Origin of the sequence: Aliivibrio finisterrensis (genome assembly GCF_008933155.1) — a bacterium.
Lineage (GTDB): Bacteria > Pseudomonadota > Gammaproteobacteria > Enterobacterales > Vibrionaceae > Aliivibrio > Aliivibrio finisterrensis.
Genome location: NZ_WBVP01000004.1, coordinates 57,672 through 173,014, shown reverse-complemented (window position 1 = coordinate 173,014; position 115,343 = coordinate 57,672). Strand labels below are relative to the sequence as shown.

At 39.6% G+C, this 115,343-nt stretch carries 111 protein-coding genes and 1 pseudogene (1 of these 112 only partly in view); 76 read left to right on the top strand and 36 right to left on the bottom strand.

Annotation, left to right across the window (positions count from 1 at the left end; translation table 11 throughout):
• Nucleotides 1-54 precede the first annotated feature (54 nt).
• The 5 genes from F8B77_RS05360 to F8B77_RS05340 all read left to right on the top strand — a co-directional run bounded on the left by F8B77_RS05360 (nt 55) and on the right by F8B77_RS05340 (nt 6,100).
• Nucleotides 55-2,268 carry an ABC transporter permease subunit gene (locus F8B77_RS05360; RefSeq protein ID WP_151654381.1) on the top strand — a complete coding sequence of 738 codons (2,214 nt, stop codon included), beginning with the start codon at nt 55-57 and terminating at the stop codon, nt 2,266-2,268.
• Between the two features lie 25 nt (nt 2,269-2,293).
• Nucleotides 2,294-3,817 carry a phosphate ABC transporter permease PstA gene (pstA, locus tag F8B77_RS05355; protein ID WP_151654379.1) on the top strand — a complete coding sequence of 508 codons (1,524 nt, stop codon included), beginning with the start codon at nt 2,294-2,296 and terminating at the stop codon, nt 3,815-3,817.
• 4 nt (nt 3,818-3,821) lie between these two features.
• Nucleotides 3,822-4,640 (top strand): phosphate ABC transporter ATP-binding protein PstB, encoded by an 819-nt coding sequence (gene pstB, locus F8B77_RS05350; protein WP_151654377.1) that lies wholly within the window; start codon nt 3,822-3,824, stop codon nt 4,638-4,640.
• Nucleotides 4,641-4,678: 38 nt separating this feature from the next.
• Nucleotides 4,679-5,377: a phosphate signaling complex protein PhoU gene (gene phoU / locus F8B77_RS05345; protein ID WP_130044013.1), complete on the top strand. Its 699-nt coding sequence runs from the start codon at nt 4,679-4,681 to the stop codon at nt 5,375-5,377.
• Between the two features lie 162 nt (nt 5,378-5,539).
• Complete coding sequence (locus F8B77_RS05340; protein ID WP_151654375.1) at nt 5,540-6,100, top strand: VC2662 family protein; 561 nt, start codon at nt 5,540-5,542, stop codon at nt 6,098-6,100.
• A 303-nt stretch (nt 6,101-6,403) separates the two neighbouring features.
• On the opposite strand, the gene F8B77_RS05335 is transcribed toward F8B77_RS05340, so the two are convergent.
• Entirely contained in the window at nt 6,404-7,186 is a 783-nt protein-coding gene (locus F8B77_RS05335; RefSeq protein WP_244298209.1) for a YadA C-terminal domain-containing protein, read from the bottom strand.
• Between the two features lie 183 nt (nt 7,187-7,369).
• Entirely contained in the window at nt 7,370-8,296 is a 927-nt protein-coding gene (locus tag F8B77_RS05330; RefSeq protein ID WP_151654371.1) for a LysR family transcriptional regulator, read from the bottom strand.
• Between the two features lie 132 nt (nt 8,297-8,428).
• Here F8B77_RS05330 and F8B77_RS05325 point away from each other — a divergent pair, with 132 nt between their 5' ends.
• The gene (locus F8B77_RS05325) at nt 8,429-9,076 is read left to right on the top strand and encodes an AcfA family outer membrane beta-barrel protein (protein ID WP_151654369.1); all 648 of its coding nucleotides are present in this window, start codon (nt 8,429-8,431) and stop codon (nt 9,074-9,076) included.
• 44 nt (nt 9,077-9,120) lie between these two features.
• Nucleotides 9,121-9,486 carry a YgiW/YdeI family stress tolerance OB fold protein gene (locus F8B77_RS05320; protein WP_151654367.1) on the top strand — a complete coding sequence of 122 codons (366 nt, stop codon included), beginning with the start codon at nt 9,121-9,123 and terminating at the stop codon, nt 9,484-9,486.
• 71 nt (nt 9,487-9,557) lie between these two features.
• Here the strand turns inward: F8B77_RS05320 and F8B77_RS05315 are convergent, their stop codons facing one another.
• Both F8B77_RS05315 and F8B77_RS05310 read right to left on the bottom strand, forming a co-directional pair.
• Nucleotides 9,558-10,301 (bottom strand): copper homeostasis protein CutC, encoded by a 744-nt coding sequence (locus F8B77_RS05315; RefSeq protein WP_151654365.1) that lies wholly within the window; start codon nt 10,299-10,301, stop codon nt 9,558-9,560.
• A 248-nt stretch (nt 10,302-10,549) separates the two neighbouring features.
• A complete protein-coding gene (locus F8B77_RS05310) occupies nt 10,550-11,158 on the bottom strand; it encodes a peroxiredoxin C (protein WP_122034387.1) in 609 nt (202 codons plus the stop codon).
• 148 nt (nt 11,159-11,306) lie between these two features.
• On the opposite strand from F8B77_RS05310, the gene F8B77_RS05305 reads away from it, so the two are divergent.
• The 3 genes from F8B77_RS05305 (at nt 11,307) to aceA (ending at nt 15,728) form a co-directional block, all read left to right on the top strand.
• Nucleotides 11,307-12,206 carry a hydrogen peroxide-inducible genes activator gene (locus F8B77_RS05305; RefSeq protein ID WP_151654363.1) on the top strand — a complete coding sequence of 300 codons (900 nt, stop codon included), beginning with the start codon at nt 11,307-11,309 and terminating at the stop codon, nt 12,204-12,206.
• Between the two features lie 574 nt (nt 12,207-12,780).
• Nucleotides 12,781-14,385 carry a malate synthase A gene (gene aceB, locus F8B77_RS05300; protein WP_151654361.1) on the top strand — a complete coding sequence of 535 codons (1,605 nt, stop codon included), beginning with the start codon at nt 12,781-12,783 and terminating at the stop codon, nt 14,383-14,385.
• Between the two features lie 14 nt (nt 14,386-14,399).
• Nucleotides 14,400-15,728, top strand: coding sequence for an isocitrate lyase (aceA, locus tag F8B77_RS05295; protein WP_105055318.1), 1,329 nt, complete (start codon nt 14,400-14,402; stop codon nt 15,726-15,728).
• Between the two features lie 96 nt (nt 15,729-15,824).
• Here aceA and F8B77_RS05290 read toward each other — a convergent pair whose 3' ends face one another.
• Complete coding sequence (locus tag F8B77_RS05290) at nt 15,825-16,268, bottom strand: CBS domain-containing protein (protein WP_130044027.1); 444 nt, start codon at nt 16,266-16,268, stop codon at nt 15,825-15,827.
• 243 nt (nt 16,269-16,511) lie between these two features.
• Here F8B77_RS05290 and queA point away from each other — a divergent pair, with 243 nt between their 5' ends.
• The 5 genes from queA to secF all read left to right on the top strand — a co-directional run bounded on the left by queA (nt 16,512) and on the right by secF (nt 22,190).
• Entirely contained in the window at nt 16,512-17,564 is a 1,053-nt protein-coding gene (gene queA / locus F8B77_RS05285; protein ID WP_130085976.1) for a tRNA preQ1(34) S-adenosylmethionine ribosyltransferase-isomerase QueA, read from the top strand.
• Nucleotides 17,565-17,765: 201 nt separating this feature from the next.
• Nucleotides 17,766-18,893 (top strand): tRNA guanosine(34) transglycosylase Tgt, encoded by a 1,128-nt coding sequence (gene tgt, locus F8B77_RS05280; RefSeq protein ID WP_122034374.1) that lies wholly within the window; start codon nt 17,766-17,768, stop codon nt 18,891-18,893.
• A 91-nt stretch (nt 18,894-18,984) separates the two neighbouring features.
• Nucleotides 18,985-19,317 carry a preprotein translocase subunit YajC gene (gene yajC, locus F8B77_RS05275; RefSeq protein ID WP_130044029.1) on the top strand — a complete coding sequence of 111 codons (333 nt, stop codon included), beginning with the start codon at nt 18,985-18,987 and terminating at the stop codon, nt 19,315-19,317.
• Nucleotides 19,318-19,370: 53 nt separating this feature from the next.
• Nucleotides 19,371-21,227, top strand: a complete 1,857-nt coding sequence (gene secD / locus F8B77_RS05270) for a protein translocase subunit SecD (RefSeq protein ID WP_151654359.1) — start codon at nt 19,371-19,373, stop codon at nt 21,225-21,227.
• A 12-nt stretch (nt 21,228-21,239) separates the two neighbouring features.
• A complete protein-coding gene (gene secF / locus F8B77_RS05265; RefSeq protein WP_151654357.1) occupies nt 21,240-22,190 on the top strand; it encodes a protein translocase subunit SecF in 951 nt (316 codons plus the stop codon).
• A gap of 68 nt (nt 22,191-22,258) precedes the next feature.
• Here the strand turns inward: secF and F8B77_RS05260 are convergent, their stop codons facing one another.
• The 3 genes from F8B77_RS05260 to map are packed head-to-tail and all read right to left on the bottom strand — an operon-like array spanning nt 22,259 to nt 26,169.
• Nucleotides 22,259-22,639 carry a DUF3461 family protein gene (locus tag F8B77_RS05260; RefSeq protein WP_151654355.1) on the bottom strand — a complete coding sequence of 127 codons (381 nt, stop codon included), beginning with the start codon at nt 22,637-22,639 and terminating at the stop codon, nt 22,259-22,261.
• A gap of 27 nt (nt 22,640-22,666) precedes the next feature.
• Nucleotides 22,667-25,288 (bottom strand): bifunctional uridylyltransferase/uridylyl-removing protein GlnD, encoded by a 2,622-nt coding sequence (gene glnD / locus F8B77_RS05255; RefSeq protein WP_151654353.1) that lies wholly within the window; start codon nt 25,286-25,288, stop codon nt 22,667-22,669.
• Nucleotides 25,289-25,341: 53 nt separating this feature from the next.
• A complete protein-coding gene (map, locus tag F8B77_RS05250) occupies nt 25,342-26,169 on the bottom strand; it encodes a type I methionyl aminopeptidase (protein WP_151654351.1) in 828 nt (275 codons plus the stop codon).
• A 354-nt stretch (nt 26,170-26,523) separates the two neighbouring features.
• Between map and rpsB the strand changes: the two genes are divergently transcribed.
• The 21 genes from rpsB to F8B77_RS05145 all read left to right on the top strand — a co-directional run bounded on the left by rpsB (nt 26,524) and on the right by F8B77_RS05145 (nt 49,072).
• The gene (rpsB, locus tag F8B77_RS05245; RefSeq protein ID WP_130044035.1) at nt 26,524-27,252 is read left to right on the top strand and encodes a 30S ribosomal protein S2; all 729 of its coding nucleotides are present in this window, start codon (nt 26,524-26,526) and stop codon (nt 27,250-27,252) included.
• 134 nt (nt 27,253-27,386) lie between these two features.
• Nucleotides 27,387-28,232, top strand: coding sequence for a translation elongation factor Ts (tsf, locus tag F8B77_RS05240; RefSeq protein WP_151654349.1), 846 nt, complete (start codon nt 27,387-27,389; stop codon nt 28,230-28,232).
• A gap of 165 nt (nt 28,233-28,397) precedes the next feature.
• Complete coding sequence (pyrH, locus tag F8B77_RS05235) at nt 28,398-29,129, top strand: UMP kinase (RefSeq protein ID WP_151654347.1); 732 nt, start codon at nt 28,398-28,400, stop codon at nt 29,127-29,129.
• 35 nt (nt 29,130-29,164) lie between these two features.
• The gene (frr, locus tag F8B77_RS05230) at nt 29,165-29,722 is read left to right on the top strand and encodes a ribosome recycling factor (RefSeq protein ID WP_130044038.1); all 558 of its coding nucleotides are present in this window, start codon (nt 29,165-29,167) and stop codon (nt 29,720-29,722) included.
• 135 nt (nt 29,723-29,857) lie between these two features.
• On the top strand, nt 29,858-30,619 hold the full coding sequence (locus F8B77_RS05225; RefSeq protein WP_208846092.1) for an isoprenyl transferase: 762 nt from the start codon (nt 29,858-29,860) through the stop codon (nt 30,617-30,619).
• A gap of 3 nt (nt 30,620-30,622) precedes the next feature.
• Entirely contained in the window at nt 30,623-31,462 is an 840-nt protein-coding gene (locus tag F8B77_RS05220; RefSeq protein ID WP_151654343.1) for a phosphatidate cytidylyltransferase, read from the top strand.
• A gap of 103 nt (nt 31,463-31,565) precedes the next feature.
• Entirely contained in the window at nt 31,566-32,768 is a 1,203-nt protein-coding gene (gene ispC, locus F8B77_RS05215; RefSeq protein ID WP_151654341.1) for a 1-deoxy-D-xylulose-5-phosphate reductoisomerase, read from the top strand.
• 2 nt (nt 32,769-32,770) lie between these two features.
• Nucleotides 32,771-34,129, top strand: a complete 1,359-nt coding sequence (gene rseP / locus F8B77_RS05210; protein WP_151654339.1) for a sigma E protease regulator RseP — start codon at nt 32,771-32,773, stop codon at nt 34,127-34,129.
• A 28-nt stretch (nt 34,130-34,157) separates the two neighbouring features.
• Entirely contained in the window at nt 34,158-36,584 is a 2,427-nt protein-coding gene (gene bamA, locus F8B77_RS05205; RefSeq protein WP_151654338.1) for an outer membrane protein assembly factor BamA, read from the top strand.
• Between the two features lie 74 nt (nt 36,585-36,658).
• Nucleotides 36,659-37,174, top strand: coding sequence for an OmpH family outer membrane protein (locus F8B77_RS05200; protein ID WP_130044044.1), 516 nt, complete (start codon nt 36,659-36,661; stop codon nt 37,172-37,174).
• Between the two features lie 8 nt (nt 37,175-37,182).
• The gene (gene lpxD / locus F8B77_RS05195) at nt 37,183-38,202 is read left to right on the top strand and encodes a UDP-3-O-(3-hydroxymyristoyl)glucosamine N-acyltransferase (protein WP_151654336.1); all 1,020 of its coding nucleotides are present in this window, start codon (nt 37,183-37,185) and stop codon (nt 38,200-38,202) included.
• Nucleotides 38,203-38,329: 127 nt separating this feature from the next.
• Nucleotides 38,330-38,782: a 3-hydroxyacyl-ACP dehydratase FabZ gene (gene fabZ / locus F8B77_RS05190; RefSeq protein WP_130047701.1), complete on the top strand. Its 453-nt coding sequence runs from the start codon at nt 38,330-38,332 to the stop codon at nt 38,780-38,782.
• Nucleotides 38,783-38,784: 2 nt separating this feature from the next.
• Complete coding sequence (gene lpxA, locus F8B77_RS05185) at nt 38,785-39,573, top strand: acyl-ACP--UDP-N-acetylglucosamine O-acyltransferase (protein ID WP_151654334.1); 789 nt, start codon at nt 38,785-38,787, stop codon at nt 39,571-39,573.
• Nucleotides 39,574-39,646: 73 nt separating this feature from the next.
• Complete coding sequence (gene lpxB / locus F8B77_RS05180; protein ID WP_151654332.1) at nt 39,647-40,798, top strand: lipid-A-disaccharide synthase; 1,152 nt, start codon at nt 39,647-39,649, stop codon at nt 40,796-40,798.
• Between the two features lie 4 nt (nt 40,799-40,802).
• Nucleotides 40,803-41,426, top strand: a complete 624-nt coding sequence (rnhB, locus tag F8B77_RS05175) for a ribonuclease HII (RefSeq protein WP_151654330.1) — start codon at nt 40,803-40,805, stop codon at nt 41,424-41,426.
• Complete coding sequence (gene dnaE / locus F8B77_RS05170; protein ID WP_151654328.1) at nt 41,426-44,905, top strand: DNA polymerase III subunit alpha; 3,480 nt, start codon at nt 41,426-41,428, stop codon at nt 44,903-44,905. The genes rnhB and dnaE overlap by 1 nt, the downstream gene beginning before the upstream one ends.
• Nucleotides 44,906-44,956: 51 nt before the next feature.
• Nucleotides 44,957-45,916, top strand: a complete 960-nt coding sequence (gene accA, locus F8B77_RS05165; protein ID WP_151654326.1) for an acetyl-CoA carboxylase carboxyl transferase subunit alpha — start codon at nt 44,957-44,959, stop codon at nt 45,914-45,916.
• A gap of 73 nt (nt 45,917-45,989) precedes the next feature.
• Entirely contained in the window at nt 45,990-47,339 is a 1,350-nt protein-coding gene (gene tilS / locus F8B77_RS05160; RefSeq protein ID WP_151654324.1) for a tRNA lysidine(34) synthetase TilS, read from the top strand.
• Nucleotides 47,340-47,390: 51 nt separating this feature from the next.
• Complete coding sequence (locus tag F8B77_RS05155; protein WP_151654322.1) at nt 47,391-47,702, top strand: c-type cytochrome; 312 nt, start codon at nt 47,391-47,393, stop codon at nt 47,700-47,702.
• Between the two features lie 77 nt (nt 47,703-47,779).
• Entirely contained in the window at nt 47,780-48,118 is a 339-nt protein-coding gene (glnB, locus tag F8B77_RS05150) for a nitrogen regulatory protein P-II (protein WP_060991646.1), read from the top strand.
• Between the two features lie 87 nt (nt 48,119-48,205).
• Nucleotides 48,206-49,072, top strand: coding sequence for an endonuclease/exonuclease/phosphatase family protein (locus tag F8B77_RS05145; RefSeq protein ID WP_151654320.1), 867 nt, complete (start codon nt 48,206-48,208; stop codon nt 49,070-49,072).
• Here F8B77_RS05145 and F8B77_RS05140 read toward each other — a convergent pair.
• The 3 genes from F8B77_RS05140 to gloB all read right to left on the bottom strand — a co-directional run bounded on the left by F8B77_RS05140 (nt 49,053) and on the right by gloB (nt 52,177).
• The gene (locus F8B77_RS05140; protein WP_130047693.1) at nt 49,053-49,745 is read right to left on the bottom strand and encodes a YIP1 family protein; all 693 of its coding nucleotides are present in this window, start codon (nt 49,743-49,745) and stop codon (nt 49,053-49,055) included. The two genes, F8B77_RS05145 and F8B77_RS05140, sit on opposite strands and share 20 nt — an antisense overlap.
• Nucleotides 49,742-51,307, bottom strand: a complete 1,566-nt coding sequence (locus tag F8B77_RS05135; protein WP_151654318.1) for a LysM peptidoglycan-binding domain-containing protein — start codon at nt 51,305-51,307, stop codon at nt 49,742-49,744. The genes F8B77_RS05140 and F8B77_RS05135 overlap by 4 nt, the downstream gene beginning before the upstream one ends.
• Before the next feature lie 111 nt (nt 51,308-51,418).
• A complete protein-coding gene (gene gloB / locus F8B77_RS05130; protein WP_151654316.1) occupies nt 51,419-52,177 on the bottom strand; it encodes a hydroxyacylglutathione hydrolase in 759 nt (252 codons plus the stop codon).
• A gap of 51 nt (nt 52,178-52,228) precedes the next feature.
• On the opposite strand from gloB, the gene F8B77_RS05125 reads away from it, so the two are divergent.
• The gene (locus tag F8B77_RS05125; protein ID WP_208846090.1) at nt 52,229-52,969 is read left to right on the top strand and encodes a methyltransferase domain-containing protein; all 741 of its coding nucleotides are present in this window, start codon (nt 52,229-52,231) and stop codon (nt 52,967-52,969) included.
• On the opposite strand, the gene rnhA is transcribed toward F8B77_RS05125, so the two are convergent.
• Nucleotides 52,966-53,439: a ribonuclease HI gene (gene rnhA / locus F8B77_RS05120; protein WP_151654312.1), complete on the bottom strand. Its 474-nt coding sequence runs from the start codon at nt 53,437-53,439 to the stop codon at nt 52,966-52,968. The genes F8B77_RS05125 and rnhA overlap by 4 nt on opposite strands.
• Before the next feature lie 37 nt (nt 53,440-53,476).
• Here rnhA and dnaQ point away from each other — a divergent pair, with 37 nt between their 5' ends.
• The 4 genes and pseudogenes from dnaQ to F8B77_RS05100 all read left to right on the top strand — a co-directional run bounded on the left by dnaQ (nt 53,477) and on the right by F8B77_RS05100 (nt 56,388).
• On the top strand, nt 53,477-54,205 hold the full coding sequence (dnaQ, locus tag F8B77_RS05115) for a DNA polymerase III subunit epsilon (RefSeq protein WP_130044060.1): 729 nt from the start codon (nt 53,477-53,479) through the stop codon (nt 54,203-54,205).
• 9 nt (nt 54,206-54,214) lie between these two features.
• Complete coding sequence (locus F8B77_RS05110) at nt 54,215-55,477, top strand: TIGR03503 family protein (RefSeq protein WP_151654310.1); 1,263 nt, start codon at nt 54,215-54,217, stop codon at nt 55,475-55,477.
• 257 nt (nt 55,478-55,734) lie between these two features.
• Nucleotides 55,735-56,127 (top strand): annotated as a pseudogene (locus F8B77_RS05105) (transposase); the annotation flags it as partial.
• Nucleotides 56,128-56,196: 69 nt separating this feature from the next.
• A complete protein-coding gene (locus F8B77_RS05100; protein ID WP_151654308.1) occupies nt 56,197-56,388 on the top strand; it encodes a hypothetical protein in 192 nt (63 codons plus the stop codon).
• A 72-nt stretch (nt 56,389-56,460) separates the two neighbouring features.
• Here the strand turns inward: F8B77_RS05100 and fadE are convergent, their stop codons facing one another.
• Nucleotides 56,461-58,908 carry an acyl-CoA dehydrogenase FadE gene (gene fadE / locus F8B77_RS05095; RefSeq protein ID WP_151654307.1) on the bottom strand — a complete coding sequence of 816 codons (2,448 nt, stop codon included), beginning with the start codon at nt 58,906-58,908 and terminating at the stop codon, nt 56,461-56,463.
• 353 nt (nt 58,909-59,261) lie between these two features.
• Between fadE and lpcA the strand changes: the two genes are divergently transcribed.
• Nucleotides 59,262-59,843 (top strand): D-sedoheptulose 7-phosphate isomerase, encoded by a 582-nt coding sequence (lpcA, locus tag F8B77_RS05090; RefSeq protein ID WP_151654305.1) that lies wholly within the window; start codon nt 59,262-59,264, stop codon nt 59,841-59,843.
• Between the two features lie 73 nt (nt 59,844-59,916).
• Nucleotides 59,917-60,744: a class II glutamine amidotransferase gene (locus tag F8B77_RS05085; RefSeq protein ID WP_151654303.1), complete on the top strand. Its 828-nt coding sequence runs from the start codon at nt 59,917-59,919 to the stop codon at nt 60,742-60,744.
• A gap of 51 nt (nt 60,745-60,795) precedes the next feature.
• Here F8B77_RS05085 and purN read toward each other — a convergent pair whose 3' ends face one another.
• Nucleotides 60,796-61,434, bottom strand: a complete 639-nt coding sequence (purN, locus tag F8B77_RS05080) for a phosphoribosylglycinamide formyltransferase (protein ID WP_208846080.1) — start codon at nt 61,432-61,434, stop codon at nt 60,796-60,798.
• Between the two features lie 133 nt (nt 61,435-61,567).
• Nucleotides 61,568-62,608: a phosphoribosylformylglycinamidine cyclo-ligase gene (gene purM / locus F8B77_RS05075; RefSeq protein WP_151654301.1), complete on the bottom strand. Its 1,041-nt coding sequence runs from the start codon at nt 62,606-62,608 to the stop codon at nt 61,568-61,570.
• Nucleotides 62,609-62,839: 231 nt separating this feature from the next.
• Between purM and upp the strand changes: the two genes are divergently transcribed.
• Complete coding sequence (upp, locus tag F8B77_RS05070) at nt 62,840-63,466, top strand: uracil phosphoribosyltransferase (protein WP_005420493.1); 627 nt, start codon at nt 62,840-62,842, stop codon at nt 63,464-63,466.
• Between the two features lie 84 nt (nt 63,467-63,550).
• On the opposite strand, the gene F8B77_RS05065 is transcribed toward upp, so the two are convergent.
• Nucleotides 63,551-64,801: a uracil-xanthine permease family protein gene (locus F8B77_RS05065; RefSeq protein WP_151654298.1), complete on the bottom strand. Its 1,251-nt coding sequence runs from the start codon at nt 64,799-64,801 to the stop codon at nt 63,551-63,553.
• A 206-nt stretch (nt 64,802-65,007) separates the two neighbouring features.
• Here F8B77_RS05065 and F8B77_RS05060 point away from each other — a divergent pair, with 206 nt between their 5' ends.
• Nucleotides 65,008-66,177 carry a DUF2066 domain-containing protein gene (locus tag F8B77_RS05060; RefSeq protein WP_151654296.1) on the top strand — a complete coding sequence of 390 codons (1,170 nt, stop codon included), beginning with the start codon at nt 65,008-65,010 and terminating at the stop codon, nt 66,175-66,177.
• A gap of 78 nt (nt 66,178-66,255) precedes the next feature.
• Here F8B77_RS05060 and F8B77_RS05055 read toward each other — a convergent pair whose 3' ends face one another.
• Genes F8B77_RS05055 through bepA form a run of 3 tightly spaced genes read right to left on the bottom strand, consistent with a single transcriptional unit; the run spans nt 66,256 to nt 68,528 of the window.
• Nucleotides 66,256-66,687 (bottom strand): DUF2069 domain-containing protein, encoded by a 432-nt coding sequence (locus F8B77_RS05055; RefSeq protein WP_151654294.1) that lies wholly within the window; start codon nt 66,685-66,687, stop codon nt 66,256-66,258.
• A 19-nt stretch (nt 66,688-66,706) separates the two neighbouring features.
• Nucleotides 66,707-67,057 (bottom strand): arsenate reductase (glutaredoxin), encoded by a 351-nt coding sequence (arsC, locus tag F8B77_RS05050; RefSeq protein ID WP_151654292.1) that lies wholly within the window; start codon nt 67,055-67,057, stop codon nt 66,707-66,709.
• Between the two features lie 16 nt (nt 67,058-67,073).
• A complete protein-coding gene (gene bepA, locus F8B77_RS05045; protein ID WP_151654290.1) occupies nt 67,074-68,528 on the bottom strand; it encodes a beta-barrel assembly-enhancing protease in 1,455 nt (484 codons plus the stop codon).
• A 163-nt stretch (nt 68,529-68,691) separates the two neighbouring features.
• On the opposite strand from bepA, the gene F8B77_RS05040 reads away from it, so the two are divergent.
• Both F8B77_RS05040 and F8B77_RS05035 read left to right on the top strand, forming a co-directional pair.
• Nucleotides 68,692-68,913: a sulfurtransferase TusA family protein gene (locus F8B77_RS05040; protein WP_151654288.1), complete on the top strand. Its 222-nt coding sequence runs from the start codon at nt 68,692-68,694 to the stop codon at nt 68,911-68,913.
• An 8-nt stretch (nt 68,914-68,921) separates the two neighbouring features.
• A complete protein-coding gene (locus F8B77_RS05035; RefSeq protein ID WP_151654285.1) occupies nt 68,922-69,992 on the top strand; it encodes an AI-2E family transporter in 1,071 nt (356 codons plus the stop codon).
• Nucleotides 69,993-70,075: 83 nt separating this feature from the next.
• On the opposite strand, the gene bcp is transcribed toward F8B77_RS05035, so the two are convergent.
• Nucleotides 70,076-70,543 (bottom strand): thioredoxin-dependent thiol peroxidase, encoded by a 468-nt coding sequence (gene bcp / locus F8B77_RS05030; RefSeq protein WP_167512771.1) that lies wholly within the window; start codon nt 70,541-70,543, stop codon nt 70,076-70,078.
• A 26-nt stretch (nt 70,544-70,569) separates the two neighbouring features.
• On the bottom strand, nt 70,570-71,100 hold the full coding sequence (locus tag F8B77_RS05025; RefSeq protein WP_151654281.1) for a glycine cleavage system transcriptional repressor: 531 nt from the start codon (nt 71,098-71,100) through the stop codon (nt 70,570-70,572).
• 274 nt (nt 71,101-71,374) lie between these two features.
• Between F8B77_RS05025 and dapA the strand changes: the two genes are divergently transcribed.
• Both dapA and bamC read left to right on the top strand, forming a co-directional pair.
• The gene (gene dapA / locus F8B77_RS05020; RefSeq protein ID WP_151654279.1) at nt 71,375-72,256 is read left to right on the top strand and encodes a 4-hydroxy-tetrahydrodipicolinate synthase; all 882 of its coding nucleotides are present in this window, start codon (nt 71,375-71,377) and stop codon (nt 72,254-72,256) included.
• An 11-nt stretch (nt 72,257-72,267) separates the two neighbouring features.
• Nucleotides 72,268-73,320, top strand: a complete 1,053-nt coding sequence (bamC, locus tag F8B77_RS05015) for an outer membrane protein assembly factor BamC (protein ID WP_151654277.1) — start codon at nt 72,268-72,270, stop codon at nt 73,318-73,320.
• Nucleotides 73,321-73,356: 36 nt separating this feature from the next.
• Here the strand turns inward: bamC and F8B77_RS05010 are convergent, their stop codons facing one another.
• Genes F8B77_RS05010 through F8B77_RS04995 form a run of 4 tightly spaced genes read right to left on the bottom strand, consistent with a single transcriptional unit; the run spans nt 73,357 to nt 75,819 of the window.
• Nucleotides 73,357-73,560: a DUF2897 family protein gene (locus F8B77_RS05010; RefSeq protein WP_151654275.1), complete on the bottom strand. Its 204-nt coding sequence runs from the start codon at nt 73,558-73,560 to the stop codon at nt 73,357-73,359.
• Nucleotides 73,561-73,562: 2 nt separating this feature from the next.
• Nucleotides 73,563-74,231, bottom strand: coding sequence for a M15 family metallopeptidase (locus F8B77_RS05005; RefSeq protein WP_151654273.1), 669 nt, complete (start codon nt 74,229-74,231; stop codon nt 73,563-73,565).
• Between the two features lie 56 nt (nt 74,232-74,287).
• Nucleotides 74,288-75,421, bottom strand: a complete 1,134-nt coding sequence (gene dapE / locus F8B77_RS05000) for a succinyl-diaminopimelate desuccinylase (protein WP_151654271.1) — start codon at nt 75,419-75,421, stop codon at nt 74,288-74,290.
• 50 nt (nt 75,422-75,471) lie between these two features.
• Nucleotides 75,472-75,819 carry an ArsC family reductase gene (locus F8B77_RS04995; protein WP_167512765.1) on the bottom strand — a complete coding sequence of 116 codons (348 nt, stop codon included), beginning with the start codon at nt 75,817-75,819 and terminating at the stop codon, nt 75,472-75,474.
• A gap of 436 nt (nt 75,820-76,255) precedes the next feature.
• Between F8B77_RS04995 and F8B77_RS04990 the strand changes: the two genes are divergently transcribed.
• On the top strand, nt 76,256-76,537 hold the full coding sequence (locus F8B77_RS04990; protein WP_130044082.1) for a winged helix-turn-helix domain-containing protein: 282 nt from the start codon (nt 76,256-76,258) through the stop codon (nt 76,535-76,537).
• A 113-nt stretch (nt 76,538-76,650) separates the two neighbouring features.
• Here F8B77_RS04990 and F8B77_RS04985 read toward each other — a convergent pair whose 3' ends face one another.
• From F8B77_RS04985 to narQ, 3 genes are read right to left on the bottom strand one after another with little or no spacing between them, the layout of a single operon-like run.
• On the bottom strand, nt 76,651-76,986 hold the full coding sequence (locus tag F8B77_RS04985) for a DUF4156 domain-containing protein (protein WP_151654266.1): 336 nt from the start codon (nt 76,984-76,986) through the stop codon (nt 76,651-76,653).
• 1 nt (nt 76,987) lies between these two features.
• On the bottom strand, nt 76,988-77,599 hold the full coding sequence (locus F8B77_RS04980; RefSeq protein ID WP_130047672.1) for a response regulator: 612 nt from the start codon (nt 77,597-77,599) through the stop codon (nt 76,988-76,990).
• An 18-nt stretch (nt 77,600-77,617) separates the two neighbouring features.
• Complete coding sequence (gene narQ / locus F8B77_RS04975) at nt 77,618-79,309, bottom strand: nitrate/nitrite two-component system sensor histidine kinase NarQ (RefSeq protein WP_151654264.1); 1,692 nt, start codon at nt 79,307-79,309, stop codon at nt 77,618-77,620.
• A 187-nt stretch (nt 79,310-79,496) separates the two neighbouring features.
• On the opposite strand from narQ, the gene napF reads away from it, so the two are divergent.
• The 6 genes from napF (at nt 79,497) to F8B77_RS04945 (ending at nt 84,084) form a co-directional block, all read left to right on the top strand.
• Nucleotides 79,497-80,021, top strand: coding sequence for a ferredoxin-type protein NapF (gene napF / locus F8B77_RS04970; protein WP_151654262.1), 525 nt, complete (start codon nt 79,497-79,499; stop codon nt 80,019-80,021).
• A complete protein-coding gene (locus F8B77_RS04965; RefSeq protein ID WP_151654260.1) occupies nt 80,015-80,299 on the top strand; it encodes a chaperone NapD in 285 nt (94 codons plus the stop codon). Before napF ends, F8B77_RS04965 begins: the two co-directional genes overlap by 7 nt.
• Entirely contained in the window at nt 80,296-82,785 is a 2,490-nt protein-coding gene (napA, locus tag F8B77_RS04960; RefSeq protein WP_151654258.1) for a periplasmic nitrate reductase subunit alpha, read from the top strand. Before F8B77_RS04965 ends, napA begins: the two co-directional genes overlap by 4 nt.
• Nucleotides 82,786-82,861: 76 nt before the next feature.
• Nucleotides 82,862-83,335: a nitrate reductase cytochrome c-type subunit gene (locus F8B77_RS04955; protein ID WP_130047668.1), complete on the top strand. Its 474-nt coding sequence runs from the start codon at nt 82,862-82,864 to the stop codon at nt 83,333-83,335.
• A gap of 32 nt (nt 83,336-83,367) precedes the next feature.
• A complete protein-coding gene (locus F8B77_RS04950) occupies nt 83,368-83,943 on the top strand; it encodes a NapC/NirT family cytochrome c (RefSeq protein WP_069593673.1) in 576 nt (191 codons plus the stop codon).
• Between the two features lie 9 nt (nt 83,944-83,952).
• Nucleotides 83,953-84,084, top strand: a complete 132-nt coding sequence (locus F8B77_RS04945) for a TIGR02808 family protein (RefSeq protein ID WP_069593672.1) — start codon at nt 83,953-83,955, stop codon at nt 84,082-84,084.
• Between the two features lie 118 nt (nt 84,085-84,202).
• Here the strand turns inward: F8B77_RS04945 and F8B77_RS04940 are convergent, their stop codons facing one another.
• Nucleotides 84,203-84,556 carry a DUF2956 domain-containing protein gene (locus F8B77_RS04940; RefSeq protein ID WP_151654256.1) on the bottom strand — a complete coding sequence of 118 codons (354 nt, stop codon included), beginning with the start codon at nt 84,554-84,556 and terminating at the stop codon, nt 84,203-84,205.
• A gap of 225 nt (nt 84,557-84,781) precedes the next feature.
• Here F8B77_RS04940 and F8B77_RS04935 point away from each other — a divergent pair, with 225 nt between their 5' ends.
• The 3 genes from F8B77_RS04935 (at nt 84,782) to F8B77_RS04925 (ending at nt 86,629) form a co-directional block, all read left to right on the top strand.
• The gene (locus tag F8B77_RS04935; protein ID WP_151654254.1) at nt 84,782-85,231 is read left to right on the top strand and encodes a DUF2919 domain-containing protein; all 450 of its coding nucleotides are present in this window, start codon (nt 84,782-84,784) and stop codon (nt 85,229-85,231) included.
• Nucleotides 85,232-85,248: 17 nt separating this feature from the next.
• Nucleotides 85,249-85,641 carry a hypothetical protein gene (locus F8B77_RS04930; protein ID WP_151654252.1) on the top strand — a complete coding sequence of 131 codons (393 nt, stop codon included), beginning with the start codon at nt 85,249-85,251 and terminating at the stop codon, nt 85,639-85,641.
• An 82-nt stretch (nt 85,642-85,723) separates the two neighbouring features.
• Entirely contained in the window at nt 85,724-86,629 is a 906-nt protein-coding gene (locus F8B77_RS04925; RefSeq protein ID WP_151654250.1) for a Dyp-type peroxidase, read from the top strand.
• Nucleotides 86,630-86,707: 78 nt separating this feature from the next.
• Here the strand turns inward: F8B77_RS04925 and crr are convergent, their stop codons facing one another.
• The 5 genes from crr to cysZ form a co-directional block, all read right to left on the bottom strand.
• Entirely contained in the window at nt 86,708-87,217 is a 510-nt protein-coding gene (gene crr / locus F8B77_RS04920; RefSeq protein ID WP_130044093.1) for a PTS glucose transporter subunit IIA, read from the bottom strand.
• Between the two features lie 74 nt (nt 87,218-87,291).
• The gene (gene ptsI / locus F8B77_RS04915; protein WP_130044094.1) at nt 87,292-89,016 is read right to left on the bottom strand and encodes a phosphoenolpyruvate-protein phosphotransferase PtsI; all 1,725 of its coding nucleotides are present in this window, start codon (nt 89,014-89,016) and stop codon (nt 87,292-87,294) included.
• A gap of 56 nt (nt 89,017-89,072) precedes the next feature.
• The gene (gene ptsH, locus F8B77_RS04910) at nt 89,073-89,330 is read right to left on the bottom strand and encodes a phosphocarrier protein Hpr (RefSeq protein ID WP_005420435.1); all 258 of its coding nucleotides are present in this window, start codon (nt 89,328-89,330) and stop codon (nt 89,073-89,075) included.
• A gap of 318 nt (nt 89,331-89,648) precedes the next feature.
• Nucleotides 89,649-90,617, bottom strand: coding sequence for a cysteine synthase A (gene cysK, locus F8B77_RS04905; RefSeq protein WP_151654248.1), 969 nt, complete (start codon nt 90,615-90,617; stop codon nt 89,649-89,651).
• Between the two features lie 129 nt (nt 90,618-90,746).
• A complete protein-coding gene (gene cysZ, locus F8B77_RS04900) occupies nt 90,747-91,505 on the bottom strand; it encodes a sulfate transporter CysZ (RefSeq protein ID WP_151654246.1) in 759 nt (252 codons plus the stop codon).
• Nucleotides 91,506-91,807: 302 nt separating this feature from the next.
• On the opposite strand from cysZ, the gene zipA reads away from it, so the two are divergent.
• The 7 genes from zipA to F8B77_RS04865 all read left to right on the top strand — a co-directional run bounded on the left by zipA (nt 91,808) and on the right by F8B77_RS04865 (nt 105,394).
• Complete coding sequence (gene zipA / locus F8B77_RS04895) at nt 91,808-92,749, top strand: cell division protein ZipA (protein ID WP_151654244.1); 942 nt, start codon at nt 91,808-91,810, stop codon at nt 92,747-92,749.
• A 91-nt stretch (nt 92,750-92,840) separates the two neighbouring features.
• Complete coding sequence (gene ligA / locus F8B77_RS04890) at nt 92,841-94,847, top strand: NAD-dependent DNA ligase LigA (RefSeq protein ID WP_151654242.1); 2,007 nt, start codon at nt 92,841-92,843, stop codon at nt 94,845-94,847.
• 526 nt (nt 94,848-95,373) lie between these two features.
• Entirely contained in the window at nt 95,374-96,669 is a 1,296-nt protein-coding gene (locus F8B77_RS04885; protein ID WP_151654240.1) for an OprD family porin, read from the top strand.
• A gap of 474 nt (nt 96,670-97,143) precedes the next feature.
• Nucleotides 97,144-98,223, top strand: a complete 1,080-nt coding sequence (locus F8B77_RS04880) for a porin (RefSeq protein ID WP_425277986.1) — start codon at nt 97,144-97,146, stop codon at nt 98,221-98,223.
• A gap of 79 nt (nt 98,224-98,302) precedes the next feature.
• Nucleotides 98,303-99,067 carry a YccT family protein gene (locus F8B77_RS04875; protein WP_151654236.1) on the top strand — a complete coding sequence of 255 codons (765 nt, stop codon included), beginning with the start codon at nt 98,303-98,305 and terminating at the stop codon, nt 99,065-99,067.
• A gap of 147 nt (nt 99,068-99,214) precedes the next feature.
• Complete coding sequence (gltX, locus tag F8B77_RS04870; protein WP_151654234.1) at nt 99,215-100,642, top strand: glutamate--tRNA ligase; 1,428 nt, start codon at nt 99,215-99,217, stop codon at nt 100,640-100,642.
• Between the two features lie 255 nt (nt 100,643-100,897).
• On the top strand, nt 100,898-105,394 hold the full coding sequence (locus tag F8B77_RS04865) for an SslE/AcfD family lipoprotein zinc metalloprotease (protein WP_151654232.1): 4,497 nt from the start codon (nt 100,898-100,900) through the stop codon (nt 105,392-105,394).
• 76 nt (nt 105,395-105,470) lie between these two features.
• Here F8B77_RS04865 and F8B77_RS04860 read toward each other — a convergent pair whose 3' ends face one another.
• Both F8B77_RS04860 and F8B77_RS04855 read right to left on the bottom strand, forming a co-directional pair.
• Complete coding sequence (locus F8B77_RS04860) at nt 105,471-105,797, bottom strand: outer membrane protein assembly factor BamD (protein ID WP_151654230.1); 327 nt, start codon at nt 105,795-105,797, stop codon at nt 105,471-105,473.
• Between the two features lie 84 nt (nt 105,798-105,881).
• Entirely contained in the window at nt 105,882-107,870 is a 1,989-nt protein-coding gene (locus F8B77_RS04855) for a methyl-accepting chemotaxis protein (RefSeq protein WP_151654228.1), read from the bottom strand.
• Between the two features lie 179 nt (nt 107,871-108,049).
• Here F8B77_RS04855 and nrdR point away from each other — a divergent pair, with 179 nt between their 5' ends.
• The 10 genes from nrdR to F8B77_RS04805 form a co-directional block, all read left to right on the top strand.
• Nucleotides 108,050-108,499: a transcriptional regulator NrdR gene (gene nrdR / locus F8B77_RS04850; protein WP_130044730.1), complete on the top strand. Its 450-nt coding sequence runs from the start codon at nt 108,050-108,052 to the stop codon at nt 108,497-108,499.
• A gap of 1 nt (nt 108,500) precedes the next feature.
• Nucleotides 108,501-109,622, top strand: a complete 1,122-nt coding sequence (ribD, locus tag F8B77_RS04845; RefSeq protein WP_151654226.1) for a bifunctional diaminohydroxyphosphoribosylaminopyrimidine deaminase/5-amino-6-(5-phosphoribosylamino)uracil reductase RibD — start codon at nt 108,501-108,503, stop codon at nt 109,620-109,622.
• Between the two features lie 3 nt (nt 109,623-109,625).
• Nucleotides 109,626-110,282, top strand: coding sequence for a riboflavin synthase (locus F8B77_RS04840; protein WP_130047208.1), 657 nt, complete (start codon nt 109,626-109,628; stop codon nt 110,280-110,282).
• A gap of 37 nt (nt 110,283-110,319) precedes the next feature.
• Nucleotides 110,320-111,429, top strand: a complete 1,110-nt coding sequence (ribBA, locus tag F8B77_RS04835) for a bifunctional 3,4-dihydroxy-2-butanone-4-phosphate synthase/GTP cyclohydrolase II (RefSeq protein ID WP_130047207.1) — start codon at nt 110,320-110,322, stop codon at nt 111,427-111,429.
• A gap of 149 nt (nt 111,430-111,578) precedes the next feature.
• A complete protein-coding gene (ribH, locus tag F8B77_RS04830) occupies nt 111,579-112,049 on the top strand; it encodes a 6,7-dimethyl-8-ribityllumazine synthase (protein WP_122035847.1) in 471 nt (156 codons plus the stop codon).
• On the top strand, nt 112,049-112,516 hold the full coding sequence (nusB, locus tag F8B77_RS04825) for a transcription antitermination factor NusB (protein WP_105054205.1): 468 nt from the start codon (nt 112,049-112,051) through the stop codon (nt 112,514-112,516). The genes ribH and nusB overlap by 1 nt, the downstream gene beginning before the upstream one ends.
• An 82-nt stretch (nt 112,517-112,598) precedes the next feature.
• Complete coding sequence (gene thiL, locus F8B77_RS04820; RefSeq protein WP_151654224.1) at nt 112,599-113,591, top strand: thiamine-phosphate kinase; 993 nt, start codon at nt 112,599-112,601, stop codon at nt 113,589-113,591.
• A gap of 2 nt (nt 113,592-113,593) precedes the next feature.
• Nucleotides 113,594-114,097, top strand: coding sequence for a phosphatidylglycerophosphatase A (gene pgpA, locus F8B77_RS04815; RefSeq protein ID WP_130088118.1), 504 nt, complete (start codon nt 113,594-113,596; stop codon nt 114,095-114,097).
• A gap of 36 nt (nt 114,098-114,133) precedes the next feature.
• Nucleotides 114,134-115,225 carry a substrate-binding domain-containing protein gene (locus tag F8B77_RS04810; RefSeq protein WP_244298219.1) on the top strand — a complete coding sequence of 364 codons (1,092 nt, stop codon included), beginning with the start codon at nt 114,134-114,136 and terminating at the stop codon, nt 115,223-115,225.
• Nucleotides 115,218-115,343, top strand: the beginning of a protein-coding gene (locus tag F8B77_RS04805; protein WP_151654220.1) for a LuxQ periplasmic sensor domain-containing protein. It continues 2,103 nt past the right edge of the window; only the first 126 of its 2,229 coding nucleotides appear in the window; the start codon lies at nt 115,218-115,220; the stop codon falls past the right edge of the window. Before F8B77_RS04810 ends, F8B77_RS04805 begins: the two co-directional genes overlap by 8 nt.

Genomic DNA, 115,343 nt, shown 5'->3' with positions numbered 1-115,343 from the left:
CTATACTGAAAAATACGTAAACAATCATTTAATAAATACAGAGGTTATCTCATCATGGCATACGCCAAACCTAATCAGATTATCCGAGACAGGCAACGCTATGTTGTCGATCTGATTATGCGTATTTGGGTGAAATCCAGTGGCATAGGGATCATCGCAGCTCTTATGCTTATCTGTTTTTATTTATTGGCGGTTATTGCGCCTATTTTTACTTCTGTAACGGTTGAACCTTTATCTCAATATTCAGCATCATATGATAATGCCACCCTTGCTATTGGCTCTGATGAACAAGGAAAAATGGCTTACCGAATTGATGATAAAGGCCGAGTTCAGTTTATAGATCTTCTTAACAAGAAGCAGGTCAGTGAAACACAAATTATCACGAATCCCACGGCTTTTGCTGCCACCATTGAAAGCCAAGATTGGTTCGCTTTTGGGGATGCAAAGGGCCAAGTGCAGTTTGCTCAAATTGGCTTTCAAACTAATTACAAACAAGGGCTTCGACAGCTTATTCCTTACGTTGAAAGCTTTACTCCATTTCCTCTGATTCAAATTGATGAACAAAAGAAGGAGCTTACACAAGTTGCGCTTAGCTTAACGGCAACCGAAGGGGTTGTTTTAGCACAAACCAAAGATAAGCGATTGTTAGGGGTAGAACTTGATAGTGTGATTAACCAAATGACGGGTGAGTCCATTTGGAAAGCGATCCCGATTGAGTTTGAAGGGGGGGCGCTAGATAAGACGAAAAAATTATTATCCATGGTGATCACTCCAAATAATGATTTTTTGTATTTCTTATATCAACATGAGCTACAAGTTTGGACATTAAAAGACCATAAAGCCAATTTACGAGAGCGTATTGCATTAAAAGAATCGGCACAGAAACTGACGTTATTGTCTGGTGCCCATTCAGTGTTGGTGCAATTTGACAATGGTAGCTTATCTCAGTGGTTTGATACGATTAAGGATGAAAAACGTCAACTAACCTTAATTCGAACCTTTAATGTAGATGCTCCAATTAAGCAATTAGCACCAGAGGTTTACCGTAAAGGTGTGACTATTATTGATGCTAAAGGCAATGTATCTTTAGTTCACACGACAACAGAAAAAGCGCTGTATAGCCAGCATCTGTTTAATGAAGAAGTATTGGCGGCAACTCAACCTCCCAATGCAGAGAAGCTTATTGTATTAACCCAAAAAGGGTGGCAATGCTTTGAGGTAACCAACCCTCACCCAGAAGTGAGTGTACAGTCTGTTTTTGGCAAAATATGGTATGAAGGCTACCCAGAGCCTGCGTATATTTGGCAATCGACAGCAGCGAACGATGACTTTGAATCTAAATTCAGTTTAATGCCGCTGGCTTTTGGAACCTTAAAAGCGGCTTTTTATGCGCTTATTTTCGCAGGCCCAATAGCTATTGGTAGTGCTATTTATACCGCTTACTTTATGTCTTCTAATGTTCGTCGATACGTAAAACCGACGATTGAGATAATGGAAGCACTGCCGACGGTGATTATTGGTTTATTAGCGGGTATTTGGTTAGCGCCCATTGTTGAGAATAATCTCGTTGCCGTATTTAGCCTATTTGTACTCTTTCCATTAAGTATGATTATTATTGCGTTTATTTGGCACATATTACCAGCGCATATCATGCGAAAGCTTCCACGAGGGCAGCATGCAATATTATTGATCCCGGCCTTGATAGGCGTTGGGTATCTGACTTTTCAATATGGGTACGTTATCGAAAATTGGTTGTTTAATGGTGATTTACGTAGTTACCTTGGTGATAACGGCGTGGGTTACGACCAGCGCAATGCTTTGGTGGTAGGGATTGCCATGGGCGCCGCGATTATTCCGACGATTTATACCATCGCGGAAGACGCGATTTTCTCAGTACCAAAACACTTATCTGAAGGCTCGTTAGCTTTAGGGGCAACGCAATGGCAAACATTAACCAAAGTGGTGTTGCTAACGGCGAGTCCAGGTATTTTCTCAGCGGTAATGATGGGATTAGGGCGAGCAGTTGGTGAAACCATGATTGTATTAATGGCGACCGGAAACACCCCTATTATGGATGGTAATATTTTAGAAGGAATGAGAACCCTTGCCGCAAATATTGCGATTGAAATGCCAGAATCAGAGATAGGAAGCACTCACTTTAGAATGCTTTTCTTAGCTGCATTTTTACTGTTTGTGTTTACTTTTTTTGTGAACTCTTTGGCTGAGTGGATACGCCAAGGGTTGCGTGAAAAGTACCGTAGTTTATAGGTTTGATCTGAATGAAGGTAAATAAATGAAGCATTGGATTAAATCAGGCTCACCTTGGATATGGCTTACTGCGGGTTCAGTGAGCATTAGCATGATTGCCGTGCTTGGTATTCTATTATTGATTGGCTGGAAGGGCTTATCCTATTTTTGGCCAACGGCATTGCAAGAGTGGCACACAACTGATGGACAAGTGATTGTCGGGCAGTTGTATGACGTTGAAAAGTTTCATGGGAAAAGCTCAGAGAACCAAGAGCGTTTAATTATAAAAGTTGGAAACCGCGATATTAATGGATTCGATTTTATTAATATTAATCAGGATAAGATCCAATCGGTTACCAAACCTAAAGATCTTGTTGTGGTTGATCGACTCCAACATGGTAAATATTTTGGCACTATTATTGAGACATCAAATGGCCTTGAGCTTAATCGACAACAGGTAGAGGCATGGGTTAGAAGTGAAAAAGCGAAAATTGATTTATTAGAACAAGAGCAACATAAGCTTTATCATCAACTTGATGCATTACCAAGTTTAGCTTTATCTAGTAGTGAGCGTAAGCAACAAGAAAACGCGCTCAATGAACAAGCAAAAAAAATTTCAAACCAATTGAGTTACAGCTATTTAACGTTAAAAGATAGTCAGGGAAATAGCTATAAATTAAGCAGTGATAATGTGGTTGATATCTGGTTTCCTAATGCGATGTCACTGCAAGAAAAAATAGGCCATTGGTTTGATGAGTTGTATGACTTTGTTTCTGATAGTCCACGAGAAGCGAACTCGGAAGGCGGTGTTTTCCCTGCTATTTTCGGTACTATTTTATTAGTTCTTCTTATGTCTGTTATTGTGATGCCATTAGGGGTAATTGCCGCGATTTATCTTCATGAATATGCGAAACCAAATATGCTAACTAGGTTAGTTCGAATAGCTGTGATAAACCTTGCAGGTGTGCCGTCCATCGTTTATGGCGTGTTTGGTTTGGGGTTCTTTGTTTATGTGGTGGGTGGAACGCTCGATCAGCTGTTCTATTCTAATGAGTTGCCGACCCCTACATTTGGAACGCCTGGTTTATTATGGTCGGCATTAACCTTGGCTATTTTAACATTACCCGTCGTTATTGTTGCAACTGAGGAAGGGCTCAGTCGTATTCCAAACTCAGTACGTCATGGATCCTTAGCATTAGGTGCCACTCAGTTTGAAACCTTATGGAAGATCGTTTTGCCTATGGCAAGCCCTGCTATTATGACGGGATTAATTTTAGCGGTAGCAAGAGCCGCGGGAGAGGTCGCGCCTCTTATGTTAGTTGGTGTAGTAAAACTGGCTCCTTCTTTACCCGTTGATAACATTGCGCCCTATTTACACTTAGATAGAAAGTTTATGCACCTTGGTTATCATATTTATGATGTTGGTTTTCAGAGCCCCAATGTTGAAGCGGCAAGACCTATTGTGTATGCAACGGCTTTTTTATTAGTCACGGTTATCATTGGATTAAATTTAACGGCTATCGCTATTCGTAATAATTTACGAGAGAAATATAGAACATTGGAGTTATAACTGTATGTATTCATTATCACCGGATCTCTCTTTTCTATCGCCAATAGACGTAAATAATTTATCAGATGAAAATACAGCCATAGAGATTAATAATCTTAGTTTAAATTATGATAAAACGTCAGCACTATCGAATATTGAAATGCGTATTCCTAAGGGGCAGGTAACGGCGTTTATTGGGCCGTCCGGCTGCGGTAAATCTACCTTATTACGTTGTATTAATCGCATGAACGATTTGGTTGATAATTGCAAAATTAAAGGGGAAATTAAGTTGTTTGGTGATGATATTTATCAACCAAATACTGATATCCCTTCACTGCGTCGCCGTGTAGGAATGGTGTTCCAAAGGCCAAATCCGTTTCCTAAATCAATTTATGAGAATGTGGTTTACGGTTTACGTTTACAAGGGATCAAAGAAGCGCGAGTATTAGATGAAGCGGTTGAAGATGCGTTGAAAGCAGCTGCATTATGGGATGAAGTCAAACATCGATTACATGAGAATGCCTTTGGGTTATCAGGCGGTCAGCAGCAACGCTTAGTTATCGCTAGAGCTATCGCTATTGAGCCAGAAGTATTATTACTCGATGAGCCAACGTCAGCATTGGATCCTATTTCTACTTTGACGATTGAAGAGCTTATCTATGAGCTAAAAAGTAAATATACCGTTGTTATTGTGACGCATAATATGCAACAAGCAGCGCGAGTGAGTGATCACACCGCTTTTATCAATCAAGGTAAATTGGTTGAATACGGTAATGCAAATACGATTTTCACATCACCAGTACATAAGCAAACAGAAGACTACATTACAGGCCGTTATGGATAACCTCCGACGATAGGCCAATAATAAAATAAGGACATACCATGCAACTTGGTCGACATATTTCAGGCCAATTTAACACCGAACTTGAAGCTATTAGAACTCATGTATTAACCATGGGGGGGATGGTGGAGCAGCAGCTTACCTATGCATTAGAGGCACTGCATAATCACGATGCTGATTTAGCAAAACGAGTAATGCATGAAGATCATAAAGTGAACGCCATGGAAGTGGCAATCGATGAAGCGTGCACTCGTATCATTGCAAAGCGTCAGCCCACAGCCAGTGACCTGCGTTTGGTTATGGCGATAATCAAAACCATTACCGATTTAGAGCGTATTGGTGATGTCGCTTCTCAAATAGCAAAAGTATCACTAGAAAACTTCTCGAATAAACACCAGTCGTTACTGGTTTCTCTTGAGTCTCTAGGTCGCCAATCCGTTAAAATGATGCATTCAGTGTTGGATGCATATGCTCGAATGGATGTAAAAGCAGCGACAGAAGCGTATAAGTTTGATGATAAAATAGATGCAGAATACGATGCTGTTATTCGTCAGTTAATGAACTATATGATGGAAGACCCAAGTTCAATTCCAAGCGTGATGAAAGTGATGTGGGCGGCTCGTGCAATTGAGCGAGTGGGAGATCGTTGCCAGAATATTTGTGAGTACATTATTTATTTTGTAAAAGGAAAAGATGTGCGCCATATTGGCGATCAAAATATAGATGATGTGATCAAGTAAGGATTTGGCTTAAAAATAATAATCATAGTGTTACTTTTTAAACTATGCTGTATTTATTAGAATTAATGCGTATATTATAAATTGTCGTACTTATTATGCGACGAATGATACAAAAATAGATTCAGTTAATAATCATAAATTAAAGCAATAAAGGAATATCTTATGAAGAAGATTTTAGTTGGTACTTGCGCGGCATTATCTATGGTTTCATCATTCGCTATGGCGAATAGTACACCTGTGATGTTTTCAACACTGAATGGTTTTAACGCACCAGCAGCAAGTGAAGTAAAAGGCGTACGTTTAGCGGCTCTTTATGGTAAAACTGGCGATGTAACCGGTGTCGATTTTGCGATTGGTATGTCTGAGAGTGATAATCTAACCGGTGTTAATTTCCCACTGTTTATCGGTGCGAACAAAGTTAATGGCAACATGACAGGGGCATCTTTTGGTCTGTTTAACTGGCATATGGGTGATGACTTAGGTGCTAACCTAGGTTTTGTAAATATCACGAATAATGTTAAAGGTGCAAACCTATCTGCAGTGAACTACTCTGAAGGTTACACCATGGTTGATGTTGGTGTTGCTAACCTTTCAAATGATTCACACGTTCAAGTTGGTTTCTTCAACATGACATCTGAGATAAAAGGTGTTCAGGTTGGTTTGATTAACTGTGCAGAAAATGGTTTCCTACCTTGTTTCCCAATCGTAAACTTTGCGATGTAATTTGATTCAATTCGATATTAAATAAAAATGGCGCTGTTTAAATAAACAGCGCCATTTTTGTATCTGGCCATTTACATATTTGAATTGGTGTCACGTAAAAAGTGAATGTCATACCAATATTGAAGTCAGTTGATAAATTATATGGAATACATAAAAAAGCCTCTGTATGAGAGGACAGAGGCGATACTACCGATATGGTGAGTCGTCAAAGACAGAAATAGAGTTGCAGTAGAAATCTATTACTAATTTGGTATCAGTATTAGATAAAAGTGCCCTACCAATCCTTAGCGGGGCGAGAGTTATTTATTTGAAGCTGTATTGAATACCAACACCGCCAGCAACATCTGATGATGAGTAGCTACCAGATGATTCATAGTGGAAAGTGCCAGAAACACTTAATTGTTCATTGATACCGTAAGCCCCACCTAGTGCTAATGCTTCTTTTGAGCCAGAAAAACCAACACCGGCACCAATAGCAAACTCACCACTTGTTACAAATGGGCGCGCATTGGCTACAGCATGTAAACCAGCTCTAACCCCATCAATCTTTTCGTCTTGCTCATTGAAGCGACGATTATTCTCTTCAGCCATTACTTTGAAATCATTTTCTAAAGCAGTGATACGCTCACCTTCTGTTGCGTGTGGGATCCCCCATTCAGGAGAGTCATCCATTGGCGGCTGCACTGGGACTTGAGGTTGTGGACGCTCAGGTGAATTATCATCAACTGGCGGTTGCGTTGGTTTCTGAGGTTGTGGCCTTTCTGGAGTATTATCCATTGGTGGCTGCTCAGGAACCGCTTGTCCAAAATCAGGGTCTACAGGTTGTGGTCGATCTACAGGAGCATCTGGCAGCGGACGTTCAACCGGTGTTGAAGGAACTTGCCATTCAGGCTCTGTTGCCATTGGTGGTTGAGTTGGGCCTAATCCCCAGTTGGGAGTGCTTCCAAAATCAGGACTTGGTCGGTCTGATACAGATGGAATAGAGTTGTCAATTCCCGGAAGCTCTGCTGGGTTCTGAATGGTTTCAGCCATAACAGAAGAAGAAAAGATGGCAGTTAAGGATAGTGCTAAGATAGATTTTTTCATTTTATAACTCTCAATATTAATCATAAGTTAGATCAGTAATGAGCATCCTTGCTTACCGATAAATCTGTTTCCGTTTGATGGAATGAATAATATTGAGTTCGGTGATTGCTTTCTAATCACCTGTAATTATTTTAATTATAAGTAGCACTTATCGCATCTGTTTTATAGTGCTCTATTGATAAGTTAGGTGTCACTTTTTAGTAGGAGTTCTTTAATCAATTTATTGAGCCAAACGTAGAGAGGATTCTTTTTATGTCTTTGATGATAAAAGCTATAGATAGGATAATTTAAAGCAACATCATCAAGAGCGAGATCTATACGTCTAAGCGATGAATATTGATGAGTAGGAAAAAGAGAAGTAGACGGAAAGTACATATCCGTATGTTGAACTACATCAATTAATGCCATTGGTAATTCAGAACGAAAACCAATCTTATAATCTATATTGAGTTTATCTAACACATCAGCGGCAAGGCTTTTATTACTGTTCCATCCTGGAATAATTAAAGAGGCAATTTCATAACCTTCAAAGTCATAAGGGGTTGCGAGTGTTGTTGTTATTGGATGATCTTGACGCACAATAACACAACCTTTGATATCTATTAATTTATGCGAGATAAGCTCTTTTTGAACTGAGTCATATTCGTAATTAACGGCGATATCGATTTTACCTTTGATAAGGTCATCAAAAGCTGATTCTGACCAATTAACTAGCTGCAAGTTAACATTAGGTGCATCTTCTCGTATTTGATGAAATAGAGCTCCGGACAGGCAACTTAGTACTTGCGGTGCTAAGGCTATTGTCAGTGTTTTTTCTAATTTGTATGGTTCAAAATTTTGAGATGAATTTAAGATAGAAGATAAACCATCAAGGTAGGGGTGAATGTTTTCGGCTAGCTCTTCAGAAAAAGGAGTTGGTTTCAGGCCATGACGGACTTTAATGAATAACTCATCATCAAAATGGTTACGCAGCTTTTGTAACGCTTGGCTGATTGCTGGTTGAGAAACAAATAATCGCTCAGAGGCTTTGCGCATATTTAACTCTTGAGAAAGAATTAAAAAGGTTCTCAATAAATTTAAATCTAATTTAGCGAACAGATCTTTTGCCATAGTGAATGATTTCCTTATAAATTTTAAATTATCTAATAACTCTTCACGCTTCCTTCACGATTGATAGTCTATAATACTTGTATCATTAGTTAAGACCAAGCTTAGTTCCACGACTATAGGATTGAATTTATAATGAAAAAGTATGTCTTTTTGTTAATGGCTACAACTTCAACAGCAACGATTGCTGCTCCATATGTTGGTTTAGAGTATGGTGTAACAAACATGAGTCATGATTATTCAACGACATTTTCACAAGATAACGTTACCTTAACACCTGATGATTCAAGCTCTGCGTTTGGTGGTTTTGTTGGCTATCGTTTTAACGATTTTGGTCTAGAATTAGGTTATACGAAATTTGAGAGTGATGACTCCCGCTCTGAATACAAAGGGATAGTTGGCACTGCACCTAATCTAGAACATCAAGAAAGAGAATGGGATGCCGATTTAGATGCGAGCCAATTTACGTTTAAACCTGTGTACTTTTATAACATTAATGACAAGTTGCAGCTTAAAACAGGATTAGGTCTTACTTATACGCAGTATAAATATAACGCTTCTTCCCAAGATGAATTTGAAAATGTATTGAATGATGATATTGAAAGAACGGTTGGACGTCCTGGTGGTGAGTCGCAAAAAGATGACGTTTGGGGCGGTATTGCAAGTGTAGGCATTGAATACATGGTGATCCCAAACCTAGCGTTAGGTGCTTCAGCAAGTTATCAAACAGATAGCGTAGCTAATTCTACCTCGTTCATGTTGAGTTCAGTTTACTACTTCTAATATAATATTATCAGTATTTAATTATAAATTCAGGACTAAATAAAATGAAAAAAATCATTCTAGCAAGCGCATTAGTATTAGCATCTTCAACAGCTTTCGCAGATAAAAATACTCAAGTGATAAAAGGTGGCTTTACTGGCCCTAGCTCAGTAGCGGTCAGTACAGTTAGAGCTGCTTTAGATTCAGATGATGATGCAGCAGTAACATTGACTGGTTACATTACGTCATCACTGGGTAATGAAGAGTATCAATTTAAAGATACAACGGGTGAAGTAAGAATTGAGATCGACCATAAAGATTGGAACGGTATTGAAGCAACGCCAGAAACAAAGTTAGTTATTCATGGTGAAGTAGATAAAGAGTGGACAGAGACGACGATCGACGTTAACTCAGTTCAACTAGCAAAATAGAAAAACGCAGTTATCTAATAATAAAAATGCCAGGGATAAAGTCTCTGGCATTTTTTCATTAGCATAAGCGGTTATTTAATTATTTGTCTTACTGCATCAATTTTTTTAGCATCAGTAACTGGAACAATAAAATCATCCAAATCTCCAGCGCCCATTTTTACACCATCCAATACTAATTTCATTTTACTTGGACGAGTTGATTTTCCAGATAAATGAATTTCAGTTATGCCTGTCTTTTCAATGATCTCTTTTGCATTTTCAGCGGTGACGCCTGCTCCCGCTAATATTTCAAATCGTCCATTTGCTAATTTAACCATTTCAGTTAAAACGTTAATACCATCATAGGCATTCGCAGCAAGTCCTGAGGTTAGAATACGCTCACAACCTAGCTCTGCAATGTTTTCAATGGCTTTTTTATAATTAGAACATTGATCAACGGCGCGGTGGAAGGTAACACCTAAGTCATTGTCATTAGAGATTTTCATTAGCCGTGCAGACAATGGCATATCAATATCGCCATTGGCTTTTAATACCCCAAAGACAACCCCCTGTAAGCCCGCTAATTTTGCAGCATGAATATCTTCTATCATTGCAGAGATATCATCGTTGTCATACAAAAAATCGCCTTGTCGAGGACGGATCATGGCATAAACTGGAATAGGAGAGATCGCAGCTGCTTTTTTCATGAAACCAAAACTGGGAGTAAGCCCACCTAATGCAAGAGATGAACATAATTCAATGCGATCAGCACCGCCATTAATAGCATTATGCAGTGATTCTAAGTTATCAATACAGACTTCAATTTTAATAGACATGATGTGTAGAAAGAATAATTGAGAATAGAGTAGTGTAAGGGATATTCAGCTGTAGATGTGTGAATAGATCGTCAAAATTACGCGCTAGAATAAAGAAAAAAGCCCCGAAGATAACTTCAGGGCTTTTAGTATTAGACAAACTTTCTGATTTTAGGCTACTGCGTTTATACGCTTTTAATATTCTAGCCACATGCACCGTTGAGCTTAGGTGCAGTCGAGTATTTGATGTAAATACTCTAGGTTAGCAATTACTTGCTTAGGTCGTCAGCGTGTTCAGATAGGAATGCTGCAACGCCTTTTGGAGATGCGTCCATACCTGCTTTACCTTCTTCCCATTGTGCTGGACAAACTTCACCGTTCTTCTCGTGGAAGTTTAGTGCGTCAACCATACGTAGCATTTCGTCAATGTTACGACCTAGTGGTAGATCGTTAACTACTTGGTGACGAACAAGGCCGTCAGCATCGATTAGGAAAGAACCACGGAAAGCAACACCAGCTTCTGGATGCTCAACGTCGTATGCTTTACAGATCTCGTGCTTAACGTCAGCAACTAGTGGGTACTTAACTTGACCAATACCGCCATCTTCGATAGCAGTGTTACGCCATGCGTTGTGAGAGAATTGAGAATCGATTGAGATACCGATTACTTCTGCGCCTTTAGCTTGGAAGTCAGCTAGACGGTTGTCAAAAGCGATTAGCTCTGAAGGACAAACGAAAGTGAAGTCTAGAGGGTAGAAAAATACTACCGCTTTCTTACCTTTAGTGAATTCTTTGAAGTTGAAGTTATCAACGATTTCGCCATTACCTAGAACAGCTGCAGCAGTAAAGTCTGGTGCTTGACGACCTACTAGTACCATTTTTGAATCTCCTAAAAATTAGATTTCCCAAACTTCGTGTTTGGCTTTGTTTTTGAAAACAATAAATTGTTTCAACAGGACAAACTATAGTACAAAAGGTATGATTGAAAAAAGCGAATTAAATAGATTAATGTAATCGAGAAAAACGATGAACAAATGGCCATCATTAAAACAGTTACACTACTTTATTACCCTGCATGAGACTCGCCATTTTGGTGACGCAGCAGAAAAGTGTTTTGTCAGCCAATCAACATTAAGTAAAGGAATACAAAACCTTGAAGAGTTAATTGGTTGCCCTTTATATGAACGAGATAAAAAGACACTCGTGTTTACACCTATTGGTGACAAAGTAGTAGAGCAAGGACGAGAGCTATTAGCTAAAGGCCAAGATTTAATTGAGCTAGGGTCACTTTGCCAAGGTGATGCGATGCAAGGGCAGCTTCGAGTCGGTTGTATCCCGACCATTGCGCCTTTTTTGTTGTGCGATTTAGTTCAAGAAGTGAATCAAACCTACCCACAACTAACTCTCTTACTAAGAGAAGACACGACAACTAATTTATTAGCGGCGTTGAGACAAGGTCAGTTGGATGTTCTTATTCTTGCTTTGCCTGTTGATATCGGTGGAATGGAGAGCCTAATTGTAGGGCATGATCCGTTTAAGATGGTCATAAGTAAAGATCAAGCACGCTCAATCTCCACTCCAATTCATTATGATGATCTCCCGGATGAATACGTCTTCTTATTAGAAAAAGAACACTGTTTAACGGAACATGCTGTCTCTGCATGTAAATTGACGAAAAAAGAAAAAATTAATCCATTCACGGCAACCAGTCTGCATACTTTGGTTCAGATGGTTGCAAATGGATTGGGTACTACCTTTATTCCTCAAATGGCGATTAAACATGGTTTATTAGATAACCAAAACCTTGTGGTGGTTGAGCCACCGGGTCAAGAAGCGTCGCGAGCTATTGGCTTAGTTTGGCGCCCAAGCTCTTCTCGTTTACAGGCTTTTCATCAGCTAGCTGATATTGTTAAGCATATTTTATAGCTTTATTTTTGTACTTAAGGCACTTATTTATTGATTTAAATAGGTGCCTTTCTACTTTTGAATGATAGGGCAATTAGTGACCGGATTCTCACTTTTCTATATTTCTTATCAAACAGATCTGACCAGTTTATTTCTTCTCTTCTTGTTGTATATCGCCACTTTCTTTTTACTCTTCTCTAAATAAGCTCAAGTGTTATCAATTTTTTATGCTATCCCGCTGTTTTCTTTGTGAAATTAAAACTGTGAATTTTACATGTTCAATTTTACAAGTTTAATTTGTGTAATTTTACAACGTAAATAGCAGATCATTTTCTGATGATTATGTTATCGATTTGTAAAAATTAAACTTTGACAATTCTCTTTATAGAGCATTTACTCATAACTCAACTTTCTGATTTATGTCGACATCTTATTGAAATATCAAGGCAGTATTAGCCTTTAGTAGGGGTTGTAATTCATTGGCTCTTTCGAGAATGTAATAGACGTAAACAGCAAGAACGATAAATAGGATGAAACATGAATACTGATTCGTAGTGTTTTAGTTACAAATGTAATTTTGCCGGAGGCGCAGACCATGACAGATACCATGACGACGAAAGAACAAGAATTATCCATTATTGGGCCGAGTCTTCCTCAAGTTGATGAAGTATTAAGTGCAGGAGCGATTCGATTTCTTACCCATCTTGTCGAAAAGTTTGCGCATCGAGTTCCTGAACTTTTAGAAACCCGCAAAGTAAGACAGCGAAAAATAGACGCAGGACAACTGCCCGATTTTTTAACGGAAACACGTTCAATCCGAGAATCTAAATGGAGTATTCAAGGTATTCCAAGTGATCTTCAAGACCGACGTGTTGAGATCACAGGCCCAACAGACAGAAAGATGGTAATTAATGCATTGAATGCAAATGTAAAAGTATTCATGGCTGATTTTGAAGATTCATTAGCACCGTCATGGGAGGCGGTACTTAACGGTCAAATTAATCTTCGAGATGCAATGAACGGCACAATCCAATACACCAACCCTCAAACTCAAAAGGTATATCAGCTTAAGCAAGATCCTGCGGTATTGATTTGTCGAGTTCGAGGTTTGCATCTTCCAGAAAAACACGTGCTTTTTAACGGTGTTGCTATTCCCGGAGCTTTGTTTGATTTCGCGCTTTATTTCTATCACAACTACCAGACTTCATTAAAAAAAGGCAGTGGCCCGTACTTCTATCTTCCTAAACTACAAGCCTACCAAGAAGCGGCGTGGTGGAGTGATGTATTTACCTTTGCTGAGCGTGAGTTTGGTTTAAAGCAAGGTACGATTAAGGCGACAGTACTGATTGAAACCTTACCTGCTGTCTTTGAAATGGATGAAATTTTATACAGTTTGAAAGAACATATTGTTGGATTAAATTGTGGCCGATGGGATTACATTTTTAGCTACATTAAAACCTTAAAAAATCATCCAGAACGCGTGCTACCTGATCGCCAAGTGGTGACGATGGAAAAACCGTTTTTAAATGCCTATTCACGATTACTGATCAGAACGTGTCACCGAAGAGGAGCGTTTGCGATGGGAGGAATGGCCGCCTTTATCCCATCGAAAGATCCGGTAAAAAATGATTGGGTGTTAAATAAAATTCAAACCGATAAATCACTGGAAGCCAATAATGGACACGACGGTACTTGGGTTGCTCATCCTGGGCTAGCTGATACTGCAAGAGCGGAATTTGACAAGGTTTTAGACTCGCGGATCAACCAGTTGGATATTAGCCGAGAAAATGACCATCCCATTACCGCAGAAGAATTATTAGCACCTTGTGAAGGAGAGAGAACAGAAGAGGGCATGCGACATAACATTCGAGTCGCGGTTCAATATATTGAAGCGTGGATCACAGGTAATGGGTGCGTGCCTATTTATGGATTAATGGAAGATGCTGCAACGGCAGAAATATCACGAACGTCTATTTGGCAATGGATACAGCATGGGAAAACCTTAGATACAGGCGCTGTTGTAACGGCTGATTTGTTTAGAACCATGTTATTAGAAGAGATGAAAGTTATTGAACAAGAATTGGGAACAGAACGCTTTGATTCTGGCCAATTTACTCAAGCAGCAAAACTGATGGAGCAATTGACCACCAGTGATCAACTAACAGACTTTTTAACACTACCTGGCTATGAATACTTATAAGAGAGGGAACTATTATGACGACATTTAAACCGCAAACTCGCCAACAACAAATTGATGCATTGGAAAAAGACTGGGCAGAAAATCCGCGTTGGGATGGAGTAACTCGTCCTTATACCGCTGAAGAAGTTATTAATCTTCGAGGATCTTTTGCACCAGAAAATACCATTGCACAAAAAGGGGCTGACAGGCTATGGGAGCTGGTGAATGGCTCATCAAAAAAAGGCTATGTGAACTGCCTTGGTGCGCTAACGGGTGGACAAGCAGTCCAACAAGCGAAGGCGGGAATTGAAGCTATTTATTTGTCAGGTTGGCAAGTAGCAGCGGATAACAACACCGCATCGACCATGTATCCAGACCAATCGCTATACCCGGTAGATTCGGTACCTTCGGTAGTGAAACGTATTAATAATGCCTTCCGTCGTGCGGATCAAATTCAATGGTCAACAGGAACAACACCTGAAGAGGGAATTGATTATTTTCTTCCGATTGTTGCCGATGCAGAAGCCGGTTTTGGTGGTGTACTTAATGGCTATGAGTTGATGCGTAATATGATTGAATCAGGTGCGGCTGGGGTTCACTTTGAAGATCAGTTAGCGTCAGTAAAAAAATGTGGTCACATGGGAGGTAAAGTATTAGTACCAACTCAAGAAGCGGTACAAAAACTGGTAGCAGCACGACTAGCAGCCGATGTGGCAGGCACGACGACATTGGTTATTGCAAGAACCGATGCCAATGCCGCAGATTTGCTAACCTCAGATTGTGATCCTTATGATCAAGAGTTCATTGAAGGGGAGCGTTCGGCTGAAGGTTTCTATAAAGTGACCGCAGGTATTGATCAAGCCATTTCTCGTGGCTTGGCGTATTCACCTTATGCTGATTTAGTGTGGTGTGAAACCGCAACGCCATGTTTAGAAGAAGCGCGTAAATTTGCAGAGGCGATTCATGCAGAGTATCCAGATCAACTGTTAGCCTATAACTGTTCGCCATCGTTTAACTGGGAGAAAAACCTGGATTCAGAAACGATTGCTAAGTTCCAACAAGAGCTGGCAGACATGGGGTATAAATACCAGTTCATTACGTTAGCGGGTATTCATAACATGTGGTTTAACATGTTTGAACTAGCGCACTCTTATGCACAAGGTGAGGGAATGCGTCATTATGTTGAGATGGTTCAGCGTAAAGAGTTTGAAGCAGCAGATAAGGGCTATACTTTTGTTGCACACCAACAAGAAGTAGGTACAGGCTACTTTGATAAGATGACAAATACCATTCAAGGTGGCAATTCATCAGTGACCGCACTAACAGGCTCAACAGAAGAAGAGCAATTTAAAACCAACGCTTAATTAATACTAACCCCATATCCACATAATAAAAAAGAGTCGTATTATCACGTTTTAGGGAGAATGGAGTCTCCCTTTCTTTTTTCCTGTTAATTATTGCTATTCATCGATCTCCATAGGGTCGACTTCCTCTTGCAGCTCTAATAGATTAATGGCGATGGTAACAAAATCTGAGTCTGTAATTATTCCTACCAACTTCCCATGGTCAACAACAGGTAAACAACCCACCTTGTGCTTTTGCATAAACAAAGCCGCTGATTTTAATCCACCGTGCGGAGAAATACTCATTACATTTTCATGCATAATGCTATTTAGAGGGATATCCAGCACAGAAAATTCTTCTAATGTTGGTTTTTCCAAGCAAGAGGATTGCGCAGACAATAGATCTCGTTGAGTGACGAGGCCAATTAATGCTTGGTCTGTATCTACAATGGGTATGTGCCTAATACAGTGTTCGTCCATGAGTGCTTTAGCATCTTCTAAAGAATTGGAGCGAAGCAATGTATGAGGGTGAGTCGTCATCATGTCTTTAACGGTAAACATAGTGTGCTCCTGCTATCGATAAGTCCTACAGTAAATATAGTGCGAGATGAAAGAGAAAAGTGAGAGCTAAGTTGATTTTTTAAGAGATAAAAAGATTGATGCGACTTTCTCTGTTTAATGTCAATTTCATTAGTTAAAGTACATATTTATTGAAAAATTGAGAGGTATATTGCTTCATCTCTTGCTATTGCTCTGGGCGTGAATATACTACTCTGTCTGCCATTTTTGATGAAGAAGTAAACCATGCAAGTATCCGATTTCCACTTTGAATTACCCGATGAACTTATTGCTCGCTACCCTCAACCAGAGCGCACGGCAAGTCGCCTATTACACCTAAATGGTAATAGCGGTGAATTAATTGATGGTCAGTTTACTGATGTGCTTGATTTAGTACAGAGTGGTGATCTTGTTGTATTTAACAACACTCGTGTTATCCCTGCTCGTATGTTTGGTGTTAAAGCATCAGGTGGTAAGCTAGAAGTATTAGTTGAACGAGTGCTTGATGAGCATTCAGTATTGGCTCATGTTCGTTGCTCTAAATCACCAAAACCGGGTAATCAACTATGGTTGGGTGAAAACCAAGAATACGAAGCAGAGATGGTCGCTCGTCACGATACCCTGTTTGAAATTCGTTTTACTTCAGAGAAAAAAGTATTAGATATTTTGGATGAAATTGGTCACATGCCATTACCTCCTTATATCGACCGTCCAGACGAAGACGCGGATAAAGAGCGCTATCAAACGGTATACAATGAAAAACCGGGGGCGGTTGCTGCTCCAACGGCGGGTTTACACTTTGATACAGAGATTTTAGAAAAAATGAAAGCAAAAGGCGTAGAATTTGCCTACGTTACGCTTCATGTTGGTGCAGGAACATTCCAGCCTGTACGTGTCGATAATATCTTAGAACATCACATGCATTCTGAATATGCAGAAGTATCTCAAGAAGTGGTTGATGCCATTAAAGCAACCAAAGCTCGTGGTGGCCGTGTTGTTTCTGTTGGAACGACTTCGGTTCGCTCATTAGAAAGTGCGGCGCAACATGCATTAAAGCAAGGCACAGAGCTAGCACCATTTTTTGATGATACTGAAATTTTTATCTACCCAGGCTATGAATTTCAAGTTGTTGACGCTTTAGTAACAAACTTTCACTTACCAGAGTCTACACTTATCATGCTTGTGAGTGCATTTGCAGGGTATGAAAATACAATGAAAGCTTACGATCAAGCTGTGAATAATCAATATCGTTTCTTTAGTTACGGTGATGCGATGTTTATTACGAAGAAAACCGCGTAATAAAGAGTCGATGGCTGTATTAAAGCCAGTAATATACTAGATTGAAATTTCACTCACGGAGCCAGTGAAAGTAGGAAAACAGGACGTTTTCGACCATATAAACTGCATTATTTGGTTTTATGGAGGTGTGGCATTAATGTTTTATTAATGTCGCAAATTAAACAAGTTGTCAGATTGTTTCTCTGGCTTATTGGAGGTTTCGTGAAGTACGAACTACTCAAAAAACAAGGCCGCGCACGTCGTGGTCAATTACAATTTGACCGTGGTACGGTTGAAACACCAGCATTCATGCCTGTAGGTACTTACGGTACTGTTAAAGGGATGACTCCGGAAGAAGTGAAAGGTACTGGTGCTGAGATCTTACTAGGCAATACGTTCCATTTATGGTTACGCCCTGGTCAAGAGATCATGAAACTGCACGGTGATTTACATGATTTCATGAACTGGAAAGGCCCGATCTTAACGGATTCAGGCGGTTTCCAAGTATTCAGTCTTGGTAAAACACGTAAAATCACTGAAGAAGGTGTACATTTCCGTAGCCCTGTAAATGGTGACAAGATCTTTATGGATGCAGAGAAATCAATGCAAATCCAGTACGATCTTGGTTCTGACGTCGTTATGATTTTTGATGAATGTACGCCATATCCTGCAACGCATGATGAAGCGCGTATTTCAATGGAACGTTCAATCCGTTGGGCTGATCGTAGCCGCAATGAATTTGATCGTCAAGAAAACCCGAATGCACTGTTTGGTATTGTTCAAGGTGGTGTATACGAAGATCTGCGTGATGTGTCTGTTGAAGCGTTAACTAAGATTGGTTTTGATGGTTATGCTGTTGGTGGCCTAGCAGTAGGTGAACCAAAAGAAGACATGCACCGCATTTTAGAGCATACATGTCCACAATTACCTGAAGATAAGCCACGATACCTAATGGGTGTTGGTAAACCAGAAGACTTGGTTGAAGGCGTTCGTCGTGGTATTGATATGTTTGACTGTGTTATGCCAACTCGAAATGCACGTAATGGTCACCTATTTGTGACTGGCGGTGTGATCAAGATCCGTAATGCGAAACATAAAACAGATACAACACCATTAGATCCTGAGTGTGATTGTTATACTTGTCAGAATTACAGCAAGTCTTACTTACATCACCTAGATCGTTGTAATGAAATTTTAGGTGCTCGTTTAAATACGATCCATAACCTACGTTATTACCAACGTATTATGGCGAGCATTCGTAAGGCTTTGGAAGAAGAGCGCTTTGAGCAGTTCGTAGAAGAATTCTACGCGCGTCGCGATCGTGAAGTTCCGCCATTAAAAGACCTTTAAAAACAGAGTTATCACCCATATATCTACTAGATATGTGTATGGTCACATTTTAGAAACTGGAAATTAAAATTAGATACGAGGACGTTATTAAATGAGTTTTTTCATCTCTCAAGCTCACGCAGCTGGTGAAGCACCACAAGGCGGTGGTATGCAAATGTTTATCATGCTTGGCATGTTTGCAGTTATCTTCTACTTTATGATTTATCGCCCACAAGCGAAACGTCAAAAAGAGCATAAGAACCTAATGTCTTCTATGGGCAAAGGCGATGAAGTTCTTACTGCGGGTGGTTTAGTGGGTAAAATCACTAAAGTATCTGAAGAAAATGATTACATCGTAATTGAGCTTAACGCAAATAACGAAGTAACAATTAAGAAAGACTTTGTTTCAGCTGTTCTGCCAAAGGGCACTCTGAAATCACTATAAAAATTGTACCCTCTAACTTCGGTTAGGGGGTATTTTTCGTTAAGGACATCGCTGTGTTAAACCGTTTCCCTTTATGGAAGTATTTGTTGGTAGTTTCAGTGCTACTTATCTCAGCTCTCTATGCACTTCCAAACCTTTATGGCGAAGATCCAGCAGTTCAAATCACGGGTAGCCGTGGTACAGAGGTTCAAACCTCAACGCTGGATGTTGTCGCTGAAAATTTAAAAAATAATGACATTGCGTATAAGTCTATTGCATTCGAAAATGGCAGTGTTCTTGTTCGTTTTAATGATACTGATTCTCAAATCAGTGCTCGAGATATTATCAATGAATCGTTAGGTAAAGATTACATTGTTGCATTAAACCTTGCTCCATTAACGCCTGACTGGTTGTCATCAATTGGTGCAGCACCAATGAAGCTAGGTCTTGATTTACGTGGTGGTGTTCACTTTTTAATGGAAGTCGACATGGATGCGGCAATGGCTAAGCTAATTGGTCAGCAAGAAGAATCTTTCCGTACTGATCTTCGTGAAGCTAAAATCCGTTACCGTGCTATTCGTAATTCTGGCAAAGATGCGATTGAAGTTGTTCTTCGTGATCAAGAGCAATTAGCTGAAGCTAAAAAAGTATTGTCTGATGTTCATCGTGATATGACTTTTGTAGAATCTGAATTAAATGGTCAATTCAAATTAACGGCACGATTTACAGAGCAGCGCCTACAAGAAATTCGCAACTATGCAGTAGAGCAAAATATCACGATCATTCGTAACCGTGTTAATGAATTAGGTGTTGCAGAACCTCTTGTTCAACGTCAAGGTGCAAGCCGCATTGTTGTTGAACTACCGGGTGTTCAAGATACGGCACGAGCAAAAGAAATTTTAGGTGCAACAGCAACTCTTGAGTTCCGCGAAGTGGATGATAGAGCCGATCTTGCTGCAGCAGCCAATGGTCGAGCACCTGCAGGTAGCGAGATTAAAGAAGATCGCAATGGTCGTCCTGTTGTTCTTAAAAAGCGTATTATTCTTGGTGGTGAAAGCATTACAGATGCAAGTTCAAGTGCTGATGAGTATGGTCGTCCTCAAGTTAACATCTCACTAGATAGTGAAGGTGGTAGCAAGATGACTGCGTTCTCTCGTAAAAATATCGGTAAGCTAATGGCGACGGTATTTACAGAGTACAAAGACAGTGGCCGTCGTACACCTGAAGGTCGCGTTATTCTTTCTAAGACGGAAGAAGTGATTAACCAAGCAACAATTCAATCAGCACTTGGCCGTAGCTTCCGTATTACAGGTATCGACTCTCAAGCTGAAGCTCATAACCTAGCACTTCTACTTCGTGCTGGTGCTCTGATTGCACCTATCTCGATTGTTGAAGAACGTACGATTGGTCCATCAATGGGTCAACAGAATATCGATATGGGTATTCAAGCGTGTATTTGGGGTATGGTTGCAGTAATGATCTTTACTTTGGTTTATTACCGCGGTTTTGGTCTTGTTGCGAACTTAGCCTTAATGGCAAACTTGGTATTAATCATTGGTGTTATGTCGATGATCCCTGGTGCGACGATGACGCTTCCTGGTATTGCCGGTATCGTATTAACGGTAGGTATGGCTGTTGATGCTAACGTACTTATTTTCGAGCGTATTCGAGAAGAATTGCGTGATGGGCGTAATCCACAACAAGCGATTGATCAAGGTTATGCTAATGCGTTTAGTACGATTGCCGATGCGAACATCACAACCTTAATTACTGCTATTATCCTATTTGCTGTAGGTACTGGCGCAATTAAAGGTTTTGCTGTTACGTTATCTATCGGTATTTTAACGTCAATGTTTACTGCGATTGTTGGTACTCGTTGTGTGATTAACTTAGTTTACGGCGGTAAGCGCGTAGACAAACTGTCGATCTAAGGACTCATTATTATGTTTCAATTAATGAAAGCAGAGAAAACGATCGACTTCATGCGTTGGTCTAAAGCTGCCTTCTTTTTCTCAATGTTGATGATTATTGCTTCTATTGCAACCTTATCGACAAAGTGGTTAAACTGGGGCTTAGACTTCACGGGTGGAACTCTGATTGAAGTGGGCTTTGAGCAGCCAGCACAACTACCAGACATCCGTAGTGCATTAGAAGCGAAAGGTTTTGGTGATGCAACGGTTCAAAACTTTGGTACTGCACGTGATGTTATCGTTCGTCTCCAACCTCGTGAAAACGTAAAAGGCGAAGAACTAGGTAATCAAATCATCAGTGCAATTAAAGAAGGCACTGGTGAGCAAGTAGAGATGCGTCGTATTGAGTTCGTTGGTCCAAATGTGGGTGATGAACTGACAGAGGCGGGTGGTTTAGCTATTCTCGTTTCTTTGTTATGTATTTTGGCTTATGTTTCGATGCGTTTCCAATGGCGTTTAGCTGCTGGTGCGGTATTGGCATTAGCACATGATATTATTATTACCTTAGGTATTTTCTCTTTCTTACAAATTGAAGTTGATTTAACGATTATCGCGGCACTGTTAACGGTGGTGGGTTATTCCTTGAATGATACCATTGTTGTATTTGACCGTATTCGTGAAAACTTCTTGAAAATGCGTAAGGGTGATTCTAACGACATCATTAATGATGCGATTACACAAACATTAAGCCGTACATTAATTACATCAGCAACGACGCTATTTGTAGTTATTGCATTGTTCACTCAGGGCGGTGCGATGATCCATGGCTTTGCGCTTGCATTGCTATTAGGTATCACGATTGGTACCTACTCTTCTATCTACGTAGCATCAGCATTGGCTCTGAAATTAGGTATTACTCGTGAGCACCTAATGCCAACACCTGTTGATCAAGAAGGTGAGGAAGAATTTGAGCAAATACCATAAAGGGTTTGCTTGATACCTAGTGCATAAAAATGGACCATAATTGGTCCATTTTTTTGTGTTAACACAAATTATAGTTTATCTAAATCACGCTCGATTTCTTCAATTTTGCTCGCAACGACTTTCTCTAAATGACGAAGATCTTTCAATATTTTCTTTTTCACATCTGCAGTCGTTTCTTTTTCTGGACGGGTGATTTTATTTAATTCATCGATGATAAGCGTTAGGTTGCGATTGATTTCTGTGGTTTCTTTATAGCGATTGCTGCCACCATCAACAAGAACATTTTTTACTTGGCGTGGGTATTTAAATTTTACGCTTTTTGCAAAGAGTTCGCCTTTTTGTTTACCAAAGTAAATTTTTAACACGTCTTTTTGCGCCTCTTGTCGTAAAGAGTAACGCTCAATTTTTTCAGGCTCTGATATTCCTAGGTTAATTAAGTATGGGTACATAGCTAACTCCATTATTATGACTAAATATTAATTGATAAGGTTATCAATATTTTTGATTAATGCTGCTTTTAGTTCCGTTTGCTTTTCATCATCTAGTCGTCCACCAAGATCTGAGGTTAATATAAATAAATCTTCAGCTCTCTCACCAATGGTTGTTATTTTTGCAGCATGAAGATTAATGCTAAGCTGAGCGAAGGTGGCGCCGACGGTAGCGAGTAACCCTGGTGTATCTAATGCAACAAATTCCATTAATGTTCGCTTCCCTGTTCTTGTTGGGAGAAACTCCATACGCGTTTTTACCGTAAAGTGTTGTAGCTGACGGGGTGGACGACGTGTTTTGATATGAGTTTCTTGTGTTTCAAGTTCAACAGCATACAGTTGAGCAATTAATCGTTGCTGCCTTTCTTCATCTATAGGGTCATCGTTTTGATCTAAAACCATAAAGGTATCAAGTGCGTAACCATCTTTACTTGACATGACTTGAGCATCATAGATAGTAATACTGCGTCTATCCAATTCCGCGGCAACCGTGGCAAATAGGTGAGCTTTATCTTTACTGTAGATAAATATTTCTGTACCACCTCGGGTTGGATTTTTGCTGATGAGAATGAGTGACTTCTCTATGTCTGAATGATTGAGAAGGTTGCTTGCGTGCCATGCAATTTGTTGATGGGTATGGCGCAAGAAATAGTCAGCTTTAAAGCGACGCCATAGATCTTCAATTTGCCACTGCGTAAATCCTTCAGATCTAAGTTGAGCTGAAGCCATGTGCTGATTATGGCGAATACGATCACGCAGGTCGGGTGGATTTTCTAACCCTCTGCGCAGGGCTCTTTGAGTCGCATTATATAAATCAGCAATTAGAGAGCGTTTCCAGCTGTTCCAAAGATCAGGGTTAGTTGCACAAATATCGGCAACGGTCAGGCAAACTAAATAGTCGAGACGTTCTTCATCTCGAACTTGTTTGGCGAACTCGGTAATCACATCAGGATCATAAATATCACGGCGCTGTGCAGTAACAGACATCAATAAATGGCTTTTAACCAACCAAGAGACTAAGTTTGCTTCGGGTTTTGAAAGACCATGAATAATACAAAATTCGTAAGCATCGACGGCGCCTAATTCTGAGTGATCTCCCCCACGTCCTTTGGCGATATCATGAAAGATCGCCGCGATGATTAATAGTTCTTTTTTAATCATTTTTGGATAGACTTCGCAGCAAATAGGGTGTTTTTCTCGGTTCTTTGGGTCTGAAAATTTATTAATGTGTTTTAGTAAGCGAATACTATGCTCATCTACGGTATAGGCATGAAATAAATCAAACTGCATTTGTCCAACAATGTGGCTCCACTGAGGTAAATAAGCAGAGATAACACCTAACTTATGCATTGAACTAAAGGCGTTATGGAGCGCATTTGGGTGTTGAGTTAGTTGTAAAAATTTTACACGCGCTTCTGGGATATCACATAAAAAACGATTCAAACGGCGTCGAGCTGTGCGTAATTGTCGCATTGTTGGAGGGGAAACGCCTTCAATACTCGAATCACTGGCCATTAATAAGAACATATCCAGAATGGTATCAGGACGAGCTTGGAATAAAGCAGGCTTTCTTGCTTCAATAAGACGACCGCGACGTTGAAAATCATTATTGATAATAATGGCTTTAGTTTGTTCACCTTGGTTAAGGATGGCTTGGTCGAATATTTTTAATAGCATGCTATTAAGTTCAGCAACACGTCGTAAAGTGCGGTAGAACTCTTTCATCATGCGCTCGACACCACGGTTGCCTTCACCGATAAAACCTAAATGTTCAGCGACAGAAGCTTGGTGGCCAAAGGTGAGTCGATTATCGTAACGTTTTAGCTCAATATGTAAAGCAAAGCGAACGCGCCATAAGAACTCTTGGCATTCTAATAATTCTCGATACTCAGCGTCTGTTAAGAAACCAGCTTGGCTCATCTCAAGTAGAGACGTTGCTCCAAAATGACGTCGAGCAATCCAGCTAAGGGTATGAATATCTCTCAGCCCGCCTGGGCTTGATTTAATATCGGGCTCTAAGTTATAAGTGGTGTCGTGATAGCGACTATGGCGTTTTTTTTGCTCATCAATTTTAGCTTGATAAAAGGATTCACTTGGCCAGAAACTATCTGAGTGAATATTCAGCTTTAATTGATGAGCAAGCTCTTTATCGCCGCAGATATAACGTGATTCTTGTAAGTTTGTCGCTACGGTTAAGTCGCTTTTTCCAATGTCAATACATTCAGATAAAGTTCGTACACTGTGGCCGACTTCTAGCTTTAAATCCCAGAGTAAGGTAACGAAATGGCTGACTTTTTGACAAAATTTCTCGTCAGTATTTCCTTTGGTAAGCAATAGAATATCAATATCAGACAAAGGGTGAAGTTCGCGGCGTCCATAACCACCAACGGCAATGAGCGAGGTGTCTGAGGTTTCATTAAATGCAAAGAAAGTCCAAAGGCGAGACAGTAATTGGTCAAAATAATCAGCACGTTGTAGCACTAAGTCCGACACAGGTAAGCTTTGATGGAAACAATCAATTTGATATTGAGAGAAAAGGGCAAGCTGATTTTTTATCTCGGTAATCGTGAGTTGCTGATCAGATAAAGCAAGAGGCGATGTGTATTTCATAGCAATCCCTGCTGATAAAAAAACAGAAGACCAAAGCCTTCTGTTTATGTTTATTATTTATTGTTCATGTGGCGAGGAATCGTTTCCTCTGCGCGAAGGGTTAATACTTCGCAACCAGTTTCAGTAACCAAAATAGTATGTTCCCACTGAGCGGTATTTTTACCGTCACCAGTATAGACAGTCCAACCATCGTTATCATCTTGAAGACAACCAAATTTACCTAGGTTAATCATTGGTTCGATAGTGAAGGTCATGCCTTCTTTTAAAATGGTTCGATCGTTATTTTTATAATGAACAATTTGTGGCTCTTCATGGAACTCAGAGCCAATGCCGTGACCGCAATAATCACGAACAATTGAACATTTAGGTGTTGTACCTTTAATGTATTTTTGGATAGCAGTACCAATTTCACCAAGTTTTACACCAGGTTTCACTTTACGCATGCCAACATATAAGCTTTCTTGAGCGATTAAACATAGACGCTTATCGGTAGCGCTAACGTCACCAATTAAAAACATCTTAGAAGTATCGCCATGATAGCCATCTTTAATTACAGTAATGTCGATATTAAGAATATCACCATCTTTTAAAACCGCAGGTTTTACGAAACCATTGTACTGCTCATCTTGTGCTGCTGGAATGCCGTGACACACAATATGATTGATTGATGTGCAAATAGATTTAGGGAAGCCATGGTAGTTCAGTGGTGCAGGGATAGCCCCTTGCACTTCAGTAATGTGCTTATGGCAAATTTGGTTAAGTTCCTCAGTGGTAACCCCTGCTTTAACATAAGGTTCAATCATCTCGAGTACTTCTGCGGCCAGTTGACCGGCTATACGCATTTTTTCAATTTCAGCGGCGTTTTTAATTTTTACTGACATGGGCTTTTCTCTATCTAAAAATAAATCGTATTAAACGATAATGGTTCTTAGTTTACCTAGCCAATCTTTATCTTTCAATTATAAGGTGAACTGAGAGCGTGGATCAGTCAAATGATCGTTTAATCGTAGTGAATTATGTGAAAAGGGTAGATTTTAACCGCGTTTTTATGGTATAAAGCGCGCCGGATTGATGAACAATTTGTTCTCAATACCGACTATACTTTAATTTTAAATCACACACATACCGTCACGCTGTCCGGGGTGCTCAACTTTTTTGATTTTTTCAAATGGTTAGGGTCGGATTACAAGCGGGGTATGTGGAGGCTTAACCCCATTTAATAGAGGAATTCTCAAATGGCAACTGTATCAATGCGCGATATGCTTAAAGCTGGTGTTCACTTCGGTCACCAAACTCGTTACTGGAACCCAAAAATGAAGCCATTCATCTTTGGTGCTCGTAACAAAGTTCATATCATCAACTTAGAAAAAACGGTACCAATGTTCAACGAAGCTTTAGCAGAACTTGCTAAAATCGGTAACAAAAAAGGTAAAGTTCTTTTCGTTGGTACTAAGCGCGCTGCATCTGAAGCTGTTAAAGAAGCTGCAATCAACAGTGATCAGTACTACGTGAACAACCGTTGGTTAGGCGGCATGCTTACTAACTTTAAAACTGTTCGTCAGTCTATCAAGCGTTTAAAAGAATTCGAAGTTCAATCTCAAGACGGTACTTTTGAGCAAATTACTAAGAAAGAAGCGCTAATGCGTACGCGTAGCATGGAAAAACTAGAGAAATCTCTAGGCGGTATCAAAAACATGAACGGTCTTCCAGACGCGTTATTTGTTATCGATGCTGATCACGAGCACATTGCAGTTAAAGAAGCAAACAACCTAGGTATCCCAGTATTTGCTGTTGTTGATACTAACTCAAACCCAGATGGCGTTGACTACATTATCCCAGGTAACGATGACGCAATCCGCGCTATCCAACTTTACCTAAACGCTGCTGCTGATTCTGTAAAGTCTGGTCGTAACCAAGACGTTGCAGCTGTAGCTGAAAAAGACGGTTTCGTAGAAGCTGAGTAATATTTCGATTCGTCGAAAATATTATTTGCTCCTAGTGAGTCTTTTGGTTTCGTAGTAAACTAAAAATAGTTAGCAGGGGCCCAATTTGGCCCCTGATTTTTAACTTTATACCTATTTATATTGAGGAATTGAGAATGGCAACTGTAACTGCTGCTCTAGTTAAAGAACTTCGTGAACGTACTGCTGCTGGTATGATGGAATGTAAGAAAGCACTTGTTGAAGCTGAAGGCGACATCGAGCTAGCGATCGAAAATATGCGTAAATCTGGCGCAGCAAAAGCGGCTAAAAAAGCAGGCAACATCGCTGCTGAAGGCACAATCATCATTAAAGAAGAAGCTGGCGTTGCTGTTCTTCTTGAAGTTAACTGTCAAACAGACTTCGTTGCTAAAGACTCAGGCTTCCTAGCATTTGCTAACGAAGTTGCTGAAACTGCTCTAGCAGAACGTCTAGACATCGAAGCGCTTCAAGCTAAATTTGAAGATGCTCGTATCGCTCTAGTAACTAAAATCGGCGAAAACATCAGCATCCGTCGCGTTCAACTAGTTGAAGGTGTTGCTTTAGCTGCTTACCGTCACGGTGAGAAAATCGGTGTTGTTGTTGCTGGTGAAGGTGAAGCTGAAACACTTAAGCACATCGCTATGCACGTTGCTGCTTCTAAGCCTGAGTATGTTAACCCATCTGACGTACCAGCTGAAGTAGTAGCAAAAGAGCAAGCTGTTCAAGTTGAAATCGCTATGAACGAAGGCAAGCCTCAAGAAATCGCCGAGAAAATGGTTATCGGCCGTATGAAGAAATTCACGGGCGAAGTTTCTCTAACAGGCCAAGCTTTCATCATGGAACCTAAGAAAACTGTTGCTGAAATTCTTAAAGAAAAAGGCGCATCAGTATCTAACTTCGTACGTTTAGAAGTTGGTGAAGGTATCGAGAAAGCGGCTGAAATGAGCTTTGCTGACGAAGTAGCTGCAGTACAAAAAGGTTAATCCTTTCGTATTGTTGATAAAAAAGACCGTGGCCTTGCTGCGGTCTTTTTGTGAATACTCAATAAATAACAAGTTATGATGATAATTGTGCCCTTTTGTGTATTTAAATTCTAATATCAAAAGGCTACAGTTATTTCGACAACTCTTAGTGAAAAGGTAAGAACCATGACGACGAACCCGAAACCAGTATATCAGCGTATTCTATTAAAACTTAGTGGTGAAGCACTTCAAGGCGAAGAGGGCTTTGGTATCGACCCTGCAACACTTGAGCGTATGGCTCAAGAAGTAAAAGAACTGATTGAACTTGGCGTACAAGTTGGTGTTGTAATCGGTGGTGGTAACCTTTTCCGTGGTGCAGGCCTTGCAGAAGCAGGTATGAACCGTGTTGTAGGTGACCACATGGGTATGCTAGCAACGGTAATGAATGGCCTTGCAATGCGAGATGCGCTTCATCGTGCTTATGTTAATGCTCGTGTAATGTCAGCGATTCCTCTTAAAGGCGTATGTGACGATTACAACTGGGCGGATGCAATCGCTCAACTTCGTCAAGGTCGTGTAGTGATCTTCTCTGCAGGTACTGGCAACCCATTCTTTACGACAGATTCAGCAGCGTGTTTACGTGGTATTGAAATTGAAGCTGACGTAGTATTAAAAGCAACCAAAGTAGACGGTGTATTCACTGCTGATCCAGTATCTAACCCAGACGCTGAATTGTATGATAAACTGGATTACAGCACAGTTCTTGAAAAAGAATTAAAAGTTATGGACTTAGCTGCATTTACTCTAGCTCGCGATCACGAAATGCCAATTCGTGTGTTTAATATGAACAAACCTGGTGCATTACGTCGCGTTGTTATGGGTGAAATTGAAGGTACTCTAATCAGTAACGCTAAATAATAGTCCGAAATAAAAATAACAATTAAGGTGAAGTTGTGATTAACGAAATCAAAAAAGACGCTCAAGAGCGCATGGAAAAAAGTGTAGAAGCACTGAAAAACAATCTATTAAAGATTCGTACAGGCCGTGCTCACCCAAGTCTTCTTGCTGGTCTTTCAGTAGAATACTATGGTGCTAAAACACCTATTAATCAAGTTGCTAACATTATTGCTGAAGATTCTCGAACTCTTGCAATTACTGTTTTCGATAAAGAACTTGCTGGTCTTGTTGAAAAAGCAATCATGATGTCAGATCTTGGCCTAAACCCAATGTCTGCTGGTACAGTAATTCGTGTACCACTTCCACCGCTAACTGAAGAGCGTCGTAAAGACCTAGTTAAAATCGTTCGTGGTGAAGCTGAAAATGGTCGTGTTGCTGTTCGTAACATCCGTCGTGATGCTAACGGTGACGTTAAAGCGCTTCTAAAAGAGAAAGAAATCTCAGAAGATGACGATCGTAAAGCACAAGATGAGATCCAAAAATTAACTGATGCTGCCGTGAAGAGTATTGATGAAGTACTTGCTGTTAAAGAAAAAGAGTTAATGGAAGTATAATTTACTTTTATTACTCATTGTTCAGGCTGATGTTTTTATCTAAATAATGATATGATATCCGTGATGAACACGATAAGAAGCGCTATGTGTAGACATTAGCGCTTTTATTTTTAAGGGAGTTATATGGCCAGTCAAATGAATAACGAGTCTTTATCATTAGAAGTATTACCCAAGCATATTGCGGTAATTATGGATGGTAATGGACGTTGGGCAAAAGCTCAGGGAAAGCCTCGTGTATTTGGTCATAAAGCGGGTGTTGATGCGGTAAGAAAAACCATATCAGCAGCCAGTAAATTAGGAATCAGTGCCATAACGCTTTTTGCTTTTAGTAGTGAAAATTGGCGTCGTCCTGAAGAGGAAGTTAGTGTTCTTATGGAGTTGTTTATCACGGTTCTTTCACGTGAAGTAAAACGTCTCCATAAAAATAATATTCAATTACGTGTTATGGGTGATACTTCTCAATTTAGTGCACGCCTTCAGAAGAAGATCCTAGAGGCTGAAGCAGTCACTGCTGAAAATACAGGCTTAGTACTCAATGTCGCGGCGAATTATGGCGGGAAATGGGATATCACCCAAGCAGTAAAACGTCTTGCTTATCAAGTAGAGCAAGGCAATTTACAGGCAGACAGCATTGATGAAGCTGCGATAGCATCTAAGTTAATGATGTCAGATTTGCCTGATGTGGATTTGATGGTAAGAACCAGTGGTGAGTGCCGTATAAGTAATTTTATGTTGTGGCAAATGGCATACGCTGAGTTCTATTTCACTGACCAATATTGGCCAGACTTCAACGAGCAAAGCTTAGCAGATGCTGTAGCTTGGTTTGTAAGTCGAGAAAGACGATTTGGGTGCACCGGTGAACAAATCCAAGCTCTAATGAACGAAAAGGATCAATAAAGTTTGAAACAGCGCATTATTACCGCTCTTATCTTAGCCCCTTTGGTTATTGCTGGCATTTTTATGCTACCAATGCCGGGCTTTCTTATTGCTATTGTTGCAATTACCTTAGTAGGATTTTGGGAGTGGACTCAGTTTACTGAATCAAAATCACGTTATATCGCTTTAATTCCTTCTGTTGCGGCCTTAGCGGCATCTCTTTTCTTATTGCCTACCTCTACACTAGAACTTGCAATACCAAGTGATGGCCACCAAGCAGTACTGCTTATCGGATCAATTTGGTGGTTAATTGCATCAGGGTTAGTGCTTACTTTTCCCAAAAGTAAAGCATTGTGGCAAAACAACCTTCCTTTAAAACACATTTTTGGTTGGCTAACCATGATCCCGTTTTTATGGAGTATTTTACTACTTCGCGCGGATCACTACGCTTTTGACAGTTTTTACGGTGCTAAATTAGTGCTGCTAGTTTGTCTTTTGGTATGGGCTGCCGATAGTGGCGCTTATTTTGCTGGCAAATCTTTTGGTAAACGTAAAATGTCGCCAGCAGTGAGCCCAAACAAAACTATTGAAGGATTAATTGGTGGTATTATTACCGCGATTATTATTGGCTGGACAGCAGCATCTGCGTTTGATATTCGTTTTGAAAGCACCGAGGCAATGCTAGGTATATTTATCGCAACCATCATTATTTCAGTGTTAGGCGATCTCGTTGAAAGTATGTTTAAACGAGCGTCTGGGATCAAGGACAGCGGAACCATTATCCCTGGTCATGGCGGCATTTTAGATCGTATAGATAGCTTAACAGCAGCATTCCCAGTGTTTGCCTTCTTGTACTTTCTATAGACCAATAGCTCTTCTTTATTGAAGAGTGAAATTAAGGTCACGGTAATTTATGCGGTAGATATTATAATCTACCGTTTTTCTATTTTTTCAATGGCAAATTATTATGCGCAAGTTAACCATTTTAGGAGCAACAGGCTCCATTGGCAGTAGTACGCTTTCAGTCGCAAAACATAACGCCGAACAATTTGAAGTTGTGGCTTTAGGTGCTGGCTCTAATGTTGAGAAGATGCTGGAACTTTGTTGTGAATGGCAACCAAAATATGTCGCAATGGCGTGTCAATCTGCAGCTGATGAACTAAAAGAACAATTTAAAGCACATCAGATCACAGCAGAAGTATTCTCTGGTGAAGAGGGCTTGTGCCATATTGCCCAGCTTGATGAGGTTGATACCGTAATGGCGGCGATTGTCGGTGCGGCAGGTCTACTTCCAACGATGTCAGCGGTTAAAGCCGGTAAACGTATTTTACTTGCAAATAAAGAAGCCTTGGTGATGTCGGGGCAATTATTTATTGATGCGGTTGAACAATATGGTGCTGAGTTATTGCCTGTAGATAGTGAGCATAATGCTATTTTTCAATGCCTTCCGGAGTCTATTCAAACCAATTTAGGCCGTTGTGATCTTGATGCTCATGGTGTGAGCTCTATTTTATTAACAGGCTCAGGCGGCCCTTTCCGTTATACTGATGTCGCTGAGCTTGATGCGGTTACGCCTGAGATGGCAATTGCGCATCCAAATTGGTCAATGGGGCCTAAAATTTCGGTTGATTCAGCAACAATGATGAATAAAGGCCTTGAGTATATTGAAGCTCGTTGGCTGTTTAATGCGAATAAAGAACAATTGAAAGTTGTCATCCACCCGCAATCAGTGATTCATTCAATGGTGCAATATAAAGATGGTTCCGTTCTCGCGCAAATGGGGCTACCAGATATGAGAACCCCCATTGCATGTACCATGTCTTACCCTAAAAGAGTAAATGCAGGTGTCGAACCGTTAGACTTTACCAAAGTTGGTGAGTTTAGCTTTATCGCTCCTGATTTTTCTCGTTATCCATGCTTAAAGTTGGCGATTGATGCGTGTTATTTAGGCCAGCATGCAACTACTGGATTAAACGCAGCAAACGAACAGTCAGTCGCTGCTTTTTTGAACGGCAAAATTAAATTTACCGATATTTCTCGAATTAATGAGTTGGTTTTGAGCAAAGTATGCGCAAACTTCCAAAACCTTGAGCTAGATAGCTTGGAAAGCCTGATTGACCTAGATAGAATGGCGCGTCATTATGCCGATGAGGCAATTAAAAAGGTTTAACTATGTCAGAACTTCTATGGAATTTAGCATCATTTATTATTGCACTAGGCATTCTTGTTGCCGTGCATGAATACGGCCACTTTTGGGTTGCGCGCCGTTGTGGTGTCATTGTTGAGAAGTTTTCCATTGGTTTCGGTAAAGCGCTTTGGAGCAAAAAAGGCAAAGATGGCACTGAATACAGTATCTCAATGATCCCGCTTGGTGGTTTTGTGAAAATGCTGGATGAACGTGTTGATGAAGTTCCTGAAGAGTTAAAAAAACACGCATTCAATAATCGTCCATTATGGCAGCGCAGTGCCATTGTTGCGGCCGGGCCACTCGCAAATTTCTTATTTGCAGTTGTGGCATGTTGGTTAGCATTTATGATTGGTGTGACGGCACTTAAACCCGTCGTTGGTCATGTCGATAATGGGTCTATATTCTCTCAAGCAGGAATTTCACCTGGTGTGGAACTAAAAGCCATTTCAGGAATCCAAACTTCCGATTGGGAAGCGGTGAATATGGCCATTGTTTCTCATATTGGTGATGAATCAATGACGGTGACTTACAGCGATAAAGAGAATATCGGTGTTGATGTGACAAAACGTCTTGATTTAACTAACTGGGTGTTTGACCCAGAAAAAGACTCTCCAATGTTGTCACTTGGTTTTCTTCCATACCGCCCAGAATTAACTCTTGATGTTGCAAATGTTAGTAGTAACAGCGCTGCTGAAAAATCGGGTTTGTTAGTTGGTGACCGCTTACTTTCAGTCAATGGCCAAACGTTAACTGAATGGCAAGGCATGGTTGATGTGATACAAGCAAATCCAAATAAAGCCGTTATTATCGCCGTTATGCGTGATGGTAAAGAGATTACTTTAACTCTGACCCCAGACAGTAAAGAAATGGCTACGGGAAAGATAATAGGCTTTGCTGGTGTTTCTCCGATATTTGAAGAGTGGCCAGAAGGCTACCGATATGATAAACAATATGGTCCAATTGTTGCTTTTGGGAAGGCAATTGAAAAAACAGGCAGTATTATCGATTTAACGTTAACGATGACAAAGAAATTGTTCACCGGTGACGTTGCTTTAAATAACTTAAGTGGCCCTATTTCTATTGCAAAAGGAGCAGGGACAACAGCCGAATATGGGTTAGTATCATTTTTAGGTTTTTTAGCCCTAATTAGTGTTAATTTAGGTATTATTAATTTATTACCTCTTCCGGTTCTGGATGGCGGGCATTTACTCTTTTTTGCTATTGAAGGCATTACGCGTAAACCAGTACCAGAGCAAGTTCAAGAGATTGGTTATAAAGTAGGTACAGTAATGATAATGTCATTAATGGCTGTCGCTTTATTTAACGACTTTATGCGCCTTTAAGTAGTAGCAGGGAATTATAAAACGTATTATGGCGATGAAAAAATTGTTGATTGCTTCACTGCTGTTTAGCAGTGTAGCAGCGCAGAGCGCAGAAACATTTGTAGTGGATGATATACGCTTCGAGGGATTACAGCGTGTCGCATTAGGTGCAGCATTACTTAAAACTCCAGTTCGAATTGGAGACTCAATGAGTCAACAAGACGTATCTCAAGTCATTCAAGCTTTATTTGCTTCAGGTAACTTTGAAGATGTTAAAGTATACCGTGATGGTAATGCATTACTAATCAAGGTTACTGAGCGTCCGACGATCGCGAATATCTCTTTTTCTGGCAATAAAGCCATTAAAGAGGAGCAGATGCAGCAGAACTTAGAAGCATCATCGATTCGTGTCGGCGAAGCACTTGATAGAACAACCTTAAGTAATATTGAAAAAGGGCTAGAAGATTTCTATTACAGTGTTGGTAAGTATAACGCGACGGTTCATGCTGTCGTTACTCCACTTCCTCGTAACCGTGCTGATTTAAAGTTTGTTTTCACTGAAGGTGTTTCGGCAAAAATCCAGCAAATTAACTTTATTGGTAATGAGGTCTTTACCGATGATGAGTTATTGGGACGTTTTAATCTTAACGTAGATGTGGCTTGGTGGAATTTCTTGGCGGATGAAAAATATCAGAAACAAGTTCTTGCTGGTGATATTGAAGCGTTACGTTCATATTATCTTGATCGTGGCTATTTAAAGTTTCAAGTTGATTCAACTCAAGTATCTATCTCTCCGGATAAAAAAGGCGTCTATATCACACTGACGATAAAAGAGGGTGAACCTTATACTGTTAGTGGCGTTAAATTCCAAGGTGAGTTAATCGGTAAAGAAAAAGAGTTTCAAGAACTGGTTCCTTTTGAAGATGGCGATGTTTATAACGGTTCTGCAGTTACTCGTTTAGAAGAAAATATTAAACGTATTTTAGGTGAAGCGGGTTACGCTTATCCTCAAGTTCGTACCATGCCTGAATTTGACGATGAGAACCAAACTGTATCTTTAGTAATTAATGTCGAAGCCGGCAACCGCATGTATGTTCGCGATATTAAATTTGTCGGTAACACCTCGACTAAAGATGAAGTATTACGTCGTGAAATGCGCCAGATGGAAAGTGCTTGGTTAAACTCAAAGTCGATTGAGACAGGTAAAAATCGTTTGAATCGTCTAGGTTTCTTTGAAACGGTTGATGTACAAACTATTCGTGTTCCTGGCTCTGATGATCAAGTAGATCTGGTTTATTCTGTAAAAGAAGCAAACTCGGGCAGCGTAAACTTTGGTGTTGGTTATGGTTCTGAATCAGGCATAAGTTTCCAAGTAGGCCTTCAGCAAGATAACTTCATTGGTTCTGGTAACCGTGTTGGCATCAATGCCATGATGAATGATTACCAAAAGAACATCAGTTTAGATTACCGTGATCCTTACTGGAACCTCGATGGTGTCAGCTTAGGTGGTAAGATCTTTTATAACGAATTTGAAGCCTCTGATGCGGGTATTGTTGACTATACCAATCAAAGTTACGGTAGCAGTTTAACATGGGGCTTCCCATTTGATGAGCTAAACTATTTTGAGGTGGGTGTTGGTTATACTCATAATAAAATAGGTAACCTGGATGAGAATGAACAAGTAAGCAAATTTAAAGAGTCGGTTGGCGATGCTTATGATGACAAAAATAATGAGTTAAACTTAAATGATTTTGATGTCACTTTATCGTGGACGCGCAATAATCTGAACAAAGGGTACTTCCCAACGGCAGGTAACTATCAACGTGCATCATATAAAATATCAACGCCAAACTCTGATGCGAAATACTTTAAAGCGCAGTATGAAGTGCGCCAATACTTCCCATTAACCAAAAAGCATGAGTTTGCTTTATTAATGCGTGGTAAGGCGGGTTATGGTAACGGTTATGGCAAAACGGATGGTAATGATAATCTGTACCCATTCTATGAGAACTTTTATGCCGGTGGTTTTACAACCTTACGTGGCTTTGGTTCAAACTCAGTAGGTCCTAGAGCGGTTTATGCTCAAGGTTCTGGTCCTGCTGGAGGAAACAATCCAGAATATATCGTTACAGATGATTCAACCGGTGGTAATGCGACAGCGTTAGCCAGTGTTGAATTGATTGTACCAACCCCATTTGCAAGCGAAGAAACTCAAAGCCAAATTCGAACCAGTGTGTTCTTTGATATGGCAAGTGTGTGGGATACGGAAGCAAAGTATAGTGATAGCCAAATCGCAAGCGGCAGTCAATATTATTACGACTATTCAGACCCTGGTAACTTCCGTTCTTCATACGGTGCAGCGCTGCAATGGATGTCTCCAATGGGACCTTTGGTATTCTCAGTAGCGAAACCGGTGAAAATTTATGAAGGTGATGATGAAGAATTCTTCAGTTTCACCATCGGTCGAACTTTCTAAGCATTGATAGCTCTAATAGAAAAGTGTTAATGTAAACTGTATTAGTTTATATACGATAATAGTTAACTAAGGATATGATTTTGAAAAAATTAGTGAAAGCAGCCGCTTTAGGCGCAGTACTGGTAAGTGGTTCATTTTTTGCTAATGCAGCAGAAGCAGCAACCAAGATTGGCTATGTAAATATGGCTCAGATCGTTCAACAAATGCCGCAACGTGAAGCAATTTCTGAAAAACTTCGTGCTGAATTTAAAGATCGTATCGATGAGTTGCGTAGCCTTGAATCGAAAATCAAAGATAAAGTTGAAACGATCAAGCGTGATGGTGAATTACTTGGTGCATCAGGTCAAACTAAATTAGAGCGTGAAATCGCTTCACTTCAGTCTGATTACAAACTAAAAGCACAAGCTTTAGATGAAGATAACCGTCGTCGTCAAGGCGAAGAACGTCAAAAATTGATTATGCAAGTTCAACAAACAGTTGAAAAAGTAGCAAATAAAGAAGGTTACGATATGGTTGTTGATGCAGCGACACTGCTTTGGGCAAAACCAGAAGACAACCTATCAGAAAAAGTTATCAAAGCAATTAAATAAGGTTCACCATGACACGTATTACGCTTGCTGAATTGGCAGAAAAACTTGGTGCAACAGTTCATGGAAATGGAGATGTTGCTGTTCACTCTATCGCTTCGATGAGTAAAGCTTCTGAAGGAGATATTACTTTCCTTTCAGATGCTAAATACCGCAAGCACTTAGCAGAATGTAAAGCGTCTGCGGTGATAGTAAAAGAAGCAGATATTGAATTTTGCCAATCAAATGCATTAATAATGAAGGACCCGTACCTAGGGTTTGCATTAGCGGCGCAAGCGTTAGATACCACACCTGCACCAGCAACAAACATTGCCGCATCAGCTTATATCGCTGACGATGCCATTATTGGTGAAGGCGTTGCTATTGGACATCATGCAGTCATTGAATCAAAAGCAGTGATTGCTGATGGTGCATTTATCGGTGCGGGTTGCTTTATTGGACAAGAAGCTAAAATTGGTAAAAATACGAAATTATGGGCAAATGTCTCTATTTACCACCGCGTTGAACTTGGTGAGTCGTGTCTTGTACAATCAGGAACCGTGATTGGTTCAGATGGTTTTGGTTATGCGAATGATCGAGGTACTTGGGTTAAAATCCCACAGCTAGGAACCGTGATTATTGGCGACAATGTTGAAATTGGAGCCAACACAGCGATTGACCGTGGTGCGATTGATAATACGGTAATAGAAAGCAATGTAATCATTGATAACCAAATTCAAATTGCGCATAACGTACAAATCGGATCTGGTTCAGCGATGGCTGGTGGTACTATAGTTGCTGGCAGTACTAAAATTGGTAAGCACTGTATTATTGGCGGTGGCTCTGTAATTAATGGTCATATCGAAATTACTGATGGTGTAACTATCACCGGTATGGGTATGGTGATGAGAGGCATTGATGAAAAAGGCATGTATTCATCAGGCATTCCACTGCAAACCAATAAAGAATGGCGTAAAACAGCGACTCGAGTTCATAAAATTGATGAAATGAACAAGCGACTAAAAGCCGTTGAGAAAAAGCTAGTTGATTAATATCAGTTTTACTACATTCTGATTAATAAGTATTGGTCTGCATTTTGCAGACCTTTTTCTATCTATTATTACTCTATTTGAGCTACACTATTGCTCAGATACGATATTGTTTTACAGGAATACTATTTTGACTCGTGAAAATAAAACATTAAATATTACTGAAATCCAAGAGTTACTACCTCATCGTTACCCATTTCTATTGGTTGACCGAGTAACTGATTTCGAAGAAGAGAAATACTTACACGCGATCAAGAATGTGTCTGTGAATGAGCCTCAATTTACAGGTCACTTCCCACAAATGCCTATTTTTCCTGGTGTATTAATTCTTGAAGCGATGGCTCAAGCAACCGGATTATTGGCGTTTAAATCATTTGGTGCTCCTGCTGAGAATGAACTGTATTACTTTGCAAGTATCGATAAAGCAAAATTCCGTAAGCCAGTAGTACCAGGCGACCAATTAGTTCTTGAAGTTGAATTTATTAAAGATCGCCGTGGCATCGCATTATTTAACGGTGTAGCTAAAGTTGACGGTGATGTCGTTTGTTCTGCTGAACTTAAGTGTGCAAGACGAGAGTTTTAATTATGATTCATGAAAGCGCTAACATTCATCCATCAGTCGTTATTGAAGGTAATGTAACGATTGAAGCTAATGTATCTATTGGCCCATTTACTTACATTTCAGGCAATGTAACGATTGGTGAAGGCACAGAAGTGATGTCTCATGTTGTTATCAAAGGCGATACAACAATAGGCAAAGAAAACCGAATTTTTGCTTTTGCAATTATTGGTGAAGAAAGCCAAGATAAAAAATACAGTGGCGAACCAACAGCGGTTGTCATTGGTGATCGTAACGTTATCCGTGAAAGTGTTCAAATTCATCGTGGTACGGTTCAAGATCGTGGTGTAACAACAATTGGTAGTGATAATCTACTTTGCGTAAATGTTCATATTGCGCATGACTGTATTGTTGGTGACAACATTATCATGGGCAACAATGCGACATTAGCTGGCCATGTAACAATTGAAGATTACGCGATTGTTTCTGCACTATCTCCAGTTCATCAGTTCTGTACTGTTGGTGCTCATAGTTTTATTGGCGGTGCTTCTGTTGTTGTTCAAGACGTACCTCCATTTGTTATGGCACAAGGTAACCATTGTAAGCCGTTTGGTATTAATATCGAAGGCCTAAAGCGTCGTGGTTTTGAGAAGTCAGAAATTCACGCTATTCGCCGAGCTTATAAAGCCCTTTACCGTAATGGTAATACGCTTGAAGAAGCGAAAGTAGAAATAAACAAAGAAATTGAAGCATTTCCAGTACTTCAAGGCTTCTTAGATTTGTTTGAGAAATCAACGCGCGGTATTATTCGTTAATCACGGCGTTTAGAAAAATATAAGCATATTATAAAGGCCTATCAATGTAGGCCTTTTTTATTTTGGAGCAAAAATGACCAAACCATTACGAATCGGTATTGTCGCTGGTGAGCTGTCGGGAGATACGCTAGGCGAAGGCTTTATTAAGTCAATTAAAGCACAATACCCAGATGCTGAGTTTGTTGGGATCGGCGGACCAAAAATGATAGCTCAAGGCTGTAATTCTTTATTTGATATGGAAGAGTTAGCCGTAATGGGATTGGTTGAAGTGCTTGGCCGTTTACCTCGTCTATTGAAAGTAAAAGCAGAGTTAGTGCGCAACTTTACTCAAAATCCACCCGATGTATTTATTGGTATTGATGCCCCTGATTTTAACCTTCGTCTTGAAAAAACGCTAAAAGACAACGGAATTAAAACAGTTCATTACGTTAGTCCATCGGTATGGGCGTGGCGTCCAAAGCGTATTTTTAAAATTGATGCGGCAACGGACCTAGTGTTGGCTTTTCTGCCATTTGAAAAAGCATTCTATGATAAATACAATGTGGCTTGTGAATTTATTGGTCATACCCTTGCTGATGCCATTCCCATGCACAGTGACAAAACCGCGGCAAGAGATCTTCTTGGGCTAGAGCAAGATCGCCAATGGCTTGCGGTTTTACCGGGCAGCCGAGGTGGTGAAGTGGCATTAATTGCCAAACCATTTATTGAAACCTGCCAGCGTATCCATAAACAACACCCTAAAATGGGATTTGTTGTGGCAGCGGTAAATGAAAAACGCCGTGAGCAATTTGAGAAAATTTGGAAAGAAACAGCGCCAGAATTAGAATTTACTATTATTCAAGATACGGCTCGTAACGTAATGACAGCAGCAGATGCAGTGTTACTTGCTTCAGGAACGGTTGCTCTTGAATGCATGCTCGTTAAACGCCCAATGGTGGTTGGCTACCAAGTAAATAAACTGACTGGCTGGATCGCGCAAAAGCTGTCGATTACAGAGTTTGTGTCATTACCGAATGTACTCGCAGGTAAAGAGCTCGTTCAGGAGTTTATTCAAGAAGAGTGTCATCCTGATTTTCTTTATCCAGCAATGGAAAAAGTATTACGCGGTGATAATCATGAACTGATTGAAAAGTTTACCGAGATGCATCAGTGGATTCAAAAAGATGCCGATAAACAGGCAGCTAATGCTGTTTTACGTTTAATTAATAAAGAAATTACAGAATAACCTCATGACAAAAAAAACAGACTCAAAAGAATTACCATCATTTGAATACCCTGAAGGATACCAGTTATTTGCCGGTGTTGATGAAGTCGGGCGTGGGCCATTAGTTGGTGCTGTTGTTACTGCGGCTGTAATTTTAGACCCGAATAATCCGATAGAAGGGTTAACAGATTCAAAGAAACTGACAGATAAAAAACGAGAACTACTGTTTCCAGAAATTCAAGAAAAAGCCTTAGCATGGTCACTAGGCCGTTGTGAGGCACATGAAATTGATGAGTTGAATATTCTGCAAGCGACAATGGTTGCGATGCAAAGGGCTATTGCTGGGTTGAAGATAACGCCTGATTTTGCCTTAATTGATGGCAATAAAGTCCCTGATTTACCAATGGCAGGTTTAGCGGTTGTTAAAGGCGATTTACGAGTTCAAGAGATCAGTGCTGCATCCATCATTGCAAAAGTAACTCGTGACAGAGAGATGGAAGAGTTAGATAAAGAATTCCCTCAATATGGATTTGCTAAGCACAAAGGTTATCCAACCAAAGCACACTTTGCTGCGATTGAAGAGCATGGTGTGATTGCTGAACATCGCCGCAGCTTTAAACCCGTTAAGCGTGTGTTAGGAATTGAATAATGTCTGAACCTAAATTCGTACACCTCAGAGTACACAGTGATTTCTCACTAGTGGATGGGCTTTCAAAAGTGCCACCATTAGTGAAAAAAGTCGCTGAGTTAGGAATGCCTTCAATGGCATTGACAGATTTCACCAATTTATGTGGCTTAGTTAAGTATTATTTTGCTGCACATGGTGCTGGTGTTAAACCTATTATTGGGGCCGATTTTAAAGTCCAGTCACCAGAGCTTGGTAAGGAGCTGTTTAATTTAACCATCTTAGCTAAAAATAATGAAGGGTATAAAAACCTAACATTATTGATCTCAAAAGCGTATTTACGCGGACATGTTCAGCATACACCGGTAATAGATAAAGAGTGGTTAATCGAGCATAAAGAAGGCTTAATACTTCTCTCTGGTGGTAAAAGCGGTGATATCGGAAAAGCCTTATTAAAGGGTAATAAAGATCTCGCTCGTGACTGTGTCGCGTTTTATCAAGAACACTTTTCAGAACATTACTATTTAGAGCTAACGCGAACAGGCCGACCTGACGAAGAGAGTTACTTGCACTTCGCTGTTGAGTTAGCCGAAAATGAAGGCCTACCAGTTGTTGCCACCAACGATGTTCGTTTTATTAAAGCCGATGACTTTGATGCGCATGAAATACGCGTGGCAATTCATGATGGTTTTACTTTAGAAGATCCTCGCCGCCCAAAACTCTACAGTGAACAACAATACCTGCGCTCAGAAGAAGAGATGTGTGAACTCTTTTCTGACATACCAGAAGCACTAGAAAACAGCGTTGAAATAGCAAAGCGCTGTAACGTAACGGTACGTCTGGGTGAATACTTTCTGCCTAACTTCCCAACAGAAGGGATGAAGATTGAAGATTTCCTCGTTAAGAAATCTCAAGAAGGTTTAGAAAGACGTTTGGCCTTTTTGTTTCCTGATGAAAAAGTGCGTTTAGAGCGTCGACCTGAATATGATGAACGTCTACAGATAGAGCTTGATGTTATTAACCAAATGGGATTCCCGGGTTACTTCTTGATCGTAATGGAATTTATCCAGTGGTCAAAAGATAACGATATTCCAGTTGGTCCCGGTCGTGGCTCAGGTGCGGGTTCTTTGGTTGCTTATGCTTTAGACATTACCGATCTTGATCCTCTTGAATACGACTTATTGTTCGAACGTTTCTTAAACCCTGAACGTGTATCCATGCCCGATTTTGATATCGATTTCTGTATGGATAAACGTGATCAAGTTATTGATCACGTAGCGGAAATGTATGGCCGTGATGCGGTATCTCAGATCATCACTTTTGGTACCATGGCTGCTAAAGCGGTAATTCGAGATGTAGGTCGAGTACTTGGACATCCTTATGGTTTTGTTGACCGTATTTCTAAGTTAGTACCGCCAGATCCAGGAATGACGCTAGCCAAAGCGTTTGATGCTGAGCCACAACTGCCCGAACTCTATGAGGCGGATGAGGAAGTGAAAGCGCTGATCGATATGTGTCGTATCCTTGAAGGGTGTACACGAAATGCAGGTAAGCATGCGGGTGGCGTTGTTATTTCACCAACGACGATCACAGATTTTGCACCATTATATTGTGATGCAGATGGTAACTTCCCAGTAACTCAATTTGATAAAAATGACGTTGAAACAGCTGGGTTAGTTAAGTTTGACTTCTTGGGTTTAAGAACGTTGACCATTATCGACTGGGCACTAGGCCTAGTTAACCCAAAGCGAGCAAAAGAAGGTAAAGATCCAATTCGAATCGAATCGATTCCTTTGGATGATCAGGCATCATTTAATGTATTACAAAACTCGGAAACGACCGCGGTATTCCAGCTAGAATCCCGTGGTATGAAAGATCTTATCAAGCGTCTACAACCAGACTGTTTTGAAGATATTATCGCATTGGTGGCACTATTCCGTCCGGGACCATTGCAATCAGGCATGGTAGATAACTTTATTGACCGTAAGCATGGTCGAGAAGAGGTTTCATATCCGGATGCAACGTGGCAGCACGAGTCGTTAAAAGAAACGTTAGAGCCAACTTACGGCATTATCTTGTATCAAGAGCAAGTAATGCAGATTGCACAGATCTTAGCGGGCTATACGCTAGGTGGCGCGGATATGCTTCGTCGTGCAATGGGTAAGAAAAAGCCAGAAGAGATGGCAAAACAACGTGGTACCTTTAAAGAAGGTGCAATTGCAAATGGCGTTGATGGCGAGTTGTCGATGAAAATCTTCGACTTGGTAGAGAAGTTTGCAGGTTATGGCTTTAACAAATCTCACTCTGCGGCTTATGCACTCGTTTCTTATCAAACCTTATGGTTAAAAACGCATTATCCAGCGGAATTTATGGCTGCAGTAATGACTGCTGATATGGATAATACGGAAAAAGTCATCGGCTTGGTTGATGAATGTTTCCGTATGAAGTTGAAAGTATTGCCACCAGATGTCAATGCGGGTTTATATCGTTTCAATGTCGATGAAGATGGTGCCATCGTTTATGGTATTGGTGCAATCAAAGGCGTTGGTGAGGGCCCAATTGAAAATATCATCGAAGCACGAAATAAAGGCGGGCATTTCCGTGATTTATTCGATTTTTGTGCTCGCATTGATACAAAGAAAACCAATAAGCGTGTTGTAGAAAAATTGATCCGCTCAGGCGCATTAGATCGACTTGGACCGCATCGTGCAGCATTAATGGCTTCATTAGAGGATGCCATGAAAGCGGCAGGCCAGCATCATCAAGCCGAAGCTTTTGGTCAATCGGATATGTTCGGGGTGTTAACTCAAGCGCCAGAAGAAGTAGAGCAAGCGTATATTCATGTACCAAGATGGCCTGAAAAAGTATGGCTTGAGGGAGAGCGTGAAACATTAGGTCTTTATTTAACTGGACACCCAGTGAATGCCTATATTAAAGAGTTGTCTCGATATACGACTTGGCGATTGAATGATGCTCACGTTACGAGACGTGATCAAACAGTAACAGTTGCAGGTTTAGTGATTGCTGCTAGAGTAATGACCACTAAACGAGGTAATCGTATTGGTTTGATGACATTAGATGACAGATCTGGCCGAATGGAAGTGATGTTGTTCTCAGATGCGCTTGATCGATACGCTGATTTACTAGAAACTGATAAAATAGTGCTCGTTTCGGGACAGGTCAGCTTTGATGATTTCAACGGTGGGCTTAAAATGTCAGCCCGTGAAGTGATGTCATTGGGAGATGCACGAGAAAAATACGCTCGTGGGCTATCCGTTTCTGTTACCGATGCGCAAATTAACAACCAATTTTTTGAACGCTTTAGTCAAATACTAGAGCCGAACCGGGCAGGGACTGTTCCGGTAAATGTATATTATCAGCGAGCTGATGCTCGTGTTAAGTTGGTCTTAGGAACAGAATGGCGAGTGACGCCAACAGACCAACTGATGGATGATTTGAAATCGTTGCTTGGCGAACAGCAAGTCGAGCTTGAATTTAACTAGAATAAATAAGGTTACTAATTTGAGTAGCCTAGAACTAACAAGGATTCTTTAATGAGCCTAAATTTTCTTGAATTTGAAAAACCAATTGCAGAACTAGAAGCTAAGATTGAAGCGCTGCGTGATATTTCTCGTCGTGGTGGAGATAATACGCTTGATCTAGAAAAAGAAATTAAGCAATTAGAAGATAAATGTTTAGAGCTTAAAAAGAAAACATTTAGTGATCTAGGTGCATGGGAAGTTGCTCAACTTGCTCGTCACCCAGAGCGCCCATATGTATTAGATTACATCGAACATATGTTTACCGAGTTTGATGAATTAGCTGGTGATCGTGCTTTTGCTGATGATAAAGCGCTTGTCGGTGGTATTGCTCGTTTAGACGGTCGCCCAGTGATGGTTATTGGTCATCAAAAAGGCCGTGGCACAAAAGAAAAGGTAATACGTAATTTCGGTATGCCAAAACCAGAAGGCTACCGTAAAGCAAAACGATTAATGCAAATGGCAGAGCGCTTTAAAATGCCTATCATTACTTTCATCGATACCGCTGGTGCTTACCCAGGTGTTGGCGCGGAAGAGCGTGGCCAATCTGAAGCGATTGCAATGAACTTAAAAATTATGTCTGAGCTAAGCGTTCCAGTTATTTGTAACGTGGTTGGTGAAGGAGGTTCAGGTGGAGCACTAGCAATTGGTGTGGGTGATTACGTGAACATGCTCCAGTATTCTACTTACTCTGTAATTTCTCCAGAAGGTTGTGCTTCAATCTTATGGCGTGATTCAGATAAAGCACCACAAGCTGCTGAAGCGATGGGCCTTGTCGCTCCTCGCCTAAAAGAGTTAGAGTTGATTGATACGATTATCAATGAACCGCTAGGTGGTGCGCACCGAGATCATAAAACGACCGCTGCAAATATTAAGGCACGTTTGATTGAACAATTGAATGAGCTTGAAGGTTTTGATGAAGAGGCATTGCTTGATCGTCGTTACCAACGCTTAATGAGTTACGGTTACTGCTGATAATTTTTGTCAGATAGAGTAAAGTGAAAGCGAGCCTGAGTGCTCGCTTTTTTATTATCTGGATATATTGTTTATGCTTTATTCTCAATTCTCATCTCAATTAGCTTCTTATCCTGTCGCTACACCACATCTTGTTGTTGCCTTAAGTGGTGGTATTGATTCTATGGTACTTCTTCGGTTGGCATCTATTTATGCTAAAGATAAGCAGCTAGAATGCATTGCCGTCCATGTTAATCATGGTTTAAGTCAGCATGCATATGATTGGGAAGCCGTATGCCAAGTGCATTGTGATTCTTTAGCAATCCCATTAAATATTGAGCGGGTTCAACTTGTTGTGAGCGCTCAAGATAGTTTGGAAGAGGTAGCAAGAAAAGCACGCTATAAAGCATTAGATAAGCATATGCAGGCCAATAGCTTATTACTTACGGGTCAACATCAAGATGACCAAGCCGAAACCTTTTTTTTGGCCCTAAAAAGAGGCAGTGGACCGGCTGGGTTATCCTCTATGCCATCAATTACGCCTTTATCTCAAGGTTATAAGTGTCGGCCATTACTTTCTGTTTCTCGAACTGAGATTGAGCAGTACGGACAAGAAAACCAACTTGAATGGGTTGAAGATGAAAGTAATAACGATACGCGGTTTGATCGTAATTTTTTACGTCATGATGTTGTGCCTAATTTAGTTCAACGTTGGCCAAGTTTTACTTCTGCGGTATCCCGTAGTGCTCAGTTGTGTGCCGAGCAAGAAAGTCTGCTAAATGAATTACTTTCCCCAAAGCTGGTAGAGTTTCAAAATGCGTATCAAGGTATTTCTATTTTACGATTGATCCATGAATCGCCATTAGCTCGTAATATGTTATTAAGATTATGGTTAAAGCAGTTTGCTATTCCTTTGCCAAGCCAAGTACAACTTGGTGTGCTATGGAATGAAGTGGCGCAAGCAAAAGAAGATGCGAACCCTACATTAGCACTTGGCTCTGTTCAACTTAGACGCTCCCAAGGTTATTTATACTGTTTGCCTCATTATGAAGAACTGTCTGAGTGGAGAAGTGAGCTAAAGGATAAGTTACTATTACCAGACGCCCTTGGGAAACTGACCTTGTTACCAGTAGTGGCAGAGGATAAAGCCGCTACCATTACCTCTTCAAATCAAGAGGCTTTGTTATTAAGAGCACCTTCAGAAAACGAGAAAGTTGAAGTACGTTTTAATGTGGTAGGTTTAACGCCTCATCCTGAAGCTCGTCAGCACAGTCGAAAAATGAAAAAGTTATATCAAGAGTATGAAGTACCCAGTTGGCAAAGAACTCGAATGCCAATGGTTTTTTATAATGATGAACTGGCTGCTGTTGCGGGCTTATTTGTTTGTAAAAAATTTTCAGGCGAAGAATGTGAGCTACACTGGCATAAAACTGAATTTGAATAGACATTGATAACTAACTTGGCAAAATAACCAAAAATAATAAGGAGCAATGGAATGAAAAAAATAATTGGATTGGCGTTTGTCGCTTTATTTGCATCAGCACCAACACTAGCGGCAGGGGATGCGGCAGCAGGAAAAGCAAAATCGACGATATGTGCTTCTTGTCATGGCGCTGATGGTATTGCGGTTATTCCAGGTTATCCAAACCTGAAAGGTCAAAATGCTCAATATATTGAATCTTCATTGAAAGCGTATAAAAATAAGCAACGCAGTGGTGGTAATTCAGCTGTAATGCAACCAATGGCAGCAATGTTAAGTGATACCGATATGGCAAATTTAGCAGCCTATTATTCGACAATGAAGTAATGTAATTCCTAGGTTGTATGTTCGCTTTGGCTCAAGGATAATAGGCGGATACTATTTATGAATGTTAAGGGACTAATATGAAAAAGATCGAAGCCATTATTAAGCCATTTAAACTTGATGATGTGCGTGAAAGCCTTGCTGATGTCGGAATTACAGGTATGACTGTCTCTGAAGTTAAAGGTTTTGGTCGTCAAAAAGGTCATACAGAGTTGTACCGTGGCGCTGAATATATGGTTGATTTTTTACCTAAAGTGAAATTAGAAATCGTAGTTACTGATGACGTGGTTGATCAGTGTGTTGATGCGATTATTGAAACGGCGCAAACAGGTAAAATTGGTGATGGTAAAATCTTTATCACAGATGTGAGTCGAGTTATTCGTATCCGTACGGGGGAAGAAGACGAAGACGCAATTTAATACCCACATAAACATGAGTATCTGCTAATCTAGTTAGCATTATTACTATTTTAAGGAAGGAGTGATGATTCACTCCTTTTTTTGTTTATGAAAATGAAAACCCGCTTATTATCATGTGCTGCGATTGCTGTTGGTTTAACGTTGACGGCAAAGGCATTTATTTTCACTGTACCTACAGATCCTGAATTTATTGAGATCTCCTCAACACCAGAGCAAGTTGTTCCTCAATATAAATCCGGTTGTGCTCAGTTTGATGTTTCTGCACCGATTGACCGTAATGGTCAATTGAATGTATTGGTGTGGAATATTTATAAACAACAGAAAGTGGATTGGGAAAAAGCATTAAAGGCATTATCTGAACCATCAGATTTAGTGTTGCTGCAAGAAGCCATTCTAACGCCCGAGCTAAAGCAATTTGTGATTGATAGATCGTACTCAGCAGAATTAGTGCGTGCCTTTGATGTGTTTGATACTAGCGCAGGTGTATTAACGTTAGCAAAATCGCCGGCAACCAAAGTGTGTGCGCATACCGCAATAGAGCCTTGGCTTCGCTTGCCTAAATCGGCACTATTGTCTGAATATAAACTCTCGAATGGTGAAAACTTGATGGTTGTTAATCTTCATGCGATTAACTTTACCTTAGGAACTGAAGATTATAAAAACCAAATAGAGTCGCTCTCTAAGGAGGTCGAAGAACAGCAAGGTCCTTTAATTGTTGCAGGTGATTTTAATTCTTGGAGTGATGCAAGGTTAAGTGAATTAACCCAGCAAACTGAACGGTTGAATTTAAAAGAAGTGATCTTTACACCAGATGAAAGAATGCGTTTTATTACAGGCTTACCGTTAGACCATATTTTTTATCGTGGATTAAAAGTAAAAGAAGCGCACTCAATAAAGAGCAACGCTTCTGATCATAACCCTTTACAGGTAAGTTTTAGCCTGAAAACGCGGTAACAAAGCCCCACAATGTAAAGCAGCTAACCCAAGGTAGAATGGCAATGATAAGTGCCTTTGAGCGCTCTAAGTCTGTCCATGCGCCTAAAGCAGCATAGCTTAGCGCAATATACCAAGGCATTAGTAGTGGGAAAGAACTCGCATAAGCAGACCAGTGATCTGTCATTGGCAACTTCATTAAGCCATTTAAGCTGTTTAAATCGGCAGCGTAAGGCATGATATTCGCGTGATTAAGCAATAGGCTAGCGTAACTTGCGATATCACCAATTAATGCAGGGAACATCACAATGGTGCTGCCTGCTACCCATTTGAAGTAACCGTGCTGATATTGGCTCTGTTTTGTTGCCAGTTTGAACCACAATGCTAATAGCAGAATAGTCGCAGTTCGGCCCATAACATCGTTAATCACTTCGCCGGCCAGTAATATCTCTTTAGTTAACCATTCAGGTTGAACTTGCCCACCAATACTTTCTATTTGGGCGGTTAAGTTAGTGGTTACCCATTCGAAATTCACTAAATCGAAATAGGTTCCCCAAAACATGAATGGTGCGAAGACCAATAAAATATAAGGTAGCCATGCCCATTTGCCACGCTCGTATAGCGCGGCAAAACAGTCAGCAGGTGAGCGGAAGATATCGACCAATAAGATCAATGGATTTGAAGACGGTGTCATACGTTTACCTTAGTAACATCAACGTAAAGTTTTAATTTTTGACCTGGCTTAATGTAAGAGCCACGTCCGATGTTATTCCATTTCATAACATCTGTCACAGAGACACTGAATTTCTGTGCGATAGAGCTTAGGTTATCCCCTTGTCTGATTTTATAATGTACAGTTCGGATGATTGCGCCATCAGAACTGTTTTTCCAAATCACTAAGTTCTGACCTACGCGTAATGAATCTTTCGGTGCCATGCCATTCCATTTTGCTAAATCACGGTATGAAATTGAGTTATCACGCGCGATGCTCCATAAGCTTTCACCGTCTTTTACTTTATGACTTAGTTTATATTTACCTTTGGCTTTTGCTTGTGTTTTCTTTAAGCGCTGAGGTGCACTTAATGCATAAGTTTTATTGCCTTGAGAAGCGGTTGGAATAAGTAAGTGTTGCCCAACACGAATACTAGAACCATTTAAATCATTGGTTTGTTCTATGATTTTTGTTGTTGTGTTGTGTTTTACTGCAAGCTGACTAATCGTATCACCAGGTTGTACTTTATAGCGTACAACTTTCATGGTTTTATCACCATTCTTCTTTAGGTTCGCATTAAATTGCGCTACATTTTCAATAGGTAGCAATAGGTGGTATGGACCATCTGGAGAGGTTGCCCATTGGTTATAAGCTGGGTTATAACCTTGCAATTCGGTAATTGAAATACCAGCAAATTCTGCAGCAATGGCAAGATCTAATTGTTGCTTAGGATCAACCATTTCTAAAACAGGTTTGTTTGGAATAGGTGGCAGCTCTACGCCATATTTCTCATGGTTTTTAATGATATCTGCTAATGCTAATAGTTTTGGAACATAGCCACTGGTTTCTTTTGGTAAATCTAATGAGAAGAAATCGGTTGGTTTGCCTAATCTTTTATTTTTCTTAATGGCTCTTGATACGCGGCCTGCACCACTATTGTATGACGCGATAGATTGCTGCCAGTTACCATCAAAGCGACGGTCAAAATATTCCATATAGTCTAAAGCTGCGTTTGTGGCTGCTGGTACATCACGACGACCGTCATACCACCAATTACGTTCTAGCTTAAAGCGATCGGCAGTTCCGGGTACAAACTGCCATAAACCGGCCGCACTGCCGTGAGAATACGCAAATGGGTCAAATGAACTTTCAACTACAGGAAGCAAAACAAGCTCCATAGGTAAGTCACGTTTTTCAATTTCAACGGTGATCATATACAAGAAGGGCTTCGCGCGCTTTGCAACGGTACGCAAATGACTTGGGTGCTTGATGTACCAATTACGGTAATAATCAATCGATTCATGCTTTGGAATAGGCATGTCTAATTGCATAGCAATGCGTTGCCAAACATCTTCTTGTTCTTGTGGTGTTGGTGCTGGCTTCTCAACTGGTGTTGTTTTTACTGGTGTAGTATCTGGTTTTGAAGGCGCAACTATCGATGATGAAGTTCCTGAGGTGTTGTCAGTTTGATTTTCTTCAGGTGAGGGTACAGTTTGACAGCCTGCAAGTAATGCCAATCCAATCCAGTGGAGTTTAAATTTCATTGTGTATTGCCTTCAGTGTGTTGCGCCAACCTCTTTGACGAGATTGGCATTCATATTTTTTATTTGGAGACGGATAATACGTTGCAACCACACTTCAAACAAGTTTCCTACTTAAAACTCATCTTTCCATCTTCTTAATGCGGCAAAGGTCTCAACTTCTGTATTGTCGTTAACCTTGTTTGCTACGGCGTGTTTAACCGCAGGTTCATTGGTTCTTAAGAAGGGGTTGATTAGTTTCTCACGTTGAAGTGTTGATGGAAGTGTCGACTTACCATGAGCTCTAAGTCGCAATACTTTTTCTCTGTATTGCTGTAGATAATCATTATCTGGCTCAACAGCAAGGGCAAAAGCTAAGTTTGATGCAGTGTATTCATGAGCACAATACACTTCAGTTTCATCGGGTAGGGCAGCTAATTTTTGTAGTGAATTAAACATTTGCTCTGCGGTTCCTTCAAATAATCGTCCGCAGCCAGCAGAGAATAAGGTATCACCACAAAATAGTTTTTCATCACCGATATAAGCTATATGCCCTTTAGTGTGGCCTTCAACGCCAAGTACCATAAACTTTTCATCAAATATCTCAACAAAGTCACCGTCGCTAACTGGGTGTGTTAACGTTGGAATCGGTTCATTTTCGGGGCCAACAACATTAACGCTTGGAAATTGTCGGACAAGTTCAGGTACACCACCAATATGGTCATGGTGGTGGTGAGTAATTAAAATAGCATCTAAAATAAAGCCATCAGCGTTGATTGCTTCTAAAACAGGGGCTGCATCACCTGGGTCAACTACAACACAGTGATTATCATTGTTGTGAATTAACCAAATGTAATTATCATTAAATGCAGGTATGCTTTTGATAGTTAGCATTAACCTTTCTCCAAATTCGATGTCATAAAATAGTTATAGGTAACGATATTGATTAAGCCAGCACTGCTTGATAAAAAAATTGAGAAACCGCATTCATGGTCAGATATTCCTCACGGTATATGGATAAGTGAGTTGATTCAGTCTCGCCTTGATGAATGGTGTCCGAAACTGTTTGGCTATCATATGCTTAAAATTGGTGGTTTGAGTGCTGAACTCGAGAGTCGCTTTTGTAATATTAAACACCAAGTAAACCTAGATAACAAAAATTCATTACGAAATATTACGTCTGATTTACCTCAACTTCCTTTTTTAGAAAAAAGTATTGATGCTTGCGTGCTTGCTCATCAGCTTGATTATTCATCAGATCCTCATCAATTATTAAGAGAGGTTGATCGGGTATTAATTAATGATGGTTATGTTATTTTAACTGGGTTTAACCCAATGAGTGCGATAGGGCTTGCTAGCTTATTCCCATGGAGAAAAAATAACCTACCGTGGAGTGGGCGAATGTTTACACCACATCGAATCAAAGATTGGCTTAGTGTGTTAAATTTTGAAGTAGTCTACAGTGACTGTTTTGCACTAGCGCCTTTAACTCGCTATCGCACAATATGGACTTGGTTTGAAAATTTAGGTGGGGATTCTGTTAAGCCAATCAGTGGTATCTATTTTATCGTAGCAAGAAAGCGTACCTATCCATTGCGACCGATTAAATCTGCTTGGAAAAAGAAGCCGAAATTGGCTCCTATTTCAGTCGCTCAAACACATCAGAGTAGAGTTAAGTCAGATTAGCCAGGATAACCCGCATCATCTTTAGTCGGGTTTTCTGCTGCTGTTCTTGCTAGTTCATCACACATTTCATTTTCACGATGACCAGCGTGACCCTTAACCCAGCGCCAATCTATAGTGTGGCGTTCTGCTTCTGCATCTAATTGCTTCCAAAGATCTGCATTAACAACCGGTTTCTTATCCGCTTTTTTCCATCCACGTTTTTTCCAACCGTGAATCCATTGTGTGATCCCTTGGCGCACATATTGGCTATCGGTTGTTAATACCACAGAACAAGGCTCTTTAAGGGTACGTAAAGCAATAACCGCTGCTAACATCTCCATACGGTTATTTGTGGTTAGATTAAACCCTTCAGAAAAGGTTTTTTCGGTCCCTTTATAGCGCATTACAATACCGTATCCACCTGGACCTGGGTTACCTAAACAAGAACCATCTGTGAAAATTTCAACCTGCTTCATTATCTCTGTTATCATTAGAAGAATTTAGAAATAGTCTGACACAAATGAGCCTATGAATACTAGCGACAATTCCCCGAATCGAATTATTGTTCTCGATACAGAAACCACAGGTATGAACTTTTCTGGTGGGCCAGTTTATGAAGGTCACCGTATTGTTGAGATTGGTGCAGTTGAGATCATCAACCGAAAATTAACCGGTAATCATTTTCATGTATACATCAAGCCTGATCGATTAATTGATCTTGAGGCGATTGATGTACATGGTATTACTGATGAGTTTTTGTATGACAAACCAGAGTATAAAGACATACATGATGAATTTTTAGCCTTCATAAAAGGCGCGGAGCTGGTTGCTCATAACGCCCCCTTTGATGTTGGCTTCATGGATTATGAGTTCAGTAAATTAAACAAGCTTATCGGTACTACAGATCAGTATTGTAAGATTACCGATACCTTGGCTATGGCGAAGAAAATCTTCCCAGGTAAGCGTAATAACCTTGATATTCTTTGTGAGCGCTATGGAATTGATAACTCACATCGTACGCTTCACGGCGCTTTACTCGATGCAGAAATTCTAGCTGATGTTTATTTATTAATGACGGGTGGGCAAACAAGCTTGAGTTTTAATGCTGGTAATCAATCCGATTCCTCAGAAGAAAGCATTAAAAGATTGAATTCAGGAAGAAAAGGATTAAAGGTTTTGCATGCTACGGCCGATGAAATAGAAGCGCATGAAAAGCGCTTAGATATCGTTGGTGATGCTTGTTTGTGGCGTAGTTAGGAGTGTAATATGTGGCGGTTATTGATCATTGTACTGTTTTTCCCAATGCTTTCTTGGGCAAAGAGTACTGAAATGTCGTGGCTGGATAACCGTTTTCGTGTTGATCCAACCATAAAGCAAGTCTCTTTTTTAGTTTATAGAGAAAAAGCATCACAAGCCGTAACGCTCGTTCGTCCTGATGGCACTAAATACTACGCATGGGAACACCCAGAGCATGTAGCTTGGTATGAAGAAAATGGCATGGATATTATCTCTATCGAAAATCCAATGCCGGGGCCTTGGCAGGCGATAGGTAAGATCACACCTAAAAATAAAGTTAAGATATTATCTAACCTTACTTTGAATGTAGATACATTACCTAAAAAGCTATATCAATCAGAAAGTTTGAAGTTTACAGCCCGATTATTACAAGATGGTAAGCCATTAGTATTACGAGATTTTTTAAATCGTATCAAACTCAATGTGACGTTTACTCCTTACCTTGCTAATGAAAAAGAATTGGTGAAAGAAGCGCGCCCACTAGCTGAAGTTCTAGGGACTTTTGAAGATGATGGACAAGATCTTGATGAAGTTGCTGCAGATGGCGTATTTACGGTAAATCTACCTATTAATGTTAAACCTGGAAAATACTGGGTTCGAATTCAATCTCGCAATGGTGTATTTCTACGTACAGTAGAGCAAGACGTATTAGTTTACCCTACGCCGATTCGAGCGAGTTTTATCCAAGCACGTAATGAAAACCTTTCTCACACTATGAGTGTTGATACTGAAGGTGGCGTTATTAAGAGCGGTTCACTTGCGGCTCATATTGAGCAAATCGACCCAAATAAAGTGGTAACTATTACTCAATCTCAAGCTGGGAAAGAGGAGAATAAACTGTATTTCGATTTACCTAATAGCTATCTTCCTGGTAAAAATTCGTGGTTAGGATGGGTGTATGCCACCGATCTCGCGACTTCTCGTCCGCTTCATTTTTATCTTGGTAAACACAACTATGGTGTTACTGAGCCCATCGATTTAAAAGCAGCGTATGAAGCAAGACGGTTAGAAGAAGCTGCTCAGCGTAAGATTGAAGAACAGAAAAAGCGAGAAGAAGATCGTGCAGAGGCGCGTAAGTGGTTTTGGATTTATATTGGCGTTGGTAATTTACTTATCATTGTTCTTATTTTTGGCGGTATTTTTGGTTGGAAAAAAATAAAATCAATTAAAGAGAAAAAAGCGGCAGCACCTAAGTCAGAAAAGTTGTCGATGCCACCACCTCCTAAAGTTTAAGTCGCAGTATTAAATATAAGGCCGCAGAAATGCGGCTTTTTTATTGATTCTTTATTTTGATACATGTTCCTGATTACCTTTCGAATTCCGCTTATTAGACTACACTTAAAGTGAAGCAAAAAATTAGGTGGTTATCATGGTTAAAAATAAAGTGTAATTTCAAAAAAAGCATTTAATACAGGGGCTTACTTCACAGTTAGGTACCGAAAAATAATGCCGTAAACGACGGTTTGATATGCGGTGGCCTGCTGGTTATCGTTGTGACTGTCTTTAAAACCACAGAATTAACGAGTTAGGCAAAGCGCATTTAACGCCAAAATCACTGGTTATCTCTGATGGTTTATCTTGCTTTAAAGGCGTTGAGAAAGGAGAAGTGTTTAACTATGCTATCTTTACAGGTGGCGGATCTGATTGCGTTAAATTACCCTATTTTCAATGGGCCAATACAATGATTAGTAATGTGAAGACTCAATGCATGGGACTTACCATGCAATAAGCAAGAAACCTCTTCCTCGTTATTTGGGAGCGTTTTTTTTGAGTTCAATAGGCGCTTCAATCTTGAAAAGTTGCTTGATCAGCTTATTTACTCAAGTATTCAAACTGCACCGATGCCAGAGCGGTTGCTTAAGCTAGCGGATTCTTGGTGGTAATCAGGTGCTTTTTTGTAACTAACATTTCGATTAAATATAATCTACTCAATTATTGATAGGGGATCTATTTTGGATAAGTATAAGGCAACGTTAGAAGCGGCTTTTAAAGATCAATTAATAAAAAATAATAAAGTTACACTGAGTAATTTAATTGGTTGTGGGCTGCTAGGTGTTGATAATAACAGCGTTGATTATTTATCCATTGAAGAGATTATTTACTTAAAGTTAGTTGTTAACTTGAATAGTTCACTTACAGCTTAAAATTAAAATAGGTTAAAATAAAAAGGCCAGAGTAGTAACTCTGGCCTTTTGCTATCTATTAAGGTCAATCTATTACGCTATTTTACTGTGCTCAAATTCATTCGTTTGAGGTTTTACAATAAGTTCGCTTGGATCAAAGTCTTCAACACTAATTGTTGCTAAACGACTTTTCTCGGCTTTACGTAGTAAAAGCGCCTCTTTATCCGAGATAATGTTTAGTTCTAAACCGACTTTAGCAACACGGTCTAACTGCATAAATGGTAGGCGTTGTTTTGATTCTTTACATACTCGGTCATAAATTGGCTCAGCAGTTAAGATATCAATTAATGCTTCTTCCATTTTTCCTACTGGATTAAATCGGCTTGCCTCCAAGAATAACCCACGACCAATTCGGCTACGTACACCTGATGGTTCTTGAAGAATACGAGCCAGTTTATGGTCTAGTTTGTCACTTGGACGCTGACGACGTAACCCTGTCGGTAATAAGATAAAACGCATTGCACCTGCAACAAATCGATTAGGGAAGTTAGACAACAACCCATCAATTGCTTGCTCTGCTTGGTGCAGTGAATCTTGAACACTCCATTGTACTAACGCTAAATCTTCTTTTTGACGCCCTTCATCATCAAAGCGTTTTAATGTTGATGTCGTTAAATAAAGTTGACTCAATACATCACCAAGACGAGCTGACATACGCTCACGACGTTTTAAGCTACCACCGAGCACTGCCATTGAAATGTCTGATAGTAAAGCAAGGTTAGTACTGTAGCGGTTTACTTGTTGATAATAACGCTTTGTTTCATCACTAAATGGGGCTTTAGAACCACGGCCATCAGTTAAACCAAACCACAGTGAGCGAACAAAGTTACTGATACCAAAGCCAATATGGCCAAATACAGCAGCATCGAACTTTTCAAGAGAGGCTTGTTTGTCTTCTAAATAAGCCGCATCCATTTCTTCAAGTACGTAAGGATGACAGCGAATCGCGCCTTGACCATAAATGATCATTGAACGAGTCAGAATATTTGCACCTTCAACCGTAATTGCAATTGGGGAGCCTTGGTAACCACGCGCTAAGAAGTTTGAACTACCTAAACAGATCCCTTTACCTCCGGCGATATCCATACCGTCAATGGCTATACGTTGCGCACGATGAGTACAGTGGTATTTTACAATTGCAGAGATAACCGATGGTTTTTCACCTTGAACGATACCAGCCACAGTTAAGCTGCTTGCCGCATCCATCATGTAAGCGTTACCAGCCATACGTGCCAATGGCTCTTCAATCCCTTCCATTTTACCAATCGGTAGTTTGAACTGACGACGAATTCGCGCATAAGCACCTGTTGCAAGGGCTGCTGTTTTTGCACCACCTGTTGCATTTGATGGTAGCGTAATACCGCGGCCAACTGACAAGCATTCCACCAGCATACGCCAACCATGGCCTGCCATTTTTTCACCACCGATAATGTAATCTAATGGAACAAACAGATCATTACCTTGGGTTGGACCATTTTGGAATGGCACATTAAGAGGGAAATGACGACGACCAATCTTTACGCCTTCTAAATTTGTAGGGATAAGCGCACAGGTAATACCAAGGTTCTTTTTATTCCCTAATAAACCATCGGGATCTTGAAGCTTAAATGCTAGGCCTAATACCGTAGCTACAGGCGCAAGAGTGATGTAACGCTTATTCCAAGTAATGCGCATGCCGACAACTTCTTTACCTTGCCACATTCCCTTAGTTACGATGCCAAAATCAGGAATAGAGCCCGCATCAGAGCCCGCCTCAGGACTTGTTAGCGCAAAACATGGGATCTCTTTACCTTCTGCCAAGCGGGGTAAGTAGTGGTTTTTCTGATCTTCTGTACCATAGTGTTGCAGTAGTTCCCCTGGGCCTAATGAGTTAGGTACACCAACGGTAATAGAGAGTACACCAGAGACACTGGTCAATTTTTGTAATACACAAGACTGTGCATACGCAGAAAACTCTAAACCGCCGTATTTTTTCTTAATGATCATGGCGAAGAACTTATGGTCTTTCAGATATTGCCATACCTCAGGAGGCAAGTCGGCAAGCTCATGTGTCACTTCATAGTCGTTTACCATGCGACACACTTCAGTTACAGGACCATCCATAAAGGCTTGCTCTTCAGCGGATAAGGTATTTTTGGGAATATTATGTAGAAATTTCCAATCAGGATTACCTTTAAATAGCTCAGCTTCCCACCAAACGGTTCCCGCTTCAATCGCATCTTTTTCCGTTTGTGACATTTCAGGCATCACGCCTTTAAACATAGCTAATGCTTTATTACTGAAGAGGGATTGCCTTACTGAAGGAATATTTAATGGTACCGAAATAGCTAAGAAAACAGCCCATGTAATAGGGCCGGCGTAACCTAGCCCGGAACTAACGGCAAGGATCCCTGCGGTTACTAAGGTTGCAGTTCGCAAAGATTGTTGATGGTAACTTAATGCAGCAAGTGCAATTACAGTTGCTAATAGTGTCAGGGCCATGTGATTCTCCTTTTCCGGCGCTGCTCTGTTTGTAGGAACAGAGGTGATTGCGATACTCGGTCGTAATGTTATTGTTGGAGTGTTATCTGATAAGAGGTCTAACCAGTTGAGTTAAGTGTAGCGCCAATGTTAATAAAAAGTAAACAACAATAGTGGTCAAAAAGTGATCCAGCTTGAGTAATTAATAAACAATCTGTTTTTTTCACTGCTTGATATCTAATTTTTTTAGAGAAATAGGGAGAAATATATAGGCGAGTAGAAGAAATATAGGGAGGATCTCTTTTAAAGATTTCGTGGGATAGGTACACTGAGAATAACCCCAAATTAGGGAACATAATAAAAGAGAGTATCCTATGTCTTATCAAGATCTGATCCGTTCTGAATTAACAGAAGCCGCTCAAGTACTGAATGACTTTTTAGCTGATGATAAAAACCTTGCTCAAATTGAGTTAGCGGCTAAAACCATTGCCGATTCATTTAAACAAGGCGGTAAAGTATTGTCTTGTGGTAACGGTGGCTCTCACTGTGATGCAATGCATTTTGCTGAAGAGTTAACAGGGCGTTACCGTGAAAACCGCCCAGGTTACCCAGGGATTGCGATTTCAGATCCAAGCCATTTGTCGTGTGTGAGTAATGACTTTGGTTATGAGCATGTTTTTTCTCGCTACACTCAAGCAGTAGGCTCTAAAGGCGATGTTTTATTTGGTTTATCGACGTCAGGCAATTCAGGTAATATCTTAAAAGCCATCGAAGCAGCTAAAGAAAAAGGCATGAAAACCATTGCCCTTACTGGCAAAGATGGCGGCAAGATGGCGGGTTTAGCCGATGTGGAAATTCGAGTTCCTCATTTTGGCTATGCGGATCGTATCCAAGAAATCCACATTAAAATTATCCATATCGTGATTCAATTAATTGAAAAAGAAATGGAAAAATAATTCATCAAGAGTCAATGTCGAACTTATAACCGTTTGATGTTGGCTTGATTGCGAATAAAGGAGTAGCGCAAATATGTGTGAATTACTCGGAATGAGTGCAAATGTACCAACCGATATTTGTTTTAGTTTTAAAGGGTTAGTTCAGCGTGGTGGCAATACTGGACCGCATCGTGACGGTTGGGGAATTACTTTTTATGAAGGGAAAGGATTTCGCACATTTAAAGACCCAAAACCGAGTTGTCACTCAAAGATAGCGAAGCTTGTTCAAGATTACCCTATCAAAAGTAAAGCGGTTATCAGTCATATTCGACAAGCAAATCGCGGTGACGTTAACCTAGAAAATACACATCCTTTTACGCGAGAGTTATGGGGGAAGTATTGGACGTTTGCTCATAATGGTCAGTTGACTGGGTTTGATGAGTTATCGACAGGACGTTTTCGACCTGTAGGTGAAACAGACAGTGAGCGTGCTTTTTGCTGGTTATTAAATCAATTAGAGGATAAATACCCAGAGCCGCCGCAAGATATGATGTTAATGTTTGAGTTTGTCTCTGAGTGCTGTGACCACCTTCGAGGATTAGGCGTATTTAATATGCTTTTGAGCGACGGTGAGTATTTAATGACTTATTGCTCGAATAACTTACATTGGATCACAAGACGTGCACCTTTTGGTCAAGCGTCGTTGATTGATGAGGATGTCACGATTGATTTTCATAAAGAAGCAGACCCAAATGACGTGGTTTCTGTCGTTGTAACTCGCCCATTAACAGATAATGAAGAGTGGCACAAAATGAAAGTTGGTGAATACGCGTTGTTTCATTTTGGAGAATTGATTGCAGGCAATCACGATACGGTACCAGAAATGGCGCCACCACCATCGGAATGCCCAATTAATGCTTAAAATTTATGTAAAAAATACCATTGATAGATAATGTCGATGGGCATTTTTATATTATTCCGTCTCTAATCCTGACGGTCCCAATACGTTCCCATCTAAGACAGCTTTACCATCTTGCATTATCAATCGTTCTTCAGCTAACCACTTAGCCACCATTGGGTAGATTACATGCTCTTGAGCTTGTACGCGTGATGCTACCTCTTCTGCAGTATCATTTTCAAAGATTGGCACTTTCGCTTGTAGTATGACTGGGCCACCATCTAACTCAGGAGTAACAAAATGAACACTGGTGCCATGTTCTTTATCACCGGCATCAATTGCGCGTTGATGAGTGTGTAGCCCTGTGTATTTTGGTAAAAGAGAAGGGTGAATGTTCAGCATTTTCCCTTGATAGCGAAGCACAAAATCTTCACTTAAAATACGCATAAAACCGGCAAGAATAATCACATCAGGCTGATGAAGATCGATAAGAGTCGCTAAGGCTTGATCGTACTTCTCGCGATTATCGTATCCTTTTGCACTTAATGAGTGAACATTAATACCAGCATTAATGGCTCTTTGTAATCCAAAAGCATCGCTTTTATTTGAAATGACGGCGCTAATATGGGCGTTTGGAATGTTGCCACCACAAGCATCGATAAACGCTTGTAGGTTGCTGCCACTTCCTGAGACTAATACAACAATATTCTTCATTATAATTATCTTATTTTGTTTAATATTAATATCGACCATTCGAGCACAAATGGCAGATATAAAAAAGGTGATCGAATAATTGATCACCTTTTATTTTTTCTTTATGAACGAGTTCAAAGTTTAGTGAAATCGATTAGCGGATCTCTACTTGCTCTTCACCTTGTTCAGCGGTAGCCACTTCACCAATAACCCAAGCGTTTTCGCCTTCGGCATTCAGTAGAGCAACAGCTTGTTCTGCTTGATCTTTTGGAAGTGCAATAACAAGGCCTACACCACAGTTAAAGGTACGGTACATTTCGTAAGTATCCACGTTCCCTTTTTCTTGTAGCCAGTTGAAGATTGCAGGCCATTCCCAGCTGTTGCCATCAACAACCGCTTTTGTTCCTTTTGGAAGTACGCGTGGGATATTCTCCCAGAAACCACCACCAGTAATATGAGAAATGGCATGAATATCATGCTCAGCAATCATGTTTAGTGCTGATTTAATGTAGATTTTTGTTGGTTCGATTAGGTGAGCGGCAATAGTTTTACCATTCAGTTCTTCGTTAAGATCGGCATTTGATACTTCAAGGATCTTACGAATTAATGAGTAACCATTTGAGTGTGGACCGCTTGAGCCTACTGCGATTAGAGCATCACCAGCCGCTACTTTCGTGCCGTCGATAACGTCTTCTTTTTCAACAACACCAACACAGAATCCAGCAACGTCGTAATCTTCGCCTTCATACATGCCTGGCATTTCAGCGGTTTCGCCACCGATTAATGCACAACCTGCTTGAATACAGCCTTCACCGATACCGGTGACTACTTCAGCTGCTACATCAATATCAAGTTTACCTGTTGCATAATAATCAAGGAAGAACAGTGGTTCTGCACCTTGAACAATCAGGTCATTAACACACATAGCAACTAAGTCGATACCGATAGTATCGTGCTTGTTTAAATCTAATGCTAAACGCAACTTAGTACCAACACCGTCAGTACCAGAAACAAGAAGAGGTTGCTTGTATTTAGTCGGAAGTTCACATAGCGCACCAAAACCACCAATGCCGCCCATTACTTCTGGGCGACGAGTGCGTTTCACTACGCCTTTAATTCGATCAACAAGTGCATTACCAGCATCAATGTCTACGCCAGCATCTTTGTAGCTAAGAGAAGTTTTGTTGTCGCTCACGGAGGTGTCCTCGCCATAGGTTGGATTTCAAAAATCCGCGCCATTCTAACAGCACAATGTAAAAAGGGAAACGTTTGCGTAAGGAAAATTGCATAAATTTTGTAATAAAAAATAATAAGTTCGGTAAATGCTTTTACGAGGTATAAAATATTTTCTTATAACGTCATTTTTCAATTCAAAATTATGTATAATTAGAAGGTTTGATTAATGTATCAGTATCTGGAGTCAGAAATGAAAGTTGTTGAAGTAAAACATCCGCTAATAAAACACAAAATTGGTTTAATGCGTGAAGGCGAAATCAGCACTAAGCGTTTTCGTGAATTAGCAACAGAAGTAGGTAGTCTACTAACGTATGAAGCAACATCAGATTTTGAAACAGAAAAAGTAACTATCAATGGCTGGAATGGCCCTGTTGAAGTTGACCAAATTAAAGGAAAAAAAGTAACAGTAGTACCAATTCTTCGTGCCGGTCTTGGCATGATGGATGGTGTTTTAGAGCACATCCCAAGCGCACGTATCAGTGTTGTTGGTATTTACCGTGACGAAGAAACTCTTGAACCTGTACCATACTTCAACAAATTGGCTTCTAACATCGATGAGCGTATTGCTCTTGTTGTTGACCCAATGCTAGCTACTGGCGGTTCTATGATTGCAACTCTGGATCTTCTTAAAGAGAAAGGTTGTAAGCACTTTAAAGTGCTTGTACTTGTTGCTGCTCCAGAAGGTATTGAAGCGCTAGAAAAAGCACACCCAGATGTAGAGCTTTACACTGCGGCTATCGATGAGAAGCTAAATGACAAAGGTTACATCGTACCTGGTCTTGGCGATGCTGGTGATAAGATCTTCGGTACTAAATAATTTAGTTTAGAAACTAGAAATGAAGAATTAAACAAAGGCTTGATGAATTAATGATCAAGCCTTTTCTTTACCTAGAACCTAGTGTTATTGATCGTCTTCCATTTGTGCGTTATCAACAACATGACTTTCGCCTAAATCATTAGGAAGAATTAAATTAAGCGCAATCGCAACGATACCACACAGACTTACGCCTTGAAGGTTAAAGTCACCAATACCTACCGCCATGCCACCGATACCAAACACAAGCGTTACACCAACAATGGTAAGATTGCGTGCTTTATGCAAGTCGACTTGGTTTTTAATCAAAGTGTTTAAACCAACAGTAGCAATCGAGCCAAACAGTAAAATCATAATCCCGCCCATAACGGGTACTGGAATAGTTTGGAGCATTGCGCCTAATTTACCAACCAAAGCAAGAACAATGGCACATACCGCCGCCCACGTCATTATTACTGGATTAAACGCTTTAGTTAGCATAACAGCACCAGTTACTTCACTGTAAGTTGTATTTGGTGGAGCACCAATTAATGATGCGGCCATTGTTGCTACGCCATCACCAGTGAGTGTGCGATGTAATCCTGGTTTTTTAAGGTAATCTTTTCCGGTTACATTTGAGATAGCCAACATATCACCAACGTGTTCAACGGCTGGTGCAATTGCTACTGGGATCATGAATAGAATGGCATTAATATTAAATTCAGGAAACGTGAAATTAGGCAGTGCAAACCAAGCGGCTTGATGAACTGGAGTGAAATCGACTACGCCAAAAATAAGACTTAAAGAATAACCTACAATAATGCCAGAGAGGATTGGCAGCAGTTTGAAAAAACCTTTAGAGAAAACACTCACTGCAATAGTGGTAAATAACGAAGCTGCCGCAATCCAGAAAGCAAGTTGCCCATCAACTAATTGAAATGCACCATCGCCAGTTTTACCTAAAGCCATATTTACTGCTGTTGGCGCAAGCCCTAAACCAATAACCATGATGACCGGACCAACAACCACTGGAGGCAGTAATTTATGAATAAAAGCAACGCCTCTCACTTTAATCACGGCACCTAAAATGACATAAACAAATCCAGCAACCATTAAGCCCCCCATAGTCGCAGGAATGCCCCATGTTTGGGTGCCATAAATAATTGGAGCAATAAAGGCAAAGGAGGAGGCAAGGAAGATAGGGACAGATCGACGAGTAACTAATTGAAAGATAAGAGTACCAACACCAGCACCGAACAGAGCAACATTAGGGTCTAAGCCAGTAAGAAGGGGAACAAGAACGAGCGCACCAAATGCAACGAACAGCATTTGAAAACCTTGGAACAAATTGTAAAGCATTTCCATTTCCAGTAATGAATTTGAGGGATTCTATCACTATTCCATTAATAAATATCTTGATTTAGCTCGTGAAAAAATAAAACTTTTATGCTTTGTATCACTTTAATAGCTTGAAAGTTAGATCTGAGTCAATTCGAATCCTTGCTGAATAAGGGGATAGCCCTTATTATCAGCAGTAGATTATAAAAGTAATTATAGGTTGTCTGATGTTACGTATTTTGTGTTTATTAATTTGTATGATTACAGGGCCTGTTTTTGCTCAACAGCCAAACGATCTCTATCATACAGAAGTGAAATTAACAGGAGCAGAAAAAGCAGAAACTATTGCTAAACAAGATGGTTTAGTTAATGTTCTGATCAAAGTGTCAGGAAAAACTGATATTGCTCAAAATGAAGTAATAAAGAAAGCGCTAACGCAGAGTGATCGCTATGTAACACAAATGAGCTTTGTTGAATACGAGGACGCACCTCGTGCAATGAAGTTAGGCTATAACTCAAAGATGGTATTGAGCTTATTAACTCAAGCAGAGCAAAGTATTTGGGAAACATCGCGTAAATCAGTCTTGGTTTGGGTAGTTAATGAATATAATTATCAAAGAAGCATTATTTGGGAACAGTCAAACAACAGCCTAATTACGCGAATTAAAGATGCAGCCAATGAGAGAGGCCTACCTGTGATGTTCCCTGTTGGGGATTTTGACGATGTAACTTCAATCGAGCTCCCTGATTTATGGGGGAACTTTAAAAAACCGATTGCAGATGCGAGTGAGCGTTATAATCCACAAGCCATTTTGGTGGTAAAAGTACGTGGGAATAGCTCAACATGGACTTTATTTGATACGACGCCTCAAAATTTAGTTACTGCATCAAAAAAACCGATTGAAGGTCGTGTATCTGGCTCTGTTCAATTGGCTGATATGGTTAATGAAGTGAGTGATTATTTTGCTAAAACCTACACTAAAAACTTAGGGGCAGTGGCAAGTGATTCTGAAACGGTTTCTATTCAAGGCATTCACACAACACGTGCTTTTTTCAATATTGAGAAGCAATTAAAGCAAATGAATTCAGTGGCAAGTGTGCAAGTAAATACCATTCAAGGGGACAAAGTGACCTATACATTAAGCTTGATCGGGGATTACCAACAGTTTAATGATGAGTTTTTAAGTAAAAACGCTCGTATTTCACTTATTTCAGAAGTCCCTATTGTAAATGATGAGATTGAAAAGACGGTTATCACCGAAGGTGCTAGTCAGGACGTCGCGCAGGAGTCTGAGAAATCAGTAGCAAATAATGACGCTTTAGTTGAATTAGAAGAAGTAAAAGAAGCAACAGAAGCAAAATCTATTGTTCATGAGTATCAACTCAGCGCAAGTTAATACATTTAGACTATCGATAATTATAAATAAAAAAGGTGACTATATAATGTAGTCACCTTTTTCATATTTGTAAGCGCACTATTTCTCGTTATATTTGGCTTTTTCTATTTTTTCGACTTCAGACAGACGTTTGAGTTTTAACCCTAACTCCTTGCCTCGTAAGCGAGCATAATAAATATTACCAACAAAAGCACCAGAGGTAATGATAACTTCAATTAAAGCGAGATAACGCTCTCCCTCATCAAGCCAAAGAATGGTTAAACCATGCAAGAAGTAAAACATTAAAATAAAGTTTGCCCATGCATGAGTATAAGGTTTCCCTTGGATAATCCCTTTAAGCGGAAAAAGCATTGGTATTATCCACGCCACCATAATGCCATAAGGGTTTATCAGTGGATGAGGTGAAAGGGTACTGTGCCAAAGTGCAACAAAACCTAACAGTGCTAAATTACAAAATAGTGCAAGAAAACGATAGCGCTTTGTTTCTGCGCTCATTTCAACTGAATCCATGTTAGCTTCCTGCCTCCTACTATAAAATTTCTAGAACTTGCTCAGGCGGACGACCAATTTTTGCTTGATTGCCATGAACGACTATTGGGCGTTCAATCAATTTTGGTGTTTGTACCATTGCTTCAAAAAGTTGCTCGTCGCTTACCGAGCTATCTTCTAGGTTTTGTTCTTTATATTCAGTTTCTTTTATTCTCATCATGTCACGAACTGAAGTAAAGCCTAGCTGAGAAAACAAGGTTTTTAATGTTGCTACACTTGGTGTTTCGTCTAAATATTTTACAATTTCAGGGGTCACGCCTTGCGCTTCTACGAGTGCTAACGTTTCACGGCTTTTTGAGCAACGAGGGTTATGATAAATAACAACAGACATACTTTTTCCTTATTGATTATAAAGCGCTAAAACGCTCTCTTGATAGACGAAGCTGATCGATTCTTGCGTCGTATCTTGCTTGATCCAAACTTCCATACTCAACCAATTGACTTGCTTGAGTGTAATTACTTAATGCTTTATTCCACATTCCTTTAAGCGCGTAAACTTCAGCTCTTGCGGCTAATTCACCATCAGAGTTGCCATTATCATGATACGCTTTAGCTAATAGCTGCCACCCTGTGGGATCGTTTGGATTATCGTGGGTATAGCGTTGTAGTATTCGAACAGCTTCTGCTGGTTTATTCGATTCAGAGAGGGCGTGAGCATAATTAATAGTTAACACCGCATTATTTGGCAGTTGAACTAACCCATTTTTTAGACGTGTAATGGCTTGTTCATTCTTTTTTGTGTACAGATCTAAGTCTGTTGCTGCATCAATATAAAATGTATTAAGAGGGTCGTTCTTTAATAAGTTATCGATCAATGGCTGCGCTTTGTCGTATTGCTTTGAATCGATATAAACTAACGCTTTACCATAATTTAGAGCATTTTTTATATCGACATTATGAGTCTTTGATTTTCGAGAAAACCAATCAAGTGCGGCATTACTATCAATGTCTGCGAAACGGGCCACAATACGAGAACGAGCCAGATGGTAACGCAGAGAGGTATTGACTCTACGCATTGGATATTGCTGTGCTCTTTCTCGGCTGTCAGTAATACGAGATGTGGGCAATGGGTGAGTTAACAGCATAGGTGGTGGTGTACTTGCATAGCGGTATTGATCCGCTAAGCGAGAGAAAAAACGAGGCATAGCAGAGACATCAAACCCTGATTTTGCGAGCGTATCAATACCAAATCGGTCAGCTTCTTTTTCATTGCTGCGGGTGTAGTTAATAGAGCTTTGCATTGCGCCAGCGGTTGTCGCATGAATGGCGGCAATACCCGCTTCAGGTGCCGCAATCGCTAATAATAATGAACCAATCAATGCAGCCATTGTTGCAGGTGAACGTCTTGCTTGTTCTTCCATACTTCGAGCGAGATGGCGTTGAGTAATGTGTGCGATTTCGTGAGCAACGACTGAAGCCAATTCACTTTCTGATTGTGCGTATAAAAATAAACCAGAGTGCAGAGCAACATAACCACCAAAGAAAGCGAAGGCGTTAATGTCTCTGTTATTAATCAAAAAGAAATGGAATGGGGTTTTTACATCACTGGCGTTAGCCACAAGACGATGACCAAGATCTTGAACATATTCGGCTAAAACAGGATCATTAATCACAGGTTGGCTAGCTCTAAGCATACGCATGTAGGCATCACCGTAGATTAACTCTTGATCAATCGTTAGGGTTGAAGCTGCGGTTGTCCCAATATCAGGCAAGTCTAAATCGTTCTTTGCCATTGCAGAGAAAGGACTTGTTAGTAATGAAGTGATCAGTAAACAACTGGCCAGTTTTTTTAGTTTAAACATGTCGTATTTACAAATCCTTTTTATAGCACTCAGTTAGGTTTATTAAAGAGATAATAACTCAATATACAGCGAATAAGAGCACCAAAACTTAAATTGGTTTCTTTTTTGTAGAAATTATGTGATTTATACTTATTCAAATCCATCATATCTATAGAGGTGAAGAATGGAAGCCCGAACCTTAGATTTATCACAACAACGTTGCCCAGTGTCGTTACTGTTAGCCAAGCGAGCAGCGCAAAGCTTAGATAAAAATGAAAAATTAGAGATCAAAGTCGTCGACAAAACATCGTTAGCCGATATCATGAAGTATTTTGAGCTCAATGCATTTGCGATTAACGTAGAGCATGAAGCGTCATTCGCATTTTTAACCGTCACTAGGAAGTAGAATATAATATGTTAGATATGGTAACAAAGTGGTATAAGCGCCGCTTTTCAGATCCACACGCGGTGAGCTTAGTTGCGATTCTTATTGTCGGCTTTATTACTATTTATTTCTTTGGTCATCTTATTGCCCCTCTGTTAGTTGCCATCGTATTAGCGTTTTTACTTGAATGGCCAGTAGTAAAATTGACTCGATTAGGTGTCCCAAGAACATTTTCGGTCATTTTAGTGATAATTCTATTTATCAGTTTGATGTTGATGGCTGCTTTTGGCCTTGTACCGACCATTTGGACTCAAGTTGGGAACTTAATTAATGATCTTCCTTCGATGTTTAATGGTTTGCATAACTTCTTATCTAGCTTACCTGAGCGATACCCAGAGTTCATTCAGCCTCAATCGATTGAAACCTTATTAGATACCATTCGTGACAAGGTCTTAGGGATGGGAGAGAGTTTAGTTAAAGGCTCATTATCTTCGCTAGTTAGCCTTGCTGCATTAGGTGTGTATTTGATTCTTGTGCCTCTACTCGTGTTCTTTTTGCTTAAAGATAAAGAGGAGATGGTAGCAACAATGAGTCATATCCTGCCTCAAAACCGTCGTTTAGCGACTAAAGTATGGGTAGAGATGAATGAACAGATAAGCAATTACATTCGCGGTAAAGTGGTTGAAATCATTATTGTTGGAGGCGTGAGTTACATAATGTTCTTTATTATGGATCTTCGATATGCATTGTTATTAGCTGTGATGGTTGGTTTTTCTGTATTGATTCCATACATTGGCGCAGCAGCGGTAACGGTACCAATTGCGATTGTTGCTTTGTTTCAATGGGGCTTAACGCCAGATTTTTATTGGTTGGTATTCTCTTATGCGATTATTCAAGCGCTAGATGGTAATGTATTAGTGCCTGTTCTGTTCTCTGAAGCGGTCAACCTACACCCGGTTGCCATTATAGTGTCGGTATTGGTTTTTGGCGGTTTATGGGGATTCTGGGGCGTGTTCTTCGCTATTCCTCTTGCAACATTAGTGAAAGCAGTATGGAAAGCATTACCTGCAACAGACGAGACATTTAATAAACCGGTGTAAGATTAGCTGGTTTTTAAAAATAAAAAGGCGATGCTATCTTACGAGCATCGCCTTTTTTAATGACTAAGTGATTATTTTTTTGGTTACTTATTATTTAAATAGTCCAATACCACTTCATGGTGTGTTTTGGTTTTGAATTTGTTAAACACGTGTTCAATAACACCTTCTTCATTAATTAGAAAGCTAATACGGTGCAGACCATCGTATACTTTCCCCATGAATTTTTTCTCGCCCCACACACCGAATGCGTCTGCTGCTGCATGGTCTTCATCTGATAATAAGGTGAAGTTTAAGCCGTCACGCTCAATGAATTTACCTAGGCGTTTCACAGGATCAATACTGACACCCAGTGTTACGACGTTATGGGCATCTAACTCCGCTTTAATGTCACGAAGACCTTGAGCTTGAACGGTACATCCTGGCGTCATTGCTTTTGGGTAGAAATAAAATAGAACTTTCTTTCCTTTTAAATCAGCAAGAGAAATAGACTCTCCATTCTGATCAATAAGTGATACGTCTGGTGCAGGTGAGCCTGCGGCTAGTGGCGTGATCATGCTATTTCCTTTTAACTGTTTTTTTAATTGGTTTTATAAAAATTTATTTTTCCGCTGACGCCTAATGACTCACACAGTGCATTAAATTGCTCTTGAATTTCAATGATGTGACATTCTTGAAAGATTTCAGCGGTAATTTGAATTTGAAACGTGTTTTGGTTTTCGCCCTTTTTAAGCGTTTGAGCACTAAGCGTTTTTAAATCAATATCGCGATTGGCTAAGAAGTCAGTGAATTTTTCGGTTAATCCAGGGCGATCTTCTGATTCGACAAAGGCATCAATAGTATAAAAAATATCTTTCTCTTGATGAGGTGATGTTCGCTTCATCATGGTGATTAAATCGTGCTGTTGCCCAAGTAAAGGTAAGGTATTTTCAATACGAGAAATCGCATTTGCAGTACCAGAGAGCAGCATGATAAGCGTAAATTCATTACCAAACGACGCTATACGGCTATCAACAATATTGCAGCTTGATTCAGTGACAAGACGAGTCACCTTATTAGAGATACCCGGTCTGTCTGTACCAACCGCGGTAATTACAAGGTACTGAGGCATAAAAAACTCGTTATTGAAAAAGATACCCTAATACTAACACGCAAGTGATTGTGTGATAAGCAAGCAATAGTCGACAATCGTCAAAAAAAAGACTCTACAACAGAGGCTCTTATGTAATATCCTTGAGTATATTGATTGAATTATTCTGCTCATAGCATAGAAGATGAAAACCATAGGGTGTTTACCGTGGTCAAGGACGATGACTCTTTGCTGTGAAATTAATGAATAACAGAATTAATTCGCACACTCAGGCTAAGAAAAAAGGGAGAAGGATATGTTCTCAGGTAGCATTGTCGCATTAGTTACACCATTAGATACCGATGGTGAAGTAGATTACAACAGCTTAAAAAACCTAGTAGATTATCATATTAATGCCGGTACTAATGGTATTGTTGCTGTTGGTACAACCGGTGAATCCGCGACATTAAGTGTAGAAGAGCATGTCAAACTAGTGATGAAAACACTAGAATTTGCTGATGGACGAATTCCTGTTATTGCTGGCACTGGTGCTAATGCCACTCATGAAGCGGTAACATTTAGTAAGCTTTTCCACGACTCCGGTGTTGCAGGCTGTCTCAGTGTGACGCCTTACTATAATAAGCCAACCCAAGAAGGTTTATTCCAACATTATAAAGCGATCTCTGAAGCAACAGATATCCCTCAAATTCTTTATAATGTACCTGGTCGTACTGCGGTAGATTTATTACCTGAAACTGTGGCTCGTTTGTCAGAGTTTGACAACATTGTGGCACTAAAAGATGCAACCGGTGATTTAGAGAGAGTTGCACTTACTCGTGAACTTTGTGGCGAAAAGTTTATCCAAATTAGTGGTGATGATGCAACAGCGCTTGATTTTGTTAAGTTAGGCGGTCACGGTGTTATTTCGGTAACGTCAAATGTTGCAGCAAAAGAGATGGCAACCATGTTCGCATTAGCGGCTCAAGGTAAATTTGAAGAAGCGGAAGTGATTAACCAACGCTTAATGCCACTACATAAAGATTTATTCGTTGAAGCAAACCCAATTCCAGTGAAATGGGCAGCGCATCGTTTAGGTATGATTACTCACTCAGATATTCGTTTACCATTGACGGAACTAAGCTCATCATTACAGCCTGTGGTTGAACAAGCCTTAATTAGTGCTGGTGTGCTGAAGTAATAGGATTAAAAATGAAAGTGAAGACTCGCTTTGTTGTTGGATCATTGATGATTGCTGTGCTATCAGCGTGTTCAAGCAGTCCAACAGAGCGTCGCCAAGCCAAACAAGATTTTAAATACTTGGATACTCCACCATTAGAAGAGTGGAAGCAGCCTGCAGAGGCAAGACCTGAGTTCTACCCTCAGTATGATATTCCAAAAAATGAGTACAGTGGTGGAATTGGGAAAGACGTGGATATTCGTCCACCTCAGCAAGTGCTTGAATTGATCCCTGGTGCTCGTATTGAAGAGCAAAAGGGTGAAGTGACCGTATGGCTTGTGAAAGAAGAAGGCGTCGATAAACTATGGCAAACGGTATTAACGCTAATTGAAAAACGTGATGTTGGTATTGTTTCGCAAAGTGACGATAAGATAGAAACAGATTGGCTTACATGGAGTTCAGAAGATGAAGACCATGAGTTTGGTGCGCGCTACAATATTGAAAAATTGAGTGAAAATAATCGCTCAGGCTTTCAAATTACGTTAATTGATTGGCAAGTTGATGGTAAGCAAACTGAAGTAACTCAAGCGAATAAAGCACGTTACAACATTTTGATGACTAATTTAGTGACGTCAGCTTATGATGAACAACTGCGTGAAGAAGCCCGCATACGTGCTGAAGAATTAGTTAAGCGTATTCCAATATCTATGGGCCAAGACAGAAGTGGCTTGCCGGTTATTATTGCTCGTGCGCCGTATAATATCTTCTGGGAGCGCCTGGGTGAGCTATTGCCTATGATGGGATTAACCATTGAAGACAGAAACCGCTCTCAAGGTACGATTGAAGTGAAATACAAAGAGCCTGATGATGAGTTCTGGGAAGAAATTGGTACAAAACCACTTTCTTTTAAAAGCAAGAAATATAATCTATTACTCGGTGACTTAGGTAACCGTACCTCTATTAACGTGACGGATGCAGCAGGTAAACCTGTTAATGAAGCGACATTAGATTCTGTGGTTCCTGTGCTTGCCGCTATGATTGAAAAATCAAATAAGATGCCGAAAGAAGAAAAACCTGAAGAGTAAAATCACAGGTTAATGTATCAGCAAAAGGCGCTCATTTTACTGAGCGTCTTTTTTTTCATCTTCTGTCTTATTCTGAATGGTTGTTTCTTGCTCTGATTTTCCCTCTTTTTCTTGAGGAGTGGCTGTTTTTTTTGTGTGCTTAAATTTCATATTTGCCGTTGCTTTTAAAGCAGCAAGATTACCAATGACCACACTTAAAACAATCACGATGATAACCCAAGGGTTCATTAACCATTCCATATTTAATCCTTACTAATATTAGTAACGTAGCGTACAAATAGTGTATCAATATGTTTAATGATAGTGTCTTTTCCGGCTAAGTCGACGCCTTCCCATACTTGCAACAGAATATCGGGCGTTAACATTGCCATTAATTCTGCCCCTTTTTCTTTATGGCTAATATGCCAAGGTTCGACAGCTACGCCTTTCCTATCTGCGTTATAAGGGAAAAAGAACCCATGTTGTGAGGCATTCTCTTGTAACCACTCACTAAATTGAGTTTGGTGACCGGTATTGTATTCCCAGGGCTCAAGTTGAAGATTGATACCTTCTGGAAGCGTATTTTCAGCATAGACATCAAGGTCGGTTCCCCAGTGGTGACGGCTAGAGCCGGGAAGGGCAGACCAACGCATAATGGCGTGAACTTTCTCTATATCACTCATGCTGCTGGTATCTAGTGGTAGTCCATCATTGCCAGAAATAGGGCGAATACCATTAAATTTATTATTCCAAATCATAAGTTGACGTTCAAAATCACGAAAGCTACTGGCAATAGTCAGAGCAAATCCTGCGTCCTGCGCTGCTTTTTCTAATGATTTAAATGAAGAGACACAATCATGATGAAGTTGACGATAAGGGGTAACAAAAGAAAGGTGTTGGCTTGATAAGCCTGTCAGTTCTTGATAAGTCATAAAGTACCAATGCTATGATGAGAGGATCTTCCTCCCATCATAGCGCTAATCGATGATTACGCGAGTAGATTATTTAAGACTTCTTGATACATATCAGTCAGTTTTTCTAAATCATCAACTTTTACGCACTCATTTACCTTATGGATAGTGGCATTAACCGGACCAAGTTCAATAACCTGAGATCCCATTTGTGCAATGAAACGACCATCAGATGTGCCACCAGTGGTTAATAGTTGAGGTTTTTGCTGATTAACCGTATCAACAGCATTGACAACGGCAGTGAGTAGGTCGCCAGTATCGGTTAAGAATGGCAGGCCATTGATAATCCAATTTAAGTCATACTCTACATCGTGTTTATTCAATGTATCAATAACACGTTGCTGTAAGCTTTCAACGGTGGATTCTGTGCTGAATCGAAAGTTAAACATGACTTCAACATCCCCAGGGATCACATTAGATGCTCCTGTACCGCCATTCATATTTGGAATTTGAAAACTGGTTGGGGGAAAGTAATCATTACCTTTATCCCACTCAGTCATGACTAATTCAGTTAATGCAGGCATTGCTTGATGAATCGGGTTTCGAGCGATGTGAGGGTAAGCAACGTGTCCCTGAATACCTTTTACGGTTAAGTTGCCAGTAAGAGAGCCACGACGGCCATTTTTAACCACATCACCCACATAATCAGTGCTGGATGGCTCACCCACAATACACATATCAATAATTTCATTACGCTCTTGTAGTGTATCTACTACACGAGTGGTTCCATTAATGAATGGGCCTTCTTCATCGGATGTGATTAAAAAAGAAATTGACCCTTTATGATCAGGATGTTCAGCAACAAAACGCTCAACGGCAACAACCATACAAGCCAGTGAGCCCTTCATGTCTGCTGCTCCACGAGCGTACAACATGCCATCAATAATGGTTGGTTCAAATGGGTTGGTATTCCAATGATCTAGTGATCCGGTTGGTACGACATCGGTATGGCCTGCAAAAGTAAACAGTGGTGCTTCTGTGCCACGACGAGCCCAAAAATTGGTCGTGTCCTCAAAAACCATGATTTCAATGCTAAAACCAAGTGCTTCTAAGCGTTTAATCATTAATTCTTGGCAGCCGGCATCTTCAGGGGTGACGGATTGGCGACTCAATAGATCTTTAGCAAGCGCTAGTGTTGGGGTATCTGACATTATGTATTCCTTTACTTCATTCTAAACGGTCACTGTAATAATACAGTAAATTAAACGTTAAACAGGGTTTCGTATTGAGCGGGTTTAAAACCTAAATGGAATTCATTATTATGAATAAGAACAGGGCGTTTGATCATTGCTGGCATTTCTAGCAATAATTCAATTGCGGCTTCTTCATTAAGGGATGCTTTTTGCTCGTCACTCAACTGGCGGTAAGTCGTGCCTCGTTTGTTTACCACGTTTTCCCATCCTAATTGTTGAACAAACGTAGTAACCATTTCTTTATCAATGCCATCAGAACGGTAATCGTGATAAGTAAAGGTGATTTCGTTGGCGTCTAACCATTTTTTGCACTTCTTAATGGTATCGCAGTTTTTAATTCCGTAAATTGTAGTCATGACTTTCTTCATTATGTTATTAATTACGGTCTATTTATAACGAGATTTGAGCAAATACGCCAGAGCTGTGCGTTATTTAGTATTCTATTGATTATAATTTGAAGTGACTCGTCTTTTTCTTTGCCATAATTTTGCTCTTTGTTGAGAAAATATACAAATTTTAATCAATATCAAAAATGGAATGAATGATGGAAAAGCGGCGGCAAGAAGTGGTGATGCGATAGATTGTGGTGGTACTGTTAAAGGGGGAGGGACCGTTAACATTGGGTGATTATTTATATTCATAGCAAGATGGTTATGAAAACTAATTACAAAAAATGCACTTATATGTATTTTTTAATCAAAATATAGGATTATTTTCGTAATTAGTTGATCAATCTCAACACCCTTAATATTGAATGATTAATAATTGGTCTTATTAAATCAGGAGGTATCAATGGAGTTGAATCCAGTGTTTGCCAGACGCTTATATTTAGCGTTATTGGTACATAATTTAGAAAGGCCGAATGTGCCTAAGCTTGTTGAGCTAACCGGTTGGCCTCGTCGTACGATTCAAGATGTATTGAAAGCCCTGCCTGGTATTGGTATAGAGTTAATGTTTATTCAAGATGGTCGACGTCACAACGACGGATATTATCGCCTTTCAGATTGGGGGCCGTATGATCCTGACTGGGTGTGTTCGCGCGAAGATGAAATCGCATCAACCTTATATCATTAGTCTGCTATTTTTAGGCTTACTAAAGAGTGAATAAAACGCCAACATTATTGTTGGCGTTTTTGTTTGCGTAAGATTTTGTTTTGGTATTATTATTTACTACGATGGTATAAGCATTATGGACAAATATAAGCAGAACCAAGCATAGTCACTGATGTGTTAAATGCCATTGGATCTTGAAGTACAATAGTATTTGCGTTTAATGCTTGAGCTTCATTTTTAATATCATTAACTGCTGCGATCATAAGATCTTTGTTTGATATAAAAAAGAACGTGTACCAATGGCCTTCGCTTCCTGTCACCGTTCCCACTTCAGTACATTTTTGATCTTGAATAATGCTGTCATTATAATACAGAGTAATGGCTTCAGACTTTGTATCTATTGGTTGTGTTGTGATAGCACAGCCACTGAGTAAAGTCAGGCTTAAAAGAACAGAAAGAAATAATTTCATATTAAGAATCCAAGTAGAGTAGAGTTGCCGCTACTCGTGATTTTACATTCAACTTTTTCAATAAACTTTTCATGTGTACCTTTACGGTAGCCTCAGAAATAAACAGTTTATCGGCCACTTGCTTATTACGCATACCTTTAGCGACATTTTGTAAGATCTCAAGCTCACGAGCGGTTAAACTTTCCAGTTTATCATCACCGTTAGTTTCTTGTTCTAAGCACGCTTTTACTTGCTCTGAATAAGCCTTTCCACCTTTCATTGCTTCTTTTAATAAAGCAATTAATTCATCTGGTTCACTGTCTTTTAATAGGTAACCGTCGGCACCGGCCTTCACTAAAGTTTTAATGTCTTGTTTATTATCAGATACCGTTAAGATAACAATAGGGCAAGTTACGCCTTCGTTACGTAGCGCATGGAGGGTATCTAAACCAGACATCCCTTTCATATTGAGATCTAATAATACTAAGTCAGGCTCATCTTTAGAGATTAGTGCAACTGCATCTGTACCGTTACTGGCTTCACCTGTGAGTGTAAATTCTTCATCAAATGAAAGTAATTGCCCAATACCACGACGCATTAACGGATGATCATCAACGATAACAACATTCCACATAGTTTGTACCTCTATTATTTATTGGTTAAGTGGAAACGTTACGTTCACTGTACAACCGTGTTCTAGTTCGGAGTTTATGGATAGGTGGCCGCGAACACAGTGTGCTCGTTCTTGCATTATCCTTAATCCATAATGATTAATTTTTTCTTCTGCAGGATTAAATCCTACGCCGTCGTCTTCAATGTTAATATAGCCTTGCTCACCTTCTTGAAAACAAGTAATGATAATATTATCAGCTTTTGAGTGTTTGATGGCATTTAATGTTGCTTCTCTAATTAATTGCAATAAATGAACGTGCTGTTGTGCATTTATGGGCAAAGAAGGAAGCTCATTATTCAAATGAATTCGTATCTTTGTTTGTGAAGCTAATGTGGTGGTAATTTCTTGTAATGCCTCACCAAAGTGCGCTTTATTAATGGTTAGTCTAAAGGTATTAAGTAGTTCTCTTAATTGAGTATAGGCACTTTTAAGACCTTCATCTAATTCAGTCAGTGTTGTATTGGTACTTTGGCAATTACACTTGGCCAATTGTCGCTTTAATAACGTAGTTTGTATTTTTAAGTATGAGAGTGATTGAGCAAGTGAATCATGTAACTCTCTAGCAATCGCTGATCGTTCTTCTAAGAGAATTAATTGGTGAGTTTGTTTTTGAGCTTGATTATAAAATACGCCACGCGCAAGAATATTGGCAATATTTGTGATTAATTTTTGATCTGGGCAAGGCAAAGTAAATTGCCACATTAAATAGCCGAGTTGTTCTCCATCAATACTGAGTTCTTGCAAACTCCAAGGTGAGTTATTTGACTCACCACTGGTTATTTCCCAATCCCCACCAGATTCTTCTTCTACAACTAACCTGGCACTTATGATGCCTTCAATATTTACAAAAGTATCTAGAATATTTTTAAACGCTTGTTCATCTAATTGAGACGCAGAAAGCTGTTGAGAGCATTGATAGAGAGTGGTGAGCGAGCGGTTCGCTTGGCTTAGCTTTTTTGTTTTATCTTCAACTCGGCTTTCAAGCTCTCTGTAACTGAGATCAATTTGTTTTGCCATATGGTTAAACGAATCGCTTAATTGTCCTAATTCATTATCACTTTTTAGAACAACGTGAACCGAATAATTCCCTTTTGTCATGGCTTTACTTGCTGCAACGAGGTGATGTAATGGGCTTACAATTTTGCGTTGAGTAAAAAATATAATGAAAATACTTAAAGAGACAATTAAAGATAAACCTAAAAAACCAATAAGAGAAAGTAGTTGTAATTTACGTTCTGAAAATTCCTGCAGCCGGAACACAAAATGGTCAATCTCATCAACAAAAATCGAGACTTTATTTAAGTAAATCTGCTTATTGTCACTGAGTAGTGAGGGCTGTAAAGAATGCCATTGCAAAAGAATACCTTGATAAGAAAGTTCGATATCGTCTGGTACAAACCATTGCTCTAGTGCTTTAAAAGAGGGCGATTTTATCGATTGTGAGAGCTTGCTGAGGTGTTCAATAAGCTCAGGGGAGTTTGTTTCAATATCATAAGCCAAACGATAACTTTGCATACGCAATGAGCCTGCAATATTAACGGCTTCGGCATCTTTTAAGCTAGAAGATAAGGTTATCAACGCCAAGCTAGTTGTAACTACTGAGATTAATACAATCAGTAACATCACTTGCGCAATGGTTTTTGTTAATATTGAGGTTTTATTATGTTTCATTTTTGTTTTGTGTGGCCTGCGTTTGGCTTAAGGATAATAGATTCTATTTTGTTGTTTTATTTGTTTTAAAAGTTGATCTAGGACAAGAGTGCCCCTTGTTTAACCATTATGGGGTATATCAATAAATATGACAAAATTTAAAATCCATTATATAAAAATGTTAATGAAATCCTGGAATTATGAATAGATGAGTCGAAATAATATAATTGATCACTCTAAGCGAGGTATTTTTCGCCACTTATCCACAAAAAAAACAGAGAGTCCATTAACACAACAACGCTTACCTTGGGTTAAGAATGAGGTTGACTTCGTATCTCAATGTACTCGTTGTGAAAAATGTATTACGGCTTGTGAAGAGCAAATAATTGTTAAAGGTGATGGTGGTTTTCCTATTGTGGATTTTACCAAGGGAGAATGCACCTTTTGTGAAGCTTGTGCAAATCAATGCCCAGAACATTTATTTGATTTACGCATTACTCCTGCTTTCACTCATCAAATATCTATAAATAAAAAGTGTCTGGCAAAACAGTCGGTAGAGTGTCGTAGTTGTAGTGATATGTGTGAGACACAAGCGATTCGTTTTCAACTGGTATTGGGTAGTGTCGCTCAACCTCAAATTAATTTTGATGCTTGTAATGGATGTGGTGGCTGTGTAGCGACTTGCCCGACATCGGCGATAAGTATGACTCTGGAAAATAAAAAAATATGTTAGAAAATTTACCTGAAAATGAAGTTCATATTTCAAGTTTAGTAGTTCATGTTCGCCCTGAATTATTAGCAGTGACAAAAGAAAAAATATTAGCGTTACCGAACACTGAAATCCACGGCGAAAGTAAAGAGGGCAAAGTTATTGTTGTTCTCGAAACAGAAAACCAAGGATATATCACCGATTCAATCGATAAAATAAATGACTTCGAAGGGATACTAAATGTCGCTTTAGTTTTCCACCAAATCGAGCACTTTGATTCGCAATGTGAGGATGAATCATGAAAATGACAAGACGTGCGTTTGTTAAAGCAAACGCCGCAGCATCAGCTGCAGCCGTAGCAGGTATTACTTTACCTGCTTCAGCAACTAATTTAATCGTTAGTTCTGATCAGACAAAAATTAAATGGGATAAAGCGCCTTGTCGTTTTTGTGGTACTGGTTGCTCTGTACTTGTGGGTACCCAAAATGGTCGAGTTGTTGCGACTCAAGGTGATCCTGAAGCGCCAGTAAATAAAGGTCTTAACTGTATCAAGGGTTATTTCCTATCTAAAATCATGTATGGTAAAGATCGCCTACAAACGCCAATGCTGCGTATGACTGATGGTCAATACGATAAGAACGGTGATTTTGCCCCTGTTTCTTGGGGTGTCGCGTTTGATACGATGGCTGAAAAATGGAAGGCGGCACTGAAGAAACATGGACCAACCGGTGTTGGCATGTTTGGTTCGGGTCAGTGGACTGTAATGGAAGGGTACGCTGCCGTTAAATTGATGAAAGCGGGTTTCCGTTCAAATAACATCGATCCAAATGCACGTCACTGTATGGCTTCCGCGGTAGGTGCGTTTATGCGTACGTTCGGTATCGATGAACCTATGGGGTGCTATGATGACTTTGAACACGCAGACTCTTTTATTCTGTGGGGCTCAAACATGGCAGAAATGCACCCTGTATTATGGACTCGTATTTCAGATCGTCGTTTAAGTAATCCACACGTTAAAGTCAACGTGTTATCTACTTATTACCACCGTTCATTTGAATTAGCAGATAAAGGATATATTTTCGAACCTCAATCTGACCTTGCAATTGCTAACTTCATTGCTAACTACATTATTCAAAACGATGCGGTAAACTGGGACTTCGTAAATAAACATACGAACTTCAAGCAAGCAACGACTGATATCGGTTATGGTCTTCGTGATACTGACCCGTTACAAATGAAAGCGGAAAACCCCAACTCTGGAGCGATGAGCTCAATTAGTTTTGAGGAATATAAAGCGTCGGTTGCACCATATACAGCAGAAAAAGCCTCTGAAATGTCAGGTGTATCAGAAGACGATCTGATCACTCTCGCTAAGCAGTATGCGGATCCAAAAACAAAAGTAATGTCTTTATGGACAATGGGTATGAACCAACACACTCGTGGTGTTTGGATGAACAGCCTTGTTTATAACATTCACTTGTTAACGGGTAAAATATCAACGCCGGGTAATAGCCCATTCTCATTGACTGGTCAACCTTCAGCATGTGGTACCGCTCGTGAAGTAGGTACATTCTCACATCGTCTACCTGCAGACATGGTTGTTGCTAATCCTAAGCACCGTGCAATTTCAGAAAAAATCTGGAAACTACCTGAAGGTACATTGAACGGCAAACCTGGTGCACACGCCGTTGTTCAAGACCGCATGCTTAAAGACGGCAAGATTAACGCTTATTGGGTAATGTGTAATAACAACATGCAAGCGGGTCCAAACATTAACACTGAACGTTTACCTGGTTACCGTAATCCAGAAAACTTCATCGTATGTTCAGACCCATACCCAACAGCAACAGCTCAAGCATCGGATCTAATTCTTCCAACAGCAATGTGGGTAGAAAAAGAAGGTGCTTACGGCAATGCAGAGCGTCGTACTCAAGCTTGGTATCAACAAGTACAAGCGAAAGGCGAAGCTAAATCTGATTTATGGCAAATCATGGAATTCTCAAAACGCTTCACAGTAGAAGAAGTGTGGGGCGAAGAGCTATTAGCAAAAGCGCCTGAATACCGTGGGAAGACCATGTATGACATATTATTTAAAAATGGCCAAGTTGATAAATTCCCACTGTCAGAAGCTCAAGAGCTTAATGATGACGCAAAAGATCAAGGCTTCTATGTTCAAAAAGGACTGTTTGAAGAGTATGCCGAGTTTGGTCGTGGACATGGTCACGATTTAGCACCATACGATACATACCATAACGTCCGAGGTTTACGTTGGCCTGTGGTTGGTGGTAAAGAAACATTATGGCGTTACAAAGAAGGCTCAGATCCATACGCTAAGAAAGGGTCGGATTGGGACTTCTACGGTAAGCCTGATGGTAAAGCATTGATTATCTCTGCACCGTATGAAGCGCCACCAGAGGTTCCTGGTGATGAATTTGATATGTGGTTATGTACCGGTCGTGTTCTTGAGCATTGGCATACAGGTACTATGACGCGTCGTGTTCCTGAGCTGTATAAAGCCGTTCCTGATGCACTTTGTTATATTCACCCTGCGGATGCGAAGAAACGTAACCTGCGCCGTGGTGATGAAGTGTTAATTTCTAACAAACGTGGAGAAGTACGTGTTCGTGTTGAAACTCGTGGTCGTAACCGTCCGCCTGAAGGATTAGTATTTGTTCCATTCTTTGATGCTCGCATCTTAATTAACAAATTGATTTTGGATGCAACGGATCCTCTGTCTAAACAGACAGATTATAAGAAGTGTCCAGTTAAGATCACTAAAATTGCTTAATTAATAATAGATAGGTTACTGGCCAAGATGTGAGTAACCTATTTCAAAGAGTTTGCCTTAAGGCGGAGAAATTAGAATGAAAAAATTCATTATAGCGCTTATGTCAGCAGGACTTTTGTTTGCTGGTGCAGTACAAGCAGAAACCGAACAATCTGCAGAATTGAATAATCCAGGAGGCATTGGTGGTGTTGAATCATTACGTGGTGCATCGGAATTAGAAACAACCCGTCCAGCGGATGATTTTAAACGTTTTCCACGTGATCACGCATTAGACAGTGATTACGTATACCAACCACCATTAGTACCTCATACTATTCGTAACTATGAAGTGTCATTAAACGCAAATAAGTGTTTATCATGTCATAGCTGGAAAAACGCAAAAGAAATGGGTGCGACAAAGATCAGTGTAACTCACTACGTGAACCGTGAAGATGCTGTACTTTCAGATGTATCACCTCGTCGTTACTTCTGTCTACAATGTCACGTCCCTCAAGCTGATGCTAAGCCGTTAGTTGAGAATGAATTTGAACGTGTGGACTCATTGCGCTAGTTGATAGCCAATACCGTTAAGAGAGGCTATAGATGAAATTTTTAAAAGCATTTTGGAAGCGTTTTTCATCACCAAGTAAAGCAGCGGTAGGTGTTGTCCTATTTATGGGCTTTATCGGTGGTTTGCTTTTCTGGGGCGCATTTAATACGGGTATGGAAGCAACCAACACAGAAGAATTCTGTTCTGGCTGTCATGCTCCAATCGTTAAAGAAATCCAAGAAACGATTCACTACTCTAACCGTTCGGGCGTACGTGCTATCTGTTCAGATTGTCACGTTCCTCATAATTGGACAGATAAAATTGTACGTAAAGTTCAAGCATCTAAAGAGTTATATGCGCACTTTATTGCTAAAACTATTGATACAGAAGAGAAATTTAAAGAGCGTCGTGCGCATTTAGCTGAACGTGAATGGCATCGAATGAAAGAGAATAATTCTCAAGAATGTCGTAATTGTCATGAATTCGACTTTATGGATTTCTCTGAGCAAGGTCCGCGTAGTGCGAAACAACATTCAACGGCATTAGCATCAGGTGAAAAAACCTGTGTAGATTGCCATAAAGGTATTGCACATAAGCTGCCTGATATGTCTGGCATTGAAGGTTGGTAAGGAGATAGCATGAGTACATTAGAGTCTGTTATTTGGCATACGTTGGGTTACATCGCAATGCCGAGCATTATTCTTGGTGGTTTTGCTGCGGTTGCAGTGCTATCAATTTGGATACTGTCATTAAAAGCAGATAAAGAATAAATAATTTAGTTTAATCTAAGTTGATAACAAAAAGAGATGGGTATTTATAACGCATCTCTTTTTTTGTATCTGCATGTTTTAACAAGCTAGGATGGTCAGTTATTTACAGCGATTGATATTACATACCTAAAAAAGTGTAGTAAATAAAGGCAGCCCAGCTTACCGCAAGTAAAATCCAAGGTAAGTTTTTGCTTGATTCTTTATTAATGTGATCTTGTTGCGCTTGGTTATCTTCTGCATCAGAATGATTGAGGTTATTCTGCTTTTGACGCTGCGTCTTTTTCTTCAGTTTGTCTGCTTCTCGTGATTTTTCTTTTTGCTGTTTCTTGTAAAGTGCAATGCCTTTTTCGATACCTTGTGCAATCAATTTAGTTTGTTCTTTTGTTTGTGCTGGTTTTTGTGTAGCTTTAGCAATGGCCATTGCTTCTTGTTGAGATTCTATTGATATCTGTGCTTTATTGTTATTTTTCATACGGGCACTCTTAATTCTTCATATTTGATTTTATCTTTATACATCATTGAAATGTAAACGATACAAAGTGTGACGGCAATATAGATTTTGAATTTAAAGGTGTATCTAGCTCAAAGTTTTTATTTTATTCAATCGTTATTTTTAATCATTTCAGTAATCTGGATAAGTCTACTGAGAAGATTGTTAGTTAATTCTTTCGTCTGTTTAATCTTCAAAGGTAGATAAATGCTGTACTCGTTTGATGCATACGACCAACATGGATGGTTAAAGCCACCTATTTGGCTATGGTTTGGTTGGGCTATTTTAATTCGCTCCGTTGTCGTTTTTGTTATGGCCGGTGCTAGTCGTGAGCAAGGTACTGATTTATTAGCCTTATTTTACCCAAGTCATGCGCATTTATATACTAGTTTGTGTTTGAGCTTACCCACTGTATTTTATATGTGGCTAAGTAGTTTTAAAAAGCCCACACGCCCTTTTATGCTGACTCTTTGGAAGCAAGGACGTTGGCTAACCATTATGATGGTTTTGATCGATCTCATGATGTTAATTCAATCGGTTATTGTTAATCGAGGAGAGTTTCAACCAGGAAGTGCAATGATTATCTTACTTCTTAGTTGGTTTCTTATATTTTTATGTCGCAGTAAACGAGTAAAAATATGCTTTAGTCTGACTTAATGAGAGGGGGGAAGACAATGGATTTATCAACAGGTGCATTATTATTTAGTGCGTTATTAAGCCCGCTAGCAATGGCGGATTGGCAGTTAGATTTAGGATTAGAGATTAATCGTCCTAACTTGCAACACATTACTCATTCATCAGCGTCGTTAGTGATGGGTGAAGAGACATTAGTGTTTAATTCATTCGATAAGAAATCTCAGGTACAAGCTTGGGCGGAGTTAAAAAACATTGATGCTGAGAATGTTGAAATTGCTTTTCGAGTAACAGAGGAGGAAGGGGAAGGGGAAGTAAGAACATTATGTGCACCAACCATTATCACCAAGTTGAATAATTTAGAATCTTACATGGTGTCTGATTCATCAGCGAATGAAACCGTAAAGCTTTCAGTGGAAGTTATTTCTTCATAAACTCTTATCTTTTATCAAACAATCTTATGTTTTATTGCATATAATGAGCTCAGTTAATTCAAAATAGAAAGGAACTGAGTTCATGTCTTACACTCCTCAAACGGCATTACTGCCAGAACCAGATCGATTTGCATTATACGTTACCTTAAATATCAAAAGTAACCCTCAGCTTGTTTTAGAGCAGCTACAGAGACTTCCTGCATTAATTGTCGAATTAAATGATGATCAGCCAGACGCTAACTTAAGCAGTGCAGTTTCTTTTGGTGCTGATTTTTGGACCACATTGTCTGCACCTATGCCGCCAGAATTGGCAAACTTTAAGCAATTAGGTAAAGGTGACATCATTGCACCAGCGACACATGGTGATGTGCTAATTCATATTCATTCAAATCGCCATGACTTACATTTTTATATCTTACGTAAGTTAATGAATGTGATTTCTGAGCACGTTGAGATTAAAGAAGAAGTATCAGGCTACCGCTTTTTAGATTCGCGCGATATGACAGATTTCGTTGATGGAACAGAAAATCCTAAGAATGAAGCGCGCGCTGAAGTTGCATTAATTGCTGATGGTGAATTTGCTGGCGGCAGTTACATGATGTGCCAACGCTTTGTTCACAAACTACCTGCGTGGAACCGTTTGTCCGTTTCAGCTCAAGAAAAAGTGATTGGTCGTACTAAACCTGATTCAATAGAGCTAGAAGACGTTCCAGCTGCTTCACACGTAGGCCGTGTTGATATTAAAGAAGATGCTAAAGGGGTTAAGATCCTACGCCACAGCTTGCCGTATGGCTCAGTTTCTGGTGACCATGGTTTACTGTTTATTGCTTATTGTCACTCTGTACATAATTTCCAGGTGATGTTGGATAGCATGTATGGTGAAATCGATGGAAAAACGGATCAATTATTGCGTTTTACAGATGCGGTAACAGGCGGTTATTTCTTTGCTCCATCACAAGAAATGTTTGCTGAACTGACGGTTAAATAGAGACAAAAAGGCCGCTGTTTTCTTTGAGATAACAGCGGCCTTTTTATTGTCTTTAATTAACTAGTTTATCTTTAAATATTACTTAGTTACTTTAAGAACTGGAGATTCACCAACAGTAACAGCACCAGAAAGCTTAGTAAGCTCTTTGATTTCGTCCATGTTAGAGATTACAACTGGAGTAAGCGTTGATTTAGCGTGCTCTTCTAGGTACGCAAGATCGAATTCGATTACTGTGTCGCCAGCTTTAACTTCTTGGCCTTCTTCAGCGATACGAGTAAAGCCTTGACCTTTAAGTTCAACGGTATCGATACCAAAGTGAACGAAAAGCTCGATGCCGTCGTTAGATTCGATAGAGAAAGCGTGGTTAGTTTCAAAGATTTTGCCGATTGTACCGTTTACTGGAGCAACCATTTTGTTGCCAGCAGGTTTGATAGCAATACCGTCACCAACGATTTTTTCAGCGAACACTACGTCTGGCACATCTTCGATGTTTACAATTTCACCAGAAAGAGGTGCGATGATGTCGATTGCACCAGCGGCAGTGCTTTCAGAAGAAAATGCGCTTTTAATTTTGTCAAACAGACCCATTGTGTAGCTCCCTAAAGTTATATTAAATAGCCACTAAACTTAGTGGCTATATTTAATTCTTTGCAACTATACTATTACTTAGTATTTTCTGCGATAAATTTTTCAACGTGCGCTTCAATTTCTGCTGCTGTAGGCATTTGAAGAGCTTCATCTGCCATTGCTTTCACTGCTGCAAAGTTTGAGTTACGAACGATTTTCTTAACAAGAGGGATAGAGATACCGCTCATGCTGAATTCGTCTAAGCCCATACCTAGAAGAAGTAGACTAGCACGCTCATCACCAGCTAGCTCACCACACATACCAGTCCATTTACCTTCTTTATGAGAAGCGTCGATTACTTGCTTGATTACAAGCAGAACCGCTGGAGATAGTGGGTTATATAGGTGAGAAATCATTTCGTTACCACGGTCAACCGCAAGAGTATATTGCGTTAAATCGTTAGTACCGATAGAGAAGAAGCTCACTTCTTTCGCTAAATGGTGTGCAATTGCAGCGGCTGCTGGCGTTTCAACCATAACACCGATTTCGATGCTTTCATCAAACGCATGGCCTTCAGCACGAAGTTCTACTTTGTATTCTTCGATTGCATTTTTCAGCTCACGGATTTCTTCAACAGAAATGATCATTGGGAACATGATACGCAGTTTACCGTGTGCAGATGCACGTAAAATGCCACGTAATTGGTCACGTAGGATTTCACGACGGTCTAAACTGATACGGATTGCACGCCATCCTAAGAATGGGTTCATTTCTTCTGGAAGATCCATGTATGGTAGATCTTTATCACCACCGATATCCATAGTACGGATGATCACTGGCTCACCATGCATCGCTTCAGCTACTTCTTTATAAGCAACATATTGCTCTTCTTCAGTAGGAAGTGCATCACGATCCATGAATAGGAATTCTGTACGATACAGACCAACACCTTCGCCTCCGTTACGGATGATACCGTCACAGTCTTTAACTGTACCGATGTTACCGCAAACTTCAACTTGGTGGCCATCAAGAGTGATAGCTGGTAGGTCTTTTAGTTTTGCTAGCTCTTCTTTTTCTGCAATTTGTGCATCACGAATTTGCTTAGCTTCTGCTAGTTCTGCTTCTGATGGGTTGATAACAATTTTGTTGTTAACCGCATCAAGAATTAGCATATCACCGTTCTTCACTTGCTTAGTGATATCGTTAGTACCAACGATAGCAGGTAGTTCAAGAGAACGAGCCATGATAGAAGTATGAGAAGTACGACCGCCGATGTCACAAGCAAAACCAAGAACGTAGTCTAGGTTGATTTGTGCTGTTTCAGAAGGTGTTAGGTCGTTAGCAACTAGGATAACTTTTTCATTGATAGCACTTAGTGAAACAATGTTGATACCTAGTGCATTTTTAACAAAGCGGCTACCGATATCACGGATATCTGTAGCACGCTCTTTTAGATAATCATCATCTAATGACTCTAGTGCACACGCTTGCTCTTCAATTACAGAGTAAATAGCAAAGTCTGCAGCCATTTTATCGTCTTTGATAAGGGCTAAGATTTCTTCTTCTAGCTCTTCATCTTCAAGAAGCATAATGTGCCCCTCAAAAATAGCTTCTTTTTCTTCGCCAAAAGTAGCTAGCGCTTTTGCTTTAATAGCTTCTAATTGCTCAGAAGACTTATTACGAGCATCAAAGAAACGTTGAACTTCTGCTTCTACTTGAGAATCAGAGATTGGAGTTTTGTTTAGGACAATTTCATCTTCCTGAAGTAATAATGCTTTACCAAAAGCAATACCTGGAGATGCTAGAATGCCAGAAATCATAGCTTTACCTTAAAATTGATCAAATTAGAGAATGAGAATAATAAAGAAAAAGCTGATTAGTGCAGCTCATCCATTAGTTTAACTAGGTGGTCTACTGCTTCTTTCTCTTGAGCGCCTTCAGCAGAGATAGTTACGTTAGTACCTTTAGTTAGACCTAAAGTTTGAAGTTTGAAAAGGCTAGTAGCACTTGCACTTTTACCATTAGAAGTAACAGTGATTTTTGCATCAAAACCTTTCGCTTCTTTAACGAACTGAGCCGCTGGACGAGTGTGAAGGCCGTTTTCTGCAGTGATTACTACGTCTTGTGAATACATTGTGTATACCCCGATTTATATTTTATGTTGAATTAATGTCGTTAACCAATTCGGTTTGCGAATGTACTTTCGCATATCATAGACTCAGAAACAATCTATCTTCAATCAAATAAGTTAACGGCAGTAATTTATGCATTTTTCTTATTTTGTCATATTAAGTTGCCTTAATACTGATACTTTATATTGGATTGTAATTATTTTACACCTAAAAATAAAGTGGTTTGATTATTACTAAGGAGGGAAATGAAATCAACAAAAAAACCCCAGAAGGGGCTTTTTTGGCGTAAAAATTGATTTGAACACATAGATGTTACAAAATTATTGCTCATTTTCCTGTTCTGTAAACAATCCTGCAAAGAGTGCTGTACTTAAATAACGTTCACCTGAACTTGGTAAAACGACAACAATTTGCTTATTTTCAAACTCAGGAAGTTCTGCAATACGGTTAGCAGCTACAACAGCTGCACCTGAAGATATGCCTGCTAAAATACCTTCTTCTTCCATTAAACGGCGAGCCATGGCGATTGCGTCATCCGAGGTAACCGCTTCAACACGGTCAATCAGCGTAAGATCTAAGTTACCAGGAATAAAGCCAGCACCAATACCTTGTATTTTGTGAGGGGCAGGTTTTATCTCCTCACCAGCAAGGGCTTGAGCGATAACTGGAGATTCTGCAGGCTCTACAGCAACAGAAAGAACGGCTTTATTTTGAGTGTGCTTTAGGTAACGACTTGTGCCTGTTAATGTACCACCAGTACCTACACCAGCAACGAATACGTCAACATTACCTTCTGTTGCTTCCCAGATCTCTGGTCCTGTTGTTTTTTCATGAATCGCAGGGTTGGCTGGATTATTAAATTGCTGAAGAAGTAGGTATTTACTTGGATCGCTTGCTACAATTTCTTCTGCTTTGGCTATTGCACCACCCATACCTTTAGGCGCTTCGGTTAATACAAGGTTAGCACCTAGAGCTTTAAGTAGTTTACGGCGCTCAAGGCTCATTGATTCAGGCATTGTCAGTGTTAATTTATAACCACGAGCAGCAGCAACAAAAGCCAGAGCAACACCCGTATTACCTGATGTCGGTTCAACTAACTCAATCTCTTTTTTTAGCGTGCCCGCTTTTTCTGCTTCCCAAATCATATTTGCGCCAATACGGCACTTCACGCTAAAGCTAGGGTTACGAGCTTCTACTTTTGCTAATACGTTGCCGTTACTAACACGGTTAAGACGTACAAGAGGTGTGTTACCAATAGTTTGAGAATTATCTTCGTAAATCTTTGTCATGATCTGTTCCTTCATTTCACGTAACGCGTGATTCAATATGGAGTAAATTTTTGGTGACTCATTTGAGTAACTCGACCTACTTAGAATACGAAGAGTTTCTTAAATGAGAAAGGATCAAAAGGTTATAAGTTATGGATTAATAGCTTTATGTGTATCACGGTAAACATCAACCCACATAGCTGTTGCGCCACAAACTGCGATAGGCATAACAAATAGGTTTAAGATTGGAGTCATCGTAAAGAGAGTAACGAGTGAACCAAAAGATAAGCATTTACCTCGTTTAGTTTTTAGTTCATCACGCATGGTTTCAAAAGAGATTTTATGGTTATCAAACGGATAATCACAATACTGAATTGCCATCATCCACGCGGTAAATAAAAACCATAAAATAGGCGCTATACTTTGACCAATAGCAGGGATAAAGAAAAGAATAAACAAGCCAAGCGCCTTCGGGATATAGTACTTTAACTTTTGCCATTCGCGCTTAAAGATCCGTGGCAAATCTTTTAATGCGTCGAAAATACCACCACTTGGCGCTGGTTGTCCGGTTAACTTGGCTTCAAGATGTTCGGAAAGTAAACCATTAAAAGGTGCCGCTATCCAGTTAGCAATAGTACTAAAAAAGTACGAGAAAACAGCAAGAATACTAATAACAATTAATGGCCACAATAAATAGGAGAGCCAATCAAGCCAACTCGGGATTTGAGCAAGGATCTGTTCAATCCATCCGCCGATTTGATTAAATAGATAAAAAAATGACCCACCTAATAACGCAATGTTGATTAAAAGAGGGATAAAAACAAAGCGTCGAATACCTGGCGTCATCGCCAAAGATATACCTTTTAAAAAATAGTGTACGCCCGATTGAGTTTGTTTATATGTATTCATTATTCGCATTTATACTTAAGTATCATGTCTTCACTATACTCAAAAATGGGCATAAATAAATGCTGTTATTGCAGTTTATGCCATTCTAAATAGTTCAAATGTAAGATTTATGTCACCACTTTCATTTTGTTATTCAAAAATAGGGGTATTATTTGGTACATTACCAATAAGTAGTGGTAGATTATCGTTTATGAATAAACTACCTTAATAGTAGTTGAGAGTAGATTTCCCTTTTTATGTTCCTTTTATGGGATAAAAAACACTAGGGAAGTTCAATAAAGCAGAAGAGCAGAGAGTTAGCGATGCAAGAATTGCGATTAGTGTTGATACTTGTTGGGGCATTAGCCATTGCGGCGTTATTGTTTCATGGCTTATGGACAAGTCGAAAGGAAACAAACTCAAAATTTGGGAAAAAAGTAGGCATAGATTTTGATATTGATGAAGAGCAACCTACACCTGAGCGTAGCTTTGCTAAATCCAAAGATGATATTGCTGCACCAAAAGAAAGAAAAGAACCTGCATTTGCTCGTGAGGAGCCTGCTTTTTCAAATGATCCTCTTTTCGATTATGAAGAACAAATTCTTGACTCAAATAAACCGAAACCAATAAGCGACTCGTTTATTGATGAACCTGTAGTTCAAGCCAGTAACAACGTTTTTGATGAACCCGTTATTAAAGAGGAACCAACGATTTCATTCTCAGCGATTGATGATGCGGTTGTTACACCAAAAGAAGAACCTCAAATTATCTCTCAACCAGAAGAAGTTACAGTTGTACTACCTGAACCTATTATTGAGCCAATTCAAGAACCAGAGCCGGAACCTGAAGTTAAAGAAGACGCAATTATTATTAATGTTCACGGAATGGGAAGTGAGCGCTTTAATGGGAATCGATTATTTAATAGTTTAGAGCAAAACGGCTTAGTATTTGGTGATATGGCTATTTACCATCGTCATTCAGATCTCTCAGGCGCGGGTAAAGTATTATTTAGTGTGGCGAATATGGTTTCTCCTGGTCACTTTCAAGTAGCAGAAGGCGAAGAGTTTTCTACTCCAGGCATTTCTTTTTTCTTGCCTTTGCCTTGTCATGGAGAAGCTGAGCACAATTTTAAATTAATGCTACAAACCGCACAGCTAGTGAGCTCAGAGTTAGGCGGTAATATTCTTGATGAGAAGCGAGATATGCTGACACCAAATAAGATTGATGAATATAAGCAGCGAGTAAAAGTTTTCTGCACTAAATAGATCGTCTATCATAGTATTATTGTGAATTGAGAAAGGCTCTTTATGAGCCTTTTTTTATTTTTAGAAAGACAGAACAAGAAGTTGATGAATCATGACCATTGAACAGACCTTAGATCAGCTAAGACAACAATTGAATTACCACGCTTATCGATATTATGTTGAAGACAGCCCAGAGCTGCCTGATGCCGAGTATGATCGTATGATGCAGCAATTGCTTTCTATTGAATCTGAACACCCAGAGCTTGTTACTGTCGACTCTCCAAGTCAACGCGTTGGTGGTGAAGCTCTTGATGGCTTTACCCAAGTTCAGCATGAAATTCCAATGCTTTCTTTAGATAATGCTTTTAATGATGAAGAATTAGCAGCATTTGAGAAAAGAATGAATGATCGCCTTATCTCTAAACCCGTTTCTCTTTTTTGTTGTGAACCTAAACTCGATGGCCTTGCGGTAAGTTTACTGTATGTAAATGGTAAATTAGTTCAAGCAGGTACTCGTGGTGATGGTGCTACAGGAGAGAATATAACCGAAAACGTAAGAACGATTCGTTGCATACCATTAACACTGCAAGGCGAAGGCTGGCCAACGCGATTAGAAGTGCGTGGTGAAGTCTTTATGCTAAAAGCAGGGTTTGACGCGTTAAACGAGCGAGCATTAAAGCGTGGTGAAAAACCGTTTGCTAATCCACGAAATGCCGCAGCAGGCAGTTTACGTCAATTAGATTCTAAGATCACAGCAACACGTCCACTGAGTTTTTATGCCTATAGTGTCGGTGTTATTGATGGTGGCGAATTAGAAAAAAGCCACTATCAGCGTTTTGTTCAGCTTAAAGGCTGGGGCCTACCTATGTGTGAAGAGACCAAGCAATGCGGCTCTTTAGCAGAAGTAAAAGCCTACTATAAAGACATTCTTGAGCGTCGAGATGCGTTGAAATATGAAATCGATGGGGTCGTAATTAAAGTCGATGACATTGAACTTCAAGTGCAACTAGGCTTTGTAGCTAGAGCACCTCGTTGGGCAATCGCTTATAAATTTCCAGCTCAAGAAGAGTTAACGGTTTTAAATGATGTGGAATTCCAAGTCGGCCGTACAGGGGCTATAACCCCAGTCGCAAAACTGGAGCCGGTTTTTGTTGGTGGTGTCACCGTAAGTAATGCCACACTGCATAATGCCGATGAAATTGCACGTTTAGGCGTTCATATTGGCGATACTGTGATTATTCGTCGAGCGGGTGATGTTATCCCACAAATTGTTTCGGTTGTTGAAGCTCGTCGGCCAGAAGACAGTAAAGCCATTATTTATCCTACAACCTGCCCTGCCTGTGATTCTAAGCTTGAAAGAGTGGAAGGCGAGGTAGTCACTCGTTGTGGAGCAGGTTTAGTCTGTCCAGCTCAACGTAAAGAAGCACTTAAACATTTTGTTTCTCGTAAAGCGCTTGATGTTGATGGCTTGGGTGACAAGGTAGTCGAGCAGCTAGTCGATAAAGAAATGGTAGAAACCCCTGCTGATTTATTTAAATTATCAGCAGGTATTTTAACCGTACTAGAGCGTATGGGGCCTAAATCAGCTCAAAATGTGGTTGATGCATTAAACAAAGCCAAAGCAACAACCTTACCTCGATTCTTATATTCTCTAGGTATCAGAGAAGTGGGTGAAGCTACTGCAGCAAACTTAGCTCTGCATTTCTATACATTAGAAGCGGTTCAAGCGGCGACGTTTGAGCAATTAATAGAAGTGAGTGATGTGGGGGATATCGTTGCTAAACATGTTTTAAACTTCTTTGCTGAACCACACAACCAAGCAGTTATTGAAGATTTACAAGCAATGGGCATTCACTGGCCTGAAATTAAAGTACTTGATGAGTCAGTACCACAACCATTGGCGGGGAAAGTCGTTGTACTTACCGGAACACTTTATAAGTTAAAACGTAATGAAGCCAAAGCAGCATTACAAGAGTTAGGTGCAAAGGTTACTGGTAGCGTCTCTAAAAAAACTGATATTCTTTTTGCAGGTGAAGCGGCAGGGTCTAAATTAGCAAAAGCTGAAGAGCTTGGTATTGAAGTGATGAATGAAGAACAGTTAATTGAGTTATTAAATTAACAATAAAACAGCCATTCATTAAATAAAAGGAGCTTAGAGCTCCTTTTTTTATATCTGAAATTAATGGTTTTCATTGTTTGGTATAACTTAAATTTTTTGTATCGACACTTGTTGTAACTAATTATATGGTTCGATCAACCGTTTTCAAAATAAAGTGACACTCGTCGCATTGAGTGTTTTTTTATATTTATAACCTACTGTTTTAGCTTTAAAAGCTGTTTTTTGATGTTTTTTGATCTATTTAATTTGATCTTAATCACTAACGCGAAAGAAGTTTGCGCTCGCTCATATTTTTTTTATGAAAAATTAAGTTTTTGTTTTATGTTTTTTTAGCTGGGTTTAGTCTTAATTACATGGATGCACAGTGTGTATGCAGGAAAAAATATAAGGTAATTACGATTTTTAAATTTTCCTTTTCTTATTTAAAAATTGTGTGAATTAGGAGCGTTATTTATTGCTTTCGGCGGCCAACTTAAAGCCAGTAAATAACGAACACAGCTATATCCATTTTTAGGAGTTTTATTCCATGGAAAACAAATTTTTTAAAGTATCAGCAATTGCAGCTGCGCTAACAGGAGCTTTAGTTGCCCCACAAGCGATGGCTAATGTAGAAAGTGCAGCTGGTGGTGAATACGTCGAAGTAATTAATGAATTTATCAAAGGTTCAACATTATCTGGGTTAGTGGTTGTTGATACACGTTACCGTTCTAAAGATACAGGCGATGGTTATAAAGCAGGCCAAGATTATTCAGATTATAACGCAGTTTTAGATTTTAAATCTGGTTACCATGATGGTTGGTTAGGTGCAGATGTTGCAGGTTATTTCTCAGGTTCATTATACAATAACACAGGTTGTAGCGAGATTACGCTTTGTGATGGTTGGGATCGTAGTCAAGACTCACTTAAACTAACTACTGCGGCTTTAAAGTTTAAAACTGGTGAAGTTATTACTAAGCTTGGTTATATCCAGTCACATGGTATAGGTACCGTTGGTAATGTATGGTCATTTGTTCCTGGCACATATCGTGGTGCAAGTGTAGTTGCTCCAATTGGTGATTGGACATTAGGTTATATATTTGCTGATAACCATAGTGCACCATGGTGGGAAAATACATCAGCATCAAGTGTTGATCCTGTAACTGGTAAGTTTAATGGTGAAAATGCATTTAATAGTCTTCAGTCTATTGGTTTAAATGGTCAAGTTGGCCCTGTTGCACTTAATATGGGTTTAGGCTACTCAAGTTTAGGTCATGGTGAAGATAGTACATCATATAAATTTGCAGCTAAGTATGCCATTACAGATACTGCATCGATTGCATATGATATTTATGGGATTCAAGATGATACTCGTTTCGATGGGGCAGGTATAACGCAGGGTGTTTCTTATGCTCAAAGTTTTGGCTCATTGACGTTTAACTCTGAAGCTCGTTACGTAACATCGGATAATGATGCAGCGGTTGCTCCTAGAACAGCAGGCGCTTATGGGTCGAATAATGGTACATTTAGTCAATATTGGAATGCATTATCAGATTGGGATCAATCAAATCAATTATCTTGGTATAACAAAGCGTCATATAACTTTGGTAATGGTTGGTTTGCAGGTGCAGGTGTAGCTGTAAGTACTATTGATAATGACGTTTCTGGTTATGATGGTGAATATGCTGTTAATGGTGATATTGGTTATTCTGTGCAATCAGGTAGTTTGAAAGGTTCAACTCTTAAACTACACGTAACACAATTAACGCGTGATATGACTGATGGTTCTGATTACGATTGGAGTGATGTTCGTCTGCAAGTATTTATTCCATATAACTTTATGTAATAACATTATAAGACAAGAGATAAAGCGAACTTAAGTGTTCGCTTTTTTTGTTTATTAAAAAAGTGAAAGAAGGAGAGAGTTTTTTCCTTCAAAGAAGATAAACGAGTGCGACTTAGTTCGCACTTTTTTTTTATTTAAAATAAATAGTTATAATTTTAGCTAAATTCAATGTGATTTAGATCGACTAAAATCGTATGAATGTGTTCTTTTTTTGAGAATTTCGTCTCTTTTGTTTTATTTTTAATCAGTGAGTTATATTTTTGGTTGTTCTTAAGTTGTTGATATTTATGCATTATATTTTTTTATAAATATTGACATTTGAGGTGTGTCACTCAAAAAACGTAACTATATTTTCTTTGTGAAAAAACATTGTCATAGTCCACTCCAGACAACAAATCTAGTGCATGGTTCATTTCGGCGACCAAGTTAAATGACTGTGCATTACTTAATTAGTTAAATGAAGGAATTATGACTATGTTTAATAAAACTCTTTTAGGTTCAGCAGTACTTGCTGCAATGATGGCAACTTCTGCAAATGCAGCTATCCCACTGGCTGGCGATGCAGTACAGATGTACGGACAAGCTGCTGGTTTCATGCAATTTGCTAATGATGACAAGGGTGATAGTAAGGTTAGTGCAGTTATCGAGTCTCGTATCGGTTTCCGTGGTACGGTTGAGTTTGAAGATTTTGGTCCAAATTTCATTTGGCAAGTTGAAAGTGGTGATACTAACGGCACTGATTATGGTGCATTAGGTATGCGTGATACGTTCATAGGTTTAGATTTTGATGGTGTAGGTTCGTTTAAATTTGGTCGTCAACTAGTTGCCGCTTATAACTACGTCGATTGGCCTCACACTAACCCGGGTCTAGGTAATGTATTTGACTGGAATAATGACCTTGGTGTTTCGTATCAAGATCGTGCTAATAATAACATAAGATTTGATTCTGCAACCTTTGGTGGTTTTAACTTCCAAGCGACGTTAAGTGGAATGGAAGACTCGACTGATGCAATGGTTGCCAGTGTTGCTGGTTCTTATTCACAAGATTTATTTAGTATACATGCAGGTTACTATGCTCGTGGTGAAAACTTAACGACAAGTGATGCGACTACAGAGTGGAAAAAGACTACTGCTAAGCCTGGCGGCGAATGGGTAACAACAGCAGGAAAAACATCTGGCTATGCTAATTCGTATGCAATTGTCGGTGGTAGCGTGTTCTTAGGTGATGTGACATTAACCGCTGCCTATAAGATGATGGAAACTGATACTAAGGATGGTTCTAATGGTCAAGATGCAGTATCGGCCACTGCTCAGTATGTACTTAATAATCAGTGGGTATTTAAAGGTGGTTACTCTATGACGACTGAAGCTGATGATGATATTACAAAGTCTGGTACTTTAGTTAAAGCGGAAGATACAGGTGATACAGCAATTACAGCTCGTTTAGGTTATTTACTACCAAGTACTTACCTATACATAGATTCTCGTAACTATAAAATGGACAACAAAGATTGGGCAAATAACATCTTAGTTGGTGCTGAATACTACTTCTAGTTTAATATGGTAATTAAATAATTTTATTGGCGAGCGTCTATATATGAGGCTCGCTTTTTTCATTTAAGGAGTATTTAAGGTGAAAAAAAGAATCATAATATTAGCAATTGCTTCTTTGTTTAGTTGCTCGGCTACTATGGCAGAAGTAAATGTGGAGCTGGATCGCGATATTAATGTAATTGCAATAAATGGCGAATCTCTAGGTTTTACTCTTATGAAAAAAGGAAACTTAGAGCTAAAAAATGGAACGAATCAACTTGTTGTAAGAATTGAAAAATTGATCACTTCTGAATATGGCGAAAAAGAAAAATATAATTCGGTTCCAGTGATCATGACATTTGATGCAAATGATTTAAATCTTCAGTTGTCAGCATCTAAAAATATTAAATATGTTAAAGAATCGGTGATATTTAATAAGAACCCTATATTTATCTTAAAAGAGCCACAAGCGAAAACTGGATTACTTGTAAAGCAAAGTATTTTACCTAGTGCGGGGGGCTTTACTCGTGATTATGAATTAGAAATTGCTCGTTACAATGTAAAAAACAACATAGCACTATCTGATGTCTCAGCTGCTGTATTGCAAGTTGAAAATAAAGATAAAACACAAATGGTAGAGAACGAATATGGGATTAATACAGTAACAATGGTTGAGCACTGGTATTCAAAAGCATCAAAAAAAGAGAAGGAAGAATTTACCGAATTAGCTTTCCAATCACGTAAAAACAACATTAATCTAGACGAAGGAAATGGCTCTAAAGCATTAGATATGATGGTGCATTGGTATAATGAATCTACCACAGAACAAAAGAAGAATGTAATTTCTTGGCTTTTTGAAAAATAAATCACAGGGTGTGATGTAAGGCTTTATTAGATAATGCGAAACTTAACGACACTCAATCATTGTAGAATTACCTTATGGTGCTAAAATAGCGCATAAATTATGTGGTGCTGACAGATTCAGCGCAACCTCTTCAAAAAGGTAATAACAATGACGGTTAAAACGCGTTTTGCTCCAAGCCCAACAGGCTATCTTCACGTTGGTGGTGCACGTACTGCACTTTACTCATGGCTTTTTGCTAAAAACCAAGGTGGCGAATTTGTTTTACGTATCGAAGATACGGATCTAGAGCGTAACTCTCAAGAAGCGGTAGACGCTATTATTGAAGGTATGCACTGGATGGGAATGGAATGGGATGAAGGTCCTTATTACCAATCTAAGCGTTTTGACCGTTACAACGAAGTGGTAGAACAGCTACTTGCTGCAGACAAGGCATACAAATGCTACGCATCAAAAGAGCTGCTAGATGAAATTCGTGCAGAGCAAGAAGCAAATAAAGAAATGGCTCGCTACGATGCAAACCACCCTAAAATTGTTGAAGCTAATGCTGCAGCAAAAGAAGGTGATGCGTGTGTTATTCGCTTCCGTAACCCTAAAGCAGGTTCGGTAGTATTTGATGACCAGATCCGTGGTCGTATCGAAATCTCAAACAGCCAATTAGATGACTTGATCATCCGCCGTACTGATGGTGCACCTACGTATAACTTCGTAGTAGTGGTTGATGACTGGGATATGGGTATTACTCAAGTAATCCGTGGTGAAGACCATATCAACAATACACCTCGTCAAATTAACATCTATGAAGCATTAGGTGCTCCAGTACCTAAATTTGCACACTGTGCAATGATCTTAGGTGATGATGGGGCAAAACTGTCTAAGCGTCATGGCGCTGTATCAGTAATGCAATACCGTGATGAAGGTTATCTACCAAATGCACTAAACAACTACCTAGTTCGTTTAGGTTGGTCTCATGGTGATCAAGAGATCTTCTCTCAAGAAGAGATGATTAACTTATTCAGTTTAAATGCAGTAAGTAAATCAGCATCAGCGTTCAATACTGATAAGCTTCTATGGTTAAACAACCATTACATTAAAACATCAGAGCCTGAGTATGTTGCAAAATACTTACAATGGCACCTAGATCAAAAAGAGATCTCTTTAGAGAATGGCCCAGCAATTACTGATGTAATTAAACTGGTAGGTGAGCGCTGTAATACGCTAATCGAATTAGCAGAGCAATCTCGCTACTTCTACCAAGATTTTGAAGAGTTCGAAGCGGGTGCAGCGAAGAAACACCTACGTGGCGTTGCTAAAGGCCCACTAGAGCTTGCGCTTGCTAAAGTTGAAGCTCTAGAAGAGTGGACAACTGAAAATCTTCACAATGTGATTGAAGAAGTATGTGCAGAGCTTGAAATTGGCATGGGTAAAATCGGCATGCCTTTACGTGTAGCGGTTACTGGTGGTGGTCAATCTCCATCAGTTGATGCGGTAATGCAACTGATTGGTAAAGAGCGTGTTGTTGCTCGTATCAAGATGGCATTAGCGTTTATTGTTGAGCGTGAAGCTAACGCTCAGTAAAAACCTATTTATATATAAACAGAAACAGACAAAGCCGTTGAACTAACCGTTCAGCGGTTTTTTTTTATTGGGAATTTAGAATATTAAGAGTGAAATAAAGTACAAATAATTCATCCTACTTATAGGAATATGTTTCTACTTCATGATTTTAATTCTATTTTTGTATTATTTTTAAGAATAACTGAAAAAAGTTGTGATATGTTTCGATCTCAGTGAACTGAACGTTTAGTTTCAGCACTTCTAAAAGGTTGAATCATGAGTAAAAAATTATTGTTAGCATCATTGATATCAATGCTGCTTGCTGGCTGTAATCAAGAAAGTATAGATATAGGGTCTTCGCGACCAGACGTTGATACCGGCCCCGGAACTGGAGGCGGTGGAACCCCAGAGGTTAAATACAACGGTATTTTATCTTTAGATGGTGTTAATGCTTTTGGTAAATCAGTTAAATGTAACGATCAACCGGCAAGTGGTTTTGAATTTGTAGCAAGTGATTCTATTTCTTGTTACGTCGATGATTTATTGATTGCAACGTATCCTTCAGGAAGTATAAATCTAGTAACGAAGGCATTAGATACTAGATATTTACAGCTAACTTTAGCTGATGAATATAAGGATGACTCGAATAAAAAAAAGAACATAATAACGCTAATCCAAAATATGGCGGTTACTCGTCATAGCCAAATTGATTTTGATTTTACGCTATTGGAACGCGCTCGCTTTGAACGATTACTCAACGACATTAATATGGAGTCTGAGACATTTGAGCAGAAAGTCATTAATGAAACGGCAGGGTCGCTAGCGGATAAAGTACCAAGTACACATATACCAAATATTGAACCAGAAATTACGGTTAGTGATAAGCCTGGATTTGTCTCTGTTAATGCGGAGAAAAGCTTGCAATATACCCCAACTGAAACAATTTTAACTAAAGCAGTATTGCAAGATTCCTCGGGAAAACCTGTTGAGGGCATAGCCTATTTTAGTGCATCGGGTCGTGGAAAAACGAATGAGAATGGTGAGTTTGAATTTGTTTGGGGAGAGGCGGTTAGTTTCGGTATTGATACGTTTGAACTTGGCTCTGTTCGTGGTAATAAAACTGTATTTAAAGTGACCGATTTAGGTGAAGAGCAAAGAGGGCGTAATGCCGAAGCGCTTATTGAGCGTTATCGTGATCCTTTATCATCACACTTGAAATTATCAGAGAAAACAGAAGCAGTATTTGCTCAGTACCCTAATGTGATTAATGAGATTATCTCGCTTTCTTTAAATGATAAAGATGCAGAGTTAAACCTCGGTGGATCCACGGGGGATCATCCAGCGACAGGAATAAAACCAGCAGAATTTAAAACACAATTTACATTAGGACAAGCGTCTGAAATCGATAAAGTGATTTGTGGGCAATCGTGTGATGCAGATGTTTTTGATTATATCGATAATACACGTAATGTCGCTGCTGAAATGGGATCAATCCAAGCTGACATCAACAAGCTATGGGGGGTTACTCAAGGCTGGGAACCAGTAGAGCGTTTTCATGTGTTTCATGACAGCACTAATTTTTATGGCAGTACGGGGCACGCCCGTGGCCAAGCGGCAGTCAACATTGCAAATACCGCATTTCCTGTAATGATGGCTCGTAATGATACTAACTATTGGTTGAAATTTGGTGATAAAAAAGCATGGGATGAAAAAGGCCTAGCTTATATTACAGAAGCGCCTTCTGCGGTCACTCCAGATAATGTTGGAGCGAGTACAGCAACGTTTAATTTGCCTTTTGTGAGTATTGGTGAACTAGGTAAAGGCAAGGTGATGGTCATGGGTAACGCTCGCTACAATAGCGTACTTGTGTGCCCAAATGGGTATAGCTGGAATGGTTCGGTGAATACTGAAGGCCAATGCAGTGTCACCACAGACAGTGATGATATGACGCACTTCTTCCAAAATACATTGCGTTATCTAACCAATAACACTACCGCGGATAAAATACATGTCGGCACTAATATCCCACATGTGTATTTTAAGCGTCATGGACAAGTGATAGGTAGTTCAGCGCCGTATCAATTAGCACCAGTATTTAATGCGACGACAGAGCAGCTTTCTGCTTTTGATAATATTGATCCTGAATCTATGCCTCTTTTGCTTATTAATGCTTATGAGTATGTAGGTAATGATGTCGATAACGCTTATCAATTGCCGATGAGTGCTGATCTTAATAAAGCGAAACTGAGTGTTGACGATATTACGGCATTGATAGAATACGTAACAAAAGGCGGTAGCGTTTTAGTTATGGAAACAATCAATGAAAATAATAATATAGGCCCTATTGCTCGTTTGTTTGATAGTGCTGGATTGGCATTTGGGATGAATAACTCAGTCGTTTCTAATGGCAATGGGCCGAGTGGCGGTTATCCTGAACGTGTTCGTTCTCATCGAGAATACGGCTCTTGGGTTATTGAGCGTTATGCTGCGGTGAGTGAGGGTGCCGGTGCCGTACCTAAGTTACCTTACACGATTAAGGAGGATGGAACCGTTTTTTGGGATTTTATTCTTAATAATAAACCAGATGATAAGCCTGAGTTAGAAGTCGTCAGTTGGAATGAAATGAATGATAAAGGTGAGCTTGAGAAGCAATTAGCCTTTATCAATGAAGCCGATCATTTTAATAAAAATGATAAAAATGAATGGATTACCGATTCGGATGGTTTTCCTATTATCAACCAAGCCTCACTGAGTGCCGCTAAAACCCGCATTCTTGAGCAATTTAAAGTGAATGGTAAGTTTAGTTATCAAGAATGTAGCAACCTAGCGTATCACTATGAAATAAACTGTTTAGAGTATCGACCTGGTAACGGCATTCCGCTAACGGGGGGGATGTATATTCCTGCTTATACTGAACTCAATTTAGGTGAAGCGGAAGCCCAAGCCATGGTGAAAGCCGCCAATCTTGGTGTGAATATAGAAAGCTTGTATCAACATGAACGTTATTTTAGAACGGAAGGCGCAGAAGGTGTGCGTTTAGGCAGTGTTGACGTGAATCGTATTTATCAAAATATGACCGTATGGCTATGGAATAACTTAGAGTATCGTTACGAAAGTGCCGCCGATGATGAGTTGGGCTTTGAACGATTTACTCAATTCTTAAATTGCTATACGAGTGATAAGGCTCAAGGTAATACAACTTGCCCAGACGATGTAAAAGCAACATTAGATCGTTTAAATATGGTTTATGGTTCTGATGAAGGAGAATATGCGGGGCAAATGAACCCAAGTTATCCATTAAACTACATGGAGAAACCATTAACTCGCTTAATGCTTGGTCGCTCATTCTGGGATGACAACATTAAAGTAGACATCAGACAATTTCCAGGAGAGCCTTCAGGATCTCAAGGTGGAGACTCTTTAACGCTAGATATGCGTAAAAATACCGCAGCTTGGTATGCTGGTAATCGTCAGCCAACGGGGCAATGGGCAGTGGCTCATCAAGCATTTACGCTTTCGGTATCCGGTAACACTGAACCTGTTACGGTTTCGGTTGCATTGCATGATGATCTAACTGGTCGAGAAAAGCATGAGTTAAGTTTGAAGCGCCCACCAAGAATGACAAAGAGTTTTTCTCTTAGTGTAAATTCTAATGGTACGTTTACGGTGCCTTATGGCGGCTTAATTTACGTTCAAGGTGGTGGCTCTAAAGACGTGACTATTACCTTATCTGGTACGGTTGATGCTCCATTATATGACGCAAATAATGGCTGGGTAAACCCAATAGACTCACCTGCACCAATTGGTGAAGTGGTATCAAACAGTTTTGTATATACCGCACCAAAATCGAATTTACATGCTGATAGTTACAAAGGGAAACTTGAAGTCTTTGCAAATGAATTGGATATCTTCTCAGAAGATCTCAATGATTTTTATGCGAGAAATGAGGACATCTCGGGTTCAAAAAACCGTAAAATAACTGATGCCACAATGCCAAATAATCGTCACCATTTTGTGAATGATGTGGCAATTAGTATTGGTGCTGCGCATTCTGGTTATCCAGTTATGAATGATAGCTTCAATGTTCAAGGTCGTAATTTAAGTACTACACCACTTAATGATTGGCTGCTTTGGCATGAAGTTGGACATAATGCAGCAGAAGCACCCTTTACTGTCTCGGGTGCAACCGAAGTGGCAAATAATATCTTAGCTCTATACATGCAAGATAAGTATCTAGGTAAAATGGAGCGTGTTGTTAACGATATTCAATTAATGCCAGAGTTTATTGAAGCTGAAAAAGGACACGTTTGGGGTGCTGGTGGTGCAGGAGAGCGTTTAGTTATGTTCGCTCAATTAAAAGAGTGGGCTGAAACAGAGTTTGATATAAATGATTGGTATGAGGGGGGCGTTCCTGCATATTACGAAACCTCAATAACGGGGATGAAAGGCTGGAATTTATTTAAGTTAATGCATCGTCTAACGCGTAATAAATCTGAATTAAACTTAAATGGCATCAATTACTGTTATGGTCAGGATTTAGAAAAAAGCGATGCGTTAATGTTATGTGCATCTTATGCCGCTCAAACTGACTTAACGGAGTTCTTTAGCGCTTGGAATCCTGGTGTTGTAGCTCAAATTTTACCAGGTCAAGATAAACCAATATATGAAGGTGGGGTATCTCAACTAGGAAAGACGGCTGTTAGTAATTTGAATTTACCAATGCCACAAAGAGATCCTTTGAAAATTAGTGAAGTAACCGTTCGTTCATTATAATTATGTGTTTTAAGTAAACAAAAGCCCCCGAACCATCAGTTCGGGGGCTTTTTACAATCAGTAAGTAAATAAAAACTTACTTATTAATATTAATCAACGCACCAGATTTACATTGGAAAGTATAGTAACGGCTTGTTTCATTAAACTTACCTAGACCTTCACCTGTACAGTAATCAACGTTAATATCACGCATGATATCTAGCGTTTTCTCATTGTTTAATTGGAATTTAGAACCGTCGCTACAAATAATGCGAACACGGCCATCATCACTAACTGAATATATTTTCACTTCAGTATTACATAGCTCAAAAGAGGCATCTTGATAATTGTCTTGTTGTTTTGGTGCACTGCTACAGCCAGCTAAAACTAGTGCAAGCACACACGCTAAACTGATTTTTTTCATGGTGATGATTCCCTTAATCTGCATTATCTTATAAATATATCGTTTCTACTGAATGAATGCGAGTTTCAATCTAATAAATCAGAGTTAAACCTTTATGGTGTTAATTTGAGATGTGAGCTCAGCCATTGTTTGCTCTATGTGCTGCATTTCCATTTCAAGATGATGAATAAGCTCGTTGGTTCCATTTGCTAGCGATGCTAAATCATCAATATCCGCATTTACCGCATTTGCCGTTTCAGATTGTTCTAATGTAGCTGCAGAGATACTGGTATTAAAATTGTCTATTTCAGAAACAGCAGAGTGCAATGAATCAATAATGGCTGTTGAAGAATTTACACTATCTTGAGTTTTTGCACTTAGTGTTTTGCTCTCTTCCATTGAAGCAAATGAGTGTTTAGCACTATGACCAATAGTATCCAATAATTGACGGATATCACTGGTTGCCTCTTGGCTTCGTTGAGCTAACTTTCTTACTTCATCGGCAACGACTGCAAACCCTCGACCTTGTTCTCCAGCTCGAGCTGCTTCAATGGCCGCGTTTAGAGCAAGTAAATTAGTTTGCTCAGATACGGCAGTAATCGTATCTAAAATATCAGATACATTAAGCGTTTGTTGTCCTAAGTGTTCAACGTGCTCGTGGGTATTAATAATACTGCGATGTAAATCATTCACTATATCAGCGGTGTTAATCGTGTGACTTTTACATTCTGTCGCATTGTTTGTTGCTTCGGTTGTTGTCTCATGCGCGCTGTTTGTTACGCCTGCAATCTCAGAGCTCGTTTGAGCCATTTCAGTCATAGCGGTAGCAATGCTATCGCAGTGGGTTAAGGTCGTTTGGCTTGATTGAGTTGCTTTTTGGAGGTGCTGGCTCAATAAATTAAGCTCACTTTGAGTTTTCGAGGCCACGGTATGAGCCGTTCGAAGGGGTAATGAAATGCTTTCAATTAATGAATTAATATCTTTAGCAATATGATCAAATTCGTTTTCATTATTATCTTCAAGCGTTAGCGTTAAATTCTTAGTTGCTGAAATTTCATTGATTCGACGACTAAAAGAGGCCATTCGCTGGCTGATTGAACGTGCGGTGGTGAAACTGATAAGGGTAATAGGAAGAATCAACAGCAGGGCAATCGCAATATAAATAATACGATTAAGTTTTGCTTGGCTCATGTTCTCATTTGCTGCGGTATTCAGCTCTTGAGATATGCTATCTGTGATCCCTTTAATAAGCCCAATTCGTTGTGTGGCAAGCGCAAACCACTCACTCGCATTTGGACCATCTAACGAGACTAAATTTTGTTTTTGAGATAGGTAACTCTGCTGAATATCAGAAACTTGCTTCCATGTATTTGAACGAGTTGCTGAGGTTAGTAACTCAATAAAATGAGAAGAGAGCACAGAGTTGGCTTTACGAATAGCAAGTGATTCTGTTGAAAGGTAATTATTGATGTCTGCATACTTATCTAAGCTAGATTTCTTACCTGCGAATGCACCATTTAACGCTCCTCGTGTTTTACCTGCTTCTTCTTTTACTTGTAAAAGTGCAGATAACCCTAACATTTCATTACGTAAATCTTGAGAATCGATACTTCCTATAATTACAGAGATAGAGTCGAGAGATAATTGATTTAATGTAGAGTAATAAACGAAAGGCGAGTCTGTAATTGATAGACTATCAACTTGAGAGCGAATGTTATTTTTATTGTTTAACTGCTTAATAATGTCTGAAAGTACAAGGTTCACCATCTCTTTATCTAAAAACTCAGCGTTAAAGCTACGGAGTGCTTGTTCGGCATCATCTGATTTTTTTCGCTGGGCAATTAACTTATCTTTACCTGAAGTACCTTTAGAGGCAATAAACCCTGCAGTTAAACCTCGTTCAACGGCAAAGCTATGAGCAACATCATCAAGAGAGTTAAAAAGGGTTACGGCTTCTAGTGAAAAGTTTGCATTATGGACCTTACTATTTTCCTGATTAAATAATTGAATTAAAAATGCAGAAATGATTAATGTAGGTAATAACGATATGATTAATAATCGGTATTTGATGCTTTTTAAAATAGATAACGTCATAGATAGCCTTGGAATAAAATAGGTTAGTTTAATAACATTTGGTAATATACGTTAACGCTTTAGTTACGTAGTGTTTTTTTATTGACACAACACTAACATATATCGTTGCTTAAACTCTTGAGCATAGGCACAGTTCTGCTTTTCTTGTACACTAAATAAAAAAGAATAGGAGGCAACTTATGCATTGTCCATTTTGTAGCGCAACAGACACGAAAGTCATCGATTCACGATTAGTTTCCGATGGGCATCAAGTTCGTCGTCGCCGACAGTGTTTGGCGTGCAGTGAGCGATTTACTACTTTTGAATCGGCTGAATTAGTGATGCCAAAAGTGATTAAATCGAATGGTAATCGCGAACCATTCGATGAAGATAAATTATCTGGTGGTCTATATCGTTCGTTAGAGAAGCGACCAGTGAGTGCCGATTTAGTTGAGTTATCATTAAATACCATTAAGTCACAATTACGAGCGACAGGTGAGCGAGAAGTGCCTTCAGATATGATTGGTAACCTTGTAATGGACCAATTGAAAGAACTCGATAAAGTCGCTTATATACGTTTTGCTTCTGTCTATCGTAGTTTTGAAGACATTAAAGAGTTCGGTGAAGAAATCGCAAAGTTAGAGAAATAACATGAAATTTACCTCCCAAGATCACCAAATGATGCAAAGAGCCATTTCATTGGCAAAACAAGGTATTTATACCACTGCACCAAACCCAAACGTAGGGTGTGTATTGGCAAAAAATGGACAGATTATTGGTGAGGGGGCGCATTTAAAAGCGGGTGAGCCACACGCTGAAGTGCATGCACTGCGTCAGGCTGGTAAAAATGCCGAAAATGCCACTGCGTATGTGACATTAGAGCCTTGTTCACATTATGGAAGAACCCCACCTTGTGCTGAAGGTTTAATTAAAGCGGGTGTTGCCAAGGTTATTTGCGCAATGGTTGACCCTAATCCTCAAGTTGCAGGACGCGGCTTAGCAATGTTAAATGAGGCTGGTATTGAAACGGCGTCAGGCTTATTAGGAGCCGATGCAAGAGCCTTAAATCCTTCCTTTTTACAACGAATGGAAACGGGAAAGCCATTTGTTCAATTAAAAATGGCAGCGAGTTTAGATGGTAAAACTGCATTAGAAAATGGGGTAAGCCAATGGATAACATCAAAAGAAGCAAGACAAGATGTTCAACGTTACCGAGCGCAAGCGGGGGCGATTTTATCCACTTCAAAAACTGTAGTAGAAGATAATGCTTCTCTAAATGTTCGCTGGGAAGAACTCCCTATATCAATTCAGAAATGTTATCAAAAAGACACAGTAAGACAGCCTCTTCGTATTATTCTCGATCGCCAGCATCAATTGACGCCTGACTTGAAGTTATTTATGACCGAGGGAGAGGTTGTTACTGCTTCTTCTCAATATACTCACTCTATAACATCACAAGATAATCATTTGCATTGTAATGTTACTGAAGATGGTCAACTCAACTTATCTGAAATCATTGATAAAGTAGCAAGGGCTCATAATGTTAATCATATTTGGGTTGAAGCGGGCGCAACATTAGCAGCAAGCATGATAAAAGCGGATCTTGTGGACGAACTGATTATTTATCTCGCGCCTAAGTTAATGGGCGCTGATGGACGCAGTTTATTAAATCTAGTTGGATTAAAAGCAATGTCTGAAGCGATAGAGTTAGATATTACGGATGTTCGAATGGTCGGAAAAGACATTCGTATTACAGCAAAAATAGTAAGGTAACAGATGTTTACAGGAATTATTGAGTCAATAGGAACACTTCAGGCAATCACTCCAAAAGGTGAAGATATTAGTGTTACCGTCAATGTTGGTAAGTTAGACATGGGCGATGTAAAGCTTGGAGATAGCATTGCCACCAACGGTGTGTGCTTAACGGTTGTTGCGATGACAGAGCATACCTATACTGCTGATTTATCGTTAGAGACTTTAAAACGTACCGGTTTTGTTGATTACAAAGCGGGCGATAAAGTCAATCTTGAAAAAGCCATGTTACCAACGACTCGCTTTGGTGGTCATATTGTCTCTGGCCATGTTGATGCAGTTGGTGAAATTATTGAACGTCATCAAACAGGTCGAGCGGTTGAGTTTTGGATCCAATTACCACAAAGTTTAGCCAAGTATGTGGTAGAAAAAGGGTCGATTACGGTTGATGGCATTAGCCTAACAGTGAACGATTTACGTAAAAATGCATTTAAGCTGACGATCGTTCCTCATACGGCAGCAGAAACAACCATGGATAACTTCTCTGTAGGTCAAAAAGTGAACTTAGAAGTCGATGTTATTGCTCGTTATTTAGAAAGACTTGTGATCGGACAGAAAGAAGAGCAACCTGAGTCTTCTGTTACGATGGATCTTTTGGCAAAATCAGGTTTCTTAAAATAACCATTTAACCTAACTTAATATATTAAAGGTATTTCACATGGCAATTAGCTCAGCAAAAGACATTATTGAAGATATTCGTTTAGGTAAGATGGTTATCCTAATGGATGATGAAGATCGTGAAAATGAAGGCGATTTGATCATTGCTGCAGAAAAAATTACACCAGAAGCTATTAATTTCATGGCAACACATGGTCGTGGTTTAATTTGTCTTACTATGACGAAAGATCGTTGTGAAAAGCTGGGTCTTCCACCAATGGTACAAGACAATAACGCACAGTTTACGACTAACTTTACGGTATCTATTGAAGCCGCTGAAGGCGTAACTACAGGCATTTCAGCAGCCGATCGTTCTCGCACAGTAGAAGCAGCTGTTGCTAAAAATGCGGTTGCCGCAGATTTAGTTCAGCCGGGTCATATTTTCCCGTTAGCAGCTCAAGAAGGTGGCGTATTAACTCGCGCTGGACACACTGAAGCTGGTTGTGACTTAGCGCGTTTAGCTGGTTTTGAACCTGCAGGTGTTATTGTTGAAATCTTAAATGATGACGGAACAATGGCTCGTCGCCCAGATTTAGAAGTTTTTGCTGAAAAGCACGATATTAAATTAGGTACCATTGCCGATTTAATTGAATATCGTAATGATAATGAAACCACAATTGAGCGCGTTGCGGAGTGTAAATTACCAACAGAGTTTGGTGACTTTGAGTTAGTGACTTATCGTGACACTATTGATAATCAACTTCATTATGCAATGAAAAAAGAGAACGTATCAGATAACGCGCCTTTGGTTCGTGTTCATCTACAAGATACCTTTACAGATATCCTTCATTCTGATCGCTGTTCTGAGCGCAGTTGGACATTACCAACAGCAATGCAGCGTATTGCAAATGAAGGTGGCGTGCTGGTTATCTTAGGTAATGAAGAATCAGCAGATAGTATTGTTCATAAAATCAAAGTATTAGAACGACAAGATAGTGGTGAAGCGCCAACCATGGCGAAAAAACAAGGTACTTCTCGCCGTGTTGGTGTTGGGTCTCAAATCCTAGCTGATTTAGGGATCTCTGATATGCGTTTATTATCGTCGTCTTCAAAGCGTTACCATTCATTATCTGGCTTTGGCCTTAATGTGGTTGAATACGTATCAAAATAGAGGCTCCCATAGGCTCTATTGAGTAAATAGAGCCCAAATAATTAGATATTTGTCACAAAGCTGTGATAGAATTCGCCGATTCTCACTATGATATATAGTTGAAAATAGTTACCCAGTTTAATTGGAATAATATAGATACAGGAAGGCTTATGAACGTAATTGAAGGCGGCGTTGCTGCTCCTAATGCGAAAATTGCAATTGTCATTTCTCGCTTTAATAGCTTTATTAATGAAAGTTTACTTTCTGGCGCTATTGATACTTTAACGCGTTTTGGTCAAGTATCTGAAGAAAACATCACTGTTGTTCGCTGCCCTGGCGCTGTAGAATTACCATTAGTTGCTCAACGAGTAGCTAAAACAGCAAAATATGATGCTATTGTTTCATTGGGTTCTGTTATTCGTGGTGGTACACCACATTTTGACTATGTATGTAGTGAATGCAATAAGGGTCTAGCACAAGTATCTCTGGAGTATAGCATTCCAGTGGCGTTTGGTGTTTTGACTGTTGATACTATCGATCAAGCAATCGAGCGCGCCGGTACCAAGGCTGGTAATAAAGGGGCAGAGGCTGCACTAAGCGCACTCGAAATGATTAATGTTCTGTCTCAAATCGAATCCTAATGGGGGTTAGTGTGAAACCAGCCGCACGTCGTAATGCACGTCAATTTGCGCTTCAAGCAATCTATTCATGGCAATTAAGCAAAGAAAATATTGCTGATATTGAAGAGCAGTTTTTAACTGCAGAGAAGTATGATGAAGAAGAGCATCATGCAAAAGAGCCTAAGCTACAAGCCCCAGAGACAGATGTAGCGTACTTCCGCGATCTTTTCTCAGGTGTTGCTCTTAACCACATTAAGTTAGACGGTAAAATGCGTCCATACTTATCTCGTCCACTTCAAGATCTTGACCAAATGGAACTTGCGTTATTACGTATGTCTATTTACGAGATGATGAACCGTGATGACGTACCTTATAAAGTTGTTATCAATGAAGCTATTGAACTTGCAAAAGTATTTGCAGCAGAAGATAGCCACAAATTTGTAAATGGTGTATTAGATAAAGCGGCTCCGACTTTACGTAAAAAATAAGTTGGAAGTAGCATACTAATTAATTGTAAAGGTCAGCCTAGTTGCTGGCCTTTTTTATAACTAAAAACTGAATGTATAAACAATGAGTAGTGAATTTAATTTAATAGATCGATTCTTTGTTCAAGACAATGTTTCTAGAAATGATGTTGACTTAGGTATTGGTGATGATTGTGCTTTGGTTTCAGTCCCTGAAGGTTATCAAGTTGCGATAACAACAGATACTTTAGCCGCTGGAACCCATTTTTTAGCAGATGCAGACCCTATTAAGGTAGGATATAAAGCACTGGCTTCTAATTTGAGTGATTTAGCAGCCATGGGAGCAAAACCAACTTGGGTTTCTCTCGCATTAACATTACCTAAGCCTGATGAGAAGTGGCTAGAAGGATTTTGCGAAGGTTTCTTTGGCCTGGCAAAGCAACATAATGTTCAACTCATTGGTGGTGATACAACCAAAGGTCCGTTAAGTATTACGATTACAGTGCAAGGACTGGTACCAAAAGGAGAGGCGTTAACTCGTAAAGGTGCAAAGGTAGGAGATGATATTTACGTTACAGGATTAATAGGAGACAGTGCCGCTGGTCTTGAAGTGTTATTAAATACATCGAAGCAGATAAAAACCGAGCTTGAACTAGAATTAGAATACCGACATTATTACTCAACCCCAAAAGTTGAATTAGCTCAACGCTTACGCCACTTATGTCATTCAGCGCTTGATATATCTGATGGCCTAATCTCAGATCTTGCACATATACTGAAACAATCCAATGTGAGAGCATATATTGATGTGGATCAGTTACCCATTTCTGATGAATTAATGCAGTATTTTTCTGGAAATCGAGAGAGATGCGAGAAAACAGCACTAACGAGTGGGGAGGAGTATGAACTTTGTTTCACTGCACCAAAAGAGAACAGAGATGCGATTAAAAAAATATCTTTTCTTTTAAATCAAGATGTTAGTATAATTGGTGAAATCGAGAAAGGCCCATTTAGCACCTTGCAGGATACTATTAAATTACATAAAGACACCACCTCATTAGATTGGGTTCTTTATGGCTACGATCATTTTAGGAATTAATCATGACAAATCCTTTAGCATTAATTAGTTTAAAAAATCCGTGGCATCTTCTGGCTACAGGCTTTGGTAGTGGTTTAGCGCCAGTGATCCCTGGCACAATGGGAACGCTAGCTGCAATCCCATTTTATCTATTGTTAGCACAACTTCCTTTTTCTCTATTTGTGGTCGCAGTTATTGTTTCTGCAGTAATAGGTATTAAAATTTGTGACATTACTTCATCAGATATGAAGGTGCACGATCACGGTTCAATTGTATGGGATGAATTCGTTGGTCTTTGGATAACGATGAGTATTGTTCCCTACTTAAATATATCGGTAACTGACTGGAAATGGTTACTAACAGGGTTTATTTTATTTCGATTTTTTGACATGGTAAAACCTTGGCCAATTGGATGGCTAGATAGCAAAGTTCATGGCGGCTTTGGCATCATGCTAGATGATATTGTCGCTGGATTTATGGCTCTAATTAGCCTTTGGCTAATTGGTAAATATTCTGGTTGGTTATAAATGGTTACATTCAAGGCAAAATGCTGTTCATTACTGATGGTATTGGCTGTTTGTTCAAGTTATTCCAAGGTCGCGTTTTCAGATCCTGTTTTGGTTGGATACTGGGGCTATAATGAGTATTTGACAAAGTACCCTAAAGAAAAAGCGCTAACATCGTCACTGACTAATGTCGTAAAGCAAGACCCTATTCCTTTATCTGTAACACAAGATAAACCAATTAACATTTCATTTGTTTATCCTGGGGAGCAGGCCTCTGATTATTGGAAGCGTAATTTAATCGCTTTTGAGGCTCGCTTACAAGCATTAAATATAGAGTATGAATTAATGCCAGTATCAACCCGTTTGAATGTTGACTTTAAAGAGCAGAGTCGCTCTTTATATAATGCGATTGAGCAAAAATCGGATTATCTTATTTTTACTCTTAGCACGACTCGTCATCGTAAATTCATTGAACATGTACTACAGAATCCTGAAACTAAAATTATTCTGCAAAATATCACAACACCCGTAAAAGCATGGCATGACACTCAGCCATTATTATATGCGGGCTTTGATCATGTTATAGGAACTCGTTTGTTGGCAAAATATTTTCAAACTAAGTTTCCTAACGGCGCTAAATATGGAATGTTATATTATTCTTATGGTTATTTAAGTACAGCTAGAGGTGATGTATTTGTTCAATCAATGGATAATAATAAGTATACGTTAACGTCTTCATTTTATACTGATTCGACAGAAGAAAGTGCTTATAAGGCAACGAAAAATATAGTGAATGACAACCCTGATATTGATTTTATTTATTCTTCTTCTACTGATATTGCTCTTGGTGCACTAGATGCCTTAGATGAGAATATGAATGTTCAACCTATGCTTAATGGTTGGGGTGGTGGCTCGCTCGAATTAATAGCTATCGAGCAGGGGAAACTCGATGCTACAGTCATGAGAATGAACGATGATATTGGCGTTGTCATGGCTGAAGCGATTAAATTAGATCTTGAAGGTAAGCAAGTACCTATTGTGTACTCTGGTGATTTTGAAATGGTTACATCAGAGACAAGCACTGAAGAGTTAGAGAAGCTAAAGCAGAGAGCCTTCCGTTATTCAGGCGTAGACTTAGAGCATGAGTAAAGAAAATTTTGTGAAAAAAGCATCGTTAGCAGATCTTATCTTTCGAGCTATTTTCGTTATATTTTCTATTTTAACGGTAGGTATAACAATTCATACCTACCAGCTTAGTATTAATACA

Bases quoted from the DNA above. Each gene is read 5' to 3' on its own strand.
- F8B77_RS05360 (WP_151654381.1), top strand. From the start codon at position 55: ATGGCATACGCCAAACCTAATCAGATTATCCGAGACAGGCAACGCTAT.
- pstA (WP_151654379.1), top strand. From the start codon at position 2,294: ATGAAGCATTGGATTAAATCAGGCTCACCTTGGATATGGCTTACTGCG.
- pstB (WP_151654377.1), top strand. From the start codon at position 3,822: ATGTATTCATTATCACCGGATCTCTCTTTTCTATCGCCAATAGACGTA.
- phoU (WP_130044013.1), top strand. From the start codon at position 4,679: ATGCAACTTGGTCGACATATTTCAGGCCAATTTAACACCGAACTTGAA.
- F8B77_RS05340 (WP_151654375.1), top strand. From the start codon at position 5,540: ATGAAGAAGATTTTAGTTGGTACTTGCGCGGCATTATCTATGGTTTCA.
- F8B77_RS05335 (WP_244298209.1), bottom strand. From the start codon at position 7,186: ATGAAAAAATCTATCTTAGCACTATCCTTAACTGCCATCTTTTCTTCT.
- F8B77_RS05330 (WP_151654371.1), bottom strand. From the start codon at position 8,296: ATGGCAAAAGATCTGTTCGCTAAATTAGATTTAAATTTATTGAGAACC.
- F8B77_RS05325 (WP_151654369.1), top strand. From the start codon at position 8,429: ATGAAAAAGTATGTCTTTTTGTTAATGGCTACAACTTCAACAGCAACG.
- F8B77_RS05320 (WP_151654367.1), top strand. From the start codon at position 9,121: ATGAAAAAAATCATTCTAGCAAGCGCATTAGTATTAGCATCTTCAACA.
- F8B77_RS05315 (WP_151654365.1), bottom strand. From the start codon at position 10,301: ATGTCTATTAAAATTGAAGTCTGTATTGATAACTTAGAATCACTGCAT.
- F8B77_RS05310 (WP_122034387.1), bottom strand. From the start codon at position 11,158: ATGGTACTAGTAGGTCGTCAAGCACCAGACTTTACTGCTGCAGCTGTT.
- F8B77_RS05305 (WP_151654363.1), top strand. From the start codon at position 11,307: ATGAACAAATGGCCATCATTAAAACAGTTACACTACTTTATTACCCTG.
- aceB (WP_151654361.1), top strand. From the start codon at position 12,781: ATGACAGATACCATGACGACGAAAGAACAAGAATTATCCATTATTGGG.
- aceA (WP_105055318.1), top strand. From the start codon at position 14,400: ATGACGACATTTAAACCGCAAACTCGCCAACAACAAATTGATGCATTG.
- F8B77_RS05290 (WP_130044027.1), bottom strand. From the start codon at position 16,268: ATGTTTACCGTTAAAGACATGATGACGACTCACCCTCATACATTGCTT.
- queA (WP_130085976.1), top strand. From the start codon at position 16,512: ATGCAAGTATCCGATTTCCACTTTGAATTACCCGATGAACTTATTGCT.
- yajC (WP_130044029.1), top strand. From the start codon at position 18,985: ATGAGTTTTTTCATCTCTCAAGCTCACGCAGCTGGTGAAGCACCACAA.
- secF (WP_151654357.1), top strand. From the start codon at position 21,240: ATGTTTCAATTAATGAAAGCAGAGAAAACGATCGACTTCATGCGTTGG.
- F8B77_RS05260 (WP_151654355.1), bottom strand. From the start codon at position 22,639: ATGTACCCATACTTAATTAACCTAGGAATATCAGAGCCTGAAAAAATT.
- glnD (WP_151654353.1), bottom strand. From the start codon at position 25,288: ATGAAATACACATCGCCTCTTGCTTTATCTGATCAGCAACTCACGATT.
- map (WP_151654351.1), bottom strand. From the start codon at position 26,169: ATGTCAGTAAAAATTAAAAACGCCGCTGAAATTGAAAAAATGCGTATA.
- rpsB (WP_130044035.1), top strand. From the start codon at position 26,524: ATGGCAACTGTATCAATGCGCGATATGCTTAAAGCTGGTGTTCACTTC.
- tsf (WP_151654349.1), top strand. From the start codon at position 27,387: ATGGCAACTGTAACTGCTGCTCTAGTTAAAGAACTTCGTGAACGTACT.
- pyrH (WP_151654347.1), top strand. From the start codon at position 28,398: ATGACGACGAACCCGAAACCAGTATATCAGCGTATTCTATTAAAACTT.
- F8B77_RS05225 (WP_208846092.1), top strand. From the start codon at position 29,858: ATGAATAACGAGTCTTTATCATTAGAAGTATTACCCAAGCATATTGCG.
- ispC (WP_151654341.1), top strand. From the start codon at position 31,566: ATGCGCAAGTTAACCATTTTAGGAGCAACAGGCTCCATTGGCAGTAGT.
- rseP (WP_151654339.1), top strand. From the start codon at position 32,771: ATGTCAGAACTTCTATGGAATTTAGCATCATTTATTATTGCACTAGGC.
- bamA (WP_151654338.1), top strand. From the start codon at position 34,158: ATGGCGATGAAAAAATTGTTGATTGCTTCACTGCTGTTTAGCAGTGTA.
- F8B77_RS05200 (WP_130044044.1), top strand. From the start codon at position 36,659: ATGATTTTGAAAAAATTAGTGAAAGCAGCCGCTTTAGGCGCAGTACTG.
- lpxD (WP_151654336.1), top strand. From the start codon at position 37,183: ATGACACGTATTACGCTTGCTGAATTGGCAGAAAAACTTGGTGCAACA.
- lpxA (WP_151654334.1), top strand. From the start codon at position 38,785: ATGATTCATGAAAGCGCTAACATTCATCCATCAGTCGTTATTGAAGGT.
- lpxB (WP_151654332.1), top strand. From the start codon at position 39,647: ATGACCAAACCATTACGAATCGGTATTGTCGCTGGTGAGCTGTCGGGA.
- rnhB (WP_151654330.1), top strand. From the start codon at position 40,803: ATGACAAAAAAAACAGACTCAAAAGAATTACCATCATTTGAATACCCT.
- dnaE (WP_151654328.1), top strand. From the start codon at position 41,426: ATGTCTGAACCTAAATTCGTACACCTCAGAGTACACAGTGATTTCTCA.
- accA (WP_151654326.1), top strand. From the start codon at position 44,957: ATGAGCCTAAATTTTCTTGAATTTGAAAAACCAATTGCAGAACTAGAA.
- tilS (WP_151654324.1), top strand. From the start codon at position 45,990: ATGCTTTATTCTCAATTCTCATCTCAATTAGCTTCTTATCCTGTCGCT.
- F8B77_RS05155 (WP_151654322.1), top strand. From the start codon at position 47,391: ATGAAAAAAATAATTGGATTGGCGTTTGTCGCTTTATTTGCATCAGCA.
- glnB (WP_060991646.1), top strand. From the start codon at position 47,780: ATGAAAAAGATCGAAGCCATTATTAAGCCATTTAAACTTGATGATGTG.
- F8B77_RS05145 (WP_151654320.1), top strand. From the start codon at position 48,206: ATGAAAATGAAAACCCGCTTATTATCATGTGCTGCGATTGCTGTTGGT.
- F8B77_RS05140 (WP_130047693.1), bottom strand. From the start codon at position 49,745: ATGACACCGTCTTCAAATCCATTGATCTTATTGGTCGATATCTTCCGC.
- F8B77_RS05135 (WP_151654318.1), bottom strand. From the start codon at position 51,307: ATGAAATTTAAACTCCACTGGATTGGATTGGCATTACTTGCAGGCTGT.
- gloB (WP_151654316.1), bottom strand. From the start codon at position 52,177: ATGCTAACTATCAAAAGCATACCTGCATTTAATGATAATTACATTTGG.
- rnhA (WP_151654312.1), bottom strand. From the start codon at position 53,439: ATGATAACAGAGATAATGAAGCAGGTTGAAATTTTCACAGATGGTTCT.
- dnaQ (WP_130044060.1), top strand. From the start codon at position 53,477: ATGAATACTAGCGACAATTCCCCGAATCGAATTATTGTTCTCGATACA.
- F8B77_RS05110 (WP_151654310.1), top strand. From the start codon at position 54,215: ATGTGGCGGTTATTGATCATTGTACTGTTTTTCCCAATGCTTTCTTGG.
- fadE (WP_151654307.1), bottom strand. From the start codon at position 58,908: ATGGCCCTGACACTATTAGCAACTGTAATTGCACTTGCTGCATTAAGT.
- lpcA (WP_151654305.1), top strand. From the start codon at position 59,262: ATGTCTTATCAAGATCTGATCCGTTCTGAATTAACAGAAGCCGCTCAA.
- F8B77_RS05085 (WP_151654303.1), top strand. From the start codon at position 59,917: ATGTGTGAATTACTCGGAATGAGTGCAAATGTACCAACCGATATTTGT.
- purN (WP_208846080.1), bottom strand. From the start codon at position 61,434: ATGAAGAATATTGTTGTATTAGTCTCAGGAAGTGGCAGCAACCTACAA.
- upp (WP_005420493.1), top strand. From the start codon at position 62,840: ATGAAAGTTGTTGAAGTAAAACATCCGCTAATAAAACACAAAATTGGT.
- F8B77_RS05065 (WP_151654298.1), bottom strand. From the start codon at position 64,801: ATGCTTTACAATTTGTTCCAAGGTTTTCAAATGCTGTTCGTTGCATTT.
- F8B77_RS05060 (WP_151654296.1), top strand. From the start codon at position 65,008: ATGTTACGTATTTTGTGTTTATTAATTTGTATGATTACAGGGCCTGTT.
- F8B77_RS05055 (WP_151654294.1), bottom strand. From the start codon at position 66,687: ATGGATTCAGTTGAAATGAGCGCAGAAACAAAGCGCTATCGTTTTCTT.
- arsC (WP_151654292.1), bottom strand. From the start codon at position 67,057: ATGTCTGTTGTTATTTATCATAACCCTCGTTGCTCAAAAAGCCGTGAA.
- bepA (WP_151654290.1), bottom strand. From the start codon at position 68,528: ATGTTTAAACTAAAAAAACTGGCCAGTTGTTTACTGATCACTTCATTA.
- F8B77_RS05040 (WP_151654288.1), top strand. From the start codon at position 68,692: ATGGAAGCCCGAACCTTAGATTTATCACAACAACGTTGCCCAGTGTCG.
- F8B77_RS05035 (WP_151654285.1), top strand. From the start codon at position 68,922: ATGTTAGATATGGTAACAAAGTGGTATAAGCGCCGCTTTTCAGATCCA.
- F8B77_RS05025 (WP_151654281.1), bottom strand. From the start codon at position 71,100: ATGCCTCAGTACCTTGTAATTACCGCGGTTGGTACAGACAGACCGGGT.
- dapA (WP_151654279.1), top strand. From the start codon at position 71,375: ATGTTCTCAGGTAGCATTGTCGCATTAGTTACACCATTAGATACCGAT.
- bamC (WP_151654277.1), top strand. From the start codon at position 72,268: ATGAAAGTGAAGACTCGCTTTGTTGTTGGATCATTGATGATTGCTGTG.
- F8B77_RS05010 (WP_151654275.1), bottom strand. From the start codon at position 73,560: ATGGAATGGTTAATGAACCCTTGGGTTATCATCGTGATTGTTTTAAGT.
- F8B77_RS05005 (WP_151654273.1), bottom strand. From the start codon at position 74,231: ATGACTTATCAAGAACTGACAGGCTTATCAAGCCAACACCTTTCTTTT.
- dapE (WP_151654271.1), bottom strand. From the start codon at position 75,421: ATGTCAGATACCCCAACACTAGCGCTTGCTAAAGATCTATTGAGTCGC.
- F8B77_RS04995 (WP_167512765.1), bottom strand. From the start codon at position 75,819: ATGACTACAATTTACGGAATTAAAAACTGCGATACCATTAAGAAGTGC.
- F8B77_RS04990 (WP_130044082.1), top strand. From the start codon at position 76,256: ATGGAGTTGAATCCAGTGTTTGCCAGACGCTTATATTTAGCGTTATTG.
- F8B77_RS04985 (WP_151654266.1), bottom strand. From the start codon at position 76,986: ATGAAATTATTTCTTTCTGTTCTTTTAAGCCTGACTTTACTCAGTGGC.
- F8B77_RS04980 (WP_130047672.1), bottom strand. From the start codon at position 77,599: ATGTGGAATGTTGTTATCGTTGATGATCATCCGTTAATGCGTCGTGGT.
- narQ (WP_151654264.1), bottom strand. From the start codon at position 79,309: ATGAAACATAATAAAACCTCAATATTAACAAAAACCATTGCGCAAGTG.
- napF (WP_151654262.1), top strand. From the start codon at position 79,497: ATGAGTCGAAATAATATAATTGATCACTCTAAGCGAGGTATTTTTCGC.
- F8B77_RS04965 (WP_151654260.1), top strand. From the start codon at position 80,015: ATGTTAGAAAATTTACCTGAAAATGAAGTTCATATTTCAAGTTTAGTA.
- napA (WP_151654258.1), top strand. From the start codon at position 80,296: ATGAAAATGACAAGACGTGCGTTTGTTAAAGCAAACGCCGCAGCATCA.
- F8B77_RS04955 (WP_130047668.1), top strand. From the start codon at position 82,862: ATGAAAAAATTCATTATAGCGCTTATGTCAGCAGGACTTTTGTTTGCT.
- F8B77_RS04950 (WP_069593673.1), top strand. From the start codon at position 83,368: ATGAAATTTTTAAAAGCATTTTGGAAGCGTTTTTCATCACCAAGTAAA.
- F8B77_RS04945 (WP_069593672.1), top strand. From the start codon at position 83,953: ATGAGTACATTAGAGTCTGTTATTTGGCATACGTTGGGTTACATCGCA.
- F8B77_RS04940 (WP_151654256.1), bottom strand. From the start codon at position 84,556: ATGAAAAATAACAATAAAGCACAGATATCAATAGAATCTCAACAAGAA.
- F8B77_RS04935 (WP_151654254.1), top strand. From the start codon at position 84,782: ATGCTGTACTCGTTTGATGCATACGACCAACATGGATGGTTAAAGCCA.
- F8B77_RS04930 (WP_151654252.1), top strand. From the start codon at position 85,249: ATGGATTTATCAACAGGTGCATTATTATTTAGTGCGTTATTAAGCCCG.
- F8B77_RS04925 (WP_151654250.1), top strand. From the start codon at position 85,724: ATGTCTTACACTCCTCAAACGGCATTACTGCCAGAACCAGATCGATTT.
- crr (WP_130044093.1), bottom strand. From the start codon at position 87,217: ATGGGTCTGTTTGACAAAATTAAAAGCGCATTTTCTTCTGAAAGCACT.
- ptsI (WP_130044094.1), bottom strand. From the start codon at position 89,016: ATGATTTCTGGCATTCTAGCATCTCCAGGTATTGCTTTTGGTAAAGCA.
- ptsH (WP_005420435.1), bottom strand. From the start codon at position 89,330: ATGTATTCACAAGACGTAGTAATCACTGCAGAAAACGGCCTTCACACT.
- cysK (WP_151654248.1), bottom strand. From the start codon at position 90,617: ATGACAAAGATTTACGAAGATAATTCTCAAACTATTGGTAACACACCT.
- cysZ (WP_151654246.1), bottom strand. From the start codon at position 91,505: ATGAATACATATAAACAAACTCAATCGGGCGTACACTATTTTTTAAAA.
- zipA (WP_151654244.1), top strand. From the start codon at position 91,808: ATGCAAGAATTGCGATTAGTGTTGATACTTGTTGGGGCATTAGCCATT.
- ligA (WP_151654242.1), top strand. From the start codon at position 92,841: ATGACCATTGAACAGACCTTAGATCAGCTAAGACAACAATTGAATTAC.
- F8B77_RS04885 (WP_151654240.1), top strand. From the start codon at position 95,374: ATGGAAAACAAATTTTTTAAAGTATCAGCAATTGCAGCTGCGCTAACA.
- F8B77_RS04880 (WP_425277986.1), top strand. From the start codon at position 97,144: ATGTTTAATAAAACTCTTTTAGGTTCAGCAGTACTTGCTGCAATGATG.
- gltX (WP_151654234.1), top strand. From the start codon at position 99,215: ATGACGGTTAAAACGCGTTTTGCTCCAAGCCCAACAGGCTATCTTCAC.
- F8B77_RS04865 (WP_151654232.1), top strand. From the start codon at position 100,898: ATGAGTAAAAAATTATTGTTAGCATCATTGATATCAATGCTGCTTGCT.
- F8B77_RS04860 (WP_151654230.1), bottom strand. From the start codon at position 105,797: ATGAAAAAAATCAGTTTAGCGTGTGTGCTTGCACTAGTTTTAGCTGGC.
- F8B77_RS04855 (WP_151654228.1), bottom strand. From the start codon at position 107,870: ATGACGTTATCTATTTTAAAAAGCATCAAATACCGATTATTAATCATA.
- nrdR (WP_130044730.1), top strand. From the start codon at position 108,050: ATGCATTGTCCATTTTGTAGCGCAACAGACACGAAAGTCATCGATTCA.
- ribD (WP_151654226.1), top strand. From the start codon at position 108,501: ATGAAATTTACCTCCCAAGATCACCAAATGATGCAAAGAGCCATTTCA.
- F8B77_RS04840 (WP_130047208.1), top strand. From the start codon at position 109,626: ATGTTTACAGGAATTATTGAGTCAATAGGAACACTTCAGGCAATCACT.
- ribBA (WP_130047207.1), top strand. From the start codon at position 110,320: ATGGCAATTAGCTCAGCAAAAGACATTATTGAAGATATTCGTTTAGGT.
- ribH (WP_122035847.1), top strand. From the start codon at position 111,579: ATGAACGTAATTGAAGGCGGCGTTGCTGCTCCTAATGCGAAAATTGCA.
- nusB (WP_105054205.1), top strand. From the start codon at position 112,049: ATGGGGGTTAGTGTGAAACCAGCCGCACGTCGTAATGCACGTCAATTT.
- thiL (WP_151654224.1), top strand. From the start codon at position 112,599: ATGAGTAGTGAATTTAATTTAATAGATCGATTCTTTGTTCAAGACAAT.
- pgpA (WP_130088118.1), top strand. From the start codon at position 113,594: ATGACAAATCCTTTAGCATTAATTAGTTTAAAAAATCCGTGGCATCTT.
- F8B77_RS04810 (WP_244298219.1), top strand. From the start codon at position 114,134: ATGGTATTGGCTGTTTGTTCAAGTTATTCCAAGGTCGCGTTTTCAGAT.